Raw genomic sequence first — 114,468 nt, forward strand, 5'->3', positions numbered from 1 at the left:
GGTGATGACGGGTGGTCGAGGCAGCGGAGGGTGTCGGTCGCTCCGGGCAGCTGCGGGAGGCGCTGAAGCTCGTGGCGGTGCTGCTGAAGGAGACCGGCGTGCCGTTCGCGCTCGCCGGCAGCTACGGCCTGTGGGCCCGGGGAGGCCCGGAGCCCGAGCACGACGTGGACTTCATGATCGCCGAGGAGGACGCCGCCCGCGTCGAGGACGCGCTGGCCGAGAGCGGGCTGGAGGTCGTGCAGCCGCCGGAGGACTGGCTGTTCAAGGTGTTCGTCGAGGAGGCGATGGTCGACGTGATCTTCCGGGTGCGCAACGAGCCGATCGAGCGCTCCCGCTTCGCCGACGCCGACGAGATCGAGGTCGAGTCCGTGCGGATGCCGGTGCAGTCCGCGACCGTGTTGATGACCGACAAGCTCGGGTCCCTGGAGGAGCACGCATGCGACTTCACGGCGGTGCTTCCCGTCGCGCGGGCGGTCCGTGAGCAGGTCGACTGGTCCGCCGTGGCGGCCGGGACGGCCGACAACCCCTTCGCCCGGGCGTTCCTGGGCCTGCTCGAGGCGCTCGGCGTCGCCGTCCCACCGGCCGCCGACATGCCGCAGGAGCCGGCAAATGCTTCCGTTCCTCCACGGCCTGCGCGAAGGTGAGCTACGGAGTACCTCCAACCTCGGGAAGGGACGGCACCCATGACGACGCAGACCACCGGCGCCGCGACGCCAGGACAGCAGGGACAACCGGAGCTGAAGCGGGTCCTCGGCCCCGGCCTGCTGCTGCTGTTCATCGTCGGCGACATCCTCGGTGCGGGCGTGTACGCCGTCACCGGGCGCCTTGCCGGACAGGTCGGCGGGATCGCCTGGCTGCCGTTCCTGGTGGCGTTCGCGATCGCGACGCTGACCGCCTTCTCCTACCTCGAGCTGGTCACGAAGTACCCGCAGGCGGCGGGCGCCGCGCTCTACGCCCACAAGGCGTTCGGCATCCACTTCGTCACCTTCCTGGTGGCCTTCACCGTGGTCTGCTCCGGGATCACCAGCGCCTCGACGTCCTCGGGCCTGCTGGCCTCCAACCTGCTGATCGGGCTCGGCAACGACGCACCGGGCAACGGGCTGGTGCTGACGGTGGCGCTGGCGTTCATGGTGCTGCTCGCGCTGATCAACCTGCGCGGCGTGGGCGAGAGCGTGAAGTTCAACGTCGTGCTCACCCTCGTCGAGATGTCGGCCCTGGCGATCGTGATCGGCATCGGCATCTACGTGATCGGCAAGGGTGACGGCAACCTCGACCGGATCACCGTCTTCGAGAGCCCGGACGACAAGGGCCTTTTCATGGCCGTCACGGTCGCGACCGCGATCGCGTTCTTCTCGATGGTCGGCTTCGAGGACTCGGTCAACATGGTCGAGGAGACCAAGGACCCGGAGCGGATCTTCCCGCGGATGATGCTCACCGGCCTCGGCATCGCGGTCGTCATCTACATGCTCGTCGCGGTCTCCGTCGTGGCGGTGATCCCCACCGACAAGATCGGTGCGCCGACCAACGCCGAGGCGGGCATCCTCATCGACGTCGTCAAGCTCGGTGCCCCGGACCTGCCGATCGACGACTTCTTCCCGTTCATGACGGTGTTCGCGGTGGCCAACACCGCGCTGATCAACATGCTGATGGCCAGCCGGCTGATCTACGGCATGGCCCAGCAGCACGTGCTGCCGCCGGTGCTCGGCAAGGTCCTGCCGGGCCGCCGCTCGCCGTACGTCGCCATCGGCTTCACCACCCTGCTCGCCCTCGGCCTGATCACCTACGTCCGGCTCGGCTCCGAGAGCACCATCGTCGGCTCGCTGTCCGGTACGACCGCGCTGCTGCTCCTCGCGGTCTTCACCATCGTCAACATCGCCTGCCTGGTCCTGCGTCGCGAGCCCCGTCGGCCGCACGCATTCCGGGCGCCGACGGTGGTGCCCGTCCTGGGTGCGATCCTGTGCGCCTACCTGCTCGGACCGTGGGCCCGGCTGGAGGCCGACATGATCCAGTACAAGATCGCCGCGGGCCTGCTCGGCCTCGGTGTCGTGCTCTGGTTGCTGACCCGGCTCTTCTACAAGCCCGAGGGCGGTCACTTCGCCGACATCGAGCACATGGACGTCGATCCGACCGACGACTGAGCGGTGGGTACGATTGGGAGGTGAGCAGCCTTCCGTCCCTCGAGCAGTTGCACGCCATCGGAGCGAAGCAGCAGCCGTCGTACGACGACCCCGCGGCCCTGGCCGCGACCGTCGAGCGACTGCGCACGCTGCCCCCGCTGGTGTTTGCGGGCGAGTGCGACGAGCTGAAGGCCAAGATCGCGGCGGCCAGCCGCGGCGAGGCCTTCCTGCTCCAGGGCGGCGACTGCGCCGAGACCTTCGTCGACGCCACCGCCGACAACACCCGCAACAAGCTGCGGGTGCTGCTGCAGATGGCTGTCGTGCTGACCTACGCCGCGTCGGTGCCGGTCGTCAAGGTCGGGCGCCTCGCGGGCCAGTACGCCAAGCCCCGCTCGTCGGACACCGAGACCCGTGGCGAGGTCACCCTGCCGGCCTACCGCGGCGACGCGGTCAACGGCTTCGAGTTCACCCCCGAGTCGCGCCGTCCCGACCCGCAGCGCCTGCTCGACGTCTACCACGCGTCGGCGTCCACGCTGAACCTCGTGCGCGCCTTCACGACGGGTGGCTACGCCGACCTGCGCCAGGTGCACACCTGGAACTCCGAGTTCGTCCGCAACAGCCCCGTGGGCCAGCACTACGAGGCGATGGCCGCCGAGATCGACCGTGCGCTGACCTTCATGAAGGCCATCGGCGCCGACCCGGAGGAGTTCCACCGGGTCGACTTCTACTCCTCCCACGAGGCGCTCCTGCTCGAGTACGAGCACGCCATGACCCGCATCGACTCGCGCACCGAGAAGCCCTACAACGTCTCGGGCCACATGGTGTGGATCGGCGAGCGCACCCGCCAGCTCGAGGGTGCGCATGTCGAGTACTTCCGCCACATCAGCAACCCGATCGGCTGCAAGCTCGGCCCGACGGCGACCGCCGACGACGCGCTCGCCCTCGCCGCGAAGCTCAACCCGACCAACGAGCCGGGCCGGCTGACCTTCATCACCCGCTTCGGCGCGGGCAAGATCCGCGACGGCCTGCCGGCGCTGGTCGAGAAGGTCACCGCCGAGGGCGTCGACGTGGCCTGGGTGTGCGACGCCATGCACGGCAACACCTTCGAGGCGTCCAACGGCTACAAGACCCGCCGCTTCGAGGACGTCCTCGACGAGGTGCAGGGCTTCTTCGACGTGCACCGCGCGCTCGGTACGGTCCCGGCCGGCATCCTCGTCGAGAACACCGGCGACGACGTCACCGAGATCGTCGGCGGCGGCGAGGAGCTCGACGAGCAGGGCCTGGCCCACCGCTACGAGTCGGTCGTCGACCCGCGCCTCAACCGGGTGCAGTCGCTGGAGCTGGCCTTCCAGGTCGCGGGCATGCTGCGCTCGTGATCGACCTCCGCTCCGACACGGTCACCCGGCCGACGGAGGCGATGCGCGCCGCCATGGCGGCGGCCGAGGTCGGCGACGACGTCTACGGCGAGGACCCGACCGTCCGCGCCCTCGAGGAGCGGGTGGCCGAGCTGTTCGGCCACGAGGCCGCGCTGTGGACGCCGACCGGCTCGCTGGCCAACGTGCTCGCGGTCGCGGCCGTCGTGGCACCCGGCCAGGAGGTGCTCTGTGAGGCACGCGCCCACATCGCGCGGGCCGAGCTCGGCGCCCACGGTGCCGTGTCCGGCCTGACCATGCGCACCTGGTCGCACCCACGAGGCCAGGTCGATCTCGCCGCGCTCGGGGAGCTGTTCGCGCCCGACCTGGGGCCGTACTTCGTGCAGACCGCCGCGCTCTCGGTGGAGAACACCCACAACTTCGCCGGGGGAGCGGTGCTCCCGCTCGCCGACCTGCAGGCGCTGCGGGCGTTCGCCGACGAGCGCGGCGTCGCGGTCCACCTCGACGGCGCCCGGATCTGGAACGCCCACGTCGCGACCGGCACCCCGCTGCGCGACTACGGTCGGGTCGCCGACGTGATGGCGGTCTGCCTGTCCAAGGGCCTCGGTGCACCGGCCGGCTCGCTGCTGCTCGGCAGTGCCGAGCGGACGGCGCAGGCACGGGTACGCCGCAAGCGGCTCGGCGCCGGCATGCGCCAGGTCGGCATCCTCGCGGCCGCCGGCCTGCACGCCCTCGACCACCACGTCGAGCGGCTCGCCGACGACCACGCCCACGCGCGGCTGCTCGCCGAGGCCGTCGGGGCCGACCCGGCCGGCGTCGACACCAACATCGTGGCCTTCGACGTCGCCGACGCCCCGGCGTACGTCGCCCGGGCCCGGGAGGCCGGCGTCCTCGTCGGCGCCGTCGGTGCGCGCACCATCCGGCTGGTCACGCACCTCGACGTGGGCCGCGACGACGTCGAGCTGGCCGCGAAGGTGCTCGCCGGACTGGTCGTCGAGTAGTCCGAGGCTTCGGGCGAGGACGGACGTTACGCGGGAGCGCCGCGGAAGCGGACGTCGCTGATCGCGGTGAAGTCGCGGCCGTTCGGGCCCTTGCCGGGCGCGCTCACCTCGACGAGGTGGAGCACCACCCTCGTGGTCGCCACCGGTCCGACCGGCTGCAGCTGCACGCTCTGCCGGTCGCCGAGCTCCTGGGTGATCCGGGTGCCGTCGTCGAACTCCCACTGCACGGCGCGGATCCGCCGGTTGCCGCGGTACCAGTTGTCGCCGCCGTCGACCTTGGCGTAGCCGTTGACCAGGCCCACCTCGGTGAGCACGATCTCCTTGCCGAGGTCGAAGACGAGCGTCGCGCCCGTCCCGTCGCCGGGCATCCGCCAGGCCGTGCGGGGCTTGCCGTCGAGCATGTTGCCGGCGTCGTAGGTGACCGGGCGGTTCTGCCGGTCGCGTGAGGCGGGCGCGGTGGCGGGGACCTCGGCCTTCGCGGTCCCGGTCAGGTCGCGCAGGTCGGCCGTCGCCGGCGGCTCGACCGGCCCGCCCGTGCCCGTGCTGTCGGGCAGCGGCTCGTCGGATCCGTCTGGGCTCTGCGGCGTGGTCGGGTCGGCGTCGTCGGTGCGCTGCTCCTGGCCCGACCCGTCCGTGGCGTCGCCGTCACCGTCACCACCGGCGCTGACCAGCAGGAAAGCGCCGATCCCGGCGACCAGCGCGAGGACCACGACGCCGAGCAGCCAGGGCAGCCATGGCGTGCCCGAGCGCTCGCGGGGCGCCGGTCCCTGCGCCGGCGGGACGGACGGAGGCGCCGGCACGGCCACCTGGGTCACCGCGGCCGGCGGCGCCGCCGGGGGCGGACCGGACGGTCCGGGGGGCGCGGTCGGGGCGTCGGCGTACAGCGGATAGCGGGCCGCGGGCGGCAGCTGGCCGGTCGGCGGGGGTACGACGGGCGCGCTCGTGGCGGGCGCCGCCTCCGGGTGCCGGCCGGGAACGGGCTGTCCGCAGTTCGTGCAGAACCGGCCGACCCCGAGCTCGTGCCCGCAGCTGGTGCAGTGCGTCGGGGTGGTCATCGCGGGGCTCACCGTACCCCGACGAACTGGTGAGGTGTCAGAACCGGTCATCAGGTGTGCACTCAGCCTGGATCCACCGGTGGCTGGCTACTACGCGCCACCCACCGGTGGATCCAGGCTCAGCCCGCGAGCGCGCGTCGGCAGGCCTCCGCCTCGATGTCCTCCAGGTCGTGCTCGAGCACCTTGCGGGTGCGGTCGTAGCTGAAGCCGCCGAACATCGCCCACATCGCCCGCGAGAGCGCCGAGCGGTGGCTCATCTCGACCGTCGTGGTCATCGCCAGCCTGGTGCCGGTCGCCTCCGGCCCGGACGGGGTGAGGCGGTAGGCGGTGCGGATGATGTCGTTGCCGACCTCCGCCTCGACGACGGTACGGCGCTCCGGCTCGGACTCGACGACCTGGATCTGCTCGGGTCCGTGGTGGCCGAACAGGGTCCGGCGCTCGCGCCAGGTGGTGCCGACGTCGTACCCGCCCTCGGTGAGCACCTCGCTCTCGCTGACGCTGCGCAGCACGTCGGGGGCGTGGGCGACGTCGGTGATGACGTCCCACACCTGCGCCGGCGGGGCGGGGATGGTGCTGTGCACGTGGATGATGTGACCGGCCATGGTGACTCCCGTGGGTTGGGTTCCCCCACTGCCCATGGTGCGCCTGCCCGGCCGGCTTGACCACCCCCTCGTCCGCTCACACCGCGAGGTGGGTGACCTCGCCCTCGACGTGGCGGCGGGGGACCAGTTCGACGACGAGCATCGCGGCGAGCACCAGCAGGCCGCCGCCGAGCATCCGCACGGTCAGCGACTCGCCGCCGAGCAGCACGGCGAAGAACGCCGCGAACACCGGCTCCATGCTCATGATGATCGCGCTGCGCGTCGCCGGCAGGTGGGCCTGCGCCCAGGTCTGCGCGAGCAGCGCCGCGGCGCCGGCGAACAGCGCCATGTAGACCAGGTTCAGCCAGTCGGTACCGCGCTCGGGCAGCACGATGCCCGGCTCGCCGGAGACCAGCGCCGCGACCAGGCAGATCGCGGCGATGACCAGGATCTGCAGGATCGACATGCCCAGCGCGTCGGCCGGGCGGGACCAGGCGCCGAGGGCGACGATGTGCGCGGCGTACAGCAGGGCGGCGACCAGGGTGATCGCCTCGCCGTACCCGATCGAGAAGCCGTCGAGGGTGAGCACGCCGAGCCCGGTGGTGGCGAGCACGACCGCGCCCCAGGTGGCCGGGGTGATCCGGGACTTCAGCACCACGGCGGCGAACAGCGGCGTCGCGACGACGTACAGGCCCGTGATGAAGCCGGACACGCTGGCCGGCGTGTGCGCGAGTCCCGCGGTCTGCAGGATCTGGCCGACGCCGTAGAGAGCGCCGAGCACGAGCGCCCGGCGGCGTACGTCGGGCGCGAGCCGTGCCACCGCCCGCGGCGCGATGAGCAGCATGGCGCCCCCGGCGATCAGGAAGCGCACGGCCAGGAAGTCGACGGTCGGCACCCGCTCGAGCAGGTCCTTGATCAGGAAGAAGGTCGAGCCCCAGCACGCCGTCATGGCGAGCAGGGCGAGCGTCGCCAGGAGGGCGGTACGACGAGAGGTGCTGCCGTTGACCGCGGAGGGGTCAGACGACATAGAGGACGACCGTGCTGCCCTTGCGCACCTTGGTCCCGCCGCCGGGAGCCGTGCTCCACGCGACGGAGCCGTTGATGTAGATGTCGGCGTGCTCGACCCGCACGACGAGGCCGAGGTCCTCGAGCAGGGCGATCGCGTCGTCGGTCGACTTGAGCCGCACCGCAGGCACCAGGACCAGCTCCGGGCCCTTCGAGACGACCAGCTCGACCTTGTCGCCCTTGAACAGGGTGCCGGTCTCGGGGGTCTGGCTGATCACGCGGCCCTCGGCGACGTCGTCGCTGTACTTCTCGTCAACGACCTGGACGTCGAGTCCCTTCTTGCCCAGCACCTGCTTCGCCTTGTCGGCGTCCTTGCCGACGAAGCTGCGGACCTTGAGCGGCTTGCGGCCCTTGGACACGACGAGGGTGACCGAGGTGCCGACGGGCAGTCGTTGTGCCTCGGGCGTCCCGAACGCCGGGGTGGAGCGGATCACGCGGCCGGCCTCCACGGTCTCGGACCACTCCTCGACCGGCTGGGCGGGGACGAACTTCACCTCGGCGAGGGCCGCCTCCGCCTCGGCGACGGTCTTGCCGGTGAGGTCAGGGACGTCGTAGCGCTCCTTGCCGCGCGAGACGGTCAGGGTCACCTCGCCGTCGGGCAGGATCCTGGCTCCCGGGCGCGGGTCGGTCGAGACGACCACGCCCTTGGCGACGCTCTCGGAGTAGACCTCCTTGACTTCGGCGCCGAGCCCGGCCTTGTCGAGCTTCGCCGCCGCGGCGGCCTGCTCCAGCCCGATCACGCCGGGGGTCGTCGTGTAGCGGCCCCAGCCGACCCACCAGCCGGTGCCGCCGAGCGCACCGGCGAGCAGGACCAGCACCAGCGCGATCGCGATCCGCTTGGCCCGTCCGGGCTTGCGCTGGCGCGGGGGCCGGGCCGCCTTCGGCGGGGCCGGGGGCCTCGGGGGCACCGGCACGGCCGGCTGCGGCCGGTCGACGATGACCGAGGTGCGCTCGTGGTCGGGCGTGACCAGGTCCGGCATGCCGTCCCACAGCGAGCTGACCGGCTCCGGCGTCGTGTCGCCGTCGACGCCGGCCGGCGCCTCGGCGGGAGCGCCCGCGCGGGCGGCGGGCAGCAGGTCGGCGACCAGCTCGGGGTCGGAGCGCAGGCCGTCGTGCAGCGCCTGGACGACGCGGCGCACGTGGTGCAGCAGCACCGTGGCGTCCGCCGGGCGCAGGCTGGGGTCGCGGGTGGTGGCCCGTGCGGTGAGCGCGTCGACGTAGTCGGGGATGCCGGGTACGACGCTCGACGGGAGCGGGACGTCCTCGTGGACGTGGCGGTAGGCCACCGCGATCGGCGTCTCGCCCGTGTGGGGCTTGGTGCCGGTCAGCAGCTCGAACAGGATCACGCCGACGGCGTACACGTCGGCGCGGGCGTCGGCCCGCTGCTCGACGACCAGCTCGGGGGCGAGGTAGGAGACGGTGCCGATCAGCACGCCGTTGGTCGCGGTGTGCTGGGTGTCGGCGCTGACCGCCTTGGCCAGGCCGAAGTCGGCGACCTTGATCCGGCTCGCCCCGGAACTCGGATCCGTGGCGATCAGGACGTTCTCGGGCTTCACGTCGCGGTGGATCAGGCCCGCGCGATGGGCGGCCCCGAGGGCCGAGAGCACCGGGTCGAGCAGCGCCAGCGCCCGCTCGGGTGACATCGGGGCGTCCTTGGTCACCGTGTCGCGCAGGGTGTGCCCCGGGACGTACTCCATGACGAGGTAGACGGTCCCGTCGCTCTCGTCGCGCCCCTGGTCGAAGACGGCCACGACGTTCGGGTGCGAGATCCGCGCCGCCGCCTTGGCCTCGCTGACGAAGCGGCGGGCGAACGAGTCGTCGTCCTGGGTCGTGGAGTCGCCGAGGCCGGGGTGCATGATCTTGACGGCCACGGTGCGGTCCAGCCGGGTGTCGACGGCCTCGTAGACGCTGGCCATGCCACCGCGGGCGATCCGGATGCCGATCCGGTAGCGGCCGTCGAGCAGGCGCCCGTGCTGGTGGTCCTGGATGCGTGCGGGGTCGCCGGGTCGCGCGGCGTGGCCGCGAGCGCGCTGGTCTTCGTGCACAGCGACCCTCCTGTGCATGTTCTGCTGGACCGGCCGGGGAAGTGACCGGAGCAGTCATCGTACGGCGCGGCACCACACACGCCGGCTGGCCACGCCGGTGTGATCCTGGCCGCCTGTTTCGTGGAAGATGGCCTCCATGAGCGACAAGCCCCTGGCCGAGCAGGACCTCTCCGCCCTTGTCGAGGAGTGGCTGGACTGGGACGAGGCGGCCGCGCAGATCGGCGTCACGCCCGCGAAGGTGCGCACCATGGTGCGCGAGCACCAGCTGGCCGCCGCGGTGCCGGGTGAGCCCGGTCGCGGTATCAAGCAGGGCATCCCCGCCCTGTTCCTCGTCGACGGCGAGCCGGTGAAGGGCCTGCCCGGCCTGCTCACCCTGATGCACGACAACGGGTACGACGACCGCGAGTGCATCGCCTGGATCTTCCTCGACGCCGACCTCCCGGGCCGCCCGATCGACGCGCTGCTGGAGAACCGCGGCGCCGAGGTCAAGCGCCGTGCCCAGGCGCTCGCCTTCTGAGCATGAGCCGGCGCACGACGAAGGTCATCTCGTCGGTCATCACCGTCGTCCTGCTGGTCGGGGTGTGGTGGCTGCAGTCGCGCGGCGGTGACGACACCGCGGATCCGGAGCGCGCGACCGAGAGCCCGAGCGCCACCGCGACACCGCGTGCCTCTGCCACGCCCACCGCCGCGGCGTCGCGCGACGAGGACGGCATCCCGTACGTCGACCTGGCCGACCTGCCGCCGGAGGCCGCCGAGACCGTCGACCTGATCGATGCCGGCGGGCCGTTCCCCTATCCCGGCAAGGACGGCTCCACCTTCGGCAACTTCGAGGGCGTGCTGCCGGACCGGCCGCGCGGCTACTACGCGGAGTACACCGTCGAGACCCCCGGCCTCGACCACCGTGGCGCCCGGCGGATCATCGCCGGCGACGAGGGGGAGCTGTACTGGACAGAGGACCACTACGAGTCGTTCGAGAGGATTCGGCGATGAGGTTGGGGCGATGAGCGGGCTCGCGGCTGTGCTCGCCGGGCGGCACGCGCCCGGCGTCCACCGGTGGGAGTCGGCGCTCGACGTCGCCTCGGTGCGGCACGCGGCCGAGCACGCCGGCTGGGGCTTCGGGTACGTCGACGGCGTGGGCCTCGATGCCCGCGACGACGTGCTGAGGGCGCTCGGCGACGCCCTCGCGTTCCCCGACCACTACGGCGCCAACCTGGACGCCCTCAACGACTGCCTGCGCGACCTGCCCGGCCCGACCGTGCTGCTCTGGGACGCCTGGTCCGGGTTCGCGCGGGCGGAGCCGCGCTGGTTCCGGCTCGTGGTCGAGGTCCTGGGGGAGCGCGGCGCTGCCGACCCGGCCGTCGAGGTGCTGCTGCGCGGACCCGGGCCGGCCGAGGTCGTGCCGCTGCTCGGGTGAGCGTCAGCTGCCGCTGATGATCTTCCGGTTGCAGTTCCAGGGACTGCCGCTCGCGCCGTCCTGGAGGCAGGACACCAGGCGAACGTCGGCCGCTTCGCGGTTGACGGTCACCGGGATGCTCTGGAACGACCCCTCGCCGGCGCCCACGTAGATCCGCGTGGCCGGGCGCTGGTTCCAGGAACCGTCGGCCTGCTTGATCTCGATCCAGCCGACGGCACCGTGGTAGTCCCCGAGCCGGTCGCTCACGATCACGATGTTGTCGGCGTCGCCGAACCAGGTTCGTGCACCGCCACCGATGGCGTCAACCGACCCGCTGGCGGCGGTGGCCGGCGACGCGGCGAGCAGGGAGGTGGCGGCAAGAGCTGAGCCGAGCACGGCCCCGAGACGAATGATCTTCATGTCGCGAAACCGTAGGGAGCCGCCTGTGCGCGGTCAAGCGGCGGGCCGGCGCCGCCGGGTCAGGACGCGTAGAAGGACGCGGCCGTGCGTGACATCAGCCGCGCGAGCACCGCACCGCCCCGCGGGCCCGGGTGGATCCGGTCGCCGGCGAAGTCCGGCACCCGGGAGCGCAGCGCCGCCCAGTCGGCGAGCCGCGCGTCGGCGTGGGTGCGGGCGTAGTGGCGCAGCTTGGCGTTCGCCGGCCCGATCCAGGAGCGCGGCCCGCTGGCCGTGACCAGGACGAACCGGTGGCCGGGTCCGGCCGCGCCGATGGCGTCGGTGAGCTGGTGGGGTGCGAAGTCGCCGTTCGTGCCCAGGGCGATGACGACCACGGGCCGCAGCGCGCCGGTCCTGCTCAGTCCGCGGATCCGCCCCTCGAGGCTCGCCATCTGCATCCCCACGTGGGCGCGGACGTCGGCCTGGGGCAGCAGGTCGAAGAGCGCCGGCGCGGCGGCGACGGTGACGGAGTCGCCGATGACGGTGAGGTCGCGGCCGTCGCCGGGCGCCGGCGCGGCCCACGGTGACGCCGCGGGTGCCGCACCGGCTGCCGGCGCGGGCGCGGGCGGCGCTGGCGTCGTGGCCTTCCGGTGCGCCTCGATCGCGGCCTGTCCGGTGTCGAGGCTCACTTGCAGCGCGCTGTGGTCGCGGGAGTTGCCGATCCCGGCGGTGACGGTGGCCGAGACCAGGGCGGCGACGACGGTGCTGACGGCGATGCCGACCAGTCCGGTCCGCTGCCCGAGCGCCACCACCTGCCGGGCCGACGCCCGGTAGCCGAGTCGCTGCACCGGCTCCTCGAGATGACGCCACGACAGGGCGGCCAGCCCCAGGGTGATCGGTACGGCGGCCACCGCGAGCGGCACGCCCGGCGCCACCTGCAGCAGGACCACGATCACCGGCCAGTGCCACAGGTAGATCCCGTAGCTGCGGCGCCCGGCCCAGCGCAGCAGCGGCGCGGACAGGACGATGGCGACCGGCGAGCGGCCGCAGTCGGGCCGCTGGGCGTCGGCCGTCACGTGGAGCACGACCAGCGCCGTGGCGGCGGCGACGGCCGCCGTGCCGCCCAGATAGGTGAGCGAGGCGTCCCAGGGCAGGAGCACGACGGCGAGCAGCGCGCCGACCGCCGCCGCGACCGCCGTCCGCAGCCGTACCTCGACCGTCCACAGCGCGGCGACCGCACCGATCAGGAGCGAGAAGCCGTGGGTGTCGGTGCCGAAGTAGAGCCGGTTCAAGGATGCGCCACCCAGGTGGCCGACGGCCATGGCCGCGACGCCGAGCACCGCGAGCACCGCCACGACCTGTCCGCGCCGATCCGTGCGAAAGGGCCGCGTGAGGGCCAGCAGCAGCCACAGCAGCACCGGCCACACCAGGTAGAACTGCTCCTCGACGGCCAGCGACCACAGGTGTTGCAGCACCGGCGCCTCGTAGCGGTCGGCGTACGACGCCGGCGTGCCGGCCTGGTACCAGTTGCTGCTGAAGGTCAGCGCCGCGAGCACCTGCTGTCGCAGCCGCACCTCCAGTGCACCGCCGAGCAGCCCCGTGGCCGCGGTCACCACCAGCAGGACCGCGAGCAGCGCGGGCAGGAGCCGGCGGGCCCGTCGTGCCCAGAACGGCGCGAAGGCCGGCCGTCCCGACCCGTCGGCCCCGCGCACCAGCTCCGCGGTGATCAGGAAGCCGGACAGGACGAAGAACATGTCGACGCCCAGGAACCCGCCGGGCAGCCGGTGCGGGAAGAGGTGGTAGCCGACGACGGCGAGCACGGCCACGCCGCGCAGCCCGTCGAGGGCGAGCACGCGGGTGGGGAGAGGGCCGGGGAGCCGGTCGATCTGGTTCACGCGGGAGCGGCGGACCGGAGCGGCGGGCTCAGTGGGCGCGCCGCGTCGCCGCGGCGGCCAGCTGTTCGAGGACCCGGCACGCCTCGGCGTCCCAGCCGGACTCGGCCTGGCCGCGATGCAGCGCGTCGACCGCCTGGCGGGCGAGGTCGTCGATCATCGACTCGACCTCGGCCCGGGCGCCACAGCCGTCGATGATCGCGCGCAGGTCGGCGACCTCGGCGTCGGACAGTGCAGTGCCGAGGGCGCTGTCGAGACGCGCGGCGTCGGCGGGGGAGGCCTGGTCGAGGGCCAGGGCCACCAGCACGGTCCGCTTGCCCTCGACGAGGTCGTCGCCCGCGGGCTTGCCCGTGGTGGCCGGGTCGCCGAACACGCCGAGCAGGTCGTCGCGCAGCTGGAACGCCTCGCCGAGCGGCAGCCCGAACGCGCTGAGCCGCTCCAGCGCGGTCGCGTCGGCCCCCGCGAGCGCGGCGCCGACGTGGATCGGGCGCTCGATGGAGTACTTCGCGGACTTGTAGCGCAGCACCGTCATCGCCTGGGCGACGTCGGCGCGGCCCCGGGCCTGGACGGACACGTCGAGGAACTGGCCGGCGATCACCTCCGAGCGGCACAGGTCGAACACGTCGAGGGCCGGCCCGACCCGGTCCCAGCCCAGGCCGCAGCGGCGCAGGAGCTCGTCGGACCACGACAGCAGCAGGTCGCCGAGCAGGATCGCCGCCGCGGCGCCGTACTGCTCCGGGTCGCCGCGCCAGCCGTCGGCCCGGTGCGCGCGCTCGAACGTGCGATGGGTGGCCGAGCGCCCGCGGCGGGTGTCGGAGGCGTCCATCAGGTCGTCGTGGACCAGCGCGCTCGCGTGGAGCAGCTCGAGGGCGGCGGCGGCACGTCGTACGGCGTCCGCGTCGGCGCCGGTGGGGTCGCCGGCCAGCGCCGCGTAGCCCCAGTGGCAGAACGCGGCACGGAACCGCTTGCCGCCCGACACCGTGACGCGCGCCTCCGACAGCAGTCGCGCGGCGTCCCCGCCGAGCGGTGCGAGCCGGGTCGCCTGGTCGGCGAGGAAGGCGTCCAGGGTGGCCTGGACCTCGGTCCGGAAGGGGGTCGGGTCCCACGCCTGCTGTGTCACGGATGTGAGCCTAGTGACTGTGGAGATCGGCGAGATGCCCGGCCCCGGCGCGCTCCGCGCACCTACACTGCGGCCCATGACCACCGGTGCTGGGCGCTCCCTCGGCGAGATCATCCGAGAGGGCGGCCATTCGTTCTCCTTCGAGTTCTTCCCTCCCAAGGACGAGGCGGGTGAGGCGCAGCTCTGGGACGCGATCCGGGCGCTCGAGCCCTACCGCCCGACCTTCGTGTCCGTGACGTACGGCGCCGGCGGCAGCACCCGTGACAAGACCGTCGCCATCACCGGCCGGATCGCGCGCGAGACCTCGATGGTCCCGATGGCCCACCTGACCTGTGTCGGCCACACCCGCGCCGAGCTCGAGGGCATCCTCGACTCCTACGTCGCCGAGGGCGTCAGTCACGTGATGGCGCTGCGCGGCGACCCGCAGGAGGGCCCGCGCGCCGACTGGACCCCGACCGAGGGCGGCCTCAACTACGCCGTCGAGCTGGTCGAGCTGGCCCGCTCGCGCGGTGACTTCCGGGTCGGCATCGCCGCCTTCCCCGAGGGCCACCCCTCGGCGGACTCGCTCGACGCCGACGCCGACGTCCTCGTCGCCAAGGCGCGGGCCGGCGCCGAGTTCGCGGTCACCCAGATGTTCTTCCGCGCCTCCGACTACTTCTCCCTGGTCGAGCGCGTCCGCGCGCGCGGGGTCGACATCCCGATCCTGCCGGGCATCATGCCGATCCTGAACCTGGCCGCGATCCGCCGCCAGGGCGAGCTGATCGGCACCAGCGTCCCCGAGGACGTGGTCGAGCGGATCAGCGCGTACGACGGCGACCCGGCCGCCGTACGGGCCGAGGGCATCCGGATCGCCGCCGAGCTGTGCGACGAGCTGCTCGCCGGGGGCGCGCCGGGACTGCACTTCTACACGCTGAACCGGTCCAAGGCGACGCTCGAGATCTTCGAGGCGCTGCAGATCACGGTCTGATCACGGTCTGAACACGTGTGATCAGGCCGGGCCGATCAGCTGGGCGACCAGCGCGGCCGACTGGGTGACGAACGGCACGCCCGCGCCGGGAGCGGTGTGGGCGCCGGCGGCGTACACACCGGGCACGGGGGTGCCGGGACCGATCCGGCGGCGGACGGTGCCGCGGCCCTGCCACAGCACGCCCATCGGCGAGCCGCGCCACTGCTCGACCTGGTCGCGCGGAGACAGGTCGACACGGGTCACGACGTTCTCGCGCACGTCGAGCTTGTGGCGGGCGAGGGCGTCGAGGAGGTCCTCGGCGATCTTGCCGCGGCCGTGGATCGTCCAGGCGCTGCCGCCGTCGGGAGCATGCCCGCCGGGACGCACGGTCAGCAGCGGCTCCTCGTGGATGACCAGCTCGTGCGGCAGGTCGGGGACGTCGCCGGCGAGCCCGACATGGCTGACGACCGGCGGGATCGCGGGCATGGTCCGCTCGACGTGCGGCGCCAGCACGGGCAGCCGGCGCGGGTCGATCGCGACCACGACGGCGTCGGCGTCGGCCTCGCCCTCCGCGGTTCGTACGGCGACCACGCGCCCCTCCCGCAGGACCAGGTCCTCGACCTCGAGCCCGGTGCGGACCCGCACGCCACGGGTCTCCAGGCGCGCGGTGAGCAGGTCGACGATCCGGCCCATGCCGCCGGGCACCCGCCAGCCGCCGAAGCACTGCTCGAGGTAGGCGGTGACGCCCACCCAGGACGGCACGTTGCGCAGGTCGTGCCCCTCGGCGACCGCGGCATGGCCGGCGACCAGGGCCAGCCGCTCGTCGCGGAACGCGTGACGCAGCCGCTTGTGGAGGGTCTCGCGGATGTCGAACATCGAGTCCAGCTCCTTGGGGACCGCGCCCTTCGTGCGCGGGTCCCACGCGACCTCGACGTAGTGGCGGCGCAGCACGTCCCACACCGGTCCGTAGACGTCGACGTGGGTCGCCCACTTCTCCCCGAGTCCGTGCCCCAGCGCGTCGAACGCCGCGATCTGGTCGGCCCTCGAGCCGCCGGGCAGCAGCACCGAGGTGCGGTCCGCGAACCGGTGCTCGCGTAGCACCGGCAGCGGCTCGAGGTCGGACTCCAGCTCCTTCTCCAGCGGCCGACCGGACTTGCGGAACAGGTCGCGCAGGGCGGCGGGCAGCAGCGTGCTGGTCGGACCGGCGTCCCACCGGTACCCGTCCCGCTCGACCGGCGCGAGCGCGCCACCGAGCCGGCCGGACGCCTCCAGCAGCGCGACCTCGTGGCCGAGCTTGGCCAGCCGGGCGGCCGCGGCCATCCCGCCGAGACCGCCGCCGACGACGACGACGCGTGCCACCGGTGGGCCCTCAGTCCTTGGCCACGTCGAGGGGCTCGGCGCCGGTCAGCGCGAGCAGCTCGTCGTACGTCGTCGAGAAGACCGCCGCCGGGTGGCCCGCGGCGGCCCAGACGACCTCGTGGCGCTGCAGCCAGGGGTCGAGGTACGTCGGCACCGGGACCGGGTGGCCGATGGGGGAGACCCCGCCGATCACCTGTCCGGTGTGCTGGCGGACGAAGTCGGGCTTCGCGCGCCGCAGCGCCGGTCCGCCGATCGCGGCCTGCACGAGGTCGGTGTCGACCCGGTGGGCGCCGGAGGTGAGGATGAGGACCGGCGTGCCGCCGGCATCGAAGAGCAGACTGTTGGCGATCGCCCCCACCTCGCACCCCAGGGCCTCGGCGGCCAGTGCGGCGGTGTGGACCGAGTCGGGCAGAATGACGATCTGGCCGGTTCCGCCCCGGCGCTGGTGCTCGTCGCGGAACCGGGTGATCGAGGGATGCTCGGCCGACATGGGGGTGACCCTACCGAGCACGACCCCACCACGGACTGGAGGAACCATGCCCGAGACCGACGCCGAGCAGCAGGCCGCTCAGGAGGTCGAGCGGCCGGGCGAGCAGCCCGGCGAGGTGACGGCCCGGCCGCCCGCGGTCGTGATCGCGTGCTGGCTGCTGTGGTCCCTGGTCGCGGCCGGGTTGCTGGTGTGCGTCGTCGTGGTCACCCAGCGCGAGGACCTCGGCAGCGTCTGGTCGCCCATGCAGGTCGGCGACAGCACTGTCCAGCCGGTGGAGTTCGTCCCGGTGATCCTGGTCCTCTACGGCGTCACGGCCGTGTTGTCCCTCACGCTCATCGCACTCTTCCGGGTCGGCTACAACTGGGCCCGTCACTCGCTGGCCGCGATCGTCGCCGGCGTGATCGTGGTCGCGGTCGCGACCGTGCGCACCGACCCGCCGACCATGGTCGACGGCATGGCGATCGCCGCCGCCGTGATCAGCGCGGTGACCCTGGTGTTCCTGTGGCACCCGCAGAGCCGGGAGTACGTGCGGCTCGCGAGCCGCTGAGCCCGGTCGCCGAGCCCGGTCGCCCATCCCGTCTCCGGCGCTGCCTCTTGAGCAGTGTCGGACCTGCGGTGTACCTTCGGATCATTCGAACACCTGTTCGAACAGATCTGGAGGAGAAGTCGCCGTGGCCCAGCAGTCCGCCCCTCTCACGGTCAGCCCGCACACCCTGCCGGCGACCACCCACAACTACCTGATCCGGTCGGCAGAATCGCTGAGCGAGGCGGTCGCGGCCCGCGACGTGGCCACCCGCTATGCCTGCGCCCACGTCGCCGCGCTGCGCGCCGCCGCCGCCCTGCTGGCCGCCCGGGCCCGCCCCGAGGCCGGCCGCCGGCGCGCTCAGCGCAATGCCTGGGTGCTTCTCGCCGAGGTCGCGCCCGAGCTCGCGGAGTGGGCGTCCTTCTTCGCCGCGGGCGCCTCCAAGCGCGCGGCGGCCGAGGCCGGGTCGTCCCGGGCCGCGACCGAGCGCGAGGCCGACGACCTGGTCCGCGACGCCGACCGCTTCCTCGCCCTCATCGAGCAGGCGCTCGGCCTCACCCCGCACGTCCCGCTCGGCGAGCAGCTCGCGGGCCTGGCCGTCGGCTGACGGAGTGCCTGTCCGAGCCATCCTGAGGTGACCACTAGTGTTCGGCACATGGCCTCTCGCGAGCAGCGTGGATCGGTCCGCACCGCGGTCGTGTGGGACGCCCTCGAGTCCGCGCTCGCGGGCGGACCCCGCGACGTCGTCGACCTCGGCGGCGGCACCGGCGGCTTCGCCGTGCGGCTCGCGGAGTCGGGCCACCGGGTCCGGGTGGTCGACCCCAGCCCCGACGCCCTGGCGGCGCTGGCCCGCCGGGCGCGCGAGGTCGACCTCGAGGTCTCCGGGCTGCAGGGCGACGTCGCCGACCTCGTCGAGGTCGTCGGGGCCGGCAGCGCCGACGTGGTGCTGTGCCACGGCGTCCTCGAGGTGGTCGACCCGTCGCTCGCGCTGGAGCGGATCGCCGAGGTGCTGCGGCCCGGCGGCCTGCTCAGCCTCGTCGTCGGCCAGCGGCACGCCGCTGTCATCACCCGCGCGATGGCGGGTCACTTCCAGCAGGCCCGCGACCTGCTCGACGACCAGCAGCCCGTCGACACCCGCACGGGTCGCCGGTTCACCGTCGAGGAGGTACGCGACCTGCTCGCCGGTCACGGCTTCGGCGCGGTGTCCGTCCACGCCGTCCGGGTCTTCGCCGACCTGGTCCCCGCGGCCCTCGTCGACCAGGAGCCCGGCGCCGCCGCTGCCCTCGTCGACCTGGAGCGCGCGGTGGCCCAGCGCCCGGAGTACCTCCCGCTGGCCACCCAGCTCCACGTCCTGGCGAACGCCGCCTCCTGAGCCCGGTCGCACACGGCCCGGGAGCGGGCCGTGAGCGTCACCTGCCCGATCCTGCACGTCGACATGGACGCGTTCTACGCGTCGGTGATGATCCGCGACCGGCCCGAGCTCCACGACGTCCCGGTGGTCGTGGGCGGCGGGCACCGCGGGGTCGTGCTGTCCGCCAACTACCCGGCCCGCCGCTACGGCATCCGCTCCGGCATGTCCGGCACCGAGGCCGCCCGGCTGTGCCCCGACGCGGTCACGATGCCGCCCGACTTCGGTCTGCTGACCCCGGTGTCGAAGGCGATCATGGAGACCTTCCGCACCGTCACTCCGCTGGTCGAGGTCACCTCGCTCGACGAGGCGTTCCTCGACGTGCGCGGTGCGGTCCGGCTGTTCGGGCCGCCGGAGGCGATCGCCGAGCGGCTGCGCTCCCGGATCCGCGCCGAGCACGGCATCACCTGCTCGGTCGGCATCGCGGCCTCCATCTCGGTCGCCAAGCTGGCGAGCCGCCAGGCCAAGCCCGACGGCGTCCGGGTGATCCCGCCCGACCGGTTCGTCGCCGAGGTCCACCCGCTCGACGTGGGCGTGCTCTACGGCGTCGGCGAGGCCACCCGTCAGCGCCTGCACCGTCTCGGGCTGATCACGGTCGGCGACGTTGCCGCGATCGAGGTCGACCTGCTCCGGCGGATGCTCGGGCGTCACCTCGGCGGGCACCTGCACGCCCTGGTGTGGGGGAGCGACCGCACCGAGCTGGTGCCGGGCGGTGCCGGGGTCTTCGGCTTCGGTGAGGGCGAGCCCGAGGGGAGCATGGGCTCGCAGCACACGCTGGCGGTCGACGTACGCGACCGGGCGCAGCTGCGTCGCGAGCTGCTCCGGCTGACCGCCCGGGTCGCCGCCCGGGTGCGCGGCGCGGGACGCACCGGCCGCACGGTCACGGTCACGGTCCGCTTCTCCGACTTCACCACCGTCCAGCGCTCGCGCACCCTGCCGGAGCCGACCGACGTGACCCAGGAGGTGTACGCCGCCGCGGTCACCCTCCTCGACGGCCTCCTCGAGGCCCGCGGCCCGCGTCCGCTCGCGGTCCGCCTGGTCGGCGTCCGGGTCGAGGGCCTACGCCGGCTCCGGCCCGTCGACAGCCGCCAGCTCGCCCTCGGCGAGCGCGACCCCGGCTGGCCCGACGCCGACCGGGCCGTCGACCGGGCCGTCGACCGCTTCGGCAGCGCCGCCGTGCGCCGGGCCAGCCTGCTGTGACCGGGTGGCCCGTCGGGACCGTCCCCGGACGCCGACCGCACAATTTCGGGGGACGGCCTACCACCGCTGGAGATGCCTGCCTACACTTGGAGGAAGAGTCATCGGGCGGGGAACCGCCTCACACGTGTCGGAGGATTCGGTGCCACTCTCGGAAGAGGAGTTGCGACTGCTGGAGCAGATGGAGCGCGCCCTCAGCGAGGAGGACCCGAAGTTCGCGTCCACCCTCCGGGGCACGACCCTCCGCCAGGCAGCCCGCCGCCGCGCCATCCTCGCCGGCGTGGTCTTCGCCGGCGGCATCGCCGTGATGATGGGCGGAGCCGTCAGCGGCTACTGGCCCGTCGGCGTCGCCGGCTTCCTGATCATGCTCGCCTCCGCCACCATCCTGCTCGGCTCGGTCCGCGGCCAGCGCGGGGGAGCAGCCGCTCCGAACGTGTCGGCCCACCCGTCCGGCTTCGGTGTCGTCGACGGCGGTCGCCGCGGCCACCACGGTCGCGGTCACGGTCGGGGCCACGGCCGGTCCTCCGGCTTCATGGACAACCTCCAGGCCCGCTGGCGCCGCCGCCGCGACCGCGGCGGCTTCTGAGCCGACACACTCCGAGGACCTCATCCGCAGCCCCCGCTCACCCGGGGGCTGTTTCATGTCCAGGGTCCGTCCCGGCGCCGCCGGCGCCTCCCGGCCACCGCCGGGCGGCTCGGAGCGAGGGCCCCGCCGTCGGCGCATCTGCTTTCGCGAAGCGGACGTCGTTCCAGCGCCGACGGCACCCCGACTTCGCCGCCCGGCGGTGGCCGTCCGGCGCCTGCGGCGCCGGGACGGACGCTCGCGTGGAGCTGCCGGTCAACGCCGCCAGACCGACATCGGCACCCACCGCGCCCGCCGCCGTGCCCGCGGCGTGACCCCGGCCTCCAGGGCCGCGAGGACCAGCGCACCGTCCTCGGCGACCGAGTTCCGCTCGAGCGTGGCGACCGCACCCGGCCGCGCGTACCGGGCGTGCTCGACGGCGAGGACCAGCCGCTCCAGGGCGTCGGCGGCCTCGGGCGCTGCCTCGGGGCCGGTGCGCGGACGCTCGGCGGGGCGGTCGGTGGGCGTGGCGAGGTGGCCGAGCAGGAAGGCGCCGGACTCGCGGGGTGACCGGCCGGCCGGCCAGGGCAGGCCCAGGTCGATCGCGGTGGCGCGGACCTCGCGCCACACGTCGTCGGGCGAGCCCGCGAGTCGGGTACGGCGCCCGCGGGTCCGCACCGCGGTCGGGCCGCCGAGGGCGGCGATGCCGGCGAGCAGCAGCACGAGCACGACCGCGCCGCCGATCAGCACCGGCAGCGGCAGGCCGCCCTGGTCGGCTCCGGTGGCGGTGCCGGGGTCGCGGTCGATCTCGGGGCGGCGGTTGGGCCCGGCGCTCGGTGCGGCGGTGCCGGAGGCGCCGGGGCCGGCCGACGTGGCGTTGGTCGGCCCGCCGCGCGGATCGTCGCTGCCGCCGTCGACGGGGACCCGGGTGTAGGCGGGGACCTCCTGGACGCGCCCGGACGGGGTGGGCTCGAAGCGCACCCAACCCGAGCCGGCGAAGTAGAGCTCGGGCCACGCGTGCAGGTCGTGGCTGCTGTAGACCCACGTGTGGGTACCGGTCTGGTCGGGCTGCAGGAAGCCGACGGCCACCCGCGCGGGGATCCCGAGCACGCGGGCCATCACGGCCATCGCGGAGGCGAACTGCTCGCAGTAGCCCACCCGGCCGTTGCGGGCCAGGAATCCCTCGAGGGTCTGGTTGCCGGTGCCCTTGGGTGCCTTCTGCAGGTCGTAGGTGAACCCGCCGTCCTGGCGGAACCACCGCTGCAGCAACAGGGCGCGCTCGTAGTCGGTGGTCGCGCCGGAGGTGACGTCGCGGGCCAGGTTGCGCACCAGCGGCGGCACCGTGCTGGGGACGTGGAGGACCTCCTCGGAGACGTCGCCGGTACGCGAGTCGCGGAAGAACGAGCGGTCGGTGCCGAAGTCCAGGGCGACGCCGGTCATCGTGTAGCTGACGCCGCGGGTGTCGAGGCCGTCGTCAGCGGCGAGGAAGTCCATCGTGGACGGGTCGTAGCGCCAGTCGCCGGGGGCGTCGACGGCGGAGATCGGATACTGCGTGGGCAGCCAGGTGGAGTCGAGCTGCTCGCTGACCGTCGCGTCGTAGTCGAAGGTGGTGCGCCGTACGTCCTCGGACAGCCCGCGGGGGAGGGGGACCGACCCGTCGGCGCGGTCGTCGCGGGCCACGTCGCGGTCGCCGCTGCTCCACTCGTCGCCGGTGTAGCGGTTGAGCACCGAGATCCGCAGGTACGACGGCGACGGGTCGTCGGTGCGCAGCCGCACGAGCGGCACGTCCTCGCCGCGCTCGAGGTCGCGGCGCATGTCGGCGATCGGCTTGCGGATCCGGATGTCGCCGTTGCCCTTGCCGGTGCCGAGGTCGAGCACGTTGACGCCGACCGTCGGCAGGAGCAGGGGGACGACGAGGGCGAGCGCCGTCGCGGTGATCCCGATCCGTCCGGCACCGGCCCGCATCGCCTCGCGCACCGGGTTGCCGCGCCACATCGAGTCCTGCTGCGGGCCGACGGTGCGGCCCCAGCGCAGCAGGTGCTCGCGCGACTCGAGGTGGAGCAGGACGAGGAAGCCGCCCGCGGCGCCGAGGAAGCTGAGGGCGTCCGGGCCGCCGTCGAGCACGCCGCTGGGCAGGGCGTAGACCGCGAGCAGGCCGAGGCCGGCGGCGGGGACGCGGCGCAGCGTGCAGGCCAGGGTCTCGACGAGGACGAGGACCACGGCGCCGGCGACGACGAGCAGCGGCCAGACCGGAGCGACCCGGTCGCCGATCGGCGCGGCGTACTGCCGGGCCGTGCGCACCGAGGCCTCCAGCGACTGCCAGATCTCGGTGGCGGTGGCGCCGACCGGCAGGAGCGAGCCGGTGATCTGGTGGGTGACGAAGACCGTGGCGAGCACGATCTGGACCAGGGTGGTGAGCCAGCGGGGCGCGCCCGACCAGCGCAGTCCGGCACCGCTCAGGGCGAGCAGCGCGGCGAGGACGGCGAGGGGGCGCAGGTAGCTACCGGGCATCTCGACGAAGCCGCGCCACGCGGTCAGCGCCGCCCACGTGGTCAGCACGGCGACGACGCCGAGCAGCAGGACCGGGCCGAACGGGCCGCGTCGGTTGGTGATCGTCGGGCTGGCACTGGTCATGCCCGCGCACCTCCGCGCACGGGGGCCCGGCCGAGCTCGCGCCAGGCCGCGTCGAGGTGGTCGCGCGGGCCGAGCGAGGTGGCACGCCAGGCGAGCGAGGTGACGGCGGCCGCCGCGGCGGCGCCGAGTCCCGCGCGGGCGGGGGACCACTGGTCGACGTCGAGCACGAGCGCCAGCGCGGCGCCCGCGTCGTGGCGGATCCGGCGCAGCGCCGCGTTGTCGTCGGGGAGGAAGCCGCCGAGCACGGCGACCACGACGCCACCGCGGGCCTGCTCGCCGGACCAGGCCACGTCGAGGGTGGTGCGGTGCGTCATCTCCAGCACGGCGAGGTGCTCCAGGGCCCCGTCGGAGCCCACGGTCCCGTCGGCGGTGCAGAGCTGGACGGTGTAGCCGTGCTGCTCGAGGTGCACGGTCAGCGACGCGGCCGCGATCACCGCCGCCTCGAGGCTGGACGCCGGGCCCTGGCCGCGGTGGGCGAGGCGCCGGTTGTCGAGCAGCACCGTGGCGCGCGCCTCCCACGGCTGCTCCTCGCGGCGCACCATCAGCTCGCCGATGCGCGCGGAGCTGCGCCAGTGCACGCGGCGCAGGTCGTCGCCGCGGCGGTACTCACGCACGCTCACGTCCTCGGCCGACCCGGATGCGAACGCCTGAGGCCGGTGCTCGCCGGCGCCCTGCCAGCCGCCGGTCAACGGGATCGAGGGGAGCGGTACGACGCGCGGGGTCACCGTCAGCTGGGCGGTCCCGCCGATCGCGCGGCGCCGCTCGACCAGGCCGAACGGGTCGGCCAGGCGGGCGACGACCGGCCCGACGACGTACCGGCCCCTGATGTCGGAACGCACCGGGTAGGACACCGTGCGCTCCCAGGAGCCGCCGAGGCCCTGCAGCACGAACCGGGCTCGGCCGCCGAGTGCGTAGGGGAGCGTGTCCTCCACCAGCAGCGCACCGTCCGAGCGCTTGCGGTCGCTGGCGATGGTGAGGTCGATCCGCGCGGTCTCACCGGCCCGGAGCAGCCGCGGCCACACCGTGCGGGCGACCGTGGGGTCGTGCTTGCGCCGGCTGACGACGAGCGCGGCCAGGAGGGGGAGGGCCAGGACCAGGACGCCGACCCGGGTCAGCGCGGGCTGGCCGAAGCCGACCGCGCACACGACCGCGGTCGCCCCCGCCGCGACGAACGCGCGTCCGCGGAGGGTCAGGGAGGAGAGGTGCCGGCGCATCGGATGACCGCGCGTGCTCGTCAGGAGGTCGGCTCGGGCACCGGGACCTGGGCCGCGATGCCCTCGAGGATGGTCGCGACGTTCCGCCCACCGATCGCGGCCTCGGCGCTCGGGAGCAGGCGGTGGGCGAGCACCGGCTGGACCAGGGCGCGCAGGTCGTCGGGGAGGACGTAGTCGCGGCGGTGCAGGGCGGCGCGGGCCTTGGCCGCCCGGACCAGGTGGAGCGTGGCGCGCGGCGAGGCGCCGAGCACCAGCTCGGGGCTGTGCCGGGTGGCGGCGGTGAGCGCGACGGCGTACCGCTGCACCGTGTCGGAGACGTGCACCTGGCTGACGATCGCGCACATCTTGCGGATCTCGGCGCTGTCGGTCACCGGCTCCAGGTCGTCGAGGGGGTTGACCGCGCCGTGGCTGGCGAGCATGGCGATCTCGGCGGCCGGCACCGGGTAGCCGATCGAGACCCGGGCCAGGAACCGGTCGCGCTGTGCCTCGGGGAGGGGATAGGTGCCCTCCATCTCGACCGGGTTCTGGGTCGCGATCACCATGAACGGCGACTCGAGGTGGTAGGTGATGTTGTCGACGGTCACCTGCCGCTCGGCCATGCACTCCAGCAGCGCGGACTGGGTCTTGGGGGAGGCGCGGTTGATCTCGTCGCCGATGACGACGTTGGCGAACACACCGCCGGGGCGGAACTCGAACTCACGCGTCGACTGGTTGTAGACCGACACGCCGGTGATGTCGGAGGGCAGCAGGTCCGGGGTGAACTGCACGCGGCGCACCGTCGAGTCGATGCTGCGGGCCAGGGCCTTGCTCAGCATGGTCTTGCCGACGCCGGGGACGTCCTCGAGCAGCAGGTGACCCTCGGCCAGCAGGACGACGATCGCGGCCGAGACCACCTCGCTCTTGCCCTCGATCACCTTCTCCACGTTGGCCTGGATCCGGCCGGCGACGCGCGCGACGGTGTCCACATCGGTGCTCGGCGACTCCACGGCTGTTCTCCCTCTCTCAGCAGCCACCTCGCTGCGGTGGAGCAACCTTAGGCCGACTCGCCCAATCGCACCCCTGCTGCGCGCCACTTCCGACTCGGCCTGGCTGCGTTGCCGTCGCTCGACGTGCGCCCAGCGTGGCTTCGCTCCGCCGCCTTGCCAGATCGGCCGGAAGCGGCGCTCGCGACGGCGTCCGATCGGGCGAGTCGGCCTGCGGCCGACGTGGGAACGGCGGCAGCACCCGGCGGCACCCGGCCACGACCGGACGCGGCTCCCCGCCGGCTCCCCGCCGGCTCTCCGCCGGCGCTCCACTTCTCCTCCACTTCGCTCCACCAGCGCTCCCAGCGCGCTGACCTGCGCATTTGGGGCGCGCGGTGGTGCGAAACGCCGCACCGAGTGGGGCCTCGGTGGTTGACGGTGGAGGAAAGTGGAGTAGTGTGGGGGAAAGTGGAGGAACGGCGGAGTCCGGTGGGACGGCTGGGGGTGGCCCGATGCTCTTCATGGGCACCTACACCCCGAAGCTCGACGACAAGGGCCGCCTCTTCCTCCCGGCGAAGTTCAGGGATCGACTGGCGGAGGGCCTCGTGGTCACACAGGGACAGGACAAGTGCCTCGTCGTCTGGCCGACCGACGTCTTCGCCGAGGAGGCCGAGCGGCAAGCCGCCCGGCCGATGACCAACCGCGCCGCCCGGCGCTACGCCCGGGTCCTCTTCGCCGGCGGCGACGAGAGCACCCCCGACAAGCAGGGCCGGGTCGGCATCCCGGCACACCTGCGTGAGTACGCCGGACTCGACCGCGACGTCGTCGTGATCGGGGTCCGGGACCGCCTGGAGATCTGGAACCCCGCCGCCTGGCGCGAGTTCCAGCTCGAGGCCCTGGAGGAGTTCGCCGACCTCGACGAGGACGACGACTAGTCCCTCAGCAGGACCAGCACCACCACCAGCAGCACTGACAACAACACAGCGGATCCGCAGGACGAGGTCTCAGCCCGTTCTCGCTCCCCAGGCAGCCACCTGTAGCACCTTCCCCGGCCACAGGCGCCTCGCCGAACCCCGCCTTCTGGGGCACCTTCCCCGGCACCAGACGGCACCCCGAACACCGGAACGGGAGCGGGCCGGGACCTGGCTCTGCGGATCCGCCGCATTTGTCGGCAGCACCAGCAGCACCAGCCGCACAGTCATTCCAGGGTCGAGGGGTCGAAGTCATGAGCGTCGTTCGCACGCAGCCACCGGAGGTCTCCGGTGAGCGCCGCGTCCGCGAGCAGGCACGAGACGTCGTCGCCCTCATGGCCTTCTCCGCGGCGCTCTCGGTCGGCTGCGCACTCCTGCTCGTGCTGACCCGTCTCGCGGGGCGCTGAGATGAGCAGCCCCCGCCACGTCCCCGTCCTCCTGGACCGGGTCGTCGCCCTCCTCGCGCCCGCGCTCGACCACGAGGGCGCCGTCCTCGTCGACTGCACTCTCGGTCTCGGCGGCCACAGCGAGGCCGTCCTCGAGCGGCTCCCGCAGGCCCGGGTGATCGGCATCGACCGCGACCCCCGGGCGCTCGAGATGAGCCGCGAGCGCCTGGCGCCGTACGGCGACCGGTTCCGCGGGGTGCAGGCGGTGTACGACGAGATCGCCGACGTCGTCGCCGACCAGGGCCTCGCCGAGGTCGACGCCGTGCTGTTCGACCTCGGTGTCTCCTCGATGCAGCTCGACCTGCCCGAGCGCGGCTTCGCCTACGCCGTCGACGCGCCCCTCGACATGCGGATGGGGGACACCGGCCCGACCGCGGCCGACGTCCTCAACACCTACAGCGCGGGTGAGCTGGCCCGGGTCCTCAAGGAGTACGGCGAGGAGAAGATGGCGCGGCGGATCGCCGACGCGGTCGTCCGCGAGCGCCAGGTCGAGCCGTTCACCAGCTCGGCCCGCCTCGTCGAGCTGCTGTACGACGTCATCCCGGCTCCCGCCCGGCGCACCGGCGGCCATCCCGCGAAGCGCACCTTCCAGGCGCTGCGGATGGAGGTCAACGACGAGCTGCGGGTGCTGCAGCGCGCGATGCCCGCCGCGGTCGAGGTGATCGGCGTCGGGGGCCGCGTGGTCGTCGAGTCCTACCACTCGCTCGAGGACCGGCTGGTCAAGCGCACCTTCACCGCCGCCACCCGGCTCGACGTGCCCGACGACCTGCCGTTCGTGCCCGAGGGCGCCGAGCCGTCGTACCGCCTCGTCACCCGGGGTGCCGAGCAGGCCACTCCCGAGGAGGTCGAGGAGAACCCTCGCGCCGCCTCCGTCCGACTCCGCGCCATCGAGCGCGTCCGCGCCGCCACCCGTCCGAGCAGCACATCCACTGGCAAGGGAGCCGTCTGATGTCCTCCACCTCACCTCTTCGCAACCGGCTCCCGTACGTCGCGCCCCGGGTCGCGCAGGCGGCCCTGGAGCGGGCCCGGCTGACGGTCGTCCCGAGGCGACGCACCCGCGCGGCGCGGGTGCCGTTCGTGACCTTCGTCAGCGTGATCCTGCTCGGTGGCGTGATCGGCCTGCTCATGTTCAACACCTCGATGCAGCAGGCCTCCTTCCGGGAGACCGCGCTGCGCAACCAGGCGACCGACCTCGGCGCGCAGCAGGAGGCGCTCGAGATGGAGATCCAGGCGCTCAACGACCCGGCCCACGTCGCGGCCGCGGCCGAGAAGCTCGGCATGGTGATGCCGACGACCGGCGCGGGCGTCCTGCACCTCGGCTCCGGCACGATCAGCGGCGACCCGCAGCCGGCCACCGGCGCCGACAAGCTCCCGCTGCAGCAGCCCGGCCCGAAGCGCCCGGCCGACCTCGACCCGAACCCCGTCAAGATCAAGGTGAAGCCCACCACCGACGGCGTGCCCGCCACGGTTCAGTGACCCCCGCGCCGTAGGTTGGAGCGCGTGAGCCGACCCGTCCCCAGCCGCCTGCGGCGTCGTACCGGAGAGGTCCTGCGGGGCTCCCCGCACCGTCGCATGCAGATCGGGTTCCTGCTCATCGCGATGGTGCTCTCGGTCTTCGCCGCGCGGCTGGTGCAGCTGCAGGGCGTCGACCCTCGGTCCTACGCGAAGATGGCCGCCGCCGAGGGGCAGGTGCGGGTCACGCTGCCCGCCACGCGCGGCGAGATCCTCGACCGCAACGGCGAGCCGATGGCCGACACGGTCGACGGCCGGATGATCGTCGCCGACCCGAAGGTCACCTCGCCGGTGGCGCCCGAGCTGGCCACGATCCTGTCCGACCGGCTCGGCGTCGACTACTTCGAGACGCTGCGCAGGCTGCGGGTGGAGGGCGACGGCGGCCGGTTCCAGTACATCGCGCGCCAGGTGCCGGCCAGCAAGGCCGAGAAGGTCGTCGCCGACATCCAGGAGCGGTTCAAGGACGACAAGGGCCGCCCGTTCGCCGGTCTCGCGACCGAGCGCGACCCGCTGCGGGTCTACCCGAACCACACCGTGGCCGCCAACCTCGTCGGCTTCCTCGGCGAGAACGGCAAGAAGGGCAAGGACGCCGCGATCATCGGCCTCGCCGGGCTCGAGGACTCCTTCAACACCTACCTGTCGGGCAAGGACGGCGAGGCCCGCTACGAGGTCGGCGCCGGCAACCAGATCCCGCTCGGCGACAACACCGTCACCCCCGCGGTCGACGGCAAGAACCTGACGCTCACCATCGACCGCGACCTGCAGTACTACACGCAGCGGGTGCTGCAGCAGACCGTGCAGAAGTCGGGCGGCGAGTCCGGCATCGCGGTCATCCAGGACACCAAGACCGGTGAGCTGCTGGCCCTGGCCGACTACCCGACGTACGACGCCGCCGACCCGAGCCGCTACCCGGAGGAGCTCTACAAGTCCTCGGCGCTGACCGACGTCTACGAGCCGGGCTCGGTCGAGAAGGTGCTGACGATGAGCTCGCTCATCGACGCCGGACTGGCCTACAAGGAGCAGCGCTTCAAGGTCCCCGGCCAGCTGCACCGCCAGGACCGCCCGATCGGCGACTACTGGGACCACGGCATCCTCAAGCTCACCTTGGCCGGCATCCTCGCCAAGTCCTCGAACGTCGGCACCGTCCTCGCCGCCGACCAGTTCAAGCCCGGCCAGCTGCGCGGCTACCTCACCGAGTTCGGGCTCGGCTCGCGCACCGCGATCGGCCTGGGCGGCGAGACCCGCGGCATCCTGCCGCAGGGTGCGGCCTGGACCTCCCAGGTCGGCGACCGCATCGCGTTCGGACAGTCGCTGTCGGTCAACGCGGTCCAGATGATCACCGCGGTCAACACGATCGCCAACGGCGGTGTCCGGATCGCCCCGAGCCTGGTCAAGGGCGAGGCCCGCACCGACGACGGCTCCGAGGTCGGCACCGACGTCGCCACCAGCAAGCGCGTGATCAGCGCCAAGGCCGCCCACGAGACCATGCTGATGATGGAGCGGGTGGTCGACCCCGACGCCGGTGTCGCGCCCCGGGCCGCTGTCCCCGGCTACCGCGTCGCCGGCAAGACCGGCACCGCGCAGCGCGTCGTCGACCGCCGCTACGACGGCAGCCTCACGGTCTCGTTCGCGGGATTCGCGCCCGCGGACGACCCGCGGTTCACCATCTACGTCGTCGTCCACAACCCGCGCGCCGGCAGCGGCGGTGGCAGCGTCGCCGGTCCGGCGTTCGCCAAGCTGATGAGCCACGCGCTGCGTCGCTACGGCGTCGCGCCGACCGGCACCGAGCCCAACCAGACGCCGGTCGAGTGGTGAGCGCCACCGCCACCCGCCCCGCCCGCCCGCCGCTGACGCCCCTCGACGCCGTCGCGCGGGCGCTGGGACTCGCGACGACCCACCCCGGCGTCGACCTGGGCGGGATGACGCTGGACTCACGCCGGGTCCAGCCCGGTGACCTGTACGCCGCCCTGCCGGGCTCGCGCGCCCACGGCGCCACCTTCGCCGAGCAGGCCGCCGCCTCCGGCGCGGTCGCGCTGCTCACCGATGCCGAGGGCGCCGCGCTGGCCGCCGCGACCGGCCTCCCGGCGCTCGTCGTCGACGACCCGCGCCACGTCCTCGGCGCGGTCGCCGCGCTCGTCTACGGGCACCCGGCAGCCAGGCTGCGCACGGTCGGCGTCACCGGCACCCAGGGCAAGACCACCGTCACCCGGCTGCTCGACGGCGGCCTGCTCGCGGCCGGGGTGCGCAGCGCCGTGATCGGCACCGTCGGCACCCGCATCGCCGGTGAGGAGGTCAAGACCGCGCTGACCACGCCGGAGGCGCCCGACCTGCACGGCCTCTTCGCCCGGATGGGCGAGCTCGACGTCACCGCCTGCGCGATGGAGGTCTCCAGCCACGCGCTGGTCATGGGCCGCGTCGACGGCGTGGTGTTCGACGTCGCCGTCTTCACCAACCTGGGTCGCGACCACCTCGACTTCCACGCCGACGTCGAGGACTACTTCTCCGCCAAGGCGAGGCTGTTCACGCCCGAGCACGCGCGGTTCGGGCTGGTCTGCGTCGACGACGAGCACGGCCGCCGGCTCGTGGCCGAGGCGTCGATCCCGATGCGCACCTACGCCGTCGGCACCGACGCCGACTGGACCGTCTCCGGCGTCGACCAGCGTCCCGACGGCTCGACCTTCACCGTCCACGGCCCCGACGGGCTGACCGTGCGCGGCGCGGTCCCGCTGGCGGGCGAGTTCAACGTCGCCAACGCCCTGGCCGCGATCGCCGCCGCGGCTGAGGCGGGCTTCGACGCCCAGCAGGTCGCCGACGGGATCGGCCGCGCGGGCGGCGTACCCGGTCGCCTGGAGCGGATCGACACCGGCCGAGACCTGACCGTCGTGGTCGACTACGCCCACAAGCCCGACGCGGTCGACGCCGTGCTGCGGACCCTGCGCCCGGTCACCCGTGGCAGGCTGGTCGTCGTGATCGGCGCCGGGGGAGACCGCGACCGGGGCAAGCGCCCCGTGATGGGCGCGATCGCCGCCGAGCTGGCCGACCTGGTCGTCGTCACCGACGACAACCCCCGCTCCGAGGACCCGGCCGCGATCCGGGCCGCCATCATCGAGGGAGCCAGCCTGGCCGGCGCCCGCAGCGGCGCGGAGCTCCTCGAGATCGGCGACCGCCGCGAGGCCATCGCGACCGCGCTGCGCGGAGCCGGACCCGGCGACGTCGTCCTGGTCGCCGGCAAGGGCCACGAGGCGGGCCAGGAGGTCGCCGGCGTGGTCCACCCCTTCGACGACCGCGAGGTCGTCCGGGAGCTGCTCGCGCAGCTGCCGGCCGGGGGTGACGCGTGATCCCGCTCCCGCTCTCGGTGATCGCCGAGGTGGTCGGCGGCACCCTCCACGGCGACGACGTCACCGTCTCCGCTCCGGCGTACGTCGACAGCCGCGCCCCGCTCGCCGGCGGCCTGTTCATCGCGGTCGTGGGGGAGCGCGTCGACGGCCACGACTACGCCGACGGCGCGCATGCCGTCCTCGGCAGCCGCCCGACCACCGCGCCGACCGTGGTCGTCACCGACCCGGTGGCAGCAGCAGGCCGGCTCGCGCGCCACGTCCTGGACCGGCTCGACGCCACCGTGCTGGCGATGACCGGCTCCCAGGGCAAGACCGGCACCAAGGACTACCTCGCCGCGGTGCTGCGCAGCCTCGCCGGCGAGGCCGCGGTCGTTGCGACCGCGGCCAACAACAACAACGAGCTCGGCGTACCGCTCACCGTGCTGCGCGCCGACGCCGGCACGCGCTTCCTGGTCGTCGAGATGGGCGCGCGCGGGGTCGGCCACCTCTCCTACCTGTGTGACATCGCACCGCCCTCGATCGCGGCGGTGCTCAACGTCGGCACCGCCCACATCGGCGAGTTCGGCGGCCGCGACCAGATCGCGCGGGCCAAGGGCGAGCTGGTCGAGGCGCTCCCCGCCGAGGGAACGGCAGTCCTCAACGCCGACGACCCGCTGGTGGCCGCGATGGCGTCGCGCACCCGCGCGCGGGTCGTCACCTTCGGCGAGTCCGCCGACCTGCGCTGGCGCGACGTCGTCCTCGACCAGCTCGGCCGGCCCGCCTTCCTTCTCGAGCACCGTGAGCCGGACCGCGCGGGCGAGTCGGCGCCGGTGCAGCTGCTCCAGACCGGCGTCCACCAGGTCGCGAACGCCTCCGCTGCCGCCGCGATGGCGCTGGCCGCCGGCTTCGGGCTGGCCGACGTCGCCCGGGCGCTGGGCGAGGCGACCTCCGCCTCCCGCTGGCGCATGGAGGTCCACCAGCGAGCCGACGGGCTCACCGTGATCAACGACTCCTACAACGCGAACCCCGACTCGATGCGCGCCGCCCTCGAGGCGCTGGTGGCCGTCGCCGGGCCGCGTCGTCGTACCGTCGCGGTGCTGGGGGAGATGCGCGAGCTCGGCGACGAGCACGACGCGGGCCACCGCGCGGTCGGCGAGGACGCCGCCCGGCTCGGTGTCGACGTGGTCGTGGTGGTCGGCGAGGCCGCCTCCGGGATCGCCGACGGCGCCCGCACGGGGGCCGGTGAGGTGATCGTCACGGCCGGCCGTGAGGAAGCGACGGCCTGGGTGCGGCAGAATGCCGGGGCGGAGGACGTCGTCCTCGTCAAGGCGTCGCGCGGCGCCGCCTTGGAAGTGGTGGCAGAGGCGATCTTGATGAAGAGCACCGAGGAGACGACGGCGTGAGAGCGATCCTGCTCGGCGGAGGCATCGCCCTGCTGATCTCGCTGCTCGGCACCCGGGTGGCGATCAACGCGTTCACCAAGCTGGGCTACGGCCAGGAGATCCGCGAGGACGGACCGACCAGCCACCACACGAAGCGCGGTACGCCGACCATGGGCGGCGTGGTCATCATCCTGGCCGCTGTCATCGGCTACTTCGCGGCCAAGCTGATCACGCTCACCGTGCCGAGCGCGTCGGCGCTGCTGCTGCTCTTCCTGTTCGTCGGGATGGGCCTGGTCGGCTTCCTCGACGACTTCATCAAGATCTACAAGCAGCGCAGCCTCGGCCTGCGCAGCAAGGCCAAGATGGCCGGCCAGACCGTGATCGCGCTGGTCTTCGGCTGGCTGGCGCTCTCGCCGATGCTCGAGGACTCCCACGGCCGCACCCCGGCCAGCGAGAAGGTCTCCTTCCTGCGCGAGCTCGACTGGTTCGTGCTGCCGATGATCCTGGCGGTCCTGCTGATCTGGCTGTTCGTGGCCGGGTTCAGCAACGCGGTCAACCTCACCGACGGCCTCGACGGACTCGCGGCCGGCGCCTCGGTGATGGTCTTCGGCGCCTACACGCTGGTCAACATCTGGCAGAGCAACCAGTTCTGCCAGGAGGAGCCCAGCGCCACCTGCTACAACGTCCGCGACCCGCTGGACCTTGCGATCATCGCCGCGGCGATCACCGGCGCCTGCTTCGGGTTCCTGTGGTGGAACGCCTCGCCGGCCAAGATCTTCATGGGCGACACCGGCTCGCTGGCGCTCGGCAGCGCGCTGGCCGGCTTCGCGATCCTGACCCGCACCGAGCTGCTGCTGGTCATCCTCGGTGGCCTGTTCGTCCTCGAGACGGTCTCGGTCATGCTGCAGGTCGGCTTCTTCAAGCTCAGCAAGGGCCGCCGGATCTTCCGGATGGCGCCCATCCACCACCACTTCGAGATGCTCGGCTGGGAGCAGGTGACCGTCGTGATCCGGTTCTGGATCATCACCGGTCTCTTCGTCGCCACCGGCCTCGGCATCTTCTACGCCGAATGGGTCTCGCGTCTGTAATGCCTGAGGTCAACCAGCCTGACGTCTCCACCCTCGGCCGCACCGACTCCTGGGAGGGCGTGCGCGCCGTCGTCGCCGGCTTCGGCACCAGCGGTGCCGCCGCCGTCGACAACCTGCTCCACCTCGGTGCGTCCGTCCACGCCGTCGCCGAGTCGGTGAGCCCGCGGATCCTCGAGCGCGCCGAGCTGCTCGAGGTGCTCGGCGCGCGGATCGAGGTCCACGAGGGCGCGACCTCGACCCTGCCCGAGGACGCCGACGTCCTGGTCGTCTCGCCGGGCTTCCGCCCCGACGCGCCGATCATCGTGGCCGCCCGCGAGCGGGGGGTCCCGGTCTGGGGCGAGGTCGAGCTGGCCTGGCGGCTGCGCGACCCCGCGAACCCCGCCCCCTGGCTGTGCGTCACCGGTACCAACGGCAAGACCACCACGGTGCAGATGCTCGACAGCATCCTGCGCGCGGCCGGCCTGCGCAGCGTCGCGGCCGGCAACGTCGGCCTGCCGCTGACCGAGGCGGTCATGGATCCGGAGCCGTACGACGTCATCGCGGTCGAGCTGTCCAGCTTCCAGCTGCACTACACCGACTCCATGTCGGCCGAGAGCGCCGCGGTGCTCAACGTCGCCGAGGACCACCTCGACTGGTACGCCGGACCGTCGGGGATGGACGACTACGCCCGCGACAAGGGCCGGATCTACACCAACGTGCAGCGGGCCTGCGTCTACAACGCCGCGGACCCCGCCACCGAGGACCTGGTCCGCGACGCCGACGTCGTCGAGGGTGCCCGGGCGATCGGGTTCACCCTCGGCACGCCCGCCGTCGGCATGCTCGGCGTCGTCGAGGACATCCTCGTCGACCGGGCCTTCATCGAGGAGCGCTCCACCAGTGCCGCCGAGCTGTGCACGCTCGAGGACCTGGCCTCGACGGCGCCGCACTTCGTGGCCAACGCCCTTGCCGCCGCGGCCCTCGCGCGGGCGCACGGCATCAGCCAGGCCGCCGTACGCGACGGGTTGCGGTCCTTCCGCCCCGACGGCCACCGCATCGCGGTCGTCGCCGAGCACGACGACGTCACCTGGGTCGACGACTCCAAGGCCACCAACCCGCACGCCGCCGCCTCGTCGCTGGCCGCCTTCGCGCCGGTCGTGTGGGTCGCCGGTGGACTGGCCAAGGGCGCGGCCTTCGACGGCCTGGTCACCTCGGTCGGCGACCGGCTGCGCGCCGCCGTCCTCATCGGCCGCGACCGCGCGGTCATCGCCGAGGCGCTTTCGCGACACGCACCCGATGTGCCGGTGATCGAGGTGGACACCCCTGAGACTGGAGCCCTCGGAGAGTTCGACCTGATGAGGCGCGTCGTCGCCGCTGCAGCCGGAGCCGCCCAGCCGGGCGACACCGTGCTGCTGGCGCCGGGATGCGCCTCGATGGACCAGTTCACCGACTACGCCGCGCGGGGCGACGCCTTCGCCGCGGCGGTGCGGGAACACGTCAGCGGCTGAGAGCGAGGGGGAGCGACATCACCACCGCCAACCCCGAGTCCACCAGACCGCGCATCCGCCTGGGGCCGCTGCTGCGTGCCCGGACCCGTCGGCCGGGCTGGCTGAGCGCCCTCAAGGAGGCGCTCGACCGGCCGCTGACGACGTACTACCTGCTGCTCGGCGCGACCGCGCTGCTGCTCGTGATCGGCCTGATCATGGTGCTGAGCGCCTCCAGCGTGCGGGCCTACCGCGAGACCGGCGACTCCTACACGATCGTGCGCCGCCAGGTGATGTGGGTGCTGATCGGCGTGCCGTGTGCGTTCGTCGCCTCACGGGTCTCCGAGCGCTGGGTGCGCCGGCTGTCCTATCCCGCCTTCGCCGTGTCGCTCGCGCTGCTGTTCGTGACCGCGTTCGCCGGCAAGGAGGTCAACGGCAACACGAACTGGCTGGTGCTGGGGCCGCTGCAGATCCAGCCCTCCGAGATCGCCAAGCTCTCGCTGATCATCTGGGCCAGCAACATCTACGCCAACAAGGAGCGCCGCCTCGGCAACCTGCACCAGATGCTCGTGCCGGTCGTGCCCGGCATGGCGTTGGCGACCGGCCTGGTCGTGCTCGGCCGGGACCTCGGCACGGCCCTCATCTTCTTCGCGCTCCTCGTGGCGATGCTGTGGGTGGTCGGGGCACCGGGCCGGCTGTTCGGCATGGTCTTCGCCGTCGTCACCGTCGCCGCCCTCGGCCTGGCCGCCACCTCGCCCACCCGCCTGGCGCGGATCGCGAACTTCGCCGACCCGTTCAAGGACTACCACGGCACCGGCTGGCAACCGGCCCACGGCCTCTACGCCATGGCCAGCGGCGGCGTCCTCGGCGAGGGCATCGGCGCCAGCCAGCAGAAGTGGGGCCAGCTGCCGGAGGCCCACACCGACTTCATCTTCGCAGTGCTCGGCGAGGAGCTCGGCCTGGTCGGCACCCTGCTCGTCATCGGCCTGTTCCTGGTCCTCGCCTACGCCGGGGTCCGGGTCGCACGCGAGACCAAGCAGCCCTTCGTGCGCTACTGCACCTTCGGCATCGTGGTCTGGCTGCTGTGCCAGATGATCATCAACGTCGGCATGGTGCTCGCGCTGCTGCCGGTCATCGGCATCCCGCTGCCCCTCGTGTCCTACGGCGGCTCGAGCCTGCTGCCGACATTGAGCGCGCTCGGCCTGGTGATCGGGTTCGCCCGCCGCGAGCCGGCGGCCGCGCGGGCGCTCGCCCAGCGCCGCCGGGCCCGTTCGGCCGGTCTGAGTGCGTGACGGCTCGCGCGATAGGTTCTGCCGCGTGAGGATTCTTCTGGCCGGCGGGGGCACGGCGGGGCACACCTCTCCGCTGCTCGCGACCGCCGACGCCCTGCGCCGACTCGACCCGGACGCCGAGATCACCTGTCTCGGCACCCCCCGGGGCCTGGAGAACAAGGTCGTGCCCGCGGCCGGCTACCCGCTGCGCCTGGTCCCGCCCGTCCCGCTCCCGCGCAGGCCCGGCAAGGACCTGGCCCTGGTGCCGTCCCGGCTGCGTGGCGCGGTCAAGGCCGCGCTCGAGGTGGTCGACGACGTGCGTCCCGACGTGATCGTCGGCTACGGCGGCTACGTGTCGATGCCGGCGTACGTCGCCGCGCGCCGGCGCAGGCTGCCCCTCGTCGTCCACGAGCAGAACGCACTGCCCGGCATCGCCAACAAGGTCGGCGCGCGGATCGCCGACCGGGTCGCGGTCAGCTTCCCCGACACCCCGCTCAAGGGCGGTGAGTACGTCGGCCTGCCGATCCGCCGGATGATCTCCACCCTCGACCGGCCCGCCCTGCGCGCGGAGGCCCGCGCCTTCTTCGGGCTCGACGCCGACCGGCCGACCCTCGTCGTCACCGGCGGCTCGCAGGGCGCGCGCCGGCTCAACCAGGCGGTCAGCGGCGCCGCCGCCGCCCTCGGCTCGGCCGGCGTCCAGGTGCTCCACGTGATCGGCCCCAACGGGGCGAGCGACCCGGGCTGGACCGAGCCGGTCCCCACCGGGGTCCCGTACGTCGTGCTGCCGTTCGTCGACCGGATGGACCTCGCGCTCGCCGCCGCCGACGTCATGGTCTGCCGCTCCGGCGCCTCCAGCGTCGTCGAGGCGGCGGCGACCGGCGTACCCGCGATCTTCGTGCCACTACCGATCGGCAACGGCGAGCAGGCGCTCAACGCGCGCCCGGTCGTCGACGCCGGGGGAGCCGTTTTGGTGGACGACGCGTCCTTCACCGCCGACTACGTCGCCGACACGGTGCCCGCGCTGGCCACCGACGCCGACCGGCTGGCCCGGATGGGCGCCGCGGCCGCCGACCTCGTCCCGCGCGACGCGGACGAGCGGTTGGCCCGGATCATCCAGGACGCGGCCCGGTGAAGATTCCCGTCCCCGAGGAGATCCTGCCGGTCGACCGGCTCGGTCACGTCCACCTCGTCGGCATCGGCGGCGCCGGGCTGTCCGGCATCGCCCGGCTGATGCACCAGGCCGGCGTGGTCGTCAGCGGCAGCGACGCCAACGACTCGGCCGTCGTGCAGGCCCTGCGCGCCGAGGGCATCACCGTCCACGTCGGCCACGACGCGGCCCACCTCGACGGCGTCGACACGGTCGTCGCGACCACCGCCGCCCGCGAGGACAACCCCGAGATCGTCGCCGCCCGCGAGCGCGGCCTGCGGCTGTGGCCGCGCTCGGCGGGCCTGCAGTCCGTGCTGCTCGGCAAGGACGTCGTCGCGATCGCCGGCACCCACGGCAAGACCACGACCACGGCGATGACCGTGATGGCCCTGCGCGAGGCGGGCGTCGACCTCACCTTCGCGATCGGTGCCGAGGTCGAGGCGCTCGGCACCAACGCCGCCCTCGGCGGCGGCGAGGTCGCCGTGGTCGAGGCCGACGAGTCCGACGGCGCCTTCCTCGTCTACACCCCGCGCATCGGCGTGATCACCAACGTCGACGCCGACCACCTCGACCACTGGGGCACCGAAGAGGCCTACGAGGCCGCCTTCGCCGCGTTCGCCTCCCGCGCGTCGGTGACCCTCACCGACCGCGCCGACCTCGCCACCCGCACCGTCGGCTTCGCCGACGACGCCCGGCTGCGCGGCCACGACCTCGTCATCGAGGGCGGCCGCACCCGGTTCCGGGTGACCAGCGACGGCGCGGACCTCGGCACCGTCGAGCTCGCCGTCCCCGGGCGCCACTACGCCCAGGACGCGCTGCTCGCGCTCGCCGTCGGCCTCGAGCTCGGCCTCGATCCCGCCGCCCTGGTCCGCGGGCTCGCGAGGCACCGCGGCGCCAAGCGCCGCATGGAGCCGGTCGGCTCGGCCGGGGGAGTGCGGGTCTACGACTCCTACGCGCACCACCCCAGCGAGATCCGCGGCGACCTCGAGGCCGCCCGTTCCCTGGTCGGCGACGGCCGCCTCGTCGTCTGCTTCCAGCCCCACCTCGTCTCCCGCACCCGGATCTTCGGCGAGCAGATGGGCCGCGAGCTGGGCGCCGCCGACGAGGTCGTCGTGATGGACGTCTACGTCGCCCGCGAGGACCCCGACCCCGAGGTGACCGGTGCGCTGGTCGCGGGCGCGGTGCCCCTGGCCGCCGACCGGGTCCGATTCGTGCCCGACCGTGCTGGCGTCGTACCCACGCTGGTCGGGCTGGCCCGCCCCGGCGACCTGGTCCTCACCCTCGGCGCCGGGGACGTGACCACCCTGGCGCCGCAGGTCGCCGCCGCACTCGCGGAGGCGGGCGATGGCGAGGGGTAGGGGCACGGGGCCGAGCCCGCAGGACCGGATGCGCCGCGCCTTCGCCCGGCGCCAGCGCGCCCGCCGCTGGCTGACCTGGCGCTACGTCCTGGCCGTCGTGCTGCTCGTGGGCGGACTCTGCTTCGGCATCTACGCGATCTACTTCTCGTCGTGGCTGCGCGCCGAGGCCGTGCAGGTGGTCGGCAACGCCCAGCTGTCCGAGAAGCAGGTGCTCGCGACCGCCGACGTCCCCCTCGGCGGGCCGTTGGCGAGTGTCGACGTGCACGCGATCGAGGTACGGCTGAAGTCCCTGGCGACGGTCAAGTCGGTCGACGTCTCGCGCACCTGGCCCCACGACGTACGGATAGAGATCGTCGAGCGCACCCCCGTCGCCGTCCTCGACCGCGGCGACCGGCTCACCAACCTCGACGCCTCGGGCGTCGCCTTCGGCCGGCTCGCGAAGGCCCCCGACGGCCTGCCCCGGGTCAAGATCGGCCCGGGCGCCGACGGGGACGCCCTCGCCGAAGGGGCAGCCGTGGTCGTGGCCCTCGACCCGGCGATCACCGAGCTGGTCGACTTCGTCGAGGTCCGCAGCGTCGACGAGATCGACCTGCACCTGCGCGACGGGCGCCTGGTGCGCTGGGGGAGCTCGGACCAGGCCGAGGACAAGGCCGCGGTGCTCCTCGAGCTGCTCAACCGCAAGGCCCAGGTGTACGACGTCTCCGTCCCCGGCGCGCCGACCACCAGCTGACGGCGAAACCTGTCGGCCCACGGCGTGTCTGCGCCATCGCGCCCGGCGCCGTCCCTACTGTCGTGACCACGACGAGGTTGACATAACTATAACCCTCAGGCTGAGGGTAAGGGTTGTGGCGACACGCCGGCTGGCCACCCAATCGAAATGAGGGGGAAGCGGTCCGGCCGCCGACGTCGGTGAACGGACACATACAACTCATCGCAACACCGGAGAGGTGGAGCCGCAGTGGCAGCAGCACAGAACTACCTGGCCATCATCAAGGTCGTCGGGATCGGCGGGGGTGGCGTCAACGCCGTCAACCGGATGATCGAGGTCGGCCTCAAGGGCGTCGAGTTCATCGCGATCAACACCGACGCGCAGGCGCTGCTGATGAGCGACGCCGACGTGAAGCTCGACATCGGGCGCGAGCTGACCCGCGGCCTCGGCGCGGGCGCGAACCCCGACGTGGGCGGCAAAGCCGCCGAGGACCACGCGGAGGAGATCGAGGAGGTGCTCAAGGGCGCCGACATGGTCTTCGTGACCGCGGGCGAGGGCGGTGGCACCGGCACCGGTGGCGCGCCGGTCGTCGCCCGGATCGCTCGCTCGCTCGGTGCGCTGACCATCGGTGTGGTGACCCGTCCGTTCACCTTCGAAGGCGCCCGCCGCAAGAAGTCCGCCGACGAGGGCATCGAGCGTCTCCGCGAGGAGGTCGACACCCTCATCGTCATCCCGAACGACCGGCTGCTGCAGATCTCGGACCGCAACGTGTCGATGCTCGACGCGTTCAAGCAGGCCGACCAGGTGCTGCTGCAGGGTGTCTCGGGCATCACGGACCTGATCACGACCCCCGGCCTGATCAACGTCGACTTCGCCGACGTCAAGGCGGTCATGAGCAACGCCGGCTCCGCGCTGATGGGCATCGGCTCGGCCCGCGGCGAGGACCGCGCGCTCGCCGCCGCCGAGATGGCGATCAGCAGCCCGCTGCTCGAGGCCTCGATCGACGGCGCCCACGGTGTCCTGCTCTCGATCGCCGGTGGCTCCGACCTCGGCATCTTCGAGATCAACGAGGCCGCGGCGATGGTGGCCGACGCGGTGCACGCCGACGCCAACATCATCTTCGGCACGATCATCGACGACGCCCTCGGCGACGAGGTCCGGGTGACGGTGATCGCCGCCGGCTTCGACGGCGGCCTGCCCAAGCGTCGCGATGAGACCGCCGTACGCCGCCCGGCACAGCAGGCGCCGGCCACCCCGGCCCCCGCGCGCACGGCGCCCGCCCAGCCCGCCCAGCAGGCCCAGCCCGCCCAGCAGGCCCAGCCCCGCGAGGCGCCCGCGACGCCCGCCGAGCCGCAGCCGGTCGGTGCCCGCACCAACCCGGCCCCGATGCAGTTCGACGACGGCGACGACCTGGACGTCCCCGACTTCCTCAAGTGAATCTCGACAGGCTCGATCACCGGCCATATGTATGCCTTCCGTGAGTCCGTGTACTTCGACCCGGCCCCCGCTGACGCGGGCCGGGTCGAGGTCGCGTTCACCGACGCGTCCCTCGACGTCCGCGAGGGAGACGGGCTCGCGGGCACGCTCACCGCGTTGCGGGAGGAGGCCGGCGTCCCGTTCGCGCGGCTGCACCAGGTCCACGGCGACGTCGTCGTCACCGTCGACGGTGCGTCCGACTCCGTCCCGACCGGCGACGGCCAGGTCACCGCGCGACGCGGGCTCGGCCTGATGGTCCGCGTCGCCGACTGCGTCCCGGTCGTCCTCGCGGACCCGGTCGACGCCGTCGTCGGCGTCGCCCATGCGGGCCGTCGCGGCGTCCAGCTCGATGTCGTCACCCGGACCGTCGAGAGGATGCGCGAGCTCGGCGCCCGCGACGTCCGCGCCTGGATCGGCCCCCACGTCTGCGGCCGCTGCTACGAGGTGCCCGCCGACCTGCGCGACGAGGTCGCGGCCGCCGTGCCGGCGACGTACGCCGAGACGAGCTGGGGCACGCCCGCGCTCGACCTCGGCGCCGGCGTCGCCGCGCAGCTCGCCGCCGCCGGCGTGCCGTCGAGCGTCGTCCCGGGCTGCACGCTCGAGGACACCGCCTTCCACTCCTACCGACGCGACGGCGAGAGCGCCGGTCGCTTCGCCGGGCTGGTGTGGCTCGCATGACCCGCGCCGAGGAGCTGCGCGCCAACCTGGCTGCCGTCCGCGACCGGATCGCGTGCGCCGCGGCCGACGCGGGCCGCCCGGCCGACGACGTCGCACTCGTCGTGGTCACCAAGTACTTCCCCGCCTCCGACGTCCGGCTGCTCGCCGGGCTCGGCGTGACCGACGTGGGGGAGAACCGGCACCAGGAGGCGGAGGCCAAGGCCGCCGAGTGCGCCGACCTCGGCCTGCACTGGCACTTCATCGGTGGCCTGCAGTCCAACAAGGCGGCCGCCGTCGCCCGCTACGCCGACGTCGTCGAGTCGGTGGACCGCACCTCCCTGGTCCCGCGGCTGGCCCGCGGTGCCGCCGACGCCGGCCGCGTCGTCGACGTGCTGCTCCAGGTCAGCCTGGACCCGCCCGGCCGCGACCACCGCGCCGGCGCCGACCCCGCGACGCTGGCGCCGCTCGCCGACGAGGTCGCCCGCACCCCCGAGCTGCGGTTGCGGGGCCTGATGGCCGTCGCGCCGCTCGACGACGACCCCGCGCTGGCCTTCGCCCGGCTGGCCGGGATCCGCGCCGACTTCCTCGCCCGCCACCCCGACGCGACGGTCCTGTCGGCCGGGATGAGCGGCGACCTGGAGGCGGCGATCACGGTCGGCGCGACACACGTACGCATTGGCTCCGCGGTCCTCGGAACGAGGCCTGCGGTCCAGTAATGTCCACAACACCACCAGTCGTTCCCAGTCGGGGACGCGGATCACGGAGGCAACAGTCATGAGCGGTGCGATGCGCAGGATCGGTGAGTACCTCGGCCTGCTGGAGGACACCGGCTATGACGAGGCTGGTTACGACGACTATGGCGACGAGGCGACCGACAGGACCCGCGGTCGCGAGACCCGCGAGCCGCGCCAGGAGCGCCCCGTCCGCGCCGTACCGTCCAACGTCTCGGGCAGCACCCCCGGCAGCGTGGCCGACCTCGACGAGCGTCGCCGCCCCGTCGCAGTCGCGCCGCAGCCGGTCGTCGCGGAGCTGTCCCGGATCACGACCCTGCACCCGACCACCTACAACGAGGCGCGCTCGATCGGCGAGGAGTACCGCGAGGGCACCCCGGTGATCATGAACCTCACCGAGATGGACGACGCCGACGCCAAGCGCCTGGTCGACTTCGCCGCCGGCCTGATCTTCGCGACCCGCGGCAGCATCGAGCGGGTGACCAACAAGGTGTTCCTGCTCTCGCCGCCGAACGTCACCGTCGCGGCCGAGGACAAGCAGGCGATCGCGGCCGACGGCTTCTTCAACCAGAGCTGAGTTGGATGGCGCGAGCGCGTCGTTCCTTCGTCGTTCCTTCGTCGCGCCGCGCTGCCGCGCACGCGGTCGAGTCCCGTAGGTGGTGACCTGCGCGAGCGTGTCGCTCGGTCTCCGGTGGGTGCGAGCGGGGCGCTCATGAGTGGGCGATAGGTTGATGCCGTGACGATCGTCGGCTGGATCATCGAGGGCGTGCTGTTCGCCTTCATCGCGTTCCTGTGGGTGCGCTTCATCACCGACTGGGTGCAGGTGTTCGCACGGGCCTGGGAGCCCCGCGGTCCGGTCCTGGTGTTCCTGGAGCTGGCCTACACCGTCACCGACCCGCCGATCAACGGGCTGCGCCGCGTGATCAAGCCGATCCGGATCGGCAACTTCGCCCTCGACATCAGCTTCATCCTCGTCATGATCCTGGCCTACGTGCTGCTGTCGGTGAACCGTTCCACCCTTCTGCTCTGATACTGCTGTGACGCCAGTGGCGGGCCGCGGATGCCGCCTTCACCCGCGCAGGCGCTATGGTTCGTGAAGACATACCGTCGAGATACTTATTGAAGATTGGTGAGGTCCATGCCCCTGACGCCAGAGGACGTGAGCAACAAGCGCTTTACGCCGGTTCGGCTGCGCGAGGGCTACGACATGGGCGAGGTCGACCAGTTCCTGGACGAGGTCGAGGCTGAGCTCGCTCGGCTGACCCAGGAGAACGACGACCTCCGCGCGAAGCTCGCGGCCGCGCAGGCCGGGTCGTCGTCCGCGTCCTTCGACGCTCCGACCCAGCTGGCGCCGGTGCCCGAGATCCTGCCCGAGCCCCCGGCTCCCGCTCCCGTCGTGGCCCCTGCTCCGGTCGAGCCCGTCGTCGCGGCCCCCGTCGCCGCCCCCGCCGCCGGTGGCGTCGAGACGATCCGGGTCGAGACCGTGCCGGAGGCGTCCAACGCCGCCGCGCGTCTCCTCGAGATCGCCACGCGCAACGCCGACGAGCTCGTCGAGGACGCGAAGAACGAGGCCGACAAGATCGTCGGCGAGGCCCGGACCAAGTCCGACCGGCTCGCCTCCGAGGCGAAGGTCAAGGCCGACCGCCTCGAGTCCGACGCCCGCACCCGCGCCGAGATGCTCGACGCCGAGACCGCCGAGCGCCGCACCCAGCTCTTCGGCGACCTCGAGAAGGAGCGCGACAAGCTCTCGGCCGAGGTCGAGACGCTGCGCTCGTTCGAGCGTGAGTACCGCTCGCGCCTCAAGAGCTACTTCACCCAGCAGCTCGAGTCGCTGCAGACGCCGGGCGACACCCTGGCGCCGGTCGAGGAGACCCCCGCACCCAAGCGGCTGCGCTCCATCCTCGGCGAGGAAGAGGCCTGAGCCACCCGGCTCGCCCTCCGCACAGCTCGACCGACCGGTCGGCCCGCACCGCGGGTCGGCCGGTTCGTCTTTTCCGGGCGGTCGGTCGGCCGGCCCGGTCTCGCTCCCTGCGCGCCTCCTTGGACCCTTTCGCCGTACCCGTTACCCTCCGCAGCACGCCCACCGCTTGCTGGCGCGTGGGTCGCCGCCTTTCGAGGAGTCCTTCAATGGCCCGCAGCACGAAGAAGTCGTTGGCCGGTCAGGCCGCTTCCGCCGCCCGGAAGATCATCCGTCCGCGGAAGGCGACCGCCACCGCGGAGGTGCCGGCCAAGAAGGCCGCCGCCAAGAAGACGGCCGGCAAGAAGGCCGCCGTGAAGAAGGCCGCGCCGGCTCCGGCGAAGAAGGCGGCCCCGGCGAAGAAGGCGGCCCCGGCGAAGAAGGCCGCCCCCGCGAAGAAGGCGGCCCCCGCGAAGAAGGCCGCCCCCGCGAAGAAGGCCGCCCCCGCGAAGAAGGCCGCCCCCGCGAAGAAGGCCGCCCCCGCGAAGAAGGCCGCCCCCGCGAAGAAGGCCGCACCGGCCAAGAAGGCGGCCCCCGCCAAGCGGACGACGACCCGCAAGGCCACTCCTGCGTCCCTGGTCGTCCTCGACCACGAGGAGGCCTGGTCGGCCGCCGAGCTCGCCGAGGTGCTGGCCGAGCTCCACGAGCAGCGTGAGGCGAGCGCCCGGATCCTCGAGGAGCAGGAGGCCGACCTCAGCGGCCTGCTGCGCGACTCCGGTGACGGTGCCGGCCAGGACCAGGCCGACCTCGGCGCGACCAGCTTCGAGCGCGACCACGAGCTCACCGTTCTCAACCACGAGCGGGAGAAGGTGGCCCAGATCGACCGGGCCCTGGCACGCATCGACGACGGCACGTACGGCGTGTGCGAGTCGTGCGGCAACCCGATCGGCAAGATGCGGCTGATGGCCTTCCCGCGTGCCACACTGTGCATGACATGCAAGCAGCGCGAGGAACGCCGGTAGACCACCGCGACGACGGACCCGGCCGGACCGGCGAGCGCTTCCTGGCCCACCCGCGCAGCTGGCTGCTCTTCGCGGCGGTCGCCGCGGTCATGGTCGCGATCGACCAGGTCGCGAAGGTCCTGGCGGTGCGCCACCTTGCGGGCGAGCCCGACCGCGAGGTCGTCGGCGAGCTGCTGCAGCTGCACCTGACCTACAACCCGGGCGCGGCGTTCAGCCTCGGCATCCGGTTCACGGTCGCCATCACCTGCCTGGCCTGCGTGGCGACCGTGGTCGTGCTGTGGGTGAGCCGCAAGGTGGTCAACAAGCTCTGGGCGGTCGGCCTGGGCCTGCTGCTCGCCGGCATCGACGGCAACCTCGTCGACCGGATGCTCCGCGAGCCGGGGCCGTTCAAGGGCCACGTCGTCGACTTCCTCATGCTGCCGAACTGGCCGGTCTTCAACGTCGCCGACATCTGCATCAACGTCGGCGTCGGACTGATCCTGCTCCAGGTGCTGCGCGGCGTGAGCCTCGACGGCAGCCGTGCCCAGCAGGACCGAACCGACGTGGCCGAGGAGGAGTCGTGACCACGGTCGACCACCGCAGCCTGCCCGTCCCCGACAGCCTCGACGGCGAGCGCGTCGACGTCGCGATGGCCCAGCTGTTCGGAGTCTCGCGCACGCGTGCCGCCGAGCTGATCGCCCAGGACCTCGTCGTGCTCGACGGGGCGCCGGTCAGCGGCAAGAGCGACCGGGTCCTCGGCGGCTCGGTGCTCGACGTCTCCATCCCGGCCGAGGCCGACCCGCTCGAGGTCGTCCCGGAGCTGGTCGAGGGGATCAAGATCATCCACGACGACGACGCGATCGTCGTGATCGACAAGCCGGTCGGCGTCGCCGTGCACCCGTCCCCGGGCTGGCGCGGTCCCACCGTCGTCGGGCACCTCGCGGGCGCCGGCTTCCGGATCTCCACCTCCGGTGCCAAGGAGCGCGAGGGCATCGTCCAGCGCCTCGACGTCGGCACGTCGGGCGTGATGGTGATCGCCAAGTCCGAGCACGCCTACTCTGTCCTCAAGAACGCCTTCCGGCGCCGCACGGTCGACAAGACCTACCACGCGCTGGTCCAGGGCCATCCGGACCCGCTCGAGGGCACGATCGACGCCCCCATCGGGCGACACCCGAGGTTCGACTACAAGTTCGCGGTCATGGAGGACGGGCGCCACAGCGTCACCCACTACGAGACGCTCGAGGCGCACCGCTTCGCGAGCCTGCTCGAGATCCACCTCGAGACCGGCCGCACCCACCAGATCCGGGTGCACATGAGCGCGCTCAAGCACCCCTGCGTCGGCGACCTCACCTACGGCGCCGACCCGGTGCTGGCCCGTCGCGTCGGGCTCGAGCGCCAGTGGCTGCACGCCGTGAAGCTGGGCTTCGAGCACCCGGAGACGAATGCGTACGTCGAGTACGAGTCGTCGTACCCCGCCGACCTCGCGCACGCGCTCGAGGTCATCCGTGACGCCCACTGAGCCTTCTGGCGGCGCGGGCCTGCTCCTGCGCCCGGCCGTCCCTGCCGACGTGCCGGCCATCGCCGCCGTCCAGGTCGCCGCGCGGGCCGCGGCCGCCATGCCACCCGGGATCCACCGGCCCGAGGAGGTCCGCAGCTACCTCGCCGCCAACTTCGCCACGGCCGAGAGCTGGGTCGCCGAGGCGGCCGGCGAGGTCGTCGGCTACGCCCGGTTCACCCGGACCTGGCTCAACGACCTGTACGTCGACCCGGCCCACCAGGGCGCCGGCGTGGGCGGCGCCCTGCTCGAGCTGGTGAAGGCACGCCACCCCGGCGGCTTCAGCCTGTGGGTCTTCGAGCAGAACGCCCCGGCCCGGGCCTTCTACGCCGCCCGCGGGCTGGTCGAGCGCGAGCACACCGACGGCTCGGACAACGAGGAGCGGGAGCCGGACCTGCGGATGGAGTGGCCGCCCGGATCTGTCGGAGGGTCGGCCTAGAGTCTCCTCGTCCGTCACGTAGGCTGGTCCTCTTCCCCGAGCGACCACCCTTTGATCACTGAGGAGCGCCGAACCACCGATGGCTGCTGACGCCGGGGACTTCGTCCACCTGCACGTGCACACCGAGTACTCCATGCTCGACGGAGCGTCGCTGCTCGACGGGTTGTTCACCCGCGTCAACGACCTCGGCATGCCGGCGATCGCGATGACCGACCACGGCAACCTGCACGGTGCCTACGACTTCTACTCCAAGGCGAAGAAGTACGGCGTCCAGCCCATCATCGGCATCGAGGCCTACATCACCCCCGGCACCCAGCGGGGCGAGCGGCGCCGGGTGCGCTGGGGCAAGGGCGACGCGGCCGAGGAGGGCGGCGACGACGTCGCCGGCGGTGGCGCCTACACCCACATGACGATGTGGGCCGAGTCCACCGAGGGCATGCACAACCTGTTCCGGCTCTCGTCGCGCTCGAGCCTGGAGGGCTACTACTTCAAGCCGCGGATGGACAAGGAGATCCTCGCCGAGCACAGCAAGGGGATCATCGTCTCCACCGGCTGCCCCAGCGGCGCCATCCAGACCCGCCTGCGGCTGGGCCAGTGGGACGAGGCGGTCCGCGAGGCGGCCGAGCTGCAGGACATCTACGGCAAGGAGTCCGTCTTCCTGGAGCTGATGGACCACGGCATCTCCATCGAGAAGCGGGTCCGCGACGACCTGCTGCGTCTCGGCAAGGAGCTCGGCATCCCGCCGATCGCGACCAACGACTCCCACTACAACAACCCCGAGGACGCCGACGCCCACGACGCCCTCATCTGCGTCGCGTCCGGCAAGCGGCTCTCCGACACCAACCGGCTCAAGTTCGACGGCGGTGGCTACTACATCAAGTCCGCGGCCGAGATGCGCGAGCTGTGGGCCGGGAAGTTCGGCATGCCCGAGGCGTGCGACAACACGGTGGCGATCGCCGAGCGCTGCTCGGTCGAGTTCACCGAGTCGACCGGCGGCTACATGGCCCGCGCCGACATCCCCGACGGCGAGACCGAGGAGTCCTGGTTCCGCAAGGAGGTGTGGCGCGGCATCGAGGCGCGCTACCCCGGCGACCGGCTGACCCAGGAGGTCAAGGACCGCGTCGAGATGGAGCTCGCGATCGTCTCGCAGAAGGGCTACTGCGGCTACTACCTCGTGGTCGCCGACTTCATCCAGTGGTCCAAGCGCAACGGCATCCGGGTGGGCCCGGGTCGTGGCTCGGGTGCGGGCTCGATCGCGGCGTACGCCCTGAGCATCACCGACCTGTGCCCCCTCGAGCACGGCCTGTTCTTCGAGCGCTTCCTCAACCCCGAGCGCCCCTCGATGCCCGACTTCGACATCGACTTCGACGACGCGCGGCGCGGCGAGGTCATCCAGTACGTCTCCGAGAAGTACGGCGCCGAGCGCGTCGCGCAGATCGCCACCTTCGGCCGGCTCAAGGCCAAGGCCGCGATCAAGGACGCCGCCCGGGTTCTCGACCACGGCTTCGCGATCGGCGACAAGATCACCAAGGCGATGCCGCCCGACGTCATGGGCAAGGGCGTGCCGCTCAAGGAGATCTTCAACCCCGAGCACAAGCGCTACAACGACGGCGGCGAGTTCCGCGCGCTCTACGAGTCCGACGCCGACGTCCGCACGATCTACCAGACGGCGGTCGGCCTCGAGGGCCAGATCCGCAACTGGGGTGTGCACGCGGCCGGCGTGATCATGTCCAGCGAGCCGCTGATCGACATCGTGCCGATCATGGCCCGCCCGCAGGACGGCGCGGTGATCACCCAGTTCGACTACCCGATGTGCGAGTCGCTGGGCCTGGTCAAGATGGACTTCCTGGGCCTGTCCAACCTGCGCATCCTCGAGGACGCGCTGGCCAACATCAAGGCCAACAAGGACGAGGTCGTCGTCCTCGAGGAACTCCCGTTCGACAACCGGGCCACCTACGAGCTGATGGGCCGGGGCGACACCCTGGGCGTGTTCCAGCTCGATGGCGGTGGCATGCGCGCGCTACTGCGCTCGATGCTGCCCGACAAGTTCGCCGACATCACCGCGGTCAGTGCGCTCTACCGCCCCGGCCCGATGGGCGCCGACTCCCACAACAAGTACGCCCACCGCAAGAACGGGCGCCAGCCGATCGAGCCGATCCACCCGGCGCTCGCCGAGGCGCTCGAGCCGGTGCTGGGGGAGACCTACGGCCTGATCGTCTACCAGGAGCAGGTGATGGCGATCGCCCAGGTCCTGGCCGGCTACTCGCTGGGCGCGGCAGACAACATGCGCCGGGTCATGGGCAAGAAGAAGAAGGCCGAGCTCGACGCGCAGTTCGAGGGCTTCGAGGCCGGCATGCTCGAGCGGGGCTATCCCAAGGACGCGGTCAAGACGCTCTGGGAGATCCTCGTCCCGTTCGCTGACTACGCGTTCAACAAGTCCCATTCCGCGGCCTACGGCGTCATCACCTACTGGACCGCCTACCTCAAGGCCAACTACCCGACCGAGTACATGGCCGCGCTCCTCACGTCCGTCAAGGACGACAAGGACAAGATGGCGATCTACCTCAACGAGTGCCGTCGGATGAAGATCCAGGTGCTCCCGCCCGACGTCAACGAGTCGGCGCACAACTTCACCGCCGTCGGGCGCGACATCCGCTTCGGCCTCACCGCCGTGCGCAACGTCGGCTCCAACGTCGTCGACGGCATCGCCGAGGCCCGGGTCGAGAAGGGCCGGTTCACCGACTTCAACGACTTCCTGTCCAAGGTGCCGGCCACCGTGTGCAACAAGCGGGTCATCGACTCGCTGATCAAGGCCGGTGCCTTCGACGACATGAAGCACCTGCGTCGCGCCCTGGTCGCGATCCACGAGACCGCGGTCGACCAGTACGTCGACATCAAGCGCAACGAGGCGATCGGCCAGGACTCGCTGTTCGCCGGGCTGGGCGACGACGACGGGGGCGACGGCGGGTTCGGCGTGAGCGTCGCGATCCCCGAGATCGACGAGTGGGACAAGATGACCCTGCTCGGCCACGAGCGGGAGATGCTCGGCCTCTACGTCTCCGACCACCCGCTGCTCGGCCTCGAGCACGTCTTGTCCAACGGAACCGACTGCACCATCGGCCAGCTGGTCACCGACGAGAGCCGGCCGCACAACTCGACGGTGACGGTGGCCGGCCTGGTCACCTCGATCCAGCGCAAGATCACCAAGAACGGCGACCCGTGGGCCACCGTGACCCTCGAGGACCTCGAGGGCGCGATCGACGTGCTGCTGTTCCCGAGCAGCTACCGGCTCGCGGCGCCGTACCTCACCGAGGACGCGATCATCCGGGTGCGCGGCCAGCTCGACACCGACCGCGAGCCGGCGCAGCTGCGCGGCCAGGAGGTCACCGTCCCCGACCTGGAGCGGGGCAGCGACGGCCCGGTCGTGATCAGCCTGCCCTCGACCCGGTGCACGGGGCCGGTCGTGGCCCAGCTGCGCGAGGTGCTGACCTCCCACGCCGGGCTGACCGAGGTGCGGCTCCAGCTGCTGAGCCGCGACTCCACCAAGGTCATGCGACTGGGGGACAATCTGCGGGTGACTCCCTCGGTCTCCCTCTTCGCCGATCTCAAGCAGCTCCTCGGCCCGGGGTGCCTCGACCGATGAGGCGCCTGGCAGTCCTGCCGCTCCTCGTGCCCGTGGTGCTCGGCTCCCTCCTGGGTGCCGCTGGCGGCTGGCTGTGGTGGACGTGGTGGGGGCCCGCCCCCGACGGGAAGATCTACGACACCGTGGCCGGCAAGGCCTGGTACCCCGATCCGTTCGACCCGGGCATCACCCGCGACTTCAGCGGTACGGCGACCTATGTCGTCGTCGCCTTCGGGCTCGCGGTCCTGCTCGGCCTGGTCGGTGGCTGGCTCGCGCGCAACCAGGCGGTGGCCGGGATCATCGCGGTGCTGGTCGGCGCCGGGCTCGGTGTGCTGGTGATGACCCTGCTGGGGGAGTCGTTCAGCCCGGCCGACCCGGCCGGCCTGCTGTCCGCCCACAAGGTCGGCGACACCCTGCCGGGCCACCTCGCCGTCGCGGGCTGGACGCCCTACCTCGCGTGGCCGGTCGGCGCGATGCTCGCCTACCTGGTGCTGATGCTCGCGCTCAACCCTTCCGTATCCTCCGCACCCGCGCAGCCGTCAGCCGCACCAGCTCCGCAGGGCTGAGCTCGACCTCCATCCCGCGCCGGCCCGCCGACACGAACACCGTGTCGTGGTCCAGTGCGGAGTCGTCGACGACCGTCGGGTGCGCCTTGCGCTGCCCGAGCGGCGAGATCCCGCCGACGACGTACCCGGTGGCCCGCTCGGCCGCCTTCGGGTCGGCCATGGCCGCCTTGCGCCCCTCGACCGCGCGGGCCAGCGCCTTGAGGTCGAGCTGACCCGAGACCGGCACGACACCCACCACGAGGGCGCCGTCGATGTCGGCGAACAGGGTCTTGAAGACCCGCTCGGGCGCGACGCCCATCGCCTCGGCGGCCTCGCCGCCGTACGAGTCGGTGCGGGCGTCGTGGTCGTACTCGTGAACCGTGAACGCCACGCCGGCGCTCGTCAGCACGGTGGTGGCCGGCGTACCGCCGCCGGACTGCTTCTTCCTCGCCATGACCTGCGCTCAGTTCGGCGACCAGCGGGTGCGGGCGACCTCGGTCGCCGGCAGCGAGGTGATCACGTTGATGGCCCGCAGCTCGGCGCGGAGCAGGTCGGTCACCAGCAGCAGCCGCTCGGTGGTGTCCTCGGCCTCGAGCAGCTGTTGCCGCTCACCCATCGGCAGCGGGCTGCAGGCCGCGAGCGTCCAGGACAGGTACGTCGGGTCCTGGGGCAGCTCGCCCTGCAGGGGGTCGCCGGCGATCGAGCTGAGCACGTGCCGGTACGCCGTGAACGTCGCCCGCGCCTGCTGCACGACGACCTCGGGCACCTCCGCCGGCCCGCCCGGCACCAGCGTCACCTCGCCGACGGGGTAGTCGCCCGTGGTGAGGAGACGGTCCAGCTGGATCCGGTCGCGGCCGACCGCGACGACGTCGAAGCTGCCGTCGGCGCGGGCCTCGACCTCGGTGAGCTGCAGACGCACACCGATGCGGTAGAGCGACTGGGTGCCGTGGTCACCGACCTCGTAGCCCTCGCGGATCGCCACCGACCCGAACAGCCGCTGCGCCGGGTCCTCGGTGCGCAGCAGGTGGTGCACCAGCGCGCGGTAGCGGTCCTCGAAGACGTGCAGCGGCACGCTGACCCCCGGGTAGAGCACCGCGTTCAGCGGGAACATCGGGAGCTGGTCCGTCACGTGTCCAACTTAGAGGGCGGACCCACCATCGACCGTAGAATCGGGGGCATGTCCCTGATCCGTCGCATCGACCTGCGTCAGGCCGGTCCCGAGACCGACTACCGCGCAGCAGTGCCCCGTGCCGACTTCGACATCGAAGCGGCGGTGCCGGCGGTGCATGCGATCTGCGAGGAGGTCCGCACCCGCGGGCTCGACGCGATCGTGGAGTTCGGGGAGAGGTTCGACGGCGTGCGCGTCGACGACATCCGGGTCGCGCCGGCCGCGATGCAGGCCGCGCTCGACAACCTCGACCCCGACATCCGTGCGGGCCTCGAGGAGTCGATCCGCCGGCTGCGGGCGACCTGCGCCAACGAGCTCGAGCAGGACGCGGTCACCGACCTCGGTCCCGGCGCCCGGGTCACCCACCGCAAGGTGCCGGTCGGCCGGGTCGGCCTGTACGTGCCCGGCGGCCTCGCACCGCTGGTGTCGAGCGTGCTGATGAACGTCGTCCCGGCCCAGACCGCCGGCGTCGAGTCGATCGCGCTGGCCAGCCCGCCGCAGAAAGAGTTCGGCGGCTCGGTCCACCCCACGATCCTGGCCGCGTGCGCGCTGCTCGGTGTCGAGGAGGTCTACGCCGTCGGCGGCGCCCAGGCGATCGCGATGTTCGCGTACGGCCTCAACGACGCTGACCCCTGCCGGCGCGTCGCCCGCGTTGATCTGGTGACCGGACCCGGCAACATCTGGGTCGTCACCGCCAAGCGGATCCTCAAGGGCCAGATCGGCATCGACTCCGAGGCCGGCCCCACCGAGATCGCGATCCTCGCCGACGACACCGGCAATGCCGCCTACGTCGCCGCCGACCTGATCAGCCAGGCCGAGCACGACCCGCTCGCCGCCTCGGTCCTCGTCACCACCTCCGAGCGGCTCGCCGCCGAGGTCGAGGCCGAGCTCGACCAGCAGGTCGCCGCGACCAAGCACAGCGAGCGGATCACCACCTCGCTCGCCGGCAAGCAGTCCGGCATCGTGCTGGTCCGCGACCTCGAGCAGGGGCTGGAGGTCGTCAACGCGTACGCCGCGGAGCACCTCGAGATCCACACCGAGGACGCCGCCGCCTGGGCGGCCCGGGTCCGCAACGCCGGTGCGATCTTCGTGGGCCCGCACGCCCCGGTCAGCCTCGGCGACTACTGCGCCGGGTCCAACCACGTGCTCCCGACGGCCGGCTGCGCCTGCCACTCCTCGGGGCTGTCGGTGCGCGCGTTCACCAAGTCGGTGCACGTGATCGACTACTCCGCCGCGGCGCTCGCCGAGGTCGCCGGCCACGTGGTCACCCTCGCCGAGGCCGAGGACCTGCCCGGCCACGGTGCTGCCATCACGGTCCGGTCGACGCGATGACCGCAGATAGCTGGCCGCCGCTCCGCGAGGAGCTGCGCGGGATCGAGCCGTACGGCGCCCCGCAGCTCGACGTGCCCGTCCAGCTCAACGTCAACGAGAACCCCTACGGCCCGTCGGCGGCGTGCATCGCCGACATCGCGGCGGCCGCGGGGGAGGCCGCTGCGACGCTGAACCGGTACCCCGACCGGGAGTTCACCGGCCTGCGCACCGCACTCGCGGCGTACCTCTCCAAGGACACCCCCGCCGGGGTCGTGCCCGAGCAGGTGTGGGCGGCCAACGGCTCCAACGAGGTCATGCTGCAGCTGCTGCAGGCCTTCGGCGGGCCGGGCCGCACGGCGGTGAGCTTCGCGCCGACTTACTCGATGTATCCGGAGTACGCCCGCGACACCAACACCCGCTGGGTCGCCGGGCGCCGGGCCGGGGACTTCGCGCTCGACCTCGACGCCGCGCGCGACCTGGTGAAGACCGAGCAGCCGAGCGTGATCCTGCTGCCGAGCCCCAACAACCCGACCGGCACCGCGCTGCCGCCCGAGGCTGTGTCCATGCTGTGCGAGGCCGCCGGCGGCAATGACATCAGCGGGATCGTCGTGGTCGACGAGGCGTACGGCGAGTTCCGGCGCACCGGCGTCCCGAGCGCGCTGGAGCTGCTGCCGTCGTACCGCAACCTCGTGGTCACCCGCACGATGAGCAAGGCGTTCGCGGGCGCTGGGCTGCGGCTGGGCTACCTCGCAGCGGCGCCCGAGATCTGCGACGCGATCCGCGTGGTGCGGCTGCCCTACCACCTCTCCGCCGTCACCCAGGCCGTCGCACTGGCGGCCCTGCGCCACGCGCCCGAGCTGCTCGGCAGGGTCGACGACCTGCGCCGCGAGCGGGACGCGCTTGTGGAGTGGCTGCGGGCCGAGGCGTACGACGTCGCCGACTCGGACGCCAATTTCGTGTTGTTCGGGCGATTCGCCGAGCGTCATGCTGTCTGGCAGGGTCTCCTCGACCGGGGAGTCCTGATCCGGGAGACCGGGCCCGACGGCTGGCTGCGGGTCTCGGTCGGCACCCCCGACGAGATGGCGGCCTTCCGGGCCGCACTGACCGATGTGAATGGAGAGCGCGCATGAACGCGAGCGCAGCGAGCGGTCGAGACGGCGGAGCCCGGACTGCTCGGATCGAGCGGCAGACGAGCGAGTCGAAGGTCATCGTCGAGGTGAACCTCGACGGCACCGGCAAGCACGACATCTCCACGGGCGTCGGGTTCTACGACCACATGCTCACCGCGTTCGCGCGCCACGCGCTGGTCGACCTCACGGTGCAGACCGACGGCGACGTCCACATCGACGCCCACCACACCGTGGAGGACACCGCGATCACCCTCGGCCAGGCGCTGCGCCAGGCGCTGGGCGACAAGGTCGGCATCCGCCGGTTCGGCGACGCGACCGTCCCGCTCGACGAGGCGCTCGTGCACGCCGTCGTCGACGTGTCGGGGCGTCCCTACTGCGTCCACACCGGCGAGCCGGAGGGCCAGCAGTACGTCCAGCTCGGCGGCTCCGGGGTGTCCTACCTCGGCTCGCTGACCCAGCACGTCTTCGAGTCGATCGCCTTCCACGGCCACTTCGCGCTGCACGTGCGGGTGCTCGCGGGCCGCGAGCCGCACCACATCGTCGAGACCCAGTTCAAGGCGTTCGCCCGGGCCTTCCGCGACGCCGTCGCGATCGACCCGCGCGAGACCGGCATCCCCTCCACGAAGGGCGCTCTGTGAGCGCTCCGTCCGTCGTCGTCCTCGACTACGGCTCCGGGAACCTGCGCTCCGCCGTACGCGCGGTCGAGCGGGCCGGGGCCTCGGTCACCCTCACCGGCGACCTCGACACCGCGATGGAGGCCGACGGCCTGCTGGTGCCGGGCGTCGGCGCGTACGAGGCGTGCATGCGCGGGCTGCGGGCCATCCGCGGCGAGCGGATCATCGCCCGGCGGCTCTCCGGCGGCAGGCCGGTGCTCGGCATCTGCGTGGGCATGCAGATCCTGTTCGAGCGTGGGATCGAGCACGGCGTCGAGACCGAGGGCTGCGGCGAGTGGCCGGGCGTGGTCGAGCGGCTGCAGGCGCCGATCGTGCCGCACATGGGATGGAACACCGTGTCCGTGCCCGAGCGGACGCGGCTGTTCGCGGGGATCGAAGACGAGCGCTTCTACTTCGTGCACTCCTACGGCGTGCGCGACTGGACGCTGGTCACCAACGACCGCACGCCCGACAGCCACCAGCCGCTGGTGACCTGGGCCGAGCACGGTGGCGACCGTTTCGTCGCCGCGGTCGAGAACGGGCCACTGTGCGCGACCCAGTTCCACCCGGAGAAGTCGGGCGACGCGGGCGCGCAGCTGCTGCGCAACTGGGTCGCTTCGCTGGGCTGATCACCCGGGCCGGCCCCGTCACGGAGCCGACCCGGGCCGAGGTCAGCGGACCTTGAGCTTGGTCGTGGCGCTCGAGGAGCCGACGCTCCCGGTGTAGGACGCCGTGACCTTGTACTTGCCCTTCGGGAGCTTCTTGAAGGTCGCCTTCGCGGTGCCGCCGGTGATCGCGACGGTCTTGGTCTTCACCTTCTTGCCCTTCTTGAGGGTGAAGGTGATCGTGCCCGACGGGTTGGCGCCCGGCGCGGAGACGCTCGCCGTGACCGTCGCCTTGCGCGACTTCTTGACGTACTTCGCCTTGAGCGTGGTCGTCGAGGCCGGGGCCGCGGTTGCCTTCACGGAGCCGATGAGGGTGTTCTGACCGGCCGCCGGTGTGCAGGGGATGTCGAACGGCGACGGGGTGCCGTCGTTGAGCAGGACCATGCCGACCTTCTGCGCGCCGGCCGTGATCTCGTGTGTCGTCCCTTCCGGTCCCGCCGTGAAGGCCGGCATCACGCCGGTCCCCGTGAGCGCGATCGGTCCGCTGGCCGGGACGGTGGTCGTGGGAATCGTGATGGTCATAGGCACGGCCACGCCGTTGACCAGGTTGGTGGCCTGGACGGTCCCGCCGATCTGGTCGGTGCCGAGCAGCCCACGCATCGTGTCGGCCAGGCCTGCCGGCACGGTCATCACGGACGTGACCGTCGGGCTGACGGACGTCCCTGCCGGAGCGGTTGCCGGCGCGTTGGTGCTGACGTCCACCGAGAACGTGTTCGGACCGAGGATCGGCACGTCGCAGCTGAAGTCGATCGGCGTCGCCGAGGCCGTACCCGCCGTACCGAGGACGACGGCGGTGCTGGCCGCGAGGCCGAGAACAGCGCCGGCGGACGCCGAGCGCAGGGTGAAGCGATGACGCAAGGTCATGTGGGTTTCCCTCCCGAAATGTGTGGTTGTGCCGGCCGCCACCCCTCCCAGGTGGCGGCCGGTTTCGACACCCCATCACAAAAAGAGAACAAGTTCTAGTCCCTTGGTCCCGTGTCTCGTCGGCTGTCTCGTCGGCTGTCGGCGAGACGCGGCGCGGGACCCCGATCCTGCTCATCTAGGATCGCGGCCATGACCGGCTACCTCGAGCTGCTGCCCGCCGTCGACATCAAGGGCGGCCAGGCCGTCCAGCTGGTGCAGGGCGTGGACGGCTCGGAGAAGCGCTTCGGCGACCCGATCGAGGCCGCGTTGCGCTGGCAGGAGGCCGGCGCCGAGTGGCTGCACCTGGTCGACCTGGACGCGGCCTTCGGACACGGGCAGAACCGCGAGCTGCAGGCCGAGATCGTCGGCCGCCTCGACATCCAGGTCGAGATGAGCGGCGGCATCCGCGACGACGAGTCGCTCGAGGCCGCCATGGCCACGGGCTGTCGTCGCGTCAACATCGGCACCGCCGCCCTCGAGCAGCCGGAGTGGTGTGCCCGCGCCATTGCGACGTACGGCGACCGGGTGGCCGTCGGCCTCGACGTACGCGGCCGCACGCTGGCTGCGCGCGGCTGGACCAAGGAGGGCGGCGACCTCTACGAGACGCTCGCCCGCCTCGACGCCGAGGGCTGTGCCCGCTACGTCGTCACCGACGTCAACAAGGACGGCATGCTGCAGGGCCCGAACCTCCAGCTGCTCGAGGACGTCTGCGCCGCCACGTCGCGTCCGGTCGTCGCCTCCGGCGGCGTCACGACACTCGACGACATCCGCGCGCTGATGAAGCTCGTGCCCGTCGGAGTCGAGGGCGCGATCGCCGGAACCGCCCTCTACACCGGGCAATTCACCCTGGAGGACGCACTCAAGCTGACCCGCGGCGGGCTGGTATGACCCTCGCGGTCCGGGTCATCCCGTGCCTCGACGTCGACGCCGGCCGGGTGGTCAAGGGCGTCAACTTCCAGGAGCTCCGCGACGCCGGTGACCCGGTCGAGCTGGCGCGCCTGTACGACGCCGAGGGCGCCGACGAGCTGACCTTCCTCGACATCTCCGCGTCCCACGAGGGTCGCGCGACCACGATGGACATCGTCTCCGCGACGGCCGAGCAGGTCTTCATCCCGCTCACCGTCGGCGGCGGCGTCTCCTCGGTCGAGGACGTCGACCGGCTGCTGCGCGCCGGCGCCGACAAGATCGCCGTCAACACCGCCGCCATCCGCCGCCCTGAGCTGATCGCCGAGATCGCCGACCGCTTCGGCAACCAGGTGCTGGTCCTCTCCGTCGACGCCCGCCGCGTGCCGAGTGGCTCCGAGGTCCGCACCGACTCGGGCTTCGAGGTCACCACCCACGGCGGCCGCCAGTCCGCCGGCATCGACGCGATCGAGTGGGCCGTCCGCGCCGCCGAGCTGGGCGCCGGCGAGATCCTCCTCAACGCGATGGACGCCGACGGCACCACCGACGGCTTCGACCTGGAGCTGATCCGCAAGGTCCGCGCCGAGGTGTCGGTCCCGGTCATCGCATCCGGAGGCGCCGGTGCCGTCGAGCACTTCCCGCCCGCCGTCGAGGCCGGCGCGGACGCCGTACTCGCCGCCACCGTCTTCCACTTCGGCACCCTGCGGATCTCGGACGTGAAGGCCTCCCTGTCTGCGGCAGGTGTGCCGGTCCGGTGACGGGGGAGGGTCCGGCCATGACCTACGACAGCTACGAACCGAGCGCCGTCGCGAACTCCGCCCAGTCCGAGTCCGAGACCGCGTCCGACGGCGCCGGCAGCCGGGGACCGTGGCGGGTCATGCTCGAGTACTCCAACCGCGGCGACCTCAAGCCGCCGACCGTCGTACAGATCGGCAAGACCGTTCACGCCGAGCGTGGCACCGCGCTCGAGGCCGCCCTGCGTGCCTGCCGCGAGTTCAACCCGCCCGACCCGGCGTTCGAGCAGCGCCGCGACGTCTACCGGGACGGTCCCGACGGGTTCCTGGTCGTGCTCGAGGGCGCGATGTCGACCTTCCACATGAGTGTGCGGATCGTCAGCCCGGTCGGCCCGCCGGGCTCCGACCAGTAGCCCACGACCGTCACGGCGTGGCGAGGCCGTCGGCACCGTCGCCGGCGCCGTCGCCGAGTTGCGCCGGCGGGGTGTCACGGACCGGAGGCGTGCGTAGGTCGGGTTCCGGACCGGTTGCGGCGGCGCAGCCGCACAGCAGAACGGCGATGGCCAGGCAGAGGACCCCGAGACGGGCACCGAGAACGTCCATGCCAGCAGCATGGTCCGATCGGGTCGGGCGTGCGCTGAGTTCTCCACAGGCCGCGAAAGAGGGGTGGTCCGCCGCGCAGCAACGTCGGATGCTGGCGGACATGCCCATCTCTCGGAAGCGGAACCGCACCCAACCTCGCCCTGATCGCCGACGGACGCGCAGGCGCGCTCAGCGAGCAGACCGTCGCCGAGTCATGGCGACCGTCCGGCCAGGACAGGACATCGAACACCTCCTCACCCCCAGCGACCACGAGGCGATGCGCGCTGCTGTGGACGCGGCAGCACGGGGCGACGCTCGGGCGGCGTATGAGCACGAGGTCGAAGGTCTGCTCGTCGAAGGCACGGTCAGGCCCGCGCGGCTCCAGGAGCTGATCTCATTGGGGGAGCACGGGGCGGGATGGCCCTTCGCTCGCTGGACGGTGGACCAGGCCTATCGCTGGATGCTGCTCGAGCGGGATCCGCGGACGGACGCGGCGGTCCGGATGGTGCTCGACGCTCTCCATCTGGAGCACGTCGAAGCGCTCCTGGACGATCCGGTCGCCCTGAAGGAGTACGGCACCACGGTCGCTGCCTGCGACTGGGTCGTGCAGCAGATCGCCGTCTTCGACTTCGGCGGCCTGGGAGACTTCCTGGAGGTACGCGCTGAACCCGGTCTCCTCGGCCGGGCTGATCTCGTCAACGAGTGGCGGAACGCGCCGATGGGCGCCTATGCCGGTCGCGGAACCCGCGGCTCGGCATTGGTGCTCGAGGACCTCGCGACGGGCGACGAGATCGAGGTCCTGAACCTGGGCGCCCTGGCCGAGCGCGACTCCGACGCGTTCCTGCTGGGCAGGCTGGTCCCGATCAGCGATCCGCCGTACCTCATGTTCGAGTCCCGTCCTCTCGAGATCGATGCCGAGACGGCGTCGGATGTCGTGATGTTGACCCGGGACAGCGTTGACGAAGGTCTGGGTTGGCTCGACGCCCTCGCCATGGCGCGCCTCGGGGGACGACTGGATCGCGGCTTCAGCTGCGAGGAGCGCACGCTCTACCTGACCGATCTGACCGTCATGGGTTCGCGCAAGGACGGCCGGTACGGCGATTCGCCCCGCGTTCGCGACCTCCGGGCGCAGGGATACCCGGCCGCCGTCGCCAATGCCGTCGGAGTGATCGAGGTGTGTCTCGTGGGAGTCAGCGTCGACGCGTCCGTCGCCGGCCGTGCGGCGCCACACCTCCGCGCAGCGTTCGCAGTGCCGGGTGCTCACGAGGCCGCGTTGAAGGAATGCACCGGCAGCCAGTGGATGAGTGCCTGGAGCACGCTGGCGGCTGCAGTCGATGGTCAGGCTCGCGAGCGCTGTGTGCAGCTGGGAGAGCTCTGTCGAGACGCAGCCTGAGGTTTGTGTCGGACCTCTTTGATGTGATGCCGGCATGGTCACCGATCGGGCGGTGGCGGACCTCCAGGGTCTGCCGGCAGTGGGGGTTCTCGACTTCGTCGAGGCTGCTCACGCTGCCCGCCTCGACGCCGAGCGGGACATCCTTCAGGCGGCCTACCACTGGGCCGTGCTGCACCACCCCGACCGACTCGCCCCGACCGACCGCCGCGCCAGGTTGCGTGCACGACGCCTCGGAGGCATGGGCACACCGCTGATCACCGAACACGCCGCAGCAGCCTTCGGAGCCCGGATCCAGACCAGCCCCTACGGTGCCCGCCAACTGATCGCCGACGCCCTCGACCTCCAGCTCCGCCTCCCACGCCTGTGGGCCGGCGTGCGAGCCGGGACCGTCCGCGTCCCGCACGCCCGCTTGGTCGCCACCGCCACCCGCGACCTCTCCGAGGACGAGGCGGCCTGGGTGGACGGTGAGCTAGTCGAGGTCGCCGACGGCCGGTTGGCCTGGTCCCGCTTCGAGGCCCTGGTCGAGGGCAAGATCGCCGCGGCCGCTCCTGAGCTGGCCCGGGCTCGTGAGGAGGCAGCCGCCAAGGAACGCTGCGCCCGCATGAGCCGGATCAACCGCCACGGCATGGCCACCTTCACCATCCGCGCCGACGCGGTCACGATCGCAGGCATGGACGCCGCCGTGAGCGCGGTCGCGGAGAAGGTGAAGGCCACGATGCCCGACGCCCTGCTCGACGACCGACGCGTCGCCGCCGCCGCGTTGCTGCTGAACCCGGCCAGCCACGTCGACCCTTCGGTAGGTCCGGTCGAGATCCGAGCGAAGGCCTACCTCCACATCTACGCCGACTCTCCGATCGCGCGGCTGGAGGGGCATGGTCCGGTCACGATCGGCCGGGTCGTCGAACTGCTGGGCGACAGCGCAGCGAAGGTTCAGATCACTCCCGTCCTTGACCTGGCCGCGATGGCGCCGGTCGATGCCTACGAGATCCCGGCCCGACTCCGTGAGGCCGTGCACCTGATCCACCCGGGCGACGTGTTCCCGTTCGCGGCCAACACGACGCGGCGGATGGACCTGGACCACGCGGTGCCCTACGCCGAAGGCGGGGCCACGAGCATCGACAACCTGGGGCCACTCACGCGGACGCACCATCGGATCAAGACCCATGCGGGCTGGCAGGTGCGACATCCGTTCCCCGGGATCGTGATCTGGCGCGATCCCTACGGGGCCCACTACCTGGTCGACCCGACCGGCACACGACGCATCACCGGCCACCTCGCCGGCGATCCGCCCACCCCTGCCGAGATCTCCTTCTCTGAGGTCCTGATCAACCAGCTCGCCGCGTGAGGAGCTCGTGGCCCCCGGGGTTGTCCACGAGTCGACGGTAGCGGTGCTGCGTGCCTGACCCTGCAGGAATAGGCTCGCGCGGTGCGAGGTTGCGGGCAGAAGTGAGCACAGGAAGCGGTACGACGTCCGCCGGGTTCGGCGTGCTCTGGGTGGCTATCAAGCGCGAGCCCTGGATCTTCGCGGTCTCGACGATCGGCAGCGTGCTCTTCGGTGCGCTGACCGTCGCCGACGCGTGGGTCCTGGGCTGGTCGACGGACCACGTCGTGCTGCCGGCGTTCCGGGACGGCGAGATCGGCGCCGGCCTGCTGTGGGCGGTGCTGGGCCTCTTCGTCGGGGTCGCCATCCTGCGCGCGGTCGGCATCGTGGCCCGCCGGCTGGGGGCGGGTGTCATGCAGTACCGGATGCAGGCGCACAGCCGCCGCGCCGTCACCCGCCAGTACCTCCGCCTCCCGATGGAGTGGCACCAGAAGCACCCGACCGGTGAGCTCCTCTCCAACGCGAACGCCGACGTCGAGGCGGCCTGGGGGCCGATCGCGCCGCTGCCGATGGCCGTCGGGACGGTCGCGATGATGGTCATCGCGGTGGTGCAGATGCTGCTCACCGACCTGGTCCTGGCCGCGGTCGGCCTGCTCGTCTTCCCGCTCGTCATCGGCGTCAACGTCGTCTACCAGCGCCTCGCCCAGGGCTGGGCGACACGCGCGCAGGAGCTGCGTGCCGAGCTCTCCGAGATCGCCCACGAGTCGTTCGACGGCGCGCTCGTCGTCAAGACCCTCGGCCGCGAGCCCGAGGAGACCCAGCGGTTCCGGGCCAAGGCCGAGGAGCTGCGCGAGGCCAACATCCGGGTCGGCCGGATCCGCGCGGCGTTCGACCCGACGCTCGCCGCGCTGCCCAACCTCGCGGTCCTCGTCGTCCTGGTGATCGGCGTGCACCGCGTCGTGTCCGGCTCGACGGTCGCCGGAGACGTCGTCACCATCGCCTACCTGCTCACCGTGGTCGCGTTCCCGATCCGGTCGATCGGTTGGCTGTTGGGCGACTTCCCGCGCAGCGTGGTGGGGTACCGACGGGTCGCTGCGGTCATCGCCGCCACCGGAGCCATGGAGTACGGCGACCGCGAAGCCCCCCGTCACGACGGCGGTGTTCGGCTGGAGGTCGACGGCGCGGCCTTCGGCTACACCGCCGGCCGGCCCCTGCTGCGCGAGGTCACCTTCGACGTCGAGCCCGGTCGCACCGTCGCACTCGTGGGCGCGACCGCGTCCGGGAAGAGCACGCTGACCGGGCTGCTGGCGCGACTGGTGGACGTCGACGCCGGCGCGATCCGGGTCGACGGGACCGACCTGCGCGAGCTGCGTCGCGGTGGGCTGGCGCAGGTGCTGGCCGTCGTGCCGCAGAGCGCGTTCCTGTTCGACGACACGGTCCGCGGCAACGTCACCCTGGGTGCACAACGAGGGGGCCTCGACATCACCGACGACGAGGTCTGGGCCGCGCTGCGCACCGCCCAGGCCGACGGCTTCGTCGCCGCGCTGCCCGACGGCATCGACACCCGGCTGGGGGAGCGCGGCACCTCCCTGTCCGGCGGTCAGCGGCAGCGCCTGGCGCTGGCCCGCGCACTCGTACGACGCCCGCGGCTCCTCGTGCTCGACGACGCCACGTCCGCGGTCGACCCCGAGGTCGAGGCCCGGATCCTGGCCGGCCTGCGCGCCGGCGGACCGGGTGGGAGCGAGACCACGCTGGTCGTGGTCGCCTACCGCAAGGCCACGATCGGCCTGGCCGACGAGGTGCTCTACCTCGTCGACGGCCGGATCGCCGACCGCGGCCCCCACGAGGAGCTGGTCGCTCGCAACGCCGACTACGCCCGCCTCGTCAACGCCTACGAGACCGAGCACGAGGAGGTGACCGCATGAGCACGACCCTGACTCCGGAGCGGGGCGCTCCCGAGCACACCCGGCTCGCGACCGGCGAGGACATCGGCGCCTGGGAGACCATCCGGCGCGGCATCCGCCACTCGCCCGAGCTGGTCGAGGGGGTCGGCTGGACCCTCGCGCTGGCCGTGCTCGCCTCGGTCGGCCAGGTCGTCGTACCCATCGCCGTGCAGCAGACCATCGACAAGGGCCTGCGCGGCCCCGACGGCCCGGACCCGGCCTTCACGACCTGGCTCGCACTCGCCGCGGCCGCCGCGATCGTGGTGACCAGCTGGGCGTCGTACGCCATGACGGCGCGGCTCTTCTCCTCGGCTGAGCGCGGCCTCGCGACCCTGCGGGTCAAGGCGTTCCGCCATGTCCACGACCTGCCGCTGCTCACCCAGAACACCGAGCGCCGCGGTGCGCTCGTCTCGCGCGTGACCAGCGACGTCGACCAGGTCAGCCAGTTCCTCGTGTTCGGCGGCCTGATCTTCGTGGTGAGCGTCGGGCAGATGCTCATCGCGACGGTGGTGATGGTCTTCTACAGCTGGCAGCTCGCCGTCGTCGTGTGGGTCTGCTTCGCGCCGCTCTTCCTCAGCCTGCGCTACTTCCAGCGCAAGCTGGCCGCCGCCTACGGGACCGTACGACGCCAGGTCGGCGTGCTGCTCTCGGCGGTCTCCGAGCCGGTGGTCGGGGCGGCGGTCGTGAAGTCGTACGCGATCGAGGCGCGCACCCAGGAGCGGATCGACACCGCCATCGACACCCACAAGGCGGCCAGCACCCGCGCCCAGGGCTTCACCGCGTTCTCGTTCAGCCTCGGCGGCATCTCCGCCGGCTTCGCCAACGCCGGCGTGCTCATCGTCGGCATCTGGCTCGGCCAGGGCTTCGCGTGGGGCCGATCATCAGGCGGCATCACGGCCGGCGAGGTGCTCGCCTTCGCGTTCCTGGTCACCCTCTTCGTCGGGCCGGTCCAGATGGGCACCCAGATCCTCACCGACGCCCAGAACGCCATCGCCGGCTGGCGTCGCGTCATCGGCATCCTCGACACCCCCGCCGACCTCGTCGACCCCGGACCCTCCGGGCAGAGCCTGCCCAAGGGCGCGATCGACGTCCGGTTCGACGCCGTCACCTTCGCCTACCCGGGCGGTCCCGACGTCCTCAGCGACATCGACCTCGTGGTCCCCGCGGGCCAGCGGGTCGCGGTCGTGGGGGAGACCGGATCCGGCAAGTCGACCATCGCCAAGCTGCTCACCCGGCTGATGGACCCCAGCCGCGGCCGGGTGCTGCTCGACGGCATCGACCTGCGCGAGGTCGCCGAGAGCGCGCTGCGCCGCAGCGTCGTGCTGGTGCCGCAGGAGGGCTTCCTCTTCGACGACACCCTTGCCGCCAACGTCCGCTACGGCCGGATCGGCGCCACCGAGGACGACATCCGCGAGGCGGCCGACACGATCGGCCTCGGCGACTGGCTGGCCGGGCTGCCCGACGGCGTCGACACCCGGGTCGGCCAGCGCGGCGAGGCCCTCTCGGCGGGGGAGCGCCAGCTGGTCGCCCTGCTCCGTGCCCAGCTCGCCGACCCCGACCTGCTGGTCCTCGACGAGGCCACCAGCGCTGTCGACCCCGAGCTGGAGACCCGGATCGGAAGGGCCCTCGAGCGGCTGATGAGCGGACGCACGTCGGTCACCATCGCCCACCGGCTCTCCACCGCCGAGGCCGCCGACGTGGTCGTGGTCGTCGACCGGGGGCGCATCGTCCAGCACGGCCCGCACGCCGAGCTCGTGAGGCAGGCGGACACCCCCTACGCGAGGCTGCACGCGTCGTGGGTGGCCCAACACGGATAATGGACTCGTGAGTCTTCCCTCCGAGATCGCCGACCGCCTCAAGCGCACTCCCGACGGGCTGGTGCCGGCGGTGGTGCAGCAGCATGACACCGGCGAGGTGCTCATGCTCGCGTGGATGGACGACGAGGCGCTGCACCGCACCCTGACGACCGGGCGGGCGACGTACTGGAGCCGCTCGCGGGGCGAGTACTGGGTCAAGGGTGAGACGTCCGGCAACCCCCAGCAGGTCAAGGAGGTCCGCCTCGACTGCGACGGCGACACCCTGCTGGTCAAGGTCGACCAGGTCGGCGTCGCCTGCCACACCGGTGCGCGCACCTGCTTCGACCAGGGCCTGATCGACGACGGGGGGCTGCTCGGTGGCTGAGCGCACCGACAACGCCCGTCGCACCTTCGGCCCGGTCGTCCTGCTCGGCCTCGCCGGCAGCGGCTTCGCCGCGGTCGCGGGCCACAAGGCGATGCTCGCGATCCCCGAGGCGACGCTCACCGCGGCCGGCGGCATCGCCCCCACCGTGCAGGAGCGCTCCGTGGAGTTCCCGCTCGCCGGCGCCCTGGCGCTGGTCGCGCTCGCCGCCTGGGGCGTCCTGCTCGTCACGCGCGGTATCGTGCGCCGCGGCGCCGCCGTCCTCGCGCTGGTCGCGGCCGCCGGCATCCTCGCCGTGGTCGTCATCGGCGGCTTCGTCCAGGACGACGACGCCACGGCCGACCTCGCCACCCGCCTCGGCCTCAACGTCACGGCCGTCGACGTCGAGCGCAGCGGCTGGCTGTGGGTCGCCCTCGGCTGCGCCCTGGTCGCCCTCGTCGCCGCGGGTGCCGCCGTACGCCTGGTGCCGTCGTGGCCCGAGATGGGCAGCCGGTACGACGCCCCCACGGCCGCGGGGACCGGGTCGCCGGCGGGTGCCGGCCAGGATCCCGCCGAGCAGTCGAACCTCGACCTGTGGAAGTCGCTCGACGAGGGCCACGACCCCACGGACGAGTGAACCCCTCCACCCCCTAGAATCACACCCGATCCACCCGAACGAGCGAGGAGTTCCCTCTCATGGCCGACAACCACGGCAACACCCCCGCGGCCTGGACCGCCGTCCTCGTCGCGCTCGTCGGCTTCGTCGTGGGCGCGATCGGCATGTCCCTGCACCCGCTGAACTGGGCCCTGTTCTGGATCGGCACGGCCGTCGTGGTCGCCGGAGGCGTCGTCTTCCTGGTGATGGCCAAGATGGGCTTCCACGAGGCCGGTCACTGACCCTCGCGACCCGGCGGCGCCGCATGGTGCCGCCCGCCCTCGTCGTCGGCGGCCTCGCTGCGGCGACTCTCGCCCTGCACCTGCGCGACCCGCACGAGCAGGGCAGCTGGGGGCTGTGCCCCTCGGCGGCCATCGGGATCTACTGCCCGGGCTGTGGCGGCCTGCGCGCCGTCAACGACCTCACCGACCTGCAGCTCGGCGCCGCGGCGTCGAGCAACCTGCTCTTCGTGGTCGCGCTGCCGTTCGTGCTCTACGCGATGGTGCGCTGGACGCACGGGCGCTGGACCGGACGGGCCTGGTCGGTCCCCGATCGCCGCACGACCGTGCTGACGGTCGGGCTGGTCGGGGTGATGCTCCTGTTCGCCGTCGTGCGCAACACCCCGGCGGGGTCCTGGCTCGCCCCCTAGCACCCGGGGCTAGACGCTGTAGCTGCTTACCACGAACACGATCAGCGCGATGTTCGCGACGCCGATCGCCGCGCCGATGGCGCCGGTGATGATGCCGGCCAGCGCCATGCCGTCACCGGTCTTCGCGCCTCCCGAGCGGCGGATGTCCGTCTTCGCGAGCACCCCGCAGATGATGCCCGCGATCCCGATCAGGCCGACGAACCCGAAGAAGCCGAAGAAGCCGCAGAACCCGAGAACCACGCCGACGATGCCGGTCACCATCGACGCGACGGCGAGACCGGACTGCTGCCGCGGCGGACCGTAGCCGTAGGGCGGGTAGGGGCCCGGCGGCGCTGCGCCGTACGGGGGAGGGGGCTCGTTCGCGCTCACAGCGGTCCTTCGGTGCGGGTCGGGTGACAAACGCCCCCTGCCGCCGCAGCGGTCAGGGGGCGTTCGGTGGTCTCGGCGCGGCTCAGCTGGAGGAGAGCGCGGCGATGAAGATGATCGCGTAGATCACGATGCCGATCGCGGACCAGACGGTGCCGATGATGCCGCAGATCCAACCGGCCTTGATGACGCCCGCGTTGGAGTAGTTGGCGGTCTTGCTCTCGTCGAGGGCCTTCTTGCCCATGATGATCGCCGGGATGCCGGTGAAGATTCCGCAGCAGACGATGCTCAGGATGCCGAGGATCAGGATCGTCGTGCCCTGCGGGTGGTCTCCTCCACCGACGGGACCGCCGTATCCGTAGCCACCAGCGGGCGGCGGGGGCGGGGTGCCGTAGTTCGGCGGCTCGTTGTAGCTCACGATGAGGTCCCTTCTCAGGTGTGCAGGTGTCGTGCGGCCCGACCGAGTTCCGGGCGGTGTGTGGAACCCTAACGGCCGCGTGCCACACTCGACACCACGCGTCGGTGTGTCGGTGCCGTCGGACCTTCCCCAGCGCGAGCCGCCCACCAAACCTGCGCGGTGAACCAGAGCCCACCACAGAAACGTCACGGAGGCGTCAGATGTCGGCCCCCCAGGCCTCCCAGCCCACGGTGCTGGACGGGATCGTCGCCGGAGTGCTCGAGGACCTCGCCGCCCGCCAGGCGGTGACCTCGGAGGCGGACCTGCGGGCCGCGCTCGCCGACGTCGACCCGCCGCGCGACCCGATGCCGCACCTGCGCGCACCCGGCTCGAGCGTGATCGCCGAGGTGAAGCGCCGGAGCCCGAGCAAGGGCGCCCTGGCCGACATCCCCGACCCGTCCGCCCTCGCGAGCGAGTACGCCGCCGGCGGCGCGGCCGCGATCAGCGTGCTGACCGAGCAGCGACGCTTCGGAGGCAGCCTCGACGACCTGCGCGCGGTCCGCGCCAGTGTCGACACTCCGCTGCTGCGCAAGGACTTCATCGTCACCGAGTATCAGCTCCTCGAGGCCCGGGCCGCCGGCGCCGACCTGGCGCTGCTCATGGTGGTCTCGCTGCCGGGCGAGCGGCTGCGCCGCCTCCACGACTACGCCCGCGAGCTCGGCCTCACCGTGCTGATGGAGGTCCACGACGAGGAGGAGACCGCCCGTGCGGTCGAGGTCGGCGCCGAGCTGGTCGGCGTCAACGCGCGCAACCTCAAGACGCTCGAGGTCGACCTCGACGTCTTCGGCCGGCTCGCGCCCCTCATCCCGGACGACCGGGTCAAGGTCGCCGAGTCCGGCATCTTCGGACCCGAGGACGTCGAGCGGTTCGTCGGCGAGGGCGCCCGTGCGGTGCTCGTCGGCGAGGCGCTCGTGAAGGACGGCGCACCGCGCCAGGCGGTCGCAGCAATGACGGGCCTGAAAACAATGGATCAGAGGGCTGGATGAGCAAGTTCGATGCCGACGCGTTCGGCTGGTTCGGGGGGACGGGCGCATTCGGCGGCCGCTTCATGCCGGAGGCGCTGATGGCAGCGCTCGACGAGCTCGACGTGGCGTGGCGCGATGCCATGGCCGACCCCGCGTTCACGGGCGAGTTCGACCGACTGCTCACCGACTACGCCGGCGTCCCGAGCATGCTGTACGACGCCACCCGGCTCTCCGAGGCCGCCGGTGCCCGGATCCTGCTCAAGCGCGAGGACCTCAACCACACCGGCGCCCACAAGATCCGCAACGTGCTCGGCCAGGCGCTGCTCACCAAGCGGATGGGCAAGACCCGCGTGATCGCCGAGACCGGCGCCGGCCAGCACGGCGTCGCCTCGGCCACCGCCGCGGCGTACCTCGGGCTCGACTGCACCGTCTACATGGGCGAGGTCGACACCGAGCGACAGGCCCTCAACGTGGCCCGGATGCAGCTGCTCGGCGCCGAGGTGGTCCCGGTCCGGAGCGGCTCGCGCACGCTCAAGGACGCCATCAACGAGGCGTTGCGCGACTGGGTCGCCAGCGTCGACGAGACGGCCTACCTGTTCGGCACGGCCGCCGGCCCGCACCCGTTCCCCAGCCTGGTGCTCAGCTTCGTGCGCGGGATCGGCGACGAGGCGCGCCGGCAGTGCCTCGACCAGTACGGCGCCCTGCCGGACGCGGTCGCCGCCTGCGTGGGCGGCGGGTCCAACGCGATCGGCCTGTTCGCCGGCTTCGTCGACGACCCGGAGGTCGCGATCTACGGCTTCGAGGCGGGCGGTGACGGCGTCGAGACCGGGCGCCACGCAGCGACCATCTTCGCCGGCACCATCGGCGTCCTCCACGGTGCGCGCACGTTCGTCCTGCAGGACGAGGACGGCCAGACCATCGAGTCCCACTCGATCTCCGCCGGCCTCGACTACCCGGGCGTCGGGCCGCAGCACTCCGCGCTCTCGGCGTCCGGACGGGCGACCTACCTGCCCGTCACCGACACCGAGGCCATGGACGCGATGGCGCTGCTCGCCCGCACCGAGGGGATCATCCCGGCCATCGAGTCCGCCCATGCCGTCGCCGGCGCCCTGCGGGTCGCCGAGGAGCGTCCCGGCCAGACGATCCTGGTCAACCTGTCCGGTCGTGGCGACAAGGACATGGGCACGGCCATGGACTGGTTCCACCTCGGCGAGGCGGGCGAGAAGTCGGGCCAGAAGTCGGGCCAGAAGTCGGGCCTGGAGTCGGGGGAGAGCGAGTGAGCACCACCAGCACCGCCTTCGAGAAGGCGCGGGCCGAGGCTCGGGCGACGCTCGTCGGCTACCTGCCGGCCGGCTTCCCCGACGTCGAGGGCAGCATCGCCGCGCTGAGGACGATGGTCGCGGCCGGCTGCGACGTGATCGAGATCGGCCTGCCCTACAGCGACCCGGTCATGGACGGCCCGATCATCCAGGCCGCCGCGCAGCAGGCCCTCGACGCCGGCATCCGCACGAGCGACGTGCTGCGGGTCGTCGAGGCGGTCGCCGCCACCGGCACGCCCACCCTGGTGATGACCTACTGGAACCCGGTGGAGAGGTACGGCGTGGAGCGGTTCGCACAGGACCTCGCCGACGCCGGGGGAGCGGGCCTGATCACGCCCGACCTCACGCCGGACTACGCGCCCGAGTGGATCGCCGCCGCCGATGCCCGCGACCTCGACAAGGTCTTCCTGGTCTCCCCGTCGTCGACCGACGAGCGGATCGCGCTGACCACCGCGGCCTCCCGCGGCTTCGTCTACGCCACCGGCGTCATGGGCGTCACCGGCACCAAGCAGGCCACCGCCGCGGGCGTGGCCCCACTGATCGCGCGCACCAAGGCCCTGAGCCCGAAGCAGGGGGCCGACCTCCCGGTCGGCGTGGGCGTCGGGGTCAGCACGGGCGCCCAGGCGGCCGACCTGGCGTCGTACGCCGACGGGGTGATCGTCGGCTCCGCCTTCGTCCGCACCCTGCTCGACCACCCCCGCGACCGGGCCGCGGGCCTGGCCGCCCTGGCAACGCTCACCGAGGAGCTCGCAGGAGGTGTCCGTGCGTAGGCTCGCAGCCCTCGTCGTCCTGCTCGGCCTGGCGCTGTCGGCCTGCAGCGGCGAGTCCGACACCTTCACCGGAAGCCGGCTGACCAACCCCTACAAGGCCTCCGACATCGCGCTGACCGACACCGGCGGGTCGTCGTACTCCCTCGGCAAGGACACCACGAAGCCGCTCACCCTGGTGTTCTTCGGCTACACCAGCTGCCCCGACTACTGCCCGATGGTCATGAACAACCTGGCCGCGGCGATGAACCGGCTCGACTCCGCGGACCGCAAGGAGGTCGACGTGGTGTTCGTTACCACCGACCCGGCCCGCGACGACGAGAAGACGCTGCGGACCTACCTGGACCGCTACGACAAGGACTTCATCGGCGTCACCGGCGACCTCGACACCATCATCGAGATCGGCAACTCACTTCACGTCTACGTCAGCGACGGGAAGAAGCTGCCCACCGGCGGCTACGACCTGGGCGGCCACACCACCAGCACCTTCGCCATCGACAGCAGCCATCAGGCCGTCGCGCTGTGGAGCCAGGAGACCTCGAGCGCGGAGTTCGCCTCGGACATCCACACGCTGCTCACCGACGACTGACACACGACCAGGACACGACCAGGAGTCGCCGTGCTTCCCGCCCTCATCGCTGCCACGATCCCCAGCCCGTCGCAGGGCGTGTGGCACCTCGGGCCGTTCCCGCTCCGCGGCTACGCCCTGTGCATCATCCTCGGCATCGTCGTGGCGATCTGGATCGGCGAGAAGCGCTGGCAGGCCCGCGGCGGCACGTTCGGCGAGGTCCAGGACGTCGCGATCTGGGCGGTCCCGTTCGGCCTCGTCGGCGCCCGTCTCTACCACGTCGCGACCGACTGGGAGAAGTACTTCGGCTCCGGCGGCGAGCCGGTCAAGGCGCTCTACGTCTGGGAGGGCGGCCTCGGCATCTGGGGCGGCGTCGCCCTCGGCGCCCTCGGTGCCTGGATCGGCGCCCGCCGCCGCGGCATCAAGGTGCTGCCGCTGCTCGACGCGCTCGCGCCCGGCGTCCTGGTCGCGCAGTCGATCGGCCGCTGGGGCAACTGGTTCAACCAGGAGCTCTACGGCCGGCCCACCGACCTGCCGTGGGGCCTGGAGATCCAGCAGAAGCACTGGCAGTGCCTGGTCGACGGCGTGCAGACCAGCGGGGCGAACTGCGGCGTCGCGCTCGGCGGTCCCTACCCCGACGGGGTCGTCTTCCACCCGACCTTCCTCTACGAGTGCCTGTGGAACCTGGCCGCGTTCGCGCTCATCATCTGGCTCGAGCGCCGCTTCCGCCTGGGCCACGGCCGGGTGATGGCGGTCTACGTCATGGCCTACACCCTGGGCCGCGGCTGGATCGAGTACCTCCGCGTCGACAACGTCCAGCTCGAGAACGTCTACGGCCTGCGGTTCAACGTGTGGACCTCGATCGTGCTGTTCATCGCGGCGGCCGCCTACTTCGTGTGGGCGACCCGCAACCGGCCCGGGCGCGAGGAGCAGGTGTACGTCGACGGTCGCGGCCCGGCCGCCGAGGACGAGCCCGCGGCCGATGTGACCGGCGACGCATCCACGGACGAAAACGATTGAACACACGCAGTTGACATGCTGCTAACCTGAGGGCTCCGCCGCGTGGGCCAGTGCCGTCCCTTGCGCCCCACCTTCTGTTAGTCCCTCACCGGCCCACGGGCTCGACCGGGACGCAGACGTAGCCGACGGGAGAACCTTGGTGCCTTCCATGCACTCGTTCCCACCGCCGCAGGGTCTCTACGACCCGCGCCACGAGAAGGACGCCTGTGGCGTCGCCTTCGTCGCGACGCTGACCGGGGAGGCCAGCCACGACATCGTGGCGAAGGCGCTCACGGCTCTTCGCAACCTCGACCACCGCGGTGCCGCCGGCGCCGAGGCCAACTCCGGTGACGGTGCCGGGATCCTGATGCAGGTGCCCGACGCGTTCCTGCGCGCGGTCGCCGCCGATGCGGGGATCACCCTGCCGGTCGCCGGCACGTACGCCGTGGGCACGGCCTTCCTGCCCGGTGACGAGGGCCAGGTCGCCAAGACCCGGACCCGGATCGAGGAGATCGCCGCCGAGGAGGGCCTGGTCGTCCTCGGCTGGCGCGAGGTCCCGGTCAACCCCGACATCCTCGGGACGATGGCGGTCAGCGTCATGCCGACCTTCACGCAGCTGTTCGTGCAGGCGCCGGGCGGCGCCCTCAACGGCATGGACCTCGAGCGCCTCGCCTTCTGCCTGCGCAAGCGCGCCGAGCGCGAGACCGACGTCTACTTCCCGTCGCTGTCGTCGCGCACGCTGGCCTACAAGGGCATGCTGACGACCGACCAGCTCGACAACTTCTTCCCCGACCTGCGCGACGAGCGGATGGCCTCGGCCATCGGCGTGGTGCACTCGCGGTTCTCGACGAACACCTTCCCGAGCTGGCCGCTGTCGCACCCGTTCCGGTTCATCGCCCACAACGGCGAGATCAACACCGTGATGGGCAACCGCAACTGGATGCGCGCCCGCGAGGCGCTGCTGGCCTCCGAGGCCATCCCCGGCGACCTGGAGCGGCTGTTCCCGATCTGCACGCCCGGTGCGTCGGACTCGGCCTCCTTCGACGAGGTCCTCGAGCTCCTCCACATGGGGGGTCGCAGCCTGCCGCACGCGGTGCTGATGATGATCCCGGAGGCGTGGGAGAACCACACCGAGATGGATGCGAAGCGGCGCGACTTCTACCGCTTCCACTCCGCCACCATGGAGCCGTGGGACGGCCCGGCGTGCGTCGTGTTCACCGACGGCACCCAGATCGGCGCGGTCCTCGACCGCAACGGCCTGCGTCCCTCGCGCTTCTGGGTCACCGACGACGGCCTGGTCGTCCTCGCCTCCGAGGTCGGCGTACTCGACCTCGACCCGGCCACCGTGGTCCGCAAGGGCCGCCTGCAGCCGGGCCGGATGTTCCTGGTCGACACCGAGGAGCACCGGATCATCGAGGACGAGGAGATCAAGGACCAGCTCGCCTCGGAGCACCCGTACGGCGAGTGGCTGCACGGCGGGATCATCCACCTCGACGACATCCCCGAGCGTGAGCACATCGTGCACACCCACGCCTCGGTCACGCGTCGCCAGCAGATCTTCGGCTACACCGAGGAGGAGCTGCGGGTCATCCTCACCCCGATGGCCAACACCGGTGGCGAGCCGCTCGGCTCGATGGGCACCGACACGCCCATCGCGGCGCTCAGCGACAAGCCCCGGCTGCTGTTCGACTACTTCAGCCAGCTGTTCGCGCAGGTGACCAACCCGCCGCTGGACGCCATCCGCGAGGAGCTCGTCACCTCGCTCAACGGCACCATCGGTCCCGAGGCCAACCTGCTCGAGCCCGGCCCGGCGTCCTGCCGCCAGATCGTGGTCCCCTTCCCGGTCATCTCCAACGACGACCTGGTGAAGATCCGCCACATCAACCGCGACGGCGACCACCCCGGGTTCCAGACCCACGTGGCCCGCGGTCTGTACGACGTCAACGGCGGCGGTGCCGCGATGGCGGCCCGGCTCGACGAGATCTGCCGGGAGGTGTCGGCCGCGATCGACGCCGGCGCGCGGATCATCGTGCTCTCGGACCGGCACGCGACGGCCGACCTCGCGCCGATCCCGTCGCTGCTGCTCACCGGTGCGGTCCACCACCACCTGGTGCGCGAGAAGACCCGCACCCAGGTCGGCCTGCTCGTCGAGGCCGGCGACGTCCGCGAGGTGCACCACGTGGCGCTCCTCGTCGGCTACGGCGCGGCGGCGGTCAACCCGTACCTCGCCATGGAGAGCGTCGAGGACCTCGCCCGCGAGCGCTACTACGTCAAGGCCGAGCCCGAGGTGGCGGTCAACAACCTCGTCAAGGCGCTCGGCAAGGGCGTCGTGAAGGTGATGTCCAAGATCGGCGTGAGCACCGTGGCGTCGTACACCGGTGCGCAGATCTTCGAGTGCGTCGGCCTCTCGCAGTCGGTCGTCGACAAGTACTTCACCGGCACCACCTCCAAGCTCGGCGGTGTCGAGCTCGAGGTCGTCGCCCAGGAGGTCGCAGCGCGGCACGCCAAGGCGTACCCGCCAGCCGGCATCGCGCCCGCGCACCGCGAGCTCGAGATCGGTGGCGAGTACCAGTGGCGTCGCGAGGGCGAGCCGCACCTCTTCAACCCGGAGACGGTGTTCCGCCTGCAGCACTCCACGCGGACCGGCCGCTACGACATCTTCAAGCAGTACACGCAGGCCGTCGACGACCAGTCCGAGAAGCTGATGACGCTGCGCGGGCTGTTCAAGTTCAAGGACGCCGGCGCGTTCGGCCGCACCCCGATCTCCATCGACGAGGTCGAGCCGGTGGCCGACATCGTCAAGCGGTTCTCGACCGGTGCCATGTCCTACGGCTCGATCTCGCGCGAGGCGCACGAGACGCTGGCCATCGCCATGAACCGGCTGGGCGCGAAGTCCAACACCGGTGAGGGCGGCGAGGACTCCGAGCGGCTGCACGACCCCGAGCGCCGCAGCTCCATCAAGCAGGTCGCCTCGGGCCGCTTCGGCGTCACCTCGGAGTACCTCACCAACGCCGACGACATCCAGATCAAGATGGCGCAGGGCGCGAAGCCCGGTGAGGGCGGCCAGCTGCCCGGCAACAAGGTCTACCCGTGGGTGGCCAAGACCCGGCACTCCACGCCGGGCGTCGGCCTGATCAGCCCGCCGCCGCACCACGACATCTACTCGATCGAGGACCTGGCCCAGCTGATCCACGACCTCAAGAACGCCAACCCGTCGGCCCGCGTCCACGTGAAGCTGGTCTCCGAGGTCGGCGTCGGCACGGTCGCGGCCGGTGTGTCCAAGGCGCACGCGGACGTCGTACTCATCTCCGGGCACGACGGCGGCACGGGCGCGTCCCCGCTGACCTCGCTCAAGCACGCCGGTGGTCCCTGGGAGCTCGGCCTGGCCGAGACCCAGCAGACGCTGCTGCTCAACGGCCTGCGCGACCGGATCGTCGTCCAGACCGACGGCCAGCTCAAGACCGGTCGCGACGTGGTCATCGCGGCGCTGCTCGGTGCCGAGGAGTTCGGCTTCGCGACCGCCCCGCTGGTGGTCTCGGGGTGCATCCTGATGCGGGTCTGCCACCTCGACACCTGCCCGGTGGGCGTGGCGACCCAGAACCCGACCCTGCGCTCGCGGTTCAGCGGCAAGGCCGAGTACGTCGTCAACTTCTTCGAGTTCATCGCCGAGGAGGTCCGTGAGCTGCTCGCGCAGCTGGGTTTCCGGTCGATCGAGGAGGCCATCGGCCAGGTCGAGGTGCTCGACACCGTCGACGCCGAGCGGCACTGGAAGGCGAAGGGTCTCGACCTCGCGCCGATCCTGCACAAGGTCGAGATCGCCGAGACGCACTTCCCCGACCAGGACCTGCGCAACACCGGCGGTCAGGAGCACGGCCTGGAGAGGTCGCTCGACGTCACCGAGATCCTGCCCCTGGCGGCGGCGGCGATCGAGAGCGGCGAGCCCGTCCGGGCCCAGCTCTCGATCCGCAACGTCAACCGCACGGTCGGCACGATCCTCGGCCACGAGGTCACCAAGAAGTACGGCGGCGAGGGCCTGCCCGACGGGACGATCGACCTGACATTCGTCGGCTCGGCCGGCCAGTCCTTCGGCGCGTTCGTGCCTCGCGGCATCACGCTGCGCCTCGAGGGCGACGCCAACGATTACGTCGGCAAGGGCCTCTCGGGCGGCCGGATCGCGATCCGGCCCGACCGGAACGCCACCTTCCGCGCCGAGGAGCACATCATCGCCGGCAACACCATCGCCTACGGCGCGACGTCGGGTGAGATCTTCATCCGCGGTGGCGTGGGAGAGCGGTGCTGCGTGCGCAACTCGGGCGCCACCATCGTGACCGAGGGCGTGGGCGACCACGGCTGCGAGTACATGACGGGTGGCCGCGTCGTCGTCCTCGGCAAGACGGGCCGCAACTTCGCGGCCGGCATGTCGGGCGGCATCGCCTGGGTCCTGGATCTCAAGGACTTCCGGGTCAACGCCGAGCTGGTCGACCTGCGTCCGGTCTCCGAGGCCTACGCCGCGGAGCTCCAGCAGATCGTCCGCGCCCACTTCGAGGAGACCGGCTCCGAGGTCGCCGAGGCGCTGCTGGCCGACTGGGAGGCCGCACTGCCGCGGTTCACCGAGGTCATGCCGCGCGACTACGCGAAGGTACTGGCGGTCCAGGCCGACGCCGAGGCCGAGGGCCTCGACGCCGACGCCGCCGCCAACCGGATTATGGAGGTGCTCCATGGCTGACCCGAAGGGGTTCTTGAAGAACACCCGTGAGGTGGCCGGGCGTCGTCCGGTCGAGGAGCGGGTCCACGACTGGAACGAGGTCTACCCGGGTGGGATCGGTCGTGCGCTGCTGCCGATCATCAACGTCCAGGCCAGCCGCTGCATGGACTGCGGGATCCCGTTCTGCCACTCCGGCTGCCCCCTGGGCAACATCATCCCGGAGTGGAACGACCTGGTCTGGCGCGACGACTGGGACGGTGCCATCGAGCGCCTGCACGCGACCAACAACTTCCCGGAGTTCACCGGTCGCCTCTGTCCGGCTCCCTGCGAGACGGCGTGCGTCCTCGGCATCAACCAGCCCGCGGTCACCATCAAGAACATCGAGGTCTCGATCATCGACCGGGCCTACGAGTCGGGCTTCGTGCGGCCGCAGCCGCCCGAGTGGCTGACCGGCAAGACCGTCGCCGTCATCGGCTCCGGTCCCGCGGGCCTGGCCGCCGCCCAGCAGCTCACCCGGGCCGGCCACACCGTGGCCGTCTACGAGCGGGCCGACCAGCCCGGTGGCCTGCTGCGCTACGGCATCCCCGAGTTCAAGATGGAGAAGAAGCACCTCGAGCGCCGGCTCGACCAGATGCGCCGCGAGGGCACGGTCTTCCGCTCCGGCGTCGAGGTCGGCACCGGCAAGCTCACCGGTGACGCGCTCAAGGACCGCTTCGACGCCGTCGTCCTGGCCGTCGGCTCCACCGTCCCGCGCGACCTCCCGGTCCCGGGCCGCGAGCTCAAGGGCATCCACCAGGCGATGGAGTTCCTGCCGCAGGCCAACCGGGTCGCCCTGGGGGAGACGGTCGAGGACCAGATCCGCGCCGACGGCAAGCACGTCGTCATCATCGGTGGCGGTGACACGGGCGCCGACTGCCTCGGCACCTCGATCCGCCAGGGCGCGGCCTCGATCACGCAGCTGGAGATCATGCCCCAGCCGACGGAGGACCGCCCGAACGGGCAGCCGTGGCCGACGTACCCGATGACCTATCGGGTCTCCTCCGCTCACGAGGAGGGTGGCGAGCGGGTGTACGCCGTGTCGACCCAGGAGTTCCTCGGCGACGAGGACGGCAACGTCCGGGCGCTGCGCCTGGTCGAGGTGTCCTTCGAGGGCGGCAAGCTGGTCGAGCACGAGGGCACCGAGCGGGAGATCCCGGCCGACCTGGTCCTCTTCGCGATGGGCTTCCTCGGTCCCGAGCAGCCCGGCCTGGTCGAGCAGCTCGGCCTGGAGCTCGACGAGCGCGGCAACATCAAGCGCGACAACAGCTATGCGACCAACGTCGAGGGCGTCTTCGTCGCCGGCGACGCCGGCCGCGGCCAGTCGCTCATCGTGTGGGCGATCGCCGAGGGCCGGGCCGCGGCCGCCGGTGTGGACACCTTCCTGACCGGCAGCACCCAGCTGCCCGCGCCGATCCCGCCGACCGCGCGTCCGCTGGTGGTCTGACGGACAACGACCCGGCTCATCCCGAAACCTCTCGGGATGAGCCGGGTCGGCGTTTTTGACGTTCCAATTGCCCGATAGGCTCTGAGGGTGCGGAGAGCCAAGATCGTGTGCACCCTGGGTCCGGCCACCAGCTCGGAGCGGAGGATCCGCGAGCTCGTGTATGCCGGCATGGACGTCGCCCGTCTCAACATGAGCCACGGCAGCCACGAGCAGCACGCCGAGGCCTATCGCCTGGTCCGGGAGGCGTCGGACGCCTCCGGCCACGGCGTCGGCATCCTCGCCGACCTGCAGGGCCCGAAGATCCGCCTCGAGCGCTTCGCCGACGGGCCGGTCCAGCTCAAGCGAGGGCAGCGCTGGGTCATCACCACGCGCGACGTCGAGGGCGACGCCGAGATCTGCGGTACGACGTACAAGGGCCTCCCCGGCGACGTCGCGCCCGGCGACCCGCTGCTCATCGACGACGGCAAGGTCCGTCTCCGCGTCGTCGAGGTCGTCGACGGGACCGACGTGGTCACCGAGGTCCTGGTCGCCGGCAAGGTGAGCAACAACAAGGGCATCAACCTTCCCGGTGTCGCGGTCTCCGTGCCGGCGCTGTCGGACAAGGACACCGAGGACCTGCGCTTCGCCCTGCGCCTCGGCGTCGACTTCATCGCCCTCAGCTTCGTGCGCAACGCCGCCGACGCCGAGGACGTGCGCACGATCATGCGCGAGGAGGGGATCGTGGTCCCCGTCATCGCGAAGATCGAGAAGCCGCAGGCCATCGAGAACCTCGACGAGGTCGTCGACGCCTTCGACGCGTTCATGGTCGCCCGCGGCGACCTCGGCGTGGAGTGCCCGCTGGAGGAGGTGCCCTTCTTGCAGAAGAAGATCATCGTCGCCGCCCGCCGCAACGCGAAGCCGGTCATCGTCGCCACCCAGATGCTCGAGTCGATGGTCACCAACCCCGCCCCGACCCGCGCGGAGGCGAGCGACGTCGCGAACGCCGTGCTCGACGGCGCGGACGCCGTGATGCTCTCCGGTGAGACCAGCGTGGGGGAGCACCCCGTCCACACGGTCGAGACGATGGCCCGGATCATCACCGCCACCGAGGAGCACGCCCTCGTCGACGAGAGCTTCAGCCGCTTCGGCCGCATCGAGTGGGACCCCCACACCACCTCCGGCGTGATCACCAAGGCCGCCGAGGAGGTCGCCCAGCGCGTCGGCGCCAAGTACGTCGTCGCCTTCACCCAGTCCGGCGACTCCGCCCGCCGCCTGGCCCGCCTGCGCAGTCCGATCCCCGTCCTCGCCTTCACACCCGAGGCCCGCTCCCGCTCGCAGCTCGCCGTCAGCTGGGGCGTCGAGGCCTTCCAGACCTCCACCGTCGAGCACACCGACGAGATGGTCCGCCAGGTCGACGAGGAGCTGCTCCGCATCGGCCGGGTCAAGGAGGGTGACCGGGTCGTGATCGTCGCCGGCAGCCCCCCGGGGATCCCGGGCTCGACCAACGCGCTGCGCGTGCACCGGATGGGCGACGCGATCAATGAGGTCGCCCCCGCGTACCGGCGCAGCCGCTGATCCTCAGGTCTTCAGCCCGACCAGCGCGTCCAGCCGTGCAACCGCGTCGCGGCGGGACACGCTGATCACCCGGGTGTTGGACTGGCGCCATGGGATCTCGACCAGGTCGAGAGCCCAGCAGCAGAGCTCGCGGATGTCCTGGGAGGCATTGCAGAACTGCCACCGTGGGTAGCGGTAGATCTTCGGCCGACCCGCGACCATCCGGCGCGTCCAGTTGTTGGCTCGGCAGCCGTCGGAGTGGAACAGTCCACGTAGGAACGGGCCGGGGTTGTCCTCGACGATCGCGCGCTGCCAGTCCTCCAGCACGATCGGTCGCTCGTGCTTCCGGCCCGGTCCGTGTTGCGGAAACAGGCACGTCCAGTGTTGCCAGGACACGGTCGTGATCACGCAGCCCGGTGCCATCCGGGTGTGCGGGCGACCACCGGGCTTCACCCGCGTCATCAGGTCGATCAGGCGCGCGTTGTCGACGACGTACTTCTCGTCGTTGAAGACGTGCAGGTTCCAGACGGCGCCCCGGCCGCGCGAGATGTGCCCGTCGCCGAGGTACCACCCAAGGAGCTCTGCGTATGAGCCGTGGTCGAGTTCGGCGTCGGTGCAGCGGGGACACGGAACCGAGGTGTGTGCCTGTCCGCGTGCCTGACCGCGACGTTGGTAGAGGCGCCGCCAGCGACGGATCGTCTTGATGGCGACGCCATGCTTGGCTGCGTTCTCGGCGTCCGACATCCCGGCATCGGAGTCGCGCAGAGCGCTGTCGACGACCTCAGCGGGGCGGACGTGGACCATGGCACAGGGTGCCTCGGTGGTCCGGCAGAAACTCTTCGATGGGGTGCCGGGTGTGGGATTCGAACCCACACGCCCTTTCGGACAATGGTGTTTGAGACCATCGCGTCTGCCGTTCCGCCAACCCGGCCAGGTCAGGAGAAACGGTAGCCGAGACACTCCGCCGCCCCTGCACCGCCCGGCCCGATAGCCTGACCCCGTGACCGAGACCGCCCCGAACGAGCAGCCGCAGCCCCGCACCGTGGTCATCGCCGAGGACGAGACCCTGATCCGGATGGACCTCGCCGAGATGCTGGCCGAGGAGGGGTACGACGTCGTGGGGCAGGCCGGCGACGGGCAGAAGGCGATCGAGCTGGCCGAGCAGCTGCGGCCCGACCTGGTCATCCTCGACGTGAAGATGCCGGTGCTCGACGGGATCGCGGCGGCCGAGGCGATCGCGGGCCAGCGGATCGCGCCGGTGGTCATGCTGACGGCGTTCTCGCAGCGCGACCTGGTGGAGCGGGCGCGGGAGGCGGGCGCGATGTCGTACCTCGTCAAGCCGTTCTCGCAGTCCGACCTCGTGCCGGCGATCGAGATGGCGGTGAGCCGGTTCGCGGAGATCCGCCAGCTCGAGAACGAGGTCAGCGACCTGACCGAGCGGCTCGAGACCCGCAAGGCGGTCGACCGGGCGAAGGGCATCCTCCAGGAGCAGCTCTCGCTCTCGGAGTCCGAGGCCTTCCGGTGGATCCAGAAGACGGCCATGGACCTGCGCATGTCGATGCGCGAGGTGGCCGACGGGGTGGTCGCCCACGGCGTCCCCGGCACGCCCGCTCCGTAAATCGTCCGACGTTCGGGTCGTCCAGGTAACAGATTCGTCATGATTTGTGACCTGGGCCACCGAGTTGCTTCCACCGACCCGTGCGCCGGTGTAGGTTCCCGCGGCAGGACAACTCCGGGGTGGCACCGCGCCGTCCCCGGCCGATGAGGAAGCGGGAGAGGTCTCTTGAGGCGAAACAAGGTATTCGGTGTCGGGGCTGCGGTGCTGGCCCTCAGCCTGACCGTCACGGCCTGTGGGTCCGATGACAGCGGGGACGGCGACAAGGGCGCCAAGGGTGGCGGCGACCTCTGCGGCAAGAACATCGCGTTCCTCGGCGCCCTCACGGGCGACGCGGCTGCTCTCGGCCAGAACATGCTCGGTGGCGTGAAGCTCGCGCTCGACGAGTACAACAAGGCGAACGCCGACTGCAAGATCGGCGTCAAGGAGTTCGACTCCCAGGGTGACCCGAAGGTCGCTCCGGGCCTCGCCACCCAGATCATCAACGACGACTCGATCTTCGGCCTCGTCGGCCCCGGCTTCTCCGGTGAGTCGCTCGCGACCGGCAAGACGTTCTACGAGGCCGGCCTGCCGTCGATCTCCGCGTCGGCCACCAACGTGACCATCACCCAGCAGGACTGGATCACCTGGCACCGCGTCATCGGCAACGACGAGGCGCAGGGCAAGGCCGACTCCAAGTACCTCACCGAGACCGTCGGTGCCACCAAGGTGTTCGTCGTCGACGACGGCCAGGACTACAGCAAAGGCCTGGCGGGCTACGTCAAGGAGGGCCTCGGCGACGCGAAGGTCGGCGAGGACCAGATCACCGTGGGCCAGACCGACATGTCCGCGGTCGTCACCCAGATCAAGGCCTCGGGCGCCGACGCGGTCTTCTACGGCGGCTACTACGCCGAGGCGGGCCTGCTGGTCAAGCAGCTGCGCCAGGGCGGCTTCACCGGCACCTTCATGTCGGGCGACGGCTCGGAGGACCCGGCGTTCGTGAAGGCGGCGGGCGCCGACGCGGCCGAGGGCGCGGTCCTCTCCGCTCCGGCCGCCCCGGCCCCGGCCGACTTCAACGACAAGTACAAGGCCGTCGTCGGTGCCGACTCCGGTCTGTACTCCACCCAGGCCTACGACGCGGCGAACATCTTCCTCGCCGCGGTCAAGGACGGCGCGGCCACCGCAGAGGAGGTCAACGACTTCATCGGCAAGTACGACGGTGAGGGCGCCAGTGGCCCGATCGCGTTCGACGACAAGGGTGACATCACCTCCTCGACGATCTACGCGTACTTCGTCAAGGGCGGCAAGCTCGACCTCGAGAACCCGGAGGCGATCAAGTGATCGTCGGCGGGTGACCACACGCGTCATCCGCTGAGCTGCGGCCGGGGGGCCACCGCCCCCCGGCCGCAGTCGAGTCAAGACCGGCGACCAGGGGGGACCCCTTGCACTTCGACGTTCTCATCAACAACCTGCCGGCGTTCACGATCGGTGGCCTGGTGTTCGGCGCGATCTACGCGTTGGTCGCCCTCGGCTACACGATGGTCTACGGCGTCCTGCAGCTGATCAACTTCGCACACTCCGAAGTCTTCATGTACGGCACCTTCGCCGTCGCCTGGGTCTTCGTGCTCTTCCACGGCACCGACTCGGTGACCTGGAGCCTGGGCAAGGCCTTGCCCCTCTTGTTGGTGGCGCTGGTCGCCGCCATGATCCTGTCGGCCGCCATCGCGCTCCTCCTCGAACGCGTGGCCTACCGACCACTCATCAACAAGGGTGCCCCGAAGCTCATCGCCCTCATCTCGGCGATCGGAGCGTCCTTCGCTCTCGCCGAGGCGATGGGCCTGCGTGACCGGTTCGCCGGCTGGGTGCACCTCGACGACAACCTGTCCGACTACGTCGCCAAGGCGCGCGACGTGTACTCGAACCCGGTCACGATCCAGCCCAAGGGCCTCTTCGACGTCGGCAACTACACGCTGACCGACGTCGACCTGGTCATCATCGTCGCCGCCATCTTGATGATGGTCGCGCTCGACACCTTCGTGCGGCGGACCCGGTTCGGCCGCGGCATCCGTGCCGTCGCGCAGGACCCGGAGTCCGCGGCCCTGATGGGGGTGAACTCCAACCGGGTCATCCAGGTCACCTTCCTGATCGGAGGCCTGATGGCCGGTGCGGCGGCCGCCCTGTACATGATGAAGATCGGCTCGACCCGCCAGAACGCCGGCTTCCTGCTCGGTGTCAAGGCCTTCACCGCCGCCGTCCTCGGCGGCATCGGCAACCTGCGGGGTGCCCTCCTCGGCGGCCTGGTGCTCGGCGTCGCCGAGAGCTACGGGTCCGCGATCTTCGGCTCGGAGTGGAAGGACGTGGTGGCGTTCGTGCTCCTCGTCCTGATCCTGCTCGTCAGGCCCTCCGGCCTGCTGGGCGAGGCCCTCGGAAAGGCGCGTGCGTGATGAGCTCCATCGGTGACGCCCTGCGGGGCATCGGGCAGAAGTGGGACGGCGTGGTCGACGGCTTCAACAGGAAGCCGACGCCGGTCAAGCTGGGGTTCCTGCTGCTGTTCGTGCTGTTCTTCTACGCGCTGCCGCTGCTGCGGCCTCCGCTGTTGACCACCGGCGGCATCGACTTCGGTGGCGTGATGTTCCAGGTGATCGCGTTCGCGCTGGTCGCGCTGGGTCTCAACATCGTGATCGGGTACGCCGGCCTGCTCGACCTCGGCTACGTCGGCTTCTACTGCGTCGGCGCCTACACGACCGGTGTGCTGACCGTCTACCACGGCAGCTGGCCGTTCCTGCTGGCGCTGCCCGTGGCGGTGGCCGTCACCATGGTCACCGGCGTGATCCTCGGCGCCCCGACGCTGCGCGTGCGCGGTGACTACCTCGCCATCGTGACGCTCGGCTTCGGTGAGATCATCCGGATCGTCGTGACCAACGTCGAGTGGCTCGGTGCCGCTTCCGGCATCAAGGACATCCCGCACCCGCCGAACATCGGACCGAACCCCGAGGGCCCGTTCGTCGACCCGAGCGAGCGCGGGCTGTTCCAGATCCCGCGGCTGGAGTGGGACGGCCTGGTCCCGCACCTCGACCACGACCACCCGACCTCCTTCCTGATCTTCGGCTCGCAGGACGCGATCCCCTACTACTGGCTGCTGCTCACGGTGCTGATCCTGGTGCTGATCGGCGACCGGCTGGTCAAGGCCAGCCGGGTCGGTCGGGCCTGGGAGGCGACCCGCGAGGACGAGGACGCGGCCGAGCTGATGGGCGTGCCGACCTTCAAGTACAAGCTGATGGCGTTCGCCCTCGGTGCCGCCATCGGTGGCCTCTCGGGGTCGTTCTACGCCAGCAGCCAAGGCGGCTACATCAACCCGCAGAGCTTCCCGCTGCTGCTCTCGATGCTCTTCGTCGCGGCGGTCATCCTGGGCGGCTCAGGCAACCGATGGGGAGCGATCGCCGGTGGTGCGCTGGTGGCCTACCTGCCCGAGCGGTTCCGCGACATCAACGACTACCGCCTGCTGATCTTCGGCCTCGCACTCACCGTGCTCGCGGTGCTGCGGCCGGAGGGCCTGTTGCCGCCACGCCGTACGAGGCGGGCGAAGGCGATGGAAGCGGAGATCGAGGCACTCGAAGAGGGCGAGCTGGAGGAGGACGCCAATGCCTGAGCAGACGACTGACCAGACGACGGCGATGCCGGGGGAGCGCAGGGCTCTGCTCGAGGTCGACCACGTCACCCTGCGGTTCGGCGGCCTGACAGCGCTCGACGACGTCAGCTTCGAGATCCGCGAGGGCGAGATCCTCGGCCTGATCGGCCCGAACGGCGCCGGCAAGACCACCTGCTTCAACGTGATGACGGGCGTCTACCGGCCGACCTCGGGGCAGGTGCGCTTCGACGGCAATGTGCTGGCGAAGATGAAGAAGCACAAGATCACCCGCCTCGGCCTGGCCCGGACGTTCCAGAACATCCGGCTGTTCAAGTCGATGACAGTGCTCGAGAACGTCATGGTCGGCACCGACGCCCACAGCAAGGTCGGCTTCTTCGACGCGCTGCTGCGCACCCCCCGTCACCGCCGCACCGAGGGCGCCTCGCGGGAGCGGGCCAAGGAGCTGCTTCACCTGGTCGGCATCACCGCCCGGCACGACGAGCTCGCCGCCAACCTGTCGTACGGCGACCAGCGGCGCCTCGAGATCGCCCGGGCGATGGGCACCGGTCCGAAGCTGCTGTGCCTCGACGAGCCGGCGGCCGGCTTCAACCCCGCCGAGAAGGTCAAGCTCATGGAGCTGATCCGCAAGGTGCGCGACGAGGGCTACACCGTGCTGCTGATCGAGCACGACATGCGCCTGGTCATGGGCGTCACCGACCGGATCGTGGTGCTCGAGTTCGGCCGCAAGATCGCGGAGGGCGTCCCTGCCGAGATCCGCGACAACCCGGCGGTCATCGCCGCCTACCTGGGAGTGGATGAAGATGCTTCTTGAGGTTGACGACCTGCAGGTCAACTACGGCCACATCGAGGCCATCCGTGGCATCAGCTTCTCGGTGCCCGAAGGCACGGTCACCTCGCTGGTCGGAGCCAACGGCGCCGGCAAGACGACCACGCTGAAGACGGTCTCGGGGCTGCGAAAGGTGCGCGGTGGTGCGGTCCGGTTCCAGGGCGAGGACATCACCCAGCTCCCGCCGTACGAGCGGGTGAAGCGGGGGATCAGCCAGTCGCCCGAGGGGCGCGGCTGCTTCCCTGGCATGACCGTGAGCGAGAACCTCGACATGGGTGCCTTCCTGCGCAAGGACCGCAAGACCGCGGCCTACCGGGAGGACCTGGACCGGGTCTTCACGCTGTTCCCCCGGTTGAAGGAGCGCGAGAAGCAGGCAGCCGGCAGCATGTCCGGCGGTGAGCAGCAGATGCTGGCGATCGGGCGTGCACTCATGTCCCGGCCCAAGCTGCTGCTGCTCGACGAGCCCTCGATGGGCCTGGCGCCCAAGCTGATCCAGCAGATCTTCACGATCATCACGGAGATCAACGAGCAGGGCACCACGGTTCTGCTCGTGGAGCAGAACGCCGCCCAGGCGCTCAAGCGCTCGCACGACGCCCACATCCTCGAGACCGGCGAGATCGTCCGGTCCGGGGCGGGCGCCGACCTGGCCGTCGACCCGGCGGTCAAGGCCGCCTACCTCGGAGGCGACGTCTGAGCCGATCCGGCACGCAGGACGACGAAGGGGCCCCGGCGCGATGCCGGGGCCCCTTCGTCGTACTGCGTGACGAATCGGCTCAGAGGACCTTCGAGAGGAAGGACTGGGTCCGCTCGTGCTGGGGGTTGGACAGCACCTCGGCGGGCAGGCCCTCCTCGACGACGACCCCGCCGTCCATGAAGACCAGCTTGTCGCCGACCTCGCGGGCGAAGCCCATCTCGTGGGTGACGACCATCATGGTCATGCCCTCCTGCGCGAGCTCCTTCATGACGCCGAGGACGTCGCCGACCAGCTCGGGGTCGAGGGCGCTGGTGGGCTCGTCGAAGAGCATCATGTCGGGCTCCATCGACAGCGCCCGGGCGATCGCGACGCGCTGCTGCTGACCACCCGAGAGGTGGGCGGGGTAGGCCGACTCCTTGTCCGAGAGCCCGACCTTCTCCAGGTTCTGACGAGCGATCTGGACCGCCTGGTCCTTGCTCCGGCCCCGCACGTTGCGCTGGGCCAGGGTCAGGTTCTTGAGGACCGACAGGTGCGGGAACAGGTTGAACTGCTGGAAGACCATGCCGATCCGCGAGCGCATCTCGTCGAGGTCCGTCTCGGGGTCGCAGATGTCGACACCCTCGATCAGGATCTCGCCGGAGGTGGGCTCCTCGAGCCGGTTGACGCAGCGCAGCAGCGTCGACTTCCCGGACCCGGAGGGGCCGATCACGCAGACGACCTGGCCGGCGTCGACGAAGAAGTCGATGCCCTTGAGCACCTCGTGGTTGCCGTAGTACTTGTGCAGGCCACGGACCGCGATCGCCGGCATCGGCTCGCCGTTGGCGAGGGTGGGGGAGTTCATCGGGTCGCCTTCCTCTGCCGGCGCTCCTGCCAGGCCACGAGCTGGGTGATCGGGATCGTGATGACCAGGTAGAGCAGAGCCGCCTGGATCAGGCTGGTCGAGGTGCCGGTCGAGGGACCCGAGGTGGTGAAGTCGTTGGCGACGTTGGTGAGCTCGCGGCTGTCGAAGGTGGCCCCGGCGACCGAGAGCAGGGCCGTGTCCTTGATCAGCAGGACGAACTCGTTGGTCAGCGGTGGGATGACGACCCGGAACGCCTGGGGGAGCACCACCTTGAACAAGGTGGCAGTCCCGCTCATGCCGAGCGAGCGGGCCGCCTCGGTCTGGCCCTTCGGCACGGCCTGGATGCCCGCCCGCAGCGTCTCGGACATGTAGGCGCCGGCGACCATGATCAGCGCGATCAGGCCGGCCCCGGCGGGCCCGCCCGGGGGCGTCCAGCCGATGGCGATCGGCAGGCCGAACGCCATGAACAAGATCACGATCAGCGCCGGCAGGCCGCGGAAGAACTCGACGTACACCGTCGCGAGCCAGCGCAGGGTCGCGACCGGCGAGAGCCGCATCAGGGACAGGGCGAGCGCCAGGACCAGGCCGCCGACGAACGCGATCGCGGTGTACTTGACCGTGTTGACCGCACCGATGGTGACCAGGTCGGCCCAGTTGCCGGCCGACCAGCCCTCGACGCCGCCGGAGTTCCAGAAGTTGTGGTGGATCTGGTCCCAGTCGGCGAGCGCGGCCAGCGCGACGACGACGGCGAGCACGCCGAGGTTGAGGCTCCAGATCGTCAGCCGGCGCTGCGTGGTGCGCTTCACTTCACCTCGAAGTACTTGTTGTAGATGGTGTCGTAGGTGCCGTCGGAGTGCATCTCCTCGAGCGCACCGTCGATGTCCTTGACCAGCTGGCTGTTGCCCTTCTTGATGGCGAAGCCGTACTCCTCGTCGGTGTCGTAGGTCTCGACGACCTTGAAGGCCCCGTCGGTGGTGTGGTCGAGGTTGACCGGGAGGTCCTGCAGCAGGGCGTCGACCTGGCCGGCCTTGATCGCCTGGTACATCTCGGCGTCGCTCGGGAAGGTGGAGATCTTGGCGCCCTTGGCGTTCTCCTCGGCGTAGGTCTTGCCGGTGGTGCCGCGCTGGACGCCGACCTTCACGCCGTCGAGGTCGCTGATGGAGGCGATCTTGCTGTCGGCGGCGACCAGCAGCGACTGCTTGGAGTCGTAGTAGCCGTCGGAGAAGTCGAGGTTCTTCTTGCGGTCGTCGGTGATCGTCATCGCGGAGGCGACCAGGTCGCACTGCTTCGCGTTGAGGGCCTGGCCGCTCTGGAGCGCGTCGAACGACGAGTCCTTGATGGTGAGCTTCAGGTCGAGGCGCTTGGCGACCTCGGAGACGATGTCGACGTCGAAGCCCTTGAAGCCGGTGTCACTGGACTTGTCGAAGTCCTCGAACGGCGGGTACGGAACGTCCGAGCAGACGGTGAGGGTGTCCTTCTTGATGAGGTCGGCGCCGGTGGCGGACTTGGCGCTGTCCTCGGAGCCACAGGCGCTGAGCGCGAACGTGGCGAGGGCCGTCAGGGCGAGGGCGGTGATGCGCGACTTCTGCATGAGCCGCACTCTAGGCCCCTGTTTCCGGCGCCGCGAAGGCGTGTCGCAGGACACATTTCTCGGATCCGAGATTGATCCTTTGCCGAAAACGCAGATGGGGCGTCCCCCTGTGCGACGCGGCCGGGTGAGCGTAGTGTTCCGCCTGACCGTTCGGGACCGAGCGGTCTGCGCCGTGGGGGTCATGGAGGGGCAGGGTCGGGATGAGTCGCTACTCGCTGACGACGCGCGTCGCCACGCGCGAGGACGCACCGGTGCTCGCCGAGCTGTGGAGCGACGCCGTACGCCGGGCCGATCCGGCCGAGCAGGTCGCCGACGTCGAGCTGATCGTCAAGGCCGCCGCGGCCTCGCCGGAGCAGCGCCTCGTCGTCGTCGAGTACGACGGCAAGGTCGCCGGCGCGGTCTACCTGCGGATCACCACGCTCTCGCCGCTCAACCTCGAGCCGTGCGTCCAGTCGATCCACCCGCGGGTCTTCGACGCCTGCCGGCGCCACGGCGTCGGGCACGCCCTGATGGAGGCCGCCACCGCGTTCGCGGAGGACAACGGCATCCTGCACGTCGTCACCGCGGTCCCGCACTCCTCGCGCGAGTCCAACCGGTTCATGGCGCGCCTGGGCCTGGCGCCGGTCGTGATGTACCGGATCGCCCCGACCACGCTGCTGCGCAGCCGGGTCTCGCCGCAGCGCCAGCAGACCGGTGTCGACGGGAGCCGCAGCCGGGTGCTCGCCGCCCGCCGCTCGCTGCGCCGGGCGCGCACCGAGCGGCTCGTCCTCCCGGAGTGACCGGGAGCGCGTTCAGGCCGTGGGGCTGGGATCGCGCTCGAGCAGCGCGCAGGTGATCCGCGAGGTGCACACCCGCCGCCCGGCGTCGTCGCTGACGACGATCTCGAAGCTGGCCATGGTCCGGCCGCGGTGCAGCGGCGTCGCGACGCCGGTGACGACACCGGACGTGGCCGAACGGTGGTGGGTGGCGTTGATGTCGGTGCCGACCGCGAACCGGTCCGGGCCGGCGTGGATCGCGGCCGCCACCGATCCGAGGGTCTCGGCGAGGACCACCGACGCACCGCCGTGGAGCAGGCCGTAGGGCTGGGTGTTGCCCTCGACGGGCATCGTCGCGACGACCCGGTCCGCGGTGACCTCGACGAGCTCGATGCCCATCCGCTCGTTGAGTGCACCCATGTGGGTGCGCATGAAGTCGGCGATCTCGTCGATGGTCGTCATGGGCCGAAACGATAGTCGGCGGGCATCGGTAGAGTCGCCGGGTGCCTCACGACATGACGGAGACGACTCGCCCGCGACTCCTTCTCCTGGACGGTCACTCGCTGGCCTACCGCGCCTTCTTCGCCCTGCCCGTCGAGAACTTCTCGACCGCGACCGGACAGAACACCAACGCGGTCTACGGGTTCACCTCGATGCTGGTCAACGTGCTGCGCGACGAGCAGCCCACCCACGTGGCGGTCGCGTTCGACGTCTCGCGGCAGACCTTCCGCACGGAGGAGTACGCCGAGTACAAGGCCAAGCGCAACAAGACCCCCGGTGAGTTCAGCAGCCAGCTGCCGCTGATCGAGCGGATGCTGACGTCCTTCTCGATCCCGTTCATCAAGGTCCCCGGCTACGAGGCGGACGACATCATCGCGACCCTGGTCACCCAGGCCCTCGCCGACGAGACGAGCGGCCTCGAGGTGCTGATCCTCACCGGCGACCGCGACTCCATCCAGCTGGTCACCGAGCGCTCCACCGTCCTCTACCCGATGCGCGGTGTCTCCGACCTGTCCCGGATGACGCCGGCCTTCGTCGAGGAGAAGTACGGCGTACCGCCGCACCGCTATCCCGAGCTGGCCGCGATCGTGGGGGAGCAGTCCGACAACCTGCCCGGGGTCCCCGGTGTCGGCGCGGGCTTCGCCGCGAAGTGGATCAACACCTACGACGGCCTCGACAACGTCATCGCCCAGGCCGACAAGATCACCGGCAAGAAGGGCGAGGCGTTCCGCGAGCACCTCGGCGACGTCATCCGCAACCGCCGCCTCAACGCGCTGGTGCGCGACCTCGACCTCGGTGTGGTCGTCGACGACCTGGTGCTCAAGGAGTGGGACCGCGCCGCGGCGCTCGAGCTGCTCGACGAGCTGGAGTTCCGCGGCGAGCTGCGCACCCGGATCCTCGACGTCGTCGCACCGGGTGAGGACGTCCAGGTCGAGACCGGCGTCGAGCTCGACGGCACGACGCTCGCGCCCGACGCCGTTGCCGCCTGGCTGGAGCAGGCCGGTGACGAGAGGATCGGCCTGTCGGTCCGCGGCACGTGGGGCAGCGGCACCGGTCGCGTCGACGGCCTGGCGCTGGCCCTGGCCGACGGACGAGCGGCGTACGTCGACGTCGCGGCGATGAGCCCCGCCGACGACACGGCGATCGCGGCCTGGCTGGCCGACCCGGCGCGCCCCAAGGTGCTGCACGACGCCAAGGGACCGCTGCACGCGCTCGCCGCGCAGGGCTGGAGCCTGGCCGGCGTCGCGGAGGACACCGCGCTGGCGGCGTACCTCGTCGCGCCGGACCAGCGCTCCTACGACCTGGCCGACCTCTCGCTGCGCTACCTCCACCGCGAGCTCGCCCAGGCCCAGGACCCCGACCAGGGCGAGCTGCACTTCGACGACGGCGCGGCCGACCAGGGCGGCGTCGCGACCAGCGCGATGGTCCAGGCCCGCGCGGCGCTCGACCTGTCCGCCGAGCTGGCCGACGAGGTCGAGAAGGCCGGTGGCCGCGGGCTGCTCACCGACGTGGAGATGCCACTCGTCGGCGTCCTGGCCGCCATGGAGCGCACCGGCATCGCCATCGATGTCGAGCACCTCGAGGGGCTGGAGGCGCACTTCGGCGAGGAGGTCCGCAGTGAGGCCCAGAAGGCCTACGAGGTCATCGGCCAGGAGATCAACCTCGGCTCACCCAAGCAGCTGCAGGTCGTGCTCTTCGACGAGCTCAACATGCCGAAGACCAAGCGCACCAAGACCGGCTACACGACCGACGCCGACGCGCTGCAGTGGCTGTTCGTCCAGACCGAGCACCCGTTCCTGCTCCACCTGCTGCGCCACCGCGAGGTGATCCGCCTGCGGCAGACCATCGAGGGCCTGCTCAAGACGGTCCAGCCCGACGGCCGCATCCACACCACCTTCCACCAGACCATCGCCGCCACCGGCCGCCTGTCGAGCACCGACCCCAACCTGCAGAACATCCCGGTGCGCACCGAGGAGGGCCGCCGGATCCGCGAGAGCTTCGTCGTGGGCAGCGGCTACGCGTCGCTGATGACCGCCGACTACAGCCAGATCGAGATGCGGATCATGGCCCACCTGTCCGAGGACGACCTGCTCATCGAGGCGTTCCGCTCCGGCCGCGACTTCCACGCCGAGACCGCCTCGCGGGTCTTCGACGTCGCGTCGGACGCGGTCACACCGGAGATGCGCGCCAAGATCAAGGCGATGAACTACGGCCTCGCCTACGGCTTGTCCGCCTTCGGGCTGTCCCAGCAGCTCGGCATCGAGCCGCGCGAGGCCAGCGCCCTGATGGACGACTACTTCGAGACCTTCGGCGGCATCCGCGACTACCTCGCGGGCGTCGTCGACGAGGCCCGCCGCACCGGCTTCACCGAGACCATCATGGGCCGGCGCCGCTACCTGCCCGACCTCACCAGCGACAACCGGATGCGTCGCGAGGCCGCCGAGCGGATGGCGCTCAACGCCCCCATCCAGGGCTCGGCCGCCGACCTGATCAAGGTCGCCATGCTGCGCACCGACGCCGCGCTGAAGGAGGCCGGGCTGGCCTCACGGATGCTGCTGCAGGTCCACGACGAGCTCGTGTTCGAGGTCGCCGACGGCGAGCAGGACGCGCTCGAGGCCCTGGTCCGCGAGCAGATGGCCGGCGCCGCCGACCTCACCGTCCCGCTCGACGTCTCCGTCGGCACCGGCCGGTCCTGGCACGAGGCCGCGCACTAACCGGCGGGCGTGACCTCGTCGTCGCGGCGGTGCCGCACGACCTGCAGGGCGACGAGCACGAGCAGGACGGCGAGGTCGACCGCGCCGACCCGCGTGGCGAGGCCGGTCACGCTGGAGGCCGTGGCGCCGAGGCCGATGAGAAGCAGCACGCCGATGCCGACGACGTACTTGGTCGCGACGCCGCGGGTCGCCAGGCCGGCGTACACCAGCAGCTGCAGCAGCGAGAGCAGGGCGCCGAGGACGGCGAACATCCACAGCCGGTCCTGCACCTCGGCGTAGTCGGCGCCGCCGACGAAGATGATCGCGAGGCCGGGCAGCAGATAGGTCGCGGCGACGCCGAGCGCGCCCAGCGAGCCGAGGAAGGCCAGGCCCTTGATGACCGCGGCGCGGCTCTCGCCGCCGGTCGACATCGACGGGAAGAGCACCACGACGGCGAACTGGGGCAGGAACAGGACGGCCTTGGTGACGATCAGGCCGCCGGCGTACAGGCCGGCGTCGTGCTCGTCGAGGATGCTGCGGGCGACGACGATGTCGAGGTTCGCCATGGCGAAGAAGGCCAGCAGCGCGATCGAGCTGCCCAGCGTCTCGCGGAGCACGTCGCGCCGGATCTCCGTCTCGGTCACGCTGGACTCGCGTCGCGGATGGCGGCCGAGCGCCCAGGCGCCCACCAGGACGGGGATCCACGTCGAGACGAGCACGGCGAGCATCGCGCTGCTCTCCGAGCGCCACACCAGCAGGAAGCCGATGCCGAGGATGACACGGGGTACGCCGACCGCCAGGTAGACCAGGCTGAGCGGGAGCCAGCGGCGTTCGCCCTGCAGCACGCCGGCCTGGGCGCCCATCACGGTCGCGGGGACGATCGCCAGGCCGAGCAGGACGGCGGGCAGCAGCCCGTCGAGGCGCAGCAGCTTCGTGACGAGCGGTGCGGCCAGGACGGTCACGGCGCCGAGGACCAGGGCCAGCCGCCAGCCGGTGCGCAGGACGGCGGCCTCGACGGCGGCGACGTGCTCGGGGTCGGCGGCGATCCGTCGCGCCGAGGTGGCCTGCAGGCCGAGCTGGAGCACGGAGAGGACCAGCAGCAGCGCCATCACGCCGGCGAGCGCGCCGTACTGGCCGGGACCGAGCAGCCGCGCGGAGACGATCTGGAAGCCGTAGGTGCCGACGTTCATCACGGCCATCGCGATGGCGATGCCGGCGCTGCTGCGCAGCAGCCGGAAGATGCGTGAGCCCGCCGGGCGGGAGGTCGTCGTCACCAGAGCAGGTTAGGGGGCCGGTGGGCGTGAACCTAAGCCGACCCGGCGTCGCCGGGGTCCTGTCTCCTACAGTGTCGCCGGGCGACCTGTGGGAGGAGGGGGATGAGGGAGACATCCGAGCCGGCCGTGCGGGGCACGGGAGTCGCGGTGGCGCTGTACGCCGTCATGACGGTCCTCATGCTCCTGCAGCAGCCCGGCACCACCACCTACGACACCCGCGCGGAGCTGACCGAGCGCCCCGGCAGCTTCCTGTCCGGCGCCTTCAACCTGTGGCACCCGGAGTCCAACTTCGGCGAGTTCCAGAACCAGGCCTACGGCTACCTCTTCCCGCAGGGCACCTGGTTCTGGCTCAGCGACCTCCTCGGCATGCCCGACTGGGTGAGCCAGCGGCTGTGGTCCGCCCTGATCCTGGTGCTGGCGTGCGAGGGTGCGCGGCGGGTGGGCCGTGCGGTCGGGCTGGCGGAGCTGCCCGCGCTGCTGGCCGGCGCCTTCTTCGCGCTCTCGCCGCGGCTGCTCGGCACCGTGACGGTCCAGACGGCCGAGTCGCTGCCCGGCGCGGTCATGCCGTGGCTGGTCCTGCCCGTCGTGCTCCACCTGCGCGGCCGGCTCTCCGGGCGCGCAGCGGCACTGCTCAGCGGTGCGGCGGTCGTGTGCATGGGCGGCGTCAACGCCGTCGAGACCGCCGCCTGCCTCCCGCTCGCCGTCCTCCTCGTGCTGTGGGGCGTGCGCGGCCGGCTCGCCACGTGGCGCTTCGCGGCCGGCTGGGCGGCCGCGGTCGGCGCCGCCTGCCTGTGGTGGGCGTTGCCGCTCGCGGTGCTGGCCAAGTACGCGCCGCCGTTCTTCGAGTACGTCGAGAGCGCCAGTGACACCACGTCGCTGATCGGCTGGTCGGAGGCGGCCCGCGGCGACTCGTCGTGGCTCGGCTACCTGCTGTCCGGCGACCGGCCGTGGTGGCCGGCGGCCTTCGACCTCGCGACCGAGCCGGTCCTCGTCGTCGTGGCGGCCGTCGTGGCGGGGGTCGGGCTGGCCGGGCTCACCCTCATCGAGGGTCCGGTACGGCGCCCGCTGCTTCTCGCCGCGTTGCTCGGCCTGGGCTGCCTGACCGTCGCCCACGGCGGCGTCGCCGGAGCCCCGGTCGCCGGCGCCTTCCGCGACCTGCTCGACGGCCCGCTGCAGATCTTCCGCAACGTCCACAAGATCGACCCGGTAGTGCGACTGCCCCTCGCCCTCGGCTTCGGTACGGCGGTCGCGGCCGGCGCCGAGCGCCTGGTGGCCCGGCGGCCCCGGCTCGAGCCGGGGCGCAGCGGCCTGGTCCTGGTGCCCCTGCTGCTGCTCGCGGTGCTCGGCCAGCCCTTCCTCGGCTCCGACACCCGCACCCCGGGCTGGACCGACATCTCCGAGCCCTGGCAGCAGGCGCGGGACTACCTCGCCGACCAGCAGGCCGACGAGGGCTCGCAGCAGGCCGACCGCACCCTCGTCGTACCGGGCTCGAGCTTCGCGCAGCAGGCCTGGGGCTGGACCCTCGACGAGCCGCTGGCGATCCTCGGCGGGGTCGACATGGTCAGCCGCACCCAGGTCCCGCTCGTGCCGGGAGAGTCCATCCGCTACCTCTCCGCGCTCGACCAGTCGATCGTGACCGGGCGGGTGACGCCGGCCCTCGTCGACGAGCTGGCCCGCGCAGGCATCGGGCACGTCGTGCTCCGGCGCGACCTGCTGCGCCAGGTCACCCGCTCGCCCCATCCCGGAGGCGCCGCGGTCGCGCTGGCGAAGGCCGGGATGCAGCGGGTCGCGGCATTCGGCGCCACCGCCGACGACGAGCCGGAGGTCGAGGTGTTCCGGGTCCCGCGGCGGCTGCCGGTGGTCCGGGCGACCGCGCTCGACGACGTCGCGACCGTCCGCGGCGCGGCCGAGAGCAGCCTGCTCGCCCAGAGCGCCGGCCTGGTCGGTGCCGACCAGCCGACGGTCCTCGAGGGCGAGCCCGGCTGGGACCGCTCGGCCGACATCGTCACCGACACCGACCAGCGACGCGAGCGCGCGTTCGGCAGCAACGACGAGGGTCTCTCCGCGCTGATGACCGCCGACGAGCCGTGGCGCGTCGCACGGGCCGCCCACGACTTCCCGGGCGAGCCCGGCGGCACGCCGGTCGTCGCCCGCTACGCGGGGTTGAGGGGACTGGAGGCCTCCTCGGCGCAGGGGTACGCCGACAACTTCGGCCCGGTCATCACCGCGTCCGGCCCGTACGCTGCCGTCGACGGCGACCTCGACACGCAGTGGGTCACCTCGTCGGCGACCGCCCCCGAGCGGCAGTGGCTCCGGCTGGACCTCGCCGCCCCACGGGCCGTGCGGACCGTGACCGTGACGCCGGTCGCCGACGACCCGCAGGTCGTCCCGATCCGCACGATCGAGGTCGCGGCGGGCACCCAGACCGTCCGGGCGAGCGTCGGCGCCACAGGCGCGCCGGTCCGGGTGCGCCTCGACGGCAGCCGCGTCGACCGGGTGGAGGTGCGGATCGTCGAAGCGGCGACCGCGGCACGCTCGGCCCGGGTGGGCCTGCGCGAGGTCGCCGTCGACGGACTGCGGCCGCGTCGCACCTTCGTGGTCCCCGGCACCGCCGGCCCGGACGACGCCCTGGCCTTCAGCACCGTCCCCGGCCGCCGCGCGTGCTTCATCACCCCGAGCGTGCCGGACTGCGACGTGACCCGGATCCGGCAGCCGGAGGAGGCCGGCGGGATCGACCGGTCCTTCGCCCTCGAGGCCTCCGGCTCCTACCGGCTCACCGGGCACGTCGTCGTACGGAACACCCCCGAGGCCGCGCTGCTGCTCGACCAGGTCGAGCGCCGTCCCCCGGTCGAGGTGACCTCGTCGTACGGCGGAGATCCGAAGGTCGCCGGCCGCTTCGCCTACGACGGGCAGCCGAGCACCGCGTGGGTCTCCGACGACAGCGACCTGTACCCGACCCTGACCTTCCAGTGGCGCCGCACCCGCACCATCACGGGGATCAGCGTCCCGGCGAGCGGGGTCGCCGGCACTCCGGTGGCGGCGGTCATCACCTCGGGGCGGCGCACCCAACGGGTCGTGCTCGACGCCGGCGGCGCGGTCCCGATCGACCCGGTCCGCACCAACCGGCTGCAGGTGCGCTTCGAGAAGGCCCCCGGAGCCGGGCACGTGGTGGTCCCCGAGATCGAGCTGACCGGCGTCGACGTGACCCGGCCCCTGGTGGGGGACGCGCCCACCGGCGCGCTGTGCGGGCTCGGGCCGGTCATCGAGGTCGGCGGCCGCGAGGTCGCCACGCGTGTCACCGGGACCATGGCCGACCTGGTCAACGGGACCCCGCTCGAGCTCGAGAGCTGCGAGCCGTCCGCGGTCCGGCTGCCCTCAGGTGCCCAGGACCTGCACGCCACGCCGACGAGTGAGTTCGAGCTCGCCGACGTCTCACTCGTGCCGGCCGGGCAGCAGGCCACGGCCGTCCGCGAGCGTGACGTCACCGTCCAGCGCTGGGACCGTGATCGTCGTACGGTCCGTGTCGGCAGCGGCCCCGCGGCGGTGCTGTGGCTGCCGGAGAACGCCAACCCCGGCTGGGTCGCCGAGCTCGACGGGCGCCGCCTCGAGCCGATCCGCGTCGACGGCTGGCAGCAGGGGTGGCTGCTCCCGGCCGGCCAGGAGGCCGCGACGGTCCGACTGCGCTACGCACCCCAGCAGACGTACGCCGTCGTGCTCCCCCTCGGCCTGGCCGTCAGTGGCGGCGTGCTGCTGCTGGGCGCTGCCTGCCTCGTGCTCGTGCTCGTACGGCGCAGCCCGCGCGATCGCCGGCGTCCGTGGCCGGCGACCGAGCCCGCCACCCGCCCGCTGTGGTGGGGCGTCGCCCTCGTCGCGGCCGGGGTGCTGCTCGGCCCGGTGGCCGCCGTCGGGCTGCTCGCCGGCGCGTTCCTGCCCCGACACCCGGCCCGCTCCGCGGTGGCGGTGCTCGTGCTGGTGTCCGCGTCGGGCCTGCTCGACGCCCTCGACGGCGGACGCTTCGTGACCGGCAGCGCCGACGTCGCCGCGGCGCTGGGCGTCGGCCTGGTCGCGGGCCTCGTGCTGGGCCGGCCGACCCGTCGCGCGGAGGTGGCGCGATGAGCGCGTGGCGCGGACGGCAGGGGACGGCGGCGATCGCCGTACTGCTCTCGATGGTGGTCAGCCGGGCGGTGCTCCTGGCGGGCTCGTGGTTCAACCAGGACGACTTCTACCTCTTGGGCCGGGCGGCCGCCGCCGACCTGAGCGCCGAGTTCCTGGTCCGCGACACGGCGGGCCACGTCAACCCGCTGCAACAGCTGGCCTACTGGCTGCTCGCCCACCTGGCGCCGTACAGCTGGGCGAGCGTGGCCACCTTCGTGCTGCTGCTGCAGACCGCGGCCACGGTCGTGATGTGGCTGATCCTGACGCGGCTGCTGGGGGAGCGGTGGAGCCGGGTGGTGCTGCTGGCCGTCTTCGCGTGGGCCCCGCTCACCCTCGCCACGACGCTGTGGTGGAGTGCGGCGATGGGCCTGTGGCCCCACGTGCTCTGCTCGCTGCTGGCGGTGTGGCTGCTGGTGCGCTGGCGGCAGGGCGATGCCCGGGCGGTGTGGGCCGTGCTCGCGATCCTGCTCACGACGGCTGTCGGGCTGCTCTGGCACGAGCGCGCCGTGCTCATCCCTCCGGTGCTGTACGGCGTCGCGGTGGCGCTCGCCGACGAGGCGACCGGCTGGCGGCGACTGCGGGCAGCGCTGACGCGGTTCCGCTGGCTGTGGGCCGGGCAGGTGCTGCTGCTCGGCGGCTTCCTCGTCGCGCACGGCATGCTGACCGACGTCGAGGGCGGGGAGAGCACCTGGAAGCAGCGCCTCGAGGTGACCTGGTCGTTCCTCGGCCGCAACATCGTCCCCGGCCTGTTCGGCGGTCCGTGGACCGGCGAGCTCGACGGCGGCGCGGTGCGGCCGGCCGTGTGGGTCGTGGTGGTGTCGCTCGTGCTCGCGCTGGCCGGAGCGGTGCTGCTCCTGGTCCGCGGCGGGCCGGCCCGTCGCTGGGGCCTGGCGTTCCTCGTCGCCTATGTGGCCGCCGACCTCGCCCTGCTGCTGTCCGGCCGCGCGGGCTTCGGCTCGATCATCGGCCTCGACCCGCGCTACTCCTCCGACACGGTGCACGCCGCGGTGCTCTGCGTCGCCCTGTGCCTGCGCGGCTCCCGGCCCTGGCTCGGGCTGCTGGAGACGGCGACCGCGCGGGTCCGCGGTGGCGTCGTCGCCACTACCGTCCTGCTGTACGGCGCCGCGTCGGCGGCCGGCACCGCCCTGCTCGTGCCCCACTTCCAGAACACCGAGGACAAGGCGTTCGTCACGACGCTGCGCTCGCAGTTCGCCGCCGACCCGACGGCCGTCCTGTTCGACCGGCTCGCACCGACCGACGTCGTGCTGCCACTCGTCGGCGCCGACTCCCAGCTCTCGCGGATCCTCGCGCCCCTGCCCGAGCACCTGCGCTTCGACGAGGCGTCCGCGCACCTGCGGATGGTCGCCGACGACGGCAGCCTGCGGCCGGTCGGGCTCGCGGGGATCATCCCCGCCGAGGACGGACCCGACGACGGGTGCGGCTACGAGGTCGGCCGCGCGTCTCGGCGCGCCCCGTTCGTCGTACCCGTCGACGGTCGGCTGCTCGTCCGCGTCTCCTACTTCACCTCGGACGAGACGACGCTGAGCGTCACGACGGACGGATGGAGCACCGACTTCCTCGCCAGCCGCGGCCCGAACCGGATGTGGCTGGTGCTGCCCGACCTCGCGGGCGAGGTCGACGCGCTCACCTTCCGCGGCGACGGCCGGTCGACGGTCTGCATCACCGACATCGACGCCGGCCTCCCGGAGCAGCCGTGAGCCTGCGTCGCGCGGGCGGCCCCGACCTGGCGGTGACGCTCGCGGTCACCGCGCTGGTGTTGGGCCCGCTCCTCGTCGGCGGCGGCTACTGGCTCGTCGGCGACATGGTCTTCGTGCCCCACCAGCCCTGGAAGAGCGCATGGCTCGGCCTGGACGGCTCGCTGCCGCGCGCCGTCCCGATGGACGCGCTGGTCTCACTGGCCACCCACGTGGTGCCGGGCAGCGTGGTCCAGCGACTGCTGCTGGTCGGCGGGTTCCTCGCGGGCGGGCTCGGGATCGCGCGCGTCGTCGCCGAGCAGCGGTGGTACGCCCGCGCTGCCGCGATCACGCTGTTCTGCTGGAACCCGTGGGTCCTGGAACGGCTGCTGATCGGCCAGTGGGCGATCCTGCTGGGCTACCTGTTGCTGCCGTGGGTCGCGCTCGCCGCGCTCCGGCTGCGCGCGGACCGGCAGGCGTGGGCACCTGCGGCCGTCGTGCTCGTGCTGTCCGCGGTCTGCAGCCCGTCGAGCGGGGTGATGGCCGTCGGGGTCCTGGCCGTGCTCGCGCTCGGTCGGGACCGGCGTACCTGGGCGTGGGTGGGCCTGCTCGCCCTCGCCGCCAACCTGTGCTGGGCCGTGCCGGCGCTGACCGCCTCCACCGTGCGGGTGTCGACCGACGGCGTCTTCGCGGGCTTCGCGGCCCGCGCCGAGTCCGCGGCCGGTACGGCGGCCAGCGTGTTCTCCCTCGGCGGCATCTGGAAGACGTCGATCGTCCCCGAGGAGCGCACCAGCGCCGTGCTGGTGCTGCTGTCCTGCCTGCTCAGCGTCGTTGCCTGCGTCGGGCTGGCGCGCGGTGGCACGGACCGGCGTCGCTGGGCGGTCCTCGGCGCCGCGGCCGTCGTGCTCGCGCTGCTGCCCGCGCTGCCGGGTGGCAGCGGCCTGCTGGAGGGACTCGCCGGCCACGTGCCGGGGCTGGCCCTGCTGCGCGACTCGCACCGCTTCCTGGCGCCGCTCGGCCTCGTGCTGGCGGTCGGCTCGGCCCATGCGGTCAGCGCGGTGCGGGCCCGGATCCGCCCCGGGACGGGGGCGTTGTGGAGTGCGGTGGTGCTGCTCGTCGTGGCCCCCCTGCTGCTCCTGCCCAGCCTGGCGTGGGGCGCGCTGGGTGACCTGCCGCGCTCGTCGTACCCGACGGCGTGGGAGGACGTCGCCGACCTGGTCGGCTCGGACGACACCACTGTCGTGCTGCCCTGGGAGGGCTCCTACCGTGGCTACTCCTGGAACCACCGTCGCGCCGTCCTCGACCCGGCGCCCCGGCTGCTGCCCGGCACCGTGCTGGTCGACGACCGCGTGCTGCTGGCCGACCGCGTCGTCCCGGCCGAGGACCCGCGGGTCGTCGCGGTCGCGCTCGCGCTGGCCGATCCCGACCCGGCCGGAGCCCTGCGCGCCCAGGGTGTGCGCTGGGTGCTGGTGGAGCGGGGGATGGGGGAGCCCGAGGTCCCCGCCGGCAGGGTCGCGTACGACGGCGGCGGGCTGATGCTCGTCGACCTCGCCGCCGGCGGGCCGGTCGCCGACATTGCGGGCGACGACGACCGTTCGCGTCACGTTCTGGTGTCGATCGGCCTGACTTCCGCGATTCTTTTGCTTTTGGCCGGTGCCGCATGGATACTCCGGTCTGGGAGTAACGGGCATCACAGTCATGAAGGTCATGGGGTGTGATGCTCTGTGCCGGTCTTTGGGAGGGGACCGTCGCATGAACACGATCATCGCCACTGTCGTCGGGGCACTCGCCTCGACCGCTGTCCTCGTCGCCGGCGTCAACGCCGCGCAGGGTGAGCACAAGCCCGTCAGCAACGAGAAGCTCTACAGCTACGCCAGCAAGTAGGGCGCCTTCGCCGCATCCTCGAATGACCCCGGTCGCTCGAGGCGCGGTTCGTCGTACCGTCCCTGGGGAGGGGGACGGCTGAGCAGACGGCTTGGGAGGGTCCGATGCTGCAGATCGTCATTCCGGCGTACAACGAGGAACGCCGGCTGCCGCGCACACTGCGGGAGCTGCGTCGTCACGTGACGGCGCACCGCGGCGTGCTCGGCCGGGTGGAGGTGCTCGTCGTCGACAACGCGAGCACCGACCGCACCGCGGAGGTGGCCCGTGAGGCCGACTCGGCGGCGCTGCCCGTACGGGTGGTGCGGTGCGCACGCCGCGGCAAGGGTGCCGCGGTCCGTGCGGGCCTGCTCGCCACCGACGCCGACCTGGTGTGCTTCATGGACGCCGACGGCGCGACCGGCCTCGACGCGATCGAGGCGGCCTGGCGCGAGGTGCTCCTCGGCGCCGACGTCGTCATCGGGTCGCGGGCGGTCGCCGGGAGCGAGACCGAGGCGCGGCACTGCCGCACCCGTTCGCTGGGCGCGGCGGCCTACCGGCGCCTCGCCGGCCGGCTGGTGCCGGGGATCGCCGACACCCAGTGCGGGTTCAAGGTGTTCCGCGGGAGCCTGGCCCGGTCGGCCGCGCGCCGGCTGGAGACCGCCGGGTTCTCGTTCGACGTCGAGCTGCTCGTGCGCCTGCGCGGCCTCGGCGCCGAGGTGCAGGAGATTCCGGTGACCTGGACCGACGTGCCCGGGTCGACCTTCGTGCCGTCGCGCCACGGCGCCGCGGCGTTCGCAGAGCTGGCCCGGATCGCCTGGCGCTGCCGGGCGCTCGACCGGCCCGCGCCGGTGGCGGCCGCCCCGGTGCTGCTCGCCGGGAGCCAGGCATGACCCCGCCGGACCAGGCACTCGCGGGTCGGCGCGTCGTCGTCGTCAACTGGCGCGACCTCGACCACTCGCTCGCCGGCGGCGCGGAGATCTACGCCTGGCAGTACGCCCGGGCGCTGCACGAGGCCGGGGCTCGGGTGCACTTCGTGACCGCTCGTGACGAGGGCCAGGCGCCCCGCGAGGTCCGCGACGGGATCGCCGTACGCCGGGGCGGGGGCGCGCTGACGTTCTACCTGTTCGCGCTGGCCTGGCTGTTGCGCCACCGGCGGCGGATCGACGCCGTGATCGACCCGGCCTGCGGACTGCCGTCGTTCTCGCCGCTGGTCCTGCGCCGCGGCACTCCGGCCCTGCTCATCGTCCACCACGTGCACCAGGCCCAGTTCGCGGTGCACTTCCCGGCTCCGGTCGCCGCCTTCGGCCGCTGGATGGAGCGGGTCGCGATGCGCTCGGTCTACCGGCACCACGTGACCGCTGCGGTGTCGGCCTCGACCGTCGCCGAGATGCGCGAGCAGCTCGGCTGGACCGGCGACGTCCGGATCCTGGAGAACGGTGCGGACCTGCCCGACTCACAGCAGGTCGATGCTGCGGCGAAGGATCCCGACCGAGTCGTCGTCCTGGGCCGGCTGGTCACCCACAAGCGGGTCGACCTCGTGCTCGAGGCCGTGCGTCGCGCGCAGGACAGCGCCGCGCTCGCCGGCCGCACCCTCCACGTCGACGTCATCGGCCGCGGGCCCGAGCACGACCGGCTGGTTGCCAGGGCGGCCGAGCTCGGCCTCGCCGGCCAGGTGAGGTTCCACGGCTTCGTGCCGGCAGCCGACAAGGACGCCCTGCTCGCGCGGGCCTCGGTGCAGGTGTGCGCCTCGGATGCCGAGGGCTGGGGCCAGGCGGTCATCGACGCGGCCGCCCACGGCGTACCCACCGTGGCCCGGGACGTGCCCGGGCTGCGTGACTCGATCCGCCCGGGGGAGAGCGGCTGGCTGGTCCCCGACAGCGCGGACCCGGCCACCGTCGTCACCCGGATCACCGACGCGTTGACCGCCGCCCTGGTCGACGCCGCCGACCCCGGGACCCGGGTCCTGCGCGCCGAGGCGTGCCTGGCCTGGGCCCACAAGTTCGACTGGTCGCAGATGCGCCTGCAGGCGCGCGACCTGACCATCCAGCTCCTCGGGCACGCGGCCGCGCTGCCCGACCGTCACCACCCACGCGACGCTCGCGTGGCCGTCTGAGAGAGGCTCGCTCATGCGCAGCAAGCTCGCCGCCGTGTCCGTCGGACTCGGTGTCTTCCTGATCGTGGCAGCCGCCCTGGTCCGCTTCTACGCCTACCCGGTTCTCGCCAACGTGCCGCCCGACTACGAGGGCACCACCAAGCTCGAGGCCAAGGGCGCCGAGATCTTCAACTCCGACCCCGACGTGCTCGCGCCGGAGACCTCGGACCTCGACATCACGTCGTTCACCATCGCCGACAGCGGCGTCAAGGCGCCCGGCGACACGGTGGTGTGGGTGAACTCGACCACGGTCAAGCGGGTCGGCGGCGAGGACTTCCAGCAGACCCGTGAGCGGGCGCCCTTCGACGGCAAGACCGGTGCCGCCGTCGACTGCGCCAAGTGCGGCTCGTGGGAGGAGGTCGCGAGCGCCGACGACTTCACCAAGGTCGACCGGGTCGACGTCACCCGCAAGGGGCTGGTCTTCAAGTTCCCGTTCGCCACCGAGAAGAAGGACTACCCGCTCTGGGACGGCACGCTCGGCAAGGCCGTCGACGCGAAGTTCGAGGGCGAGGAGAAGGTCGACGGCCTCACGGTCTACAAGTTCGTGCAGACCATCCCCGACACCATGGTCGAGACGCGCAGCGTCCCGTCGAAGGTCTTCGGCTCCGCCGAGACCGGCAACGTCGAGGCCGAGATGTGGTACCAGATGACCCGCACCTTCTGGGTCGAGCCGACCACCGGCTCGCCGGTCAACCGGGTCGAGAACCGCGTCCAGGAGCTGCGGTACGACGGCACCAGCGTCCCCGCGTTCACCGGCACGGTGCAGTACACCCAGGCCCAGGTCGACGACCTGGTCAGCGACGCCAAGGGCAACGCGACCCTGCTCGGCGGCATGAAGCTGGTCTTCCCCGGCATCCTGCTGCTGCTCGGTGCCGGCCTGCTGGCCGCGGGCCTGGTCCTCGGCAAGAGCGCCCGCCAGCAGCGGACCGCCCGGCGCGACGACAAGGCGCTCGTCGACGCCTGACCCCTAGGACTCCTCTCCGAGGAGGGAGACGACGGCCTCGAGCAGCTGCTCGAGGCCGTTGTCGTTCCACTGCGCGGCGCGGGCCCGCAGGGTCAGCACGGTGCGGCCGCGGTGGCCGACCGCGCCGAGCGAGAGCCCGGTGCCGCCGGCGGTCACGGGGTGGAAGGCGAGCCGCTCCACGTGGGGCGCCTCGACCTCGCCGAGGTGGGACACGAGCAGCGTCGAGCCCAGCCGTGGGGCCAGCAGCCGCAGGCCGGTCGCGGTCGCCCGGGCCGCCAGGCGCGTCCACGGCCGGTCGGGTGCCGGCGTCGGTGGCGTCACCACGGGGGCGGTGCGCAGCGCCTCGGTGACGCCGGCCAGGTCGAGCCGTTCGACGTCGCGCAGGCGCAGCAGCACGCTGTGGTCGCCGAGCCCGGCTCCGGCCTGGCCGCGCACGGCGCCCACCGCGATCGCGACGTGGCGCGCCTGCCGGCCGCGGGCGGCCTGGTGCCGCACCACGGCCCGCGCGGCGGCGTGGACCAGCGGCGCCGCGCGTACCGTGCCCGGGACCTCGGCTGCCACCAGCACGTCGCCGGGCGTGGGCACCGGGACCGCCGGGGGGCTCACCCCTGCAGGCGGGTGGAGGGCCACCTCGCCGAGCCGCCGGGCGGCCGTCGTGACGAGACCACCGGTCGTCGTGCGGTCGCCGACGCCGCGCGCCGACGAGGTCGCGGGGCCCAGGCCGAGGCGGTCGAGGACGGTCAGCAGGCCGAGACCGTCGACTGCGCCGTGGTGGGCGGACACCACGACGTCGCGGCCGTGGGCGCCGACGAGCAGCGGCTCGCGCGAGGGCGCGACGAGTGCGTCGTACAGGTGGGCGAGGGTCGGTGCGGTGAGCGGTGGGCGCGCTGGCCACCCCTCGGCGCGGACCAGGGCGTCCAGCCGGTCGGCGAGCTCGACGGTCCGGACCGGCGCCGGCAGGCTCGCGGTCAGCAGGATCCGCCAGCCGATCCGCGGATCGGCGACCCAGTCGCGGTCGTCGTACCCGCTCACGGCTTGTGGGCGAGGACCACCAGGCTGACGCCCGGCAGTCGCTTGACGGGCAGGCCGCGCTCGACCGCGAGGGCGGCGCGCAGCCCGGCGTTGAGCACCGGGTGCACCTCCTCCATCTCGCTCTCGGCGGCGTGCTTGTTGCGGCGGCGCGCGCGGACGACCGGGCGCAGCAGCACGTTCCACGACCGGAGGTCGTCGATGACCAGCCCGGCGCCGGTCACGAGGTCGGCCAGCTGCTGCCTCTCGTAGCGGCGGACGTGGCCCAGCGCGACGTCGTGCCCGCTCCACAGCGCCATCCCGGCCGGGACCGCCACGAGCACGCGGCCACCCGGACGCAGCACCCGCACGGTCTCGCGGGCCACCGCCGCGTCGTCGTCGATGTGCTCCCACGCGTCGGTCGACATCACCAGGTCGACCGACGCGTCCGCGACGGGCAGCTGCCGGCCGTCGCCCTGCACGACCGGGATGCCGCGGGCGGCGGCGATGTCGGAGCCGGTGTCGGTGTACTCGACCCCGATCGCCTGCCAGCCGAGCTCGCGCAGCACCGCGGTGTTGCCACCCATGCCACACCCGACGTCGATGGCGCGGCCCGCCGGCCAGTCGCGGACGGTACGTCGCACGAGGGCTCGGCGGGCGGCGTACCACCAGTGCCGGTGCTCGAGCTCGGCCGACTTGGCGATCTCCTCCGCGTCCACGGATCCACCCTAGTGACAGTGCACGAGAGGTGGCGGTTCCCCTCAGCCGTGGCGGCTCGGGTCGGTCTTGGTCCGGACCTCCTTGCCGTCGCGGCCGCCGCCCCAGTCGGTGTCGGCGAGGGTCGGGTCGGTCTTCCGCTTGCCGAACCTCTTGTTCTTCGCGCCGGTGACCTCGTCGTAGTCGCTCAGCTTGTCCTTGTCGGTGTCGGCGAGGGTCGGGTCGGTCTTGCGGACCTTGATCTTGTAGGGCCCGCCGTTGGCCTTCGAGCGGACGACCCGCTGTCCGACCTTGACGCCGGTGACCTCCTGGAAGTCGGTGAGCCGGTCGCCGTCGGTGTCCCGGTCGCACGGGTTGGTGCGGACAAGGCCGATCGTCTTCGCCTTCGACTTCCTCGGCTTGCCCCGGACCGTCCAGTACTTCTGCGCCACGTCGGACCCGTTGACCTCCTGGCCGTCGGTCAGGCCGTCGCCGTCGGTGTCGCGCCAGAGCGGGTTCGTGCTGGTCGCGACACCGGCCGGAGTGACGCATCCCGTCGGTCCGAAGACCTCCCGCCCGTCCTTGAGGCCGTCGCCGTCGGTGTCCGGGTTGTTCGGGTTGGTCCAGGCCGCCTTCTCGGCACCGTCGTTCAGCCCGTCGTCGTCGGTGTCCGGGTTGTTCGGGTCGGTCCCGTCCGCCGCCTCCTGGCTGTCCGGTACGCCGTCGCCGTCGGTGTCCTTCGGCGGTACGTCGACGGTGAAGGTCGCGGTGTCGTCCACTCCGGTGCCGTTGGCGTTGCCGTCGGCGGTCACGGTGTGGCTGCCTTCCGTCAGGTCGGTGGTCGGGGTGTAGGTCCAGTTGCCGGACCCGTCGACCGGCACGCTGATCGGGGTGCCGCCGTCGATGACCAGGCTGATCGTCGAGTTCGGCTCGGCGGTGCCGGTGATGGCGGGGGTGGCGTCGGTGACGGTGGAGGCGTCGGCCGGGGTGGTGATCACGGTGGCGGCGGCGGGTACGGCGTCGACGGTGAAGGTGATGGTGTCGTCAACGCCGGTGCCGTTGGCGTTGCCGTCGGCGGTCACGGTGTGCGAGCCCTCGGAGAGGTCGGTGGTCGGGGTGTAGGTCCAGTTGCCGGACGCGTCGACCGGCACGCTGATCGGGGTGCCGCCGTCGATGACCAGGCTGATCGTCGAGTTCGGCTCGGCGGTGCCGGTGATGGCGGGGGTGGCGTCGGTGACGGTGGAGGCGTCGGCCGGGGTGGTGATCACGGTGGCGGCGGCGGGGACGGCGTCGACGGTGAAGGTGGTGGTGTCGTCGACGCCGGTGCCGTTGGCGTTGCCGTCGGCCGTGATGGTGTGCGAGCCCTCGGTGAGGTCGGTGGTCGGGGTGTAGGTCCAGTTGCCAGTGCCGTCGACGGGGACGGTGATGGGGGTGCCGCCGTCGATGACCAGGGTGATCGTCGAGTTGGGTTCGGCGGTGCCGGTGATGGCGGGGGTGGCGTCGGTGACGGTCGAGGCATCGGCCGGGGTCGTGATGACAGTGTCGGCCGGGGTGGCGCCGCACTCGACGCCCCCTGCCGGCGCCGTGGCCTCGACCGCACCGGCGCCGATCGCCAGGTCGAGGTCCGCCAGCTCGGTGAGGGCGAGCGACGCCTGCAGCCGGATGCGCAGCACGGCGTCGAGGGCACCCGCGCCAGTGGCGCCCGAGGAGGTGTCGGTGAAGTTGGCCAGGCCGATCTGCAGGCTGACGGTGGCGAGACCGAGGTTGACCGGGACGTTCACCATGCCGTCGCCGACGGTGATCGTGGCGAGGGGAAGGCCGGCCACGAGGACCTGGGCGGTGACGGCGGGGCTGACGACGGCGGCGGTACCGGTGGTGCCGTCCGAGGTGGCCCGGGTCACGACGGCGTCGGAGAGACGGACCGTGATGCCGCCGGCCACGGCGGGCAGCAGCTGGACGTCGCCGACCGTGGTGCTGGTCTCGGAGACCATGTCGGCGTGACCGTCGACGTCGGCGTCGACCAGCTTCGTCGTGGTCGTCGCCTGGACCGCGCCGATGGTCGCCACGTTGCTCAGCAGGCCGACCGACGCGACGGAGCTGGTGGAGCGGCCGAGCAGGCGCTCGGTGCCGACGAGCGGCGGGCAGGACGTCGCGCTGACGTAGTTGGCCGCCACGGTGCGGTCGATCGCGTCGATCGCGCCCAGGGCGGCGAGGTCGAGCGGTACCAGCGTGTCGGACGCGGAGTCCGTCGGCGGGGCGGTGACGCTGAGGCTGTCCAGGTCGATCGGGATACCGGCCAGCGCGACGTCCACGTTGGCGGAGTCCGCGGTGACGTTGTCGGCTGCCAGCGTGCTGTCGACGGTGGTGAGCGCGTGGCCCACCGGCACGCTCGCCGCCGACGCATCGAGTACGTCGACCGGCAGGTCCACGAGGTCGGCGTGCGCCGATCCCGAGTAGGGGGCCGGCAGGGGATCGGCCTGCGCTGCTGGGGCGAGTGGAACGGTCAGTGCGAGTGCGGCCATGGTCGCGGCCGCCGTACCGATTGGCGCCACGGCCCTGAGCCTGCGACGCGCCTGTGATGCGGACATGAGGTGCTCCCTCCAGCACGGTTCCCGAACCGCCACTATTGATGAGCGGGACGGTCCCGGGGAGGGGTACGCCGCCGATCCGGCCGGAATGAGGACGGAAGGCCCGGCCGGCCATGGCCCGAAATGACCAGGTCAGCCCAGGTCCGCGCCGAAGATGGCCGTGCCCGGCGTGAGCCGCCCACGGGTCCCGGACCACCCGCCCCAGAGCCGCTCGTGCCCCTCGGGCCACTCCGGCTCGAGCAGCGTGGTCAGCCGGAAGCCCGCCCCCGCCAGCAGCGCGACCCAGTCGCCGAGGGTGCGGTGGTGCTCGACGTACGACGTCGCGCCGGTCGCGTCGTCGACCTCGACGTACGGCGTGCGGTCCCAGTACGACTGGGTCGCCGTCAGCCCCTCCTCGCCGGGATCGTCGGGGAACATCCACCGTGTCGGGTGGGTGATCGAGAACGCGAACCTGCCACCCGGACGCAGCACCCGCGCGGTCTCGGCGACGGCGACGTCGATGTCGGCCACGAACTGCAGCGCCCCGAAGGAGGAGAACACGACGTCGAAGCTCGCGTCGGCGAAGGGGAGCGCGGTGGCGGTGCCGAGCACGCTGGGTACGACGACCGTGGACGCCTCGTCGATCCGTCGCGAGTGCTGCAGCTGCCGGTGGGAGAGGTCGAGCCCGATGGCGCGCCCGCCCCGGCTGCGCACCCAGCGCGAGCACTGACCGGCGCCGGAGCCGACCTCGAGGACGTCGCGATCGCGCACCTCGCCCAGGATCCCGGCGTTCTCCTCCCTCAGCCCCTCGGGGCCCCACACGAAGCCGATGTCACCGAGGAACCCGCCGTGGGTCGCCTGGTACTCGTCGGCGTACCGGTCCCAGTCGGCTCCGTTGGCACGGCGCGACTCGCCCTCGTCGGCGGCCCGCCGGTGGGCGGTCACGGGGGGATGTGGCCATGCTTCGACGCCCTCTGCGCCCTCGACGTCCTGCACGTCTGCCGAGGATAGTGGTCGCCGGTTGGACTCCCACGTCGGGCGGCGCGTACTCTGGGACGTCTGTGTGCTGGCCTGCCCGCCGGGCGACGGTCCGCAGACGCATCATCCCGACTACATCTGCCCACTTCAAGGACTGACCGACTACATGACGAGCACCCTCTCGACCCCCCTTGCGAGCTTCGACGACAACGCGCCCCAGGTCGCGGTCAACGACATCGGCTCCGAGGCGGACTTCCTGGCCGCCATCGACGCGACCATCAAGTACTTCAACGACGGCGACATCGTCGACGGCACCATCGTCAAGGTGGACCGTGACGAGGTTCTGCTGGACATCGGCTACAAGACCGAGGGCGTCATCCCCTCGCGTGAGCTGTCGATCAAGCACGACGTCGACCCGTCCGAGGTCGTCCAGGTGGGCGACAAGGTCGAGGCTCTCGTTCTCCAGAAGGAGGACAAGGAGGGTCGCCTGATCCTGTCCAAGAAGCGCGCCCAGTACGAGCGCGCCTGGGGCACGATCGAGGAGATCAAGGAGGCCGACGGCGTCGTCGAGGGCACCGTCATCGAGGTCGTCAAGGGCGGCCTCATCATCGACATCGGCCTGCGCGGCTTCCTGCCCGCCTCGCTCGTCGAGATGCGCCGGGTCCGCGACCTGCAGCCCTACGTCGGTCAGACCCTCGAGGCCAAGATCATCGAGCTCGACAAGAACCGCAACAACGTGGTCCTGTCGCGCCGTGCCTGGCTCGAGCAGACCCAGTCCGAGGTCCGCCACGGCTTCCTCACCCAGCTCCAGAAGGGCCAGATCCGCAAGGGTGTCGTGTCCTCGATCGTCAACTTCGGTGCGTTCGTGGACCTCGGCGGCGTCGACGGTCTCGTCCACGTCTCGGAGCTGTCCTGGAAGCACATCGACCACCCGTCCGAGGTCGTCACCGTGGGTGACGAGGTCACCGTCGAGGTCCTCGACGTCGACATGGACCGCGAGCGTGTCTCCCTGTCGCTGAAGGCGACCCAGGAGGACCCGTGGCAGCACTTCGCCCGGACCCACCAGATCGGTCAGATCGTCCCCGGCAAGGTCACCAAGCTGGTTCCCTTCGGCTCGTTCGTGCGGGTCGAGGAGGGCATCGAGGGCCTGGTCCACATCTCCGAGCTGGCCGAGCGCCACGTCGAGATCCCGGAGCAGGTCGTCCAGGTCGGCGACGACGTCATGGTCAAGATCATCGACATCGACCTCGAGCGTCGCCGGATCTCCCTCTCGCTCAAGCAGGCCAACGAGACCGCTGCCGCGGCGGACGTCGAGGAGTTCGACCCGACGCTGTACGGCATGGAGGCCACGTACGACGACCAGGGCAACTACATCTACCCCGAGGGCTTCGACCCGGAGACGGGCGAGTGGCTCGAGGGCTTCGACGAGCAGCGTGCGAAGTGGGAGGAGCAGTACGCCAAGGCGCACGCTCGCTGGGAGGCCCACGTCAAGCAGCAGGCCGACGCGAAGCAGGCCGAGATCGAGGCGGGCGAGTCCAGCTCGTACTCCTCCGCCCCGGCCGAGGACGCCACCGGCGGCTCGCTCGCGTCCGACGAGGCGCTGCAGGCGCTTCGCGAGAAGCTGACCGGCGGCAACTGATCGCCCCACGCTTCACCGCAGCAACCACGAAGGCCCCGACCGTACGGTCGGGGCCTTCGGGTCTTTCTGGCTGTCTCAGCGGTGGCCGTAGGTGAGCCGGCGCAGGACCTTCTCGGCCGGGCCGGGGTGGTCGCGCCTGTGGAGGCCGGCGGCGAGCGCCACGGAGGCGAGCCAGACGCCGACCGCGGCGAGCACCGCGAAGGCGGTGTGGCCGCCGAGGTCGAGGGCGAAGGGCGCGAACAGGACCAGCCAGCACACCGACTGGAGCAGGTAGCCGGACAGGGAGCGCTGACCGAGAGCGGCCACGGCGCCGACTCGTCCCGTGCGGGAGAGGCGGGCGCCGAGGAGGGCGAGGGCGGCGATGTAGCCGGGCCCGGCGTACTCGCCGCTGACGTCGTGGAGCAGGGCGAGGATGTCGACGGTGCCGGCGGCCGGGTGGAGGACGCCGGCGGCGACGAGGGCGTAGGGGAGTCCGCCGAGGACCGCGATGCCGAGGCCGATGACCGCGGTGCGGACGAGCAGGGTGCGGTGCTGGTCGACGTTCTCGAGGATCCGACGCCGAGCCGCCCAGATCCCGAGCCAGACGATGACGATGGCCGGCAGCACGGAGAGCGTGTGGGCGGGCCACTCGGCGAGCCGGTCGCCGATGGAGGCGCGGTAGGAGTCCGCGGCGAGCGAGGGGTTCGGTGAGTTGACCAGCCCGGCGCCGCCGGACCAGTCGTGGGTGGCGGCGAGGACCGGGAGCACGACGAGGTAGATCGACTGCAGTCCCCACAGCCACAGCACCGCCCGGTGGAAGCGGTCGGTGCGGCGCACGAGCAGGAAGGTCGCGGCCAGGCCCAGCAGCCCGTACGCGCCGAGGAAGTCGCCGAAGTAGAGCAGGCCCGCGTGCACGAGGCCGAAGCCGACCAGCCAGGCGTTGCGCCGGACGAGGACCCGCCGGGGGTCGGCGCCGGCACGCTCCTGGCGCCGGGCGATCTGGACCAGGCCGTAGCCGAACATGATCGCGAAGACGGGATAGGCCCGGCTGTCGACGAGCAGGGAGAGCCCGAAGTTGAGGACCCTGGCGATGCCGTGCGGGTCGGGGT

At 72.1% G+C, this 114,468-nt stretch carries 106 protein-coding genes and 1 tRNA gene (1 of these 107 cut by a window edge); 77 read left to right on the plus strand and 30 right to left on the minus strand.

What is annotated here, in order from left to right; all coding sequences use genetic code 11:
* Window positions 1-11: 11 nt before the first annotated feature.
* From FBY23_RS11995 to FBY23_RS12010, 4 genes are read left to right on the plus strand one after another with little or no spacing between them, the layout of a single operon-like run.
* Window positions 12-644 carry a nucleotidyltransferase domain-containing protein gene (locus tag FBY23_RS11995; protein WP_186348227.1) on the plus strand — a complete coding sequence of 211 codons (633 nt, stop codon included), beginning with the start codon at window positions 12-14 and terminating at the stop codon, window positions 642-644.
* Window positions 645-683: 39 nt separating this feature from the next.
* Window positions 684-2,138, plus strand: a complete 1,455-nt coding sequence (locus tag FBY23_RS12000; RefSeq protein ID WP_141798350.1) for an APC family permease — start codon at window positions 684-686, stop codon at window positions 2,136-2,138.
* Between the two features lie 20 nt (window positions 2,139-2,158).
* A complete protein-coding gene (locus FBY23_RS12005) occupies window positions 2,159-3,493 on the plus strand; it encodes a class II 3-deoxy-7-phosphoheptulonate synthase (protein WP_141798351.1) in 1,335 nt (444 codons plus the stop codon).
* A complete protein-coding gene (locus FBY23_RS12010; RefSeq protein WP_174245204.1) occupies window positions 3,490-4,491 on the plus strand; it encodes a low specificity L-threonine aldolase in 1,002 nt (333 codons plus the stop codon). The genes FBY23_RS12005 and FBY23_RS12010 overlap by 4 nt, the downstream gene beginning before the upstream one ends.
* Window positions 4,492-4,517: 26 nt before the next feature.
* On the opposite strand, the gene FBY23_RS12015 is transcribed toward FBY23_RS12010, so the two are convergent.
* From FBY23_RS12015 to pknB, 4 genes are all read right to left on the minus strand, one after another.
* Window positions 4,518-5,546, minus strand: coding sequence for an NADase-type glycan-binding domain-containing protein (locus tag FBY23_RS12015; RefSeq protein ID WP_141798352.1), 1,029 nt, complete (start codon window positions 5,544-5,546; stop codon window positions 4,518-4,520).
* Window positions 5,547-5,665: 119 nt separating this feature from the next.
* Complete coding sequence (locus tag FBY23_RS12020) at window positions 5,666-6,148, minus strand: SRPBCC family protein (protein WP_160158223.1); 483 nt, start codon at window positions 6,146-6,148, stop codon at window positions 5,666-5,668.
* 76 nt (window positions 6,149-6,224) lie between these two features.
* Window positions 6,225-7,154 carry a DMT family transporter gene (locus tag FBY23_RS12025; protein WP_141798354.1) on the minus strand — a complete coding sequence of 310 codons (930 nt, stop codon included), beginning with the start codon at window positions 7,152-7,154 and terminating at the stop codon, window positions 6,225-6,227.
* Window positions 7,144-9,237, minus strand: coding sequence for a Stk1 family PASTA domain-containing Ser/Thr kinase (gene pknB / locus FBY23_RS12030; RefSeq protein WP_260805928.1), 2,094 nt, complete (start codon window positions 9,235-9,237; stop codon window positions 7,144-7,146). Before pknB ends, FBY23_RS12025 begins: the two co-directional genes overlap by 11 nt.
* A 136-nt stretch (window positions 9,238-9,373) precedes the next feature.
* Between pknB and FBY23_RS12035 the strand changes: the two genes are divergently transcribed.
* The 3 genes from FBY23_RS12035 to FBY23_RS12045 are packed head-to-tail and all read left to right on the plus strand — an operon-like array spanning window position 9,374 to window position 10,651.
* The gene (locus FBY23_RS12035) at window positions 9,374-9,754 is read left to right on the plus strand and encodes an Rv2175c family DNA-binding protein (protein ID WP_141798356.1); all 381 of its coding nucleotides are present in this window, start codon (window positions 9,374-9,376) and stop codon (window positions 9,752-9,754) included.
* A gap of 2 nt (window positions 9,755-9,756) precedes the next feature.
* On the plus strand, window positions 9,757-10,227 hold the full coding sequence (locus FBY23_RS12040) for a ribonuclease domain-containing protein (RefSeq protein ID WP_141798357.1): 471 nt from the start codon (window positions 9,757-9,759) through the stop codon (window positions 10,225-10,227).
* Between the two features lie 10 nt (window positions 10,228-10,237).
* Window positions 10,238-10,651: a barstar family protein gene (locus FBY23_RS12045; RefSeq protein ID WP_141798358.1), complete on the plus strand. Its 414-nt coding sequence runs from the start codon at window positions 10,238-10,240 to the stop codon at window positions 10,649-10,651.
* 3 nt (window positions 10,652-10,654) lie between these two features.
* Here the strand turns inward: FBY23_RS12045 and FBY23_RS12050 are convergent, their stop codons facing one another.
* Genes FBY23_RS12050 through FBY23_RS12060 form a run of 3 tightly spaced genes read right to left on the minus strand, consistent with a single transcriptional unit; the run spans window position 10,655 to window position 14,038 of the window.
* The gene (locus FBY23_RS12050) at window positions 10,655-11,050 is read right to left on the minus strand and encodes a hypothetical protein (protein ID WP_141798359.1); all 396 of its coding nucleotides are present in this window, start codon (window positions 11,048-11,050) and stop codon (window positions 10,655-10,657) included.
* Between the two features lie 59 nt (window positions 11,051-11,109).
* On the minus strand, window positions 11,110-12,921 hold the full coding sequence (locus FBY23_RS12055; protein ID WP_141798360.1) for an acyltransferase family protein: 1,812 nt from the start codon (window positions 12,919-12,921) through the stop codon (window positions 11,110-11,112).
* Between the two features lie 28 nt (window positions 12,922-12,949).
* Complete coding sequence (locus FBY23_RS12060) at window positions 12,950-14,038, minus strand: polyprenyl synthetase family protein (RefSeq protein WP_260805929.1); 1,089 nt, start codon at window positions 14,036-14,038, stop codon at window positions 12,950-12,952.
* Between the two features lie 76 nt (window positions 14,039-14,114).
* Here FBY23_RS12060 and metF point away from each other — a divergent pair, with 76 nt between their 5' ends.
* Window positions 14,115-15,005 (plus strand): methylenetetrahydrofolate reductase [NAD(P)H], encoded by an 891-nt coding sequence (gene metF, locus FBY23_RS12065; RefSeq protein WP_141798362.1) that lies wholly within the window; start codon window positions 14,115-14,117, stop codon window positions 15,003-15,005.
* Window positions 15,006-15,026: 21 nt separating this feature from the next.
* On the opposite strand, the gene FBY23_RS12070 is transcribed toward metF, so the two are convergent.
* Together FBY23_RS12070 and FBY23_RS12075 are read right to left on the minus strand one after the other, a co-directional pair.
* Window positions 15,027-16,343: an NAD(P)/FAD-dependent oxidoreductase gene (locus tag FBY23_RS12070; protein ID WP_141798363.1), complete on the minus strand. Its 1,317-nt coding sequence runs from the start codon at window positions 16,341-16,343 to the stop codon at window positions 15,027-15,029.
* A gap of 10 nt (window positions 16,344-16,353) precedes the next feature.
* Window positions 16,354-16,833 (minus strand): YbaK/EbsC family protein, encoded by a 480-nt coding sequence (locus FBY23_RS12075; protein WP_141798364.1) that lies wholly within the window; start codon window positions 16,831-16,833, stop codon window positions 16,354-16,356.
* A gap of 46 nt (window positions 16,834-16,879) precedes the next feature.
* Between FBY23_RS12075 and FBY23_RS12080 the strand changes: the two genes are divergently transcribed.
* From FBY23_RS12080 to FBY23_RS12100, 5 genes are all read left to right on the plus strand, one after another.
* Entirely contained in the window at window positions 16,880-17,380 is a 501-nt protein-coding gene (locus FBY23_RS12080) for a hypothetical protein (RefSeq protein WP_141798365.1), read from the plus strand.
* A gap of 124 nt (window positions 17,381-17,504) precedes the next feature.
* On the plus strand, window positions 17,505-17,963 hold the full coding sequence (locus tag FBY23_RS12085; protein ID WP_141798366.1) for an SAV_6107 family HEPN domain-containing protein: 459 nt from the start codon (window positions 17,505-17,507) through the stop codon (window positions 17,961-17,963).
* A gap of 48 nt (window positions 17,964-18,011) precedes the next feature.
* Window positions 18,012-18,728 carry a methyltransferase domain-containing protein gene (locus FBY23_RS12090; RefSeq protein WP_141798367.1) on the plus strand — a complete coding sequence of 239 codons (717 nt, stop codon included), beginning with the start codon at window positions 18,012-18,014 and terminating at the stop codon, window positions 18,726-18,728.
* A gap of 30 nt (window positions 18,729-18,758) precedes the next feature.
* Window positions 18,759-19,964, plus strand: coding sequence for a DNA polymerase IV (dinB, locus tag FBY23_RS12095; protein WP_260805930.1), 1,206 nt, complete (start codon window positions 18,759-18,761; stop codon window positions 19,962-19,964).
* Between the two features lie 139 nt (window positions 19,965-20,103).
* A complete protein-coding gene (locus FBY23_RS12100) occupies window positions 20,104-20,547 on the plus strand; it encodes a DUF3040 domain-containing protein (protein WP_141798368.1) in 444 nt (147 codons plus the stop codon).
* A 252-nt stretch (window positions 20,548-20,799) separates the two neighbouring features.
* On the opposite strand, the gene FBY23_RS12105 is transcribed toward FBY23_RS12100, so the two are convergent.
* From FBY23_RS12105 to FBY23_RS12115, 3 genes are read right to left on the minus strand one after another with little or no spacing between them, the layout of a single operon-like run.
* Entirely contained in the window at window positions 20,800-23,157 is a 2,358-nt protein-coding gene (locus FBY23_RS12105) for a DUF3488 and transglutaminase-like domain-containing protein (RefSeq protein WP_141798369.1), read from the minus strand.
* The gene (locus tag FBY23_RS12110) at window positions 23,154-24,371 is read right to left on the minus strand and encodes a DUF58 domain-containing protein (protein ID WP_141798370.1); all 1,218 of its coding nucleotides are present in this window, start codon (window positions 24,369-24,371) and stop codon (window positions 23,154-23,156) included. Before FBY23_RS12110 ends, FBY23_RS12105 begins: the two co-directional genes overlap by 4 nt.
* 20 nt (window positions 24,372-24,391) lie before the next feature.
* The gene (locus FBY23_RS12115; protein ID WP_396954514.1) at window positions 24,392-25,336 is read right to left on the minus strand and encodes an AAA family ATPase; all 945 of its coding nucleotides are present in this window, start codon (window positions 25,334-25,336) and stop codon (window positions 24,392-24,394) included.
* Window positions 25,337-25,845: 509 nt separating this feature from the next.
* Between FBY23_RS12115 and mraZ the strand changes: the two genes are divergently transcribed.
* The 25 genes from mraZ to FBY23_RS12235 all read left to right on the plus strand — a co-directional run bounded on the left by mraZ (window position 25,846) and on the right by FBY23_RS12235 (window position 51,938).
* Entirely contained in the window at window positions 25,846-26,268 is a 423-nt protein-coding gene (mraZ, locus tag FBY23_RS12120) for a division/cell wall cluster transcriptional repressor MraZ (protein WP_141798372.1), read from the plus strand.
* Between the two features lie 290 nt (window positions 26,269-26,558).
* The gene (locus FBY23_RS25960; protein ID WP_160158224.1) at window positions 26,559-26,711 is read left to right on the plus strand and encodes a hypothetical protein; all 153 of its coding nucleotides are present in this window, start codon (window positions 26,559-26,561) and stop codon (window positions 26,709-26,711) included.
* Between the two features lies 1 nt (window position 26,712).
* A complete protein-coding gene (gene rsmH, locus FBY23_RS12125; RefSeq protein WP_141798373.1) occupies window positions 26,713-27,699 on the plus strand; it encodes a 16S rRNA (cytosine(1402)-N(4))-methyltransferase RsmH in 987 nt (328 codons plus the stop codon).
* Window positions 27,699-28,226, plus strand: a complete 528-nt coding sequence (locus tag FBY23_RS12130) for a hypothetical protein (RefSeq protein ID WP_141798374.1) — start codon at window positions 27,699-27,701, stop codon at window positions 28,224-28,226. The genes rsmH and FBY23_RS12130 overlap by 1 nt, the downstream gene beginning before the upstream one ends.
* A 24-nt stretch (window positions 28,227-28,250) precedes the next feature.
* Window positions 28,251-30,077 carry a penicillin-binding protein 2 gene (locus FBY23_RS12135; RefSeq protein WP_260805931.1) on the plus strand — a complete coding sequence of 609 codons (1,827 nt, stop codon included), beginning with the start codon at window positions 28,251-28,253 and terminating at the stop codon, window positions 30,075-30,077.
* Complete coding sequence (locus FBY23_RS12140; RefSeq protein ID WP_141798375.1) at window positions 30,074-31,600, plus strand: UDP-N-acetylmuramoyl-L-alanyl-D-glutamate--2,6-diaminopimelate ligase; 1,527 nt, start codon at window positions 30,074-30,076, stop codon at window positions 31,598-31,600. The genes FBY23_RS12135 and FBY23_RS12140 overlap by 4 nt, the downstream gene beginning before the upstream one ends.
* Window positions 31,597-32,982 (plus strand): UDP-N-acetylmuramoyl-tripeptide--D-alanyl-D-alanine ligase, encoded by a 1,386-nt coding sequence (gene murF, locus FBY23_RS12145; RefSeq protein WP_141798376.1) that lies wholly within the window; start codon window positions 31,597-31,599, stop codon window positions 32,980-32,982. Before FBY23_RS12140 ends, murF begins: the two co-directional genes overlap by 4 nt.
* Complete coding sequence (mraY, locus tag FBY23_RS12150; protein WP_141798377.1) at window positions 32,979-34,049, plus strand: phospho-N-acetylmuramoyl-pentapeptide-transferase; 1,071 nt, start codon at window positions 32,979-32,981, stop codon at window positions 34,047-34,049. The genes murF and mraY overlap by 4 nt, the downstream gene beginning before the upstream one ends.
* A complete protein-coding gene (gene murD, locus FBY23_RS12155) occupies window positions 34,049-35,533 on the plus strand; it encodes a UDP-N-acetylmuramoyl-L-alanine--D-glutamate ligase (RefSeq protein WP_141798378.1) in 1,485 nt (494 codons plus the stop codon). Before mraY ends, murD begins: the two co-directional genes overlap by 1 nt.
* The gene (gene ftsW, locus FBY23_RS12160) at window positions 35,449-36,801 is read left to right on the plus strand and encodes a putative lipid II flippase FtsW (protein WP_141798379.1); all 1,353 of its coding nucleotides are present in this window, start codon (window positions 35,449-35,451) and stop codon (window positions 36,799-36,801) included. Before murD ends, ftsW begins: the two co-directional genes overlap by 85 nt.
* Before the next feature lie 25 nt (window positions 36,802-36,826).
* Window positions 36,827-37,912 carry an undecaprenyldiphospho-muramoylpentapeptide beta-N-acetylglucosaminyltransferase gene (murG, locus tag FBY23_RS12165; protein ID WP_141798380.1) on the plus strand — a complete coding sequence of 362 codons (1,086 nt, stop codon included), beginning with the start codon at window positions 36,827-36,829 and terminating at the stop codon, window positions 37,910-37,912.
* The gene (murC, locus tag FBY23_RS12170) at window positions 37,909-39,285 is read left to right on the plus strand and encodes a UDP-N-acetylmuramate--L-alanine ligase (RefSeq protein WP_141798381.1); all 1,377 of its coding nucleotides are present in this window, start codon (window positions 37,909-37,911) and stop codon (window positions 39,283-39,285) included. Before murG ends, murC begins: the two co-directional genes overlap by 4 nt.
* Window positions 39,272-40,015: a cell division protein FtsQ/DivIB gene (locus FBY23_RS12175; RefSeq protein WP_141798382.1), complete on the plus strand. Its 744-nt coding sequence runs from the start codon at window positions 39,272-39,274 to the stop codon at window positions 40,013-40,015. Before murC ends, FBY23_RS12175 begins: the two co-directional genes overlap by 14 nt.
* 228 nt (window positions 40,016-40,243) lie before the next feature.
* On the plus strand, window positions 40,244-41,431 hold the full coding sequence (gene ftsZ, locus FBY23_RS12180) for a cell division protein FtsZ (protein ID WP_141798383.1): 1,188 nt from the start codon (window positions 40,244-40,246) through the stop codon (window positions 41,429-41,431).
* A gap of 48 nt (window positions 41,432-41,479) precedes the next feature.
* The gene (pgeF, locus tag FBY23_RS12185) at window positions 41,480-42,148 is read left to right on the plus strand and encodes a peptidoglycan editing factor PgeF (RefSeq protein ID WP_260805932.1); all 669 of its coding nucleotides are present in this window, start codon (window positions 41,480-41,482) and stop codon (window positions 42,146-42,148) included.
* Window positions 42,145-42,843 (plus strand): YggS family pyridoxal phosphate-dependent enzyme, encoded by a 699-nt coding sequence (locus FBY23_RS12190; protein ID WP_141798385.1) that lies wholly within the window; start codon window positions 42,145-42,147, stop codon window positions 42,841-42,843. The genes pgeF and FBY23_RS12190 overlap by 4 nt, the downstream gene beginning before the upstream one ends.
* 58 nt (window positions 42,844-42,901) lie before the next feature.
* Window positions 42,902-43,435: a cell division protein SepF gene (locus FBY23_RS12195; protein WP_141798386.1), complete on the plus strand. Its 534-nt coding sequence runs from the start codon at window positions 42,902-42,904 to the stop codon at window positions 43,433-43,435.
* Between the two features lie 159 nt (window positions 43,436-43,594).
* On the plus strand, window positions 43,595-43,888 hold the full coding sequence (locus FBY23_RS12200) for a YggT family protein (protein ID WP_141798387.1): 294 nt from the start codon (window positions 43,595-43,597) through the stop codon (window positions 43,886-43,888).
* Window positions 43,889-43,996: 108 nt separating this feature from the next.
* A complete protein-coding gene (locus FBY23_RS12205; RefSeq protein ID WP_141798388.1) occupies window positions 43,997-44,779 on the plus strand; it encodes a DivIVA domain-containing protein in 783 nt (260 codons plus the stop codon).
* Between the two features lie 206 nt (window positions 44,780-44,985).
* Window positions 44,986-45,777 (plus strand): TraR/DksA C4-type zinc finger protein, encoded by a 792-nt coding sequence (locus FBY23_RS12210; protein ID WP_141798389.1) that lies wholly within the window; start codon window positions 44,986-44,988, stop codon window positions 45,775-45,777.
* Window positions 45,750-46,340 carry a signal peptidase II gene (gene lspA, locus FBY23_RS12215; RefSeq protein WP_141798390.1) on the plus strand — a complete coding sequence of 197 codons (591 nt, stop codon included), beginning with the start codon at window positions 45,750-45,752 and terminating at the stop codon, window positions 46,338-46,340. The genes FBY23_RS12210 and lspA overlap by 28 nt, the downstream gene beginning before the upstream one ends.
* On the plus strand, window positions 46,337-47,275 hold the full coding sequence (locus FBY23_RS12220; protein WP_141798391.1) for an RluA family pseudouridine synthase: 939 nt from the start codon (window positions 46,337-46,339) through the stop codon (window positions 47,273-47,275). Before lspA ends, FBY23_RS12220 begins: the two co-directional genes overlap by 4 nt.
* Window positions 47,262-47,750, plus strand: coding sequence for a GNAT family N-acetyltransferase (locus tag FBY23_RS26840; RefSeq protein ID WP_160158225.1), 489 nt, complete (start codon window positions 47,262-47,264; stop codon window positions 47,748-47,750). Before FBY23_RS12220 ends, FBY23_RS26840 begins: the two co-directional genes overlap by 14 nt.
* 79 nt (window positions 47,751-47,829) lie before the next feature.
* Window positions 47,830-51,393, plus strand: coding sequence for a DNA polymerase III subunit alpha (gene dnaE / locus FBY23_RS12230; RefSeq protein WP_141798393.1), 3,564 nt, complete (start codon window positions 47,830-47,832; stop codon window positions 51,391-51,393).
* Window positions 51,390-51,938, plus strand: a complete 549-nt coding sequence (locus FBY23_RS12235) for a hypothetical protein (protein ID WP_141798394.1) — start codon at window positions 51,390-51,392, stop codon at window positions 51,936-51,938. Before dnaE ends, FBY23_RS12235 begins: the two co-directional genes overlap by 4 nt.
* Here FBY23_RS12235 and ybaK read toward each other — a convergent pair.
* Together ybaK and FBY23_RS12245 are read right to left on the minus strand one after the other, a co-directional pair.
* Window positions 51,877-52,371, minus strand: a complete 495-nt coding sequence (gene ybaK, locus FBY23_RS12240) for a Cys-tRNA(Pro) deacylase (RefSeq protein ID WP_141798395.1) — start codon at window positions 52,369-52,371, stop codon at window positions 51,877-51,879. The genes FBY23_RS12235 and ybaK overlap by 62 nt on opposite strands.
* Before the next feature lie 9 nt (window positions 52,372-52,380).
* Window positions 52,381-53,046 carry an LON peptidase substrate-binding domain-containing protein gene (locus FBY23_RS12245; RefSeq protein ID WP_141798396.1) on the minus strand — a complete coding sequence of 222 codons (666 nt, stop codon included), beginning with the start codon at window positions 53,044-53,046 and terminating at the stop codon, window positions 52,381-52,383.
* A 54-nt stretch (window positions 53,047-53,100) separates the two neighbouring features.
* Between FBY23_RS12245 and hisD the strand changes: the two genes are divergently transcribed.
* The 4 genes from hisD to hisH are packed head-to-tail and all read left to right on the plus strand — an operon-like array spanning window position 53,101 to window position 56,808.
* On the plus strand, window positions 53,101-54,417 hold the full coding sequence (hisD, locus tag FBY23_RS12250) for a histidinol dehydrogenase (protein ID WP_141801016.1): 1,317 nt from the start codon (window positions 53,101-53,103) through the stop codon (window positions 54,415-54,417).
* Window positions 54,414-55,526: a histidinol-phosphate transaminase gene (locus FBY23_RS12255; protein ID WP_141798397.1), complete on the plus strand. Its 1,113-nt coding sequence runs from the start codon at window positions 54,414-54,416 to the stop codon at window positions 55,524-55,526. The genes hisD and FBY23_RS12255 overlap by 4 nt, the downstream gene beginning before the upstream one ends.
* A complete protein-coding gene (gene hisB, locus FBY23_RS12260) occupies window positions 55,523-56,164 on the plus strand; it encodes an imidazoleglycerol-phosphate dehydratase HisB (protein ID WP_141798398.1) in 642 nt (213 codons plus the stop codon). The genes FBY23_RS12255 and hisB overlap by 4 nt, the downstream gene beginning before the upstream one ends.
* Window positions 56,161-56,808, plus strand: a complete 648-nt coding sequence (hisH, locus tag FBY23_RS12265; protein WP_141798399.1) for an imidazole glycerol phosphate synthase subunit HisH — start codon at window positions 56,161-56,163, stop codon at window positions 56,806-56,808. Before hisB ends, hisH begins: the two co-directional genes overlap by 4 nt.
* A 42-nt stretch (window positions 56,809-56,850) precedes the next feature.
* Here hisH and FBY23_RS12270 read toward each other — a convergent pair whose 3' ends face one another.
* Window positions 56,851-57,708, minus strand: coding sequence for a DUF6801 domain-containing protein (locus FBY23_RS12270; protein WP_141798400.1), 858 nt, complete (start codon window positions 57,706-57,708; stop codon window positions 56,851-56,853).
* A 189-nt stretch (window positions 57,709-57,897) separates the two neighbouring features.
* Between FBY23_RS12270 and priA the strand changes: the two genes are divergently transcribed.
* The 3 genes from priA to FBY23_RS12285 are packed head-to-tail and all read left to right on the plus strand — an operon-like array spanning window position 57,898 to window position 59,797.
* On the plus strand, window positions 57,898-58,635 hold the full coding sequence (priA, locus tag FBY23_RS12275) for a bifunctional 1-(5-phosphoribosyl)-5-((5-phosphoribosylamino)methylideneamino)imidazole-4-carboxamide isomerase/phosphoribosylanthranilate isomerase PriA (RefSeq protein ID WP_141798401.1): 738 nt from the start codon (window positions 57,898-57,900) through the stop codon (window positions 58,633-58,635).
* Complete coding sequence (hisF, locus tag FBY23_RS12280) at window positions 58,632-59,408, plus strand: imidazole glycerol phosphate synthase subunit HisF (RefSeq protein WP_141798402.1); 777 nt, start codon at window positions 58,632-58,634, stop codon at window positions 59,406-59,408. Before priA ends, hisF begins: the two co-directional genes overlap by 4 nt.
* Before the next feature lie 17 nt (window positions 59,409-59,425).
* Window positions 59,426-59,797 (plus strand): hypothetical protein, encoded by a 372-nt coding sequence (locus FBY23_RS12285; RefSeq protein ID WP_141798403.1) that lies wholly within the window; start codon window positions 59,426-59,428, stop codon window positions 59,795-59,797.
* A gap of 10 nt (window positions 59,798-59,807) precedes the next feature.
* On the opposite strand, the gene FBY23_RS12290 is transcribed toward FBY23_RS12285, so the two are convergent.
* A complete protein-coding gene (locus FBY23_RS12290) occupies window positions 59,808-59,987 on the minus strand; it encodes a hypothetical protein (protein WP_141798404.1) in 180 nt (59 codons plus the stop codon).
* Window positions 59,988-60,180: 193 nt separating this feature from the next.
* On the opposite strand from FBY23_RS12290, the gene FBY23_RS12295 reads away from it, so the two are divergent.
* The 8 genes from FBY23_RS12295 (at window position 60,181) to FBY23_RS12330 (ending at window position 68,084) form a co-directional block, all read left to right on the plus strand.
* Window positions 60,181-61,359: a hypothetical protein gene (locus FBY23_RS12295; RefSeq protein ID WP_141798405.1), complete on the plus strand. Its 1,179-nt coding sequence runs from the start codon at window positions 60,181-60,183 to the stop codon at window positions 61,357-61,359.
* Window positions 61,360-61,393: 34 nt separating this feature from the next.
* Window positions 61,394-62,704: an HNH endonuclease signature motif containing protein gene (locus FBY23_RS12300; protein WP_141798406.1), complete on the plus strand. Its 1,311-nt coding sequence runs from the start codon at window positions 61,394-61,396 to the stop codon at window positions 62,702-62,704.
* A gap of 101 nt (window positions 62,705-62,805) precedes the next feature.
* Window positions 62,806-64,605 (plus strand): ABC transporter ATP-binding protein, encoded by a 1,800-nt coding sequence (locus tag FBY23_RS12305; protein ID WP_260805933.1) that lies wholly within the window; start codon window positions 62,806-62,808, stop codon window positions 64,603-64,605.
* Window positions 64,602-66,440: an ABC transporter ATP-binding protein gene (locus FBY23_RS12310; RefSeq protein WP_141798408.1), complete on the plus strand. Its 1,839-nt coding sequence runs from the start codon at window positions 64,602-64,604 to the stop codon at window positions 66,438-66,440. Before FBY23_RS12305 ends, FBY23_RS12310 begins: the two co-directional genes overlap by 4 nt.
* Window positions 66,441-66,447: 7 nt before the next feature.
* Entirely contained in the window at window positions 66,448-66,804 is a 357-nt protein-coding gene (hisI, locus tag FBY23_RS12315) for a phosphoribosyl-AMP cyclohydrolase (protein ID WP_141798409.1), read from the plus strand.
* Window positions 66,797-67,417: a Trp biosynthesis-associated membrane protein gene (locus FBY23_RS12320; protein ID WP_141798410.1), complete on the plus strand. Its 621-nt coding sequence runs from the start codon at window positions 66,797-66,799 to the stop codon at window positions 67,415-67,417. Before hisI ends, FBY23_RS12320 begins: the two co-directional genes overlap by 8 nt.
* 59 nt (window positions 67,418-67,476) lie before the next feature.
* Complete coding sequence (locus FBY23_RS12325) at window positions 67,477-67,677, plus strand: HGxxPAAW family protein (protein WP_141798411.1); 201 nt, start codon at window positions 67,477-67,479, stop codon at window positions 67,675-67,677.
* Window positions 67,678-67,700: 23 nt separating this feature from the next.
* Window positions 67,701-68,084: a DUF2752 domain-containing protein gene (locus tag FBY23_RS12330; RefSeq protein WP_141798412.1), complete on the plus strand. Its 384-nt coding sequence runs from the start codon at window positions 67,701-67,703 to the stop codon at window positions 68,082-68,084.
* A gap of 9 nt (window positions 68,085-68,093) precedes the next feature.
* Here the strand turns inward: FBY23_RS12330 and FBY23_RS12335 are convergent, their stop codons facing one another.
* Together FBY23_RS12335 and FBY23_RS12340 are read right to left on the minus strand one after the other, a co-directional pair.
* The gene (locus FBY23_RS12335; RefSeq protein ID WP_141798413.1) at window positions 68,094-68,453 is read right to left on the minus strand and encodes a DUF4190 domain-containing protein; all 360 of its coding nucleotides are present in this window, start codon (window positions 68,451-68,453) and stop codon (window positions 68,094-68,096) included.
* Window positions 68,454-68,535: 82 nt separating this feature from the next.
* Complete coding sequence (locus FBY23_RS12340; RefSeq protein WP_186348228.1) at window positions 68,536-68,868, minus strand: DUF4190 domain-containing protein; 333 nt, start codon at window positions 68,866-68,868, stop codon at window positions 68,536-68,538.
* A gap of 200 nt (window positions 68,869-69,068) precedes the next feature.
* Between FBY23_RS12340 and trpC the strand changes: the two genes are divergently transcribed.
* The 8 genes from trpC (at window position 69,069) to pyk (ending at window position 81,267) form a co-directional block, all read left to right on the plus strand.
* A complete protein-coding gene (trpC, locus tag FBY23_RS12345; protein ID WP_141798414.1) occupies window positions 69,069-69,893 on the plus strand; it encodes an indole-3-glycerol phosphate synthase TrpC in 825 nt (274 codons plus the stop codon).
* A complete protein-coding gene (gene trpB, locus FBY23_RS12350; protein WP_141798415.1) occupies window positions 69,890-71,152 on the plus strand; it encodes a tryptophan synthase subunit beta in 1,263 nt (420 codons plus the stop codon). The genes trpC and trpB overlap by 4 nt, the downstream gene beginning before the upstream one ends.
* Complete coding sequence (gene trpA / locus FBY23_RS12355) at window positions 71,149-71,961, plus strand: tryptophan synthase subunit alpha (protein ID WP_141798416.1); 813 nt, start codon at window positions 71,149-71,151, stop codon at window positions 71,959-71,961. The genes trpB and trpA overlap by 4 nt, the downstream gene beginning before the upstream one ends.
* Window positions 71,954-72,547 (plus strand): SCO family protein, encoded by a 594-nt coding sequence (locus FBY23_RS12360; RefSeq protein WP_260805934.1) that lies wholly within the window; start codon window positions 71,954-71,956, stop codon window positions 72,545-72,547. The genes trpA and FBY23_RS12360 overlap by 8 nt, the downstream gene beginning before the upstream one ends.
* A gap of 30 nt (window positions 72,548-72,577) precedes the next feature.
* Window positions 72,578-73,546 carry a prolipoprotein diacylglyceryl transferase gene (gene lgt / locus FBY23_RS12365; protein ID WP_141798418.1) on the plus strand — a complete coding sequence of 323 codons (969 nt, stop codon included), beginning with the start codon at window positions 72,578-72,580 and terminating at the stop codon, window positions 73,544-73,546.
* A 148-nt stretch (window positions 73,547-73,694) separates the two neighbouring features.
* The gene (gltB, locus tag FBY23_RS12370; protein ID WP_141798419.1) at window positions 73,695-78,251 is read left to right on the plus strand and encodes a glutamate synthase large subunit; all 4,557 of its coding nucleotides are present in this window, start codon (window positions 73,695-73,697) and stop codon (window positions 78,249-78,251) included.
* Entirely contained in the window at window positions 78,244-79,713 is a 1,470-nt protein-coding gene (locus FBY23_RS12375; RefSeq protein ID WP_141798420.1) for a glutamate synthase subunit beta, read from the plus strand. Before gltB ends, FBY23_RS12375 begins: the two co-directional genes overlap by 8 nt.
* 87 nt (window positions 79,714-79,800) lie before the next feature.
* Window positions 79,801-81,267, plus strand: a complete 1,467-nt coding sequence (gene pyk, locus FBY23_RS12380; protein WP_141798421.1) for a pyruvate kinase — start codon at window positions 79,801-79,803, stop codon at window positions 81,265-81,267.
* Window positions 81,268-81,270: 3 nt separating this feature from the next.
* Here the strand turns inward: pyk and FBY23_RS12385 are convergent, their stop codons facing one another.
* Together FBY23_RS12385 and FBY23_RS12390 are read right to left on the minus strand one after the other, a co-directional pair.
* A complete protein-coding gene (locus FBY23_RS12385; RefSeq protein WP_141798422.1) occupies window positions 81,271-82,050 on the minus strand; it encodes a transcriptional regulator in 780 nt (259 codons plus the stop codon).
* A 44-nt stretch (window positions 82,051-82,094) separates the two neighbouring features.
* Window positions 82,095-82,177, minus strand: a tRNA-Leu gene (locus FBY23_RS12390).
* 69 nt (window positions 82,178-82,246) lie between these two features.
* Between FBY23_RS12390 and FBY23_RS12395 the strand changes: the two genes are divergently transcribed.
* The 6 genes from FBY23_RS12395 (at window position 82,247) to FBY23_RS12420 (ending at window position 88,009) form a co-directional block, all read left to right on the plus strand.
* Window positions 82,247-82,864 (plus strand): ANTAR domain-containing response regulator, encoded by a 618-nt coding sequence (locus FBY23_RS12395; protein WP_141798423.1) that lies wholly within the window; start codon window positions 82,247-82,249, stop codon window positions 82,862-82,864.
* Between the two features lie 201 nt (window positions 82,865-83,065).
* Window positions 83,066-84,181, plus strand: coding sequence for a branched-chain amino acid ABC transporter substrate-binding protein (locus FBY23_RS12400; protein ID WP_160158226.1), 1,116 nt, complete (start codon window positions 83,066-83,068; stop codon window positions 84,179-84,181).
* Between the two features lie 101 nt (window positions 84,182-84,282).
* Entirely contained in the window at window positions 84,283-85,284 is a 1,002-nt protein-coding gene (locus tag FBY23_RS12405; RefSeq protein ID WP_141798425.1) for a branched-chain amino acid ABC transporter permease, read from the plus strand.
* Window positions 85,284-86,489 (plus strand): branched-chain amino acid ABC transporter permease, encoded by a 1,206-nt coding sequence (locus FBY23_RS12410; protein WP_174245206.1) that lies wholly within the window; start codon window positions 85,284-85,286, stop codon window positions 86,487-86,489. The genes FBY23_RS12405 and FBY23_RS12410 overlap by 1 nt, the downstream gene beginning before the upstream one ends.
* Complete coding sequence (locus FBY23_RS12415) at window positions 86,482-87,300, plus strand: ABC transporter ATP-binding protein (RefSeq protein ID WP_141798426.1); 819 nt, start codon at window positions 86,482-86,484, stop codon at window positions 87,298-87,300. The genes FBY23_RS12410 and FBY23_RS12415 overlap by 8 nt, the downstream gene beginning before the upstream one ends.
* Window positions 87,284-88,009 (plus strand): ABC transporter ATP-binding protein, encoded by a 726-nt coding sequence (locus FBY23_RS12420; protein ID WP_222117810.1) that lies wholly within the window; start codon window positions 87,284-87,286, stop codon window positions 88,007-88,009. Before FBY23_RS12415 ends, FBY23_RS12420 begins: the two co-directional genes overlap by 17 nt.
* A 79-nt stretch (window positions 88,010-88,088) precedes the next feature.
* Here FBY23_RS12420 and FBY23_RS12425 read toward each other — a convergent pair whose 3' ends face one another.
* From FBY23_RS12425 to FBY23_RS12435, 3 genes are read right to left on the minus strand one after another with little or no spacing between them, the layout of a single operon-like run.
* Window positions 88,089-88,850 (minus strand): amino acid ABC transporter ATP-binding protein, encoded by a 762-nt coding sequence (locus tag FBY23_RS12425; RefSeq protein WP_282426265.1) that lies wholly within the window; start codon window positions 88,848-88,850, stop codon window positions 88,089-88,091.
* Window positions 88,847-89,656: an amino acid ABC transporter permease gene (locus FBY23_RS12430; protein WP_141798427.1), complete on the minus strand. Its 810-nt coding sequence runs from the start codon at window positions 89,654-89,656 to the stop codon at window positions 88,847-88,849. The genes FBY23_RS12425 and FBY23_RS12430 overlap by 4 nt, the downstream gene beginning before the upstream one ends.
* A complete protein-coding gene (locus FBY23_RS12435) occupies window positions 89,653-90,441 on the minus strand; it encodes an ABC transporter substrate-binding protein (protein ID WP_141798428.1) in 789 nt (262 codons plus the stop codon). Before FBY23_RS12435 ends, FBY23_RS12430 begins: the two co-directional genes overlap by 4 nt.
* Before the next feature lie 200 nt (window positions 90,442-90,641).
* On the opposite strand from FBY23_RS12435, the gene FBY23_RS12440 reads away from it, so the two are divergent.
* On the plus strand, window positions 90,642-91,220 hold the full coding sequence (locus FBY23_RS12440) for a GNAT family N-acetyltransferase (protein ID WP_141798429.1): 579 nt from the start codon (window positions 90,642-90,644) through the stop codon (window positions 91,218-91,220).
* A gap of 12 nt (window positions 91,221-91,232) precedes the next feature.
* On the opposite strand, the gene FBY23_RS12445 is transcribed toward FBY23_RS12440, so the two are convergent.
* Window positions 91,233-91,658, minus strand: coding sequence for a hotdog fold thioesterase (locus FBY23_RS12445; RefSeq protein ID WP_141798430.1), 426 nt, complete (start codon window positions 91,656-91,658; stop codon window positions 91,233-91,235).
* A gap of 53 nt (window positions 91,659-91,711) precedes the next feature.
* Here FBY23_RS12445 and polA point away from each other — a divergent pair, with 53 nt between their 5' ends.
* Window positions 91,712-94,411, plus strand: a complete 2,700-nt coding sequence (gene polA, locus FBY23_RS12450) for a DNA polymerase I (protein ID WP_141798431.1) — start codon at window positions 91,712-91,714, stop codon at window positions 94,409-94,411.
* Here polA and FBY23_RS12455 read toward each other — a convergent pair.
* Window positions 94,408-95,664, minus strand: coding sequence for an oligosaccharide flippase family protein (locus FBY23_RS12455; RefSeq protein WP_141798432.1), 1,257 nt, complete (start codon window positions 95,662-95,664; stop codon window positions 94,408-94,410). The genes polA and FBY23_RS12455 overlap by 4 nt on opposite strands.
* Before the next feature lie 102 nt (window positions 95,665-95,766).
* Here FBY23_RS12455 and FBY23_RS12460 point away from each other — a divergent pair, with 102 nt between their 5' ends.
* The 7 genes from FBY23_RS12460 to FBY23_RS12485 all read left to right on the plus strand — a co-directional run bounded on the left by FBY23_RS12460 (window position 95,767) and on the right by FBY23_RS12485 (window position 106,492).
* A complete protein-coding gene (locus tag FBY23_RS12460; RefSeq protein ID WP_141798433.1) occupies window positions 95,767-99,780 on the plus strand; it encodes an alpha-(1->3)-arabinofuranosyltransferase family protein in 4,014 nt (1,337 codons plus the stop codon).
* Entirely contained in the window at window positions 99,777-101,537 is a 1,761-nt protein-coding gene (locus FBY23_RS12465; protein ID WP_141798434.1) for a hypothetical protein, read from the plus strand. The genes FBY23_RS12460 and FBY23_RS12465 overlap by 4 nt, the downstream gene beginning before the upstream one ends.
* Complete coding sequence (locus FBY23_RS12470) at window positions 101,534-103,231, plus strand: hypothetical protein (RefSeq protein ID WP_141798435.1); 1,698 nt, start codon at window positions 101,534-101,536, stop codon at window positions 103,229-103,231. The genes FBY23_RS12465 and FBY23_RS12470 overlap by 4 nt, the downstream gene beginning before the upstream one ends.
* Before the next feature lie 34 nt (window positions 103,232-103,265).
* Window positions 103,266-103,397: a hypothetical protein gene (locus FBY23_RS26660; RefSeq protein WP_260805935.1), complete on the plus strand. Its 132-nt coding sequence runs from the start codon at window positions 103,266-103,268 to the stop codon at window positions 103,395-103,397.
* A gap of 104 nt (window positions 103,398-103,501) precedes the next feature.
* A complete protein-coding gene (locus FBY23_RS12475) occupies window positions 103,502-104,266 on the plus strand; it encodes a dolichyl-phosphate beta-glucosyltransferase (RefSeq protein WP_141798436.1) in 765 nt (254 codons plus the stop codon).
* Window positions 104,263-105,489 (plus strand): glycosyltransferase family 4 protein, encoded by a 1,227-nt coding sequence (locus FBY23_RS12480; protein WP_141798437.1) that lies wholly within the window; start codon window positions 104,263-104,265, stop codon window positions 105,487-105,489. Before FBY23_RS12475 ends, FBY23_RS12480 begins: the two co-directional genes overlap by 4 nt.
* 13 nt (window positions 105,490-105,502) lie before the next feature.
* On the plus strand, window positions 105,503-106,492 hold the full coding sequence (locus FBY23_RS12485) for a DUF3068 domain-containing protein (RefSeq protein ID WP_141798438.1): 990 nt from the start codon (window positions 105,503-105,505) through the stop codon (window positions 106,490-106,492).
* A gap of 3 nt (window positions 106,493-106,495) precedes the next feature.
* On the opposite strand, the gene FBY23_RS12490 is transcribed toward FBY23_RS12485, so the two are convergent.
* The 4 genes from FBY23_RS12490 to FBY23_RS12505 form a co-directional block, all read right to left on the minus strand.
* Window positions 106,496-107,524, minus strand: coding sequence for a hypothetical protein (locus tag FBY23_RS12490; RefSeq protein WP_141798439.1), 1,029 nt, complete (start codon window positions 107,522-107,524; stop codon window positions 106,496-106,498).
* Window positions 107,521-108,219, minus strand: coding sequence for a class I SAM-dependent methyltransferase (locus FBY23_RS12495; RefSeq protein ID WP_141798440.1), 699 nt, complete (start codon window positions 108,217-108,219; stop codon window positions 107,521-107,523). The genes FBY23_RS12490 and FBY23_RS12495 overlap by 4 nt, the downstream gene beginning before the upstream one ends.
* A 42-nt stretch (window positions 108,220-108,261) precedes the next feature.
* Window positions 108,262-110,748 (minus strand): Ig-like domain-containing protein, encoded by a 2,487-nt coding sequence (locus tag FBY23_RS26845; RefSeq protein WP_141798441.1) that lies wholly within the window; start codon window positions 110,746-110,748, stop codon window positions 108,262-108,264.
* 168 nt (window positions 110,749-110,916) lie between these two features.
* Complete coding sequence (locus tag FBY23_RS12505) at window positions 110,917-111,708, minus strand: class I SAM-dependent methyltransferase (protein WP_141798442.1); 792 nt, start codon at window positions 111,706-111,708, stop codon at window positions 110,917-110,919.
* A gap of 199 nt (window positions 111,709-111,907) precedes the next feature.
* Between FBY23_RS12505 and rpsA the strand changes: the two genes are divergently transcribed.
* Window positions 111,908-113,380, plus strand: a complete 1,473-nt coding sequence (gene rpsA / locus FBY23_RS12510) for a 30S ribosomal protein S1 (RefSeq protein WP_141798443.1) — start codon at window positions 111,908-111,910, stop codon at window positions 113,378-113,380.
* A 75-nt stretch (window positions 113,381-113,455) separates the two neighbouring features.
* On the opposite strand, the gene FBY23_RS12515 is transcribed toward rpsA, so the two are convergent.
* Window positions 113,456-114,468 carry the 3' portion of a DUF418 domain-containing protein gene (locus FBY23_RS12515; RefSeq protein ID WP_141798444.1) on the minus strand. It continues 136 nt past the right edge of the window, so the window shows 1,013 of its 1,149 coding nt (coding positions 137-1,149); its start codon lies beyond the right edge, outside the window; the stop codon is at window positions 113,456-113,458.

The organism is Nocardioides sp. SLBN-35, from assembly GCF_006715725.1.
Taxonomy (GTDB): Bacteria; Actinomycetota; Actinomycetes; order Propionibacteriales; family Nocardioidaceae; genus Nocardioides.

Excerpts from the sequence above, each read along its gene's own strand:
- FBY23_RS12000 (WP_141798350.1), top strand. The coding sequence starts at position 684 with ATGACGACGCAGACCACCGGCGCCGCGACGCCAGGACAGCAGGGACAA.
- FBY23_RS12015 (WP_141798352.1), bottom strand. The coding sequence starts at position 5,546 with ATGACCACCCCGACGCACTGCACCAGCTGCGGGCACGAGCTCGGGGTC.
- FBY23_RS12020 (WP_160158223.1), bottom strand. The coding sequence starts at position 6,148 with ATGGCCGGTCACATCATCCACGTGCACAGCACCATCCCCGCCCCGCCG.
- FBY23_RS12025 (WP_141798354.1), bottom strand. The coding sequence starts at position 7,154 with ATGTCGTCTGACCCCTCCGCGGTCAACGGCAGCACCTCTCGTCGTACC.
- FBY23_RS12035 (WP_141798356.1), top strand. The coding sequence starts at position 9,374 with ATGAGCGACAAGCCCCTGGCCGAGCAGGACCTCTCCGCCCTTGTCGAG.
- FBY23_RS12040 (WP_141798357.1), top strand. The coding sequence starts at position 9,757 with ATGAGCCGGCGCACGACGAAGGTCATCTCGTCGGTCATCACCGTCGTC.
- FBY23_RS12045 (WP_141798358.1), top strand. The coding sequence starts at position 10,238 with ATGAGCGGGCTCGCGGCTGTGCTCGCCGGGCGGCACGCGCCCGGCGTC.
- FBY23_RS12050 (WP_141798359.1), bottom strand. The coding sequence starts at position 11,050 with ATGAAGATCATTCGTCTCGGGGCCGTGCTCGGCTCAGCTCTTGCCGCC.
- metF (WP_141798362.1), top strand. The coding sequence starts at position 14,115 with ATGACCACCGGTGCTGGGCGCTCCCTCGGCGAGATCATCCGAGAGGGC.
- FBY23_RS12075 (WP_141798364.1), bottom strand. The coding sequence starts at position 16,833 with ATGTCGGCCGAGCATCCCTCGATCACCCGGTTCCGCGACGAGCACCAG.
- FBY23_RS12080 (WP_141798365.1), top strand. The coding sequence starts at position 16,880 with ATGCCCGAGACCGACGCCGAGCAGCAGGCCGCTCAGGAGGTCGAGCGG.
- FBY23_RS12090 (WP_141798367.1), top strand. The coding sequence starts at position 18,012 with ATGGCCTCTCGCGAGCAGCGTGGATCGGTCCGCACCGCGGTCGTGTGG.
- FBY23_RS12105 (WP_141798369.1), bottom strand. The coding sequence starts at position 23,157 with ATGACCAGTGCCAGCCCGACGATCACCAACCGACGCGGCCCGTTCGGC.
- FBY23_RS12110 (WP_141798370.1), bottom strand. The coding sequence starts at position 24,371 with ATGCGCCGGCACCTCTCCTCCCTGACCCTCCGCGGACGCGCGTTCGTC.
- mraZ (WP_141798372.1), top strand. The coding sequence starts at position 25,846 with ATGCTCTTCATGGGCACCTACACCCCGAAGCTCGACGACAAGGGCCGC.
- FBY23_RS25960 (WP_160158224.1), top strand. The coding sequence starts at position 26,559 with ATGAGCGTCGTTCGCACGCAGCCACCGGAGGTCTCCGGTGAGCGCCGC.
- rsmH (WP_141798373.1), top strand. The coding sequence starts at position 26,713 with ATGAGCAGCCCCCGCCACGTCCCCGTCCTCCTGGACCGGGTCGTCGCC.
- FBY23_RS12130 (WP_141798374.1), top strand. The coding sequence starts at position 27,699 with ATGTCCTCCACCTCACCTCTTCGCAACCGGCTCCCGTACGTCGCGCCC.
- murD (WP_141798378.1), top strand. The coding sequence starts at position 34,049 with ATGCCTGAGGTCAACCAGCCTGACGTCTCCACCCTCGGCCGCACCGAC.
- ftsW (WP_141798379.1), top strand. The coding sequence starts at position 35,449 with ATGCGCCTCGATGGACCAGTTCACCGACTACGCCGCGCGGGGCGACGC.
- FBY23_RS12175 (WP_141798382.1), top strand. The coding sequence starts at position 39,272 with ATGGCGAGGGGTAGGGGCACGGGGCCGAGCCCGCAGGACCGGATGCGC.
- FBY23_RS12190 (WP_141798385.1), top strand. The coding sequence starts at position 42,145 with ATGACCCGCGCCGAGGAGCTGCGCGCCAACCTGGCTGCCGTCCGCGAC.
- FBY23_RS12195 (WP_141798386.1), top strand. The coding sequence starts at position 42,902 with ATGAGCGGTGCGATGCGCAGGATCGGTGAGTACCTCGGCCTGCTGGAG.
- FBY23_RS12205 (WP_141798388.1), top strand. The coding sequence starts at position 43,997 with ATGCCCCTGACGCCAGAGGACGTGAGCAACAAGCGCTTTACGCCGGTT.
- FBY23_RS12210 (WP_141798389.1), top strand. The coding sequence starts at position 44,986 with ATGGCCCGCAGCACGAAGAAGTCGTTGGCCGGTCAGGCCGCTTCCGCC.
- lspA (WP_141798390.1), top strand. The coding sequence starts at position 45,750 with ATGCAAGCAGCGCGAGGAACGCCGGTAGACCACCGCGACGACGGACCC.
- dnaE (WP_141798393.1), top strand. The coding sequence starts at position 47,830 with ATGGCTGCTGACGCCGGGGACTTCGTCCACCTGCACGTGCACACCGAG.
- FBY23_RS12235 (WP_141798394.1), top strand. The coding sequence starts at position 51,390 with ATGAGGCGCCTGGCAGTCCTGCCGCTCCTCGTGCCCGTGGTGCTCGGC.
- ybaK (WP_141798395.1), bottom strand. The coding sequence starts at position 52,371 with ATGGCGAGGAAGAAGCAGTCCGGCGGCGGTACGCCGGCCACCACCGTG.
- FBY23_RS12255 (WP_141798397.1), top strand. The coding sequence starts at position 54,414 with ATGACCGCAGATAGCTGGCCGCCGCTCCGCGAGGAGCTGCGCGGGATC.
- hisB (WP_141798398.1), top strand. The coding sequence starts at position 55,523 with ATGAACGCGAGCGCAGCGAGCGGTCGAGACGGCGGAGCCCGGACTGCT.
- FBY23_RS12270 (WP_141798400.1), bottom strand. The coding sequence starts at position 57,708 with ATGACCTTGCGTCATCGCTTCACCCTGCGCTCGGCGTCCGCCGGCGCT.
- priA (WP_141798401.1), top strand. The coding sequence starts at position 57,898 with ATGACCGGCTACCTCGAGCTGCTGCCCGCCGTCGACATCAAGGGCGGC.
- hisF (WP_141798402.1), top strand. The coding sequence starts at position 58,632 with ATGACCCTCGCGGTCCGGGTCATCCCGTGCCTCGACGTCGACGCCGGC.
- FBY23_RS12285 (WP_141798403.1), top strand. The coding sequence starts at position 59,426 with ATGACCTACGACAGCTACGAACCGAGCGCCGTCGCGAACTCCGCCCAG.
- FBY23_RS12290 (WP_141798404.1), bottom strand. The coding sequence starts at position 59,987 with ATGGACGTTCTCGGTGCCCGTCTCGGGGTCCTCTGCCTGGCCATCGCC.
- FBY23_RS12295 (WP_141798405.1), top strand. The coding sequence starts at position 60,181 with ATGGCGACCGTCCGGCCAGGACAGGACATCGAACACCTCCTCACCCCC.
- FBY23_RS12300 (WP_141798406.1), top strand. The coding sequence starts at position 61,394 with ATGGTCACCGATCGGGCGGTGGCGGACCTCCAGGGTCTGCCGGCAGTG.
- FBY23_RS12310 (WP_141798408.1), top strand. The coding sequence starts at position 64,602 with ATGAGCACGACCCTGACTCCGGAGCGGGGCGCTCCCGAGCACACCCGG.
- FBY23_RS12325 (WP_141798411.1), top strand. The coding sequence starts at position 67,477 with ATGGCCGACAACCACGGCAACACCCCCGCGGCCTGGACCGCCGTCCTC.
- FBY23_RS12330 (WP_141798412.1), top strand. The coding sequence starts at position 67,701 with ATGGTGCCGCCCGCCCTCGTCGTCGGCGGCCTCGCTGCGGCGACTCTC.
- trpC (WP_141798414.1), top strand. The coding sequence starts at position 69,069 with ATGTCGGCCCCCCAGGCCTCCCAGCCCACGGTGCTGGACGGGATCGTC.
- trpB (WP_141798415.1), top strand. The coding sequence starts at position 69,890 with ATGAGCAAGTTCGATGCCGACGCGTTCGGCTGGTTCGGGGGGACGGGC.
- gltB (WP_141798419.1), top strand. The coding sequence starts at position 73,695 with ATGCACTCGTTCCCACCGCCGCAGGGTCTCTACGACCCGCGCCACGAG.
- FBY23_RS12375 (WP_141798420.1), top strand. The coding sequence starts at position 78,244 with ATGGCTGACCCGAAGGGGTTCTTGAAGAACACCCGTGAGGTGGCCGGG.
- FBY23_RS12385 (WP_141798422.1), bottom strand. The coding sequence starts at position 82,050 with ATGGTCCACGTCCGCCCCGCTGAGGTCGTCGACAGCGCTCTGCGCGAC.
- FBY23_RS12410 (WP_174245206.1), top strand. The coding sequence starts at position 85,284 with ATGAGCTCCATCGGTGACGCCCTGCGGGGCATCGGGCAGAAGTGGGAC.
- FBY23_RS12415 (WP_141798426.1), top strand. The coding sequence starts at position 86,482 with ATGCCTGAGCAGACGACTGACCAGACGACGGCGATGCCGGGGGAGCGC.
- FBY23_RS12420 (WP_222117810.1), top strand. The coding sequence starts at position 87,284 with ATGAAGATGCTTCTTGAGGTTGACGACCTGCAGGTCAACTACGGCCAC.
- FBY23_RS12425 (WP_282426265.1), bottom strand. The coding sequence starts at position 88,850 with ATGAACTCCCCCACCCTCGCCAACGGCGAGCCGATGCCGGCGATCGCG.
- FBY23_RS12435 (WP_141798428.1), bottom strand. The coding sequence starts at position 90,441 with ATGCAGAAGTCGCGCATCACCGCCCTCGCCCTGACGGCCCTCGCCACG.
- FBY23_RS12440 (WP_141798429.1), top strand. The coding sequence starts at position 90,642 with ATGAGTCGCTACTCGCTGACGACGCGCGTCGCCACGCGCGAGGACGCA.
- FBY23_RS12445 (WP_141798430.1), bottom strand. The coding sequence starts at position 91,658 with ATGACGACCATCGACGAGATCGCCGACTTCATGCGCACCCACATGGGT.
- polA (WP_141798431.1), top strand. The coding sequence starts at position 91,712 with ATGACGGAGACGACTCGCCCGCGACTCCTTCTCCTGGACGGTCACTCG.
- FBY23_RS12460 (WP_141798433.1), top strand. The coding sequence starts at position 95,767 with ATGAGGGAGACATCCGAGCCGGCCGTGCGGGGCACGGGAGTCGCGGTG.
- FBY23_RS12465 (WP_141798434.1), top strand. The coding sequence starts at position 99,777 with ATGAGCGCGTGGCGCGGACGGCAGGGGACGGCGGCGATCGCCGTACTG.
- FBY23_RS26660 (WP_260805935.1), top strand. The coding sequence starts at position 103,266 with ATGAACACGATCATCGCCACTGTCGTCGGGGCACTCGCCTCGACCGCT.
- FBY23_RS12475 (WP_141798436.1), top strand. The coding sequence starts at position 103,502 with ATGCTGCAGATCGTCATTCCGGCGTACAACGAGGAACGCCGGCTGCCG.
- FBY23_RS12480 (WP_141798437.1), top strand. The coding sequence starts at position 104,263 with ATGACCCCGCCGGACCAGGCACTCGCGGGTCGGCGCGTCGTCGTCGTC.
- FBY23_RS12485 (WP_141798438.1), top strand. The coding sequence starts at position 105,503 with ATGCGCAGCAAGCTCGCCGCCGTGTCCGTCGGACTCGGTGTCTTCCTG.
- rpsA (WP_141798443.1), top strand. The coding sequence starts at position 111,908 with ATGACGAGCACCCTCTCGACCCCCCTTGCGAGCTTCGACGACAACGCG.